The following is a 98,629-nucleotide window of genomic DNA, read 5'->3' as shown; positions in this document are numbered from 1 at the left end:
GTGGGGTGCCGGGCGCTGGGGGCCGGGCGCTGGGGCCGGGCGCTGGCCGCGCCAGGCGGCTCGGTGTCCCGCTCGCCGGGCGCGCCCGACTGCAGCACGCCGAGTGGTCACGACACCCCGTCGCGCCGACAGGTGAGCGGGGTGTCGTGACCGCTCGGCGGAAGTGAGCGGGGCGGCGCGCGACGGGGCCCGCGCGCGCCGGGACCGCCGGCGCCGGGTGCCGACCGGGCGCCCGGCAGGCGCGTCAGTGCGTGAAGGCGAAGCCGATCAGGGCCATCGTCACGATGAAGCCCGCCAGGTAGTTGATCCAGAGGAACCGCTTCCACCCCGCGTTCGCCGCCTCGGCACCGGCGTCGGTGAGGTTCCACCACGGCAGCACGTTGAGCGCGTACGGCACGACGACGACCGCCGCGATCGGCCCCGGGAACGCCGAGAACAGCAGGGCGACCCCGGCGACCAGGTACGCCACGAACGCCAGCCGGACGGTCGCGCGGGCACCGATGACGGTCGCCACGGACCCGATCCCCCCGGCCCGGTCGGCGAGCACGTCCTGCACGGCACCGAACGCGTGCGAGGCGATCCCCCACACGAAGAACGCGATGCAGACGGCGACGAGCTGCCCGGTCCACTGCCCGCCGGCGAGCGCGAGCCCGTAGAGGGCCGGGGACACGAAGTGCGTCGACGAGGTGATCGAGTCGAGGAACGGCTTCTCCTTGAAGCGGAGCCCCGGCGCCGAGTACGCGATGACGGCGAACACGCTGACCGCCAGGGCGAGCCACGACCACGGCCCTCCGAGCAGCACGAGCACCAGCAGGAACGGCACGTTGGTGACGACCACGGCCCAGAGGGTCGCGCGGTGCACGCTCTTGTCGAGCAGGGCACCCTCGACGCCGCCCTTGCGCGGGTTGCGCAGGTCGGACTCGTAGTCGAAGACGTCGTTGATGCCGTACATCGCCAGGTTGTAGGGCACGAGGAAGTACACGACCCCGACGAGGAACGCGGTCAGCGAGAACCCGCCGCCCCCGGCGACGCCGACCCCGCTGCCGAGCAGGTACGCGGCGGCGAACGGGTAGGCCGTGTTCACCCAGCTGATGGGGCGCGAGGACACGAACAGCGCACGGAGGGTCGACGGCCTGGAGGCGCGGCTCACGGTCATGGGGTCTCCTCCGGTCTGCGGGACGGCTCGGTCCGGCGATCCGACCGTACCGGTCGCGAAGACGGTCGCGGACCCGGACGCTCCAGCAGCACCCAGCAGCTCGGCAGCAGCAGGACCGCCCCGATCGAGTACGCCAGGTCCTCGACCGGGAACAGCCCGACGCGCGCGCCGAGGACGAGTGCCGGGTCGTAGGCGACGATGCCGAGTCCGACGATCACGTTGTTGAACACGCCGGTCATCACGAGCAGCGCGACGCCGGCGACGACCCCGGCGAGGACGGCGGACCGGGGACCTCGCGCACCGGCACGGGCACCGGGGCGATCGCCTCGTCGTCGCCGCGCGGACACGACGCCGGCCAGGACCGCGACGAGCACGGCGGCCCCGAGGAACGGCACCGCGAGCAGTGCGTAGGTGCCCGAGCCGGTCATGCCCGGCCCTCGTGGTGCTCCGGCTCGTTCTGCTCCGGCCCGTCGACAGAACGGGCACGCAGCCGCTCGACCACCGGCCGGACGGCACCGAACAGGTCCATCGTCGTCCAGCAGAGCAACACCAGGAAGAACAGCTCCTCGAGCGGCACGTCCGGCGCCAGCAGTACCCCGGTGAGCAGCCCGTTCGTGCCGATGAAGAAGATGCCGAGGTGCACGCCGACGACGTCCCAGACCAGGAAGAACACGAGCCCGATGACCATCACCACGGCTGCGCGCACCGGGGCATGCCAGAAGAACAGCCGGTACCGGGCGTCGAGCACCGCGATGCCGGCGATCGCGATGAGGAGTCCGACGAGGTACAGCCCCGGCATCAGCCCGTCGTCCGTACCGGCGGCGCGTCGACGGACCGCGGCAGCGGGGTCGGCAGCGGCTCGGTCGAGGTGTCGCCGTGGATCCTCTTGATGAGGACCTCGGCGCTGATCAGGCACATCGGCAGACCGATGCCCGGGATCGTCGAGGCGCCGACGTAGTAGAGCCCGTCGACCTTGGTGGAGGCGTTCTTCTCACGGAAGAACGCACTCTGCGCCAGGGTGTGGGCCGGGCCGAGCATCGAGCCGTTCCAGGCGTTGAGGTCGTCGGCGAAGTCCTGCGGGCCGATCGTGCGGCGGACGCGGATCCGGTCGCGGAGGTCCGGCACACCCGAACGCTCGGCGATCACGTCGATGGCGCGGTCGGCGATCGCCTCGACCTGGGCGTCACCGGCTCCGTCGATGCCGCCCTTGCCGATCGAGACGTCGGCGGGCAGCGGCACGAGGACGAACAGGTTGCTCTGCCCGTCGGGTGCGACCGAGTCGTCGGTCAGGGAGGGCGCGCAGACGTAGATCGACGCCGGGTCCGGCACGTGCCGGTCCTTGCCGAAGATGGCGCCGAAGTTCTCCTTCCAGTCCTCGGTGAACACCAGCGTGTGGTGCAGCAGTCCGGGGACCGGCCCGTCGACGCCGAGGTACACGAGCACCGCGGAGGGGCCCGGGTCACGCTTGGCCCAGTGCGAGGCGTCGTGGGTGCGGTGTTCCTGCTCGAGGAGCTCCATCTCGGTGTGCCGCAGGTCGGCGGCGCTCACGACCAGGTCGGCGTCGACGACGTGCTCGTCCCCCGCTTCGTCACGGTAGGCGACACCGGTGGCGTGCCCGTCCTCGACGACGATCCGGGTGACGGTGGCACCGGTGCTGATGACGGCGCCCTCGGCCTCGGCGACGCGCTCGACGGCGGCGATCACCTGCGTGATCCCGCCCTTCGGGTACAGCACCCCGTCGGCCAGGTCGAGGTGGCTCATCAGGTGGTACATGCTCGGCGCCTGGTACGGGCTGGTGCCGAGGAAGACCGCCGGGTAGCCGAGGATCTGCCACAGTCGGTGGTCCTTCACCGCGGTCGACGCGAACGAGGACAGCGGCTGGAGCAGCAGACGGGCGAGCTTGCCCACCCGCTTGAGGACGTCGGGGGCGGCGAGCTTCGTGAGGTCCTGGAACGTGCCGTACAGGAACCGACGGACCGCCATGTCGTACGTGTCGGCGGCGGAGTCGAGGTACTTCGCCATCTTCGCGCCGGCCCCGGGTTCGATCGACTCGAACAGGGCGATGTTCGCCTCGCGCGAGGACCGCAGGTCGATCGGCTCGTCCCGGCCCTCGGTGTACACGCGGTACCCGGGGTCGAGGACGTCGAGGTCGAGCTGCTCGTCAGCACTGGTGCCGAGCAGCTGGAAGAAGTGGTCGAACACCTCGGGCATCAGGTACCAGCTCGGCCCGGTGTCGAACCGGAAGCCGTCCTGTTCCCAGGTGCCGGCCCGGCCGCCGAGCTGGGTGCGCTGCTCGAGGACGGTGACGGCGAAGCCGTCTCGGGCGAGCAGGGCGGCGGCCGCGAGGCCGCTGATGCCGCCGCCGATGACGACGGCGCGGCGGACCGGCACGGCCCGCCCGGTGGCCGGTGCTGCTGCCGCGGCGGCAGTGGTCGGTGCGTCGGTCGGACGGGAGGCGTGGGTCGGGCTCATGACGAGCCTCCAGTCTGTGGGGTGGTGACGGTGCGCGCGGGCAGGGTGCCGCGACGGCTGAGGACACGCGCGGCGAGCCGCGCCTTCACGGGGTTCGGGACCCGTACCCGGGAGGTGACCAGACGGTCCGCCGGGGTGTCGGCGATCCGGTCGTTGAGCTCCTGGAACAGGGCGTGCGCGAGGGCGACCGCGGGCCGGGCGTCCTTCGGCAGCAGCGGGACGGTGACGGCGGCCCGGTCGAGGTCGGACTGGACGTCGGCGACGAGCCGGTCCTTCGTGGCCTCGTCGAAGCTGCGGACGTCGACGCCCGGGAAGTACGAGCGACCGAGCACCTCGAAGTCGGCGTGCAGGTCGCGCAGGAAGTTGACCTTCTGGAACGCGGCGCCGAGGGCACGGGCACCGTCGACCAGCACCGCGTCGTCGAAGGTGGGGCGGCCGGCGCGGTACACGAACGCGCGCAGGCACATCAGCCCGACGACTTCGGCGGAGCCGTACACGTACGCGTCGAACGAGGCCTGGTCGTGTTCCGTCTGCTCGAGGTCCATCCGCATCGAGGCGAAGAACGGTGCCGTCAGCTCGCTGCCGAACCCGACGGTCCGGGCGGTCCGGGCGAACGCGTGCACGACCGGGTTCACCGAGAAGCCGAACGTCATCGCCCGCTCGGTGTCCTGCTCGAGCTCGTCGAGCACGGTCCGGGCGAGCTCCGGGTCGAGGCCGGCCTCGGTGGCGGGGCCGTCGACGACCTCGTCCGCGACCCGGACCAGGGCGTAGACGTTCCGGATGTGCTCGCGGGTGTCCTTCGTGAGCAGGCGACTGGCGAGCCCGAAGGACGTCGAGTAGCGGCTGATGACGACGCTCGAGGCAGCCTCGGCGGTGGCGTCGTAGAGCGGGAGGCGACGACCGGTGGTGCTCGAGGTCACCGGACGCGCTCCACGAGTTCGGTGACGAGGCCCTCGAGGCGGGAGCCGAGCTCGTACGGCAGGCCGGCGAGTTCGGCGCGGGCCAGGGCCGTGTGCTCTCGGATGTGGTCGAGGGCAGCGTCACGCGCACCGCACTCGACGAGCAGGGCGCGGAGGCCCGCAGCACGTTCCTCGGTCAGGTCCGGGTCGCCGAGGTAGGGCGCCAGGTCCGGCCAGCAGTCGGTGGTCGCCGCGTAGGCGATGAGCATGGTGCGCTTGCCCTCGCGGAGGTCGCCGATCGCGGTCTTGCCGGTCGAGCCCTCGTTCCCGAAGACCCCGAGCAGGTCGTCGACGATCTGGTAGGCGATGCCGATCTCACGGCCGAAGGCCCCGAGCGCCGCGACGACGGGCTCCGGCGCACCGGCCAGGACCGCGCCGGACTGCAGCGGCGCCTCGAAGCTGTAGACACTCGTCTTCGCCCGTTCCATCTGCAGGACCTCGGCGACGGTGGGCATCACGCCGAGGGCGAGGTCGACGTCGGCCATCTCGCCCGCGGCACTGGCGAAGACGGCGTCGTCGAACAGGTCGAGCAGTCGGGAACGACGGTCGCCGGTGACGCCGCTGGCCTCGATGAAGCGCGGGGCGGCGGCGAGCGCCAGGTCCCCGGCGATCACGGCGGCGCTGGTGCCCCGGTGCTCGGCGGTCGGGAGCGGCAGGCCACCGGTCGTGGCGTTGTCGCGGAACGCGCCGGCGACGTTCGGGCGGCCGCGGCGGGACCAGTCGCGGTCGATGACGTCGTCGTGCACGACGAGGGCGGTGTGCAGCAGCTCGTATGCGGCGGCGACCTGCGACGCGGCGTGCACGTCCTGGCCGCCGAGGGCGGTGTACGAGGTGAGGACCATGCGCGGTCGGAAGCGCTTGCCGCCCATGCTCGCCTTGCGCAGCACGCGCCAGAGTTCTTCGGACGGTCGGCCGAAGGCCTGGGCCCGGGCGCTCGACACCGTGAAGAAGCGCTCGAGGCACTCATCCACCAGCGCGAGGTCGATGTGCGCCACGGTGGCCGCTTCCTCGGTCATTGGCCTAATCTATCGAGGCAGATGAGCCTTTTCCCGGAAACCGTTGTCCTGTTGGCCGATGACCGTACCCCGATCGGTACGGCGGACAAGTTCACGGTGCACACAGACCAGACGCCCCTCCACCTCGCCTTCAGCTGCCACGTGCAGAACGCAGCCGGCGACCTCCTCGTGACCCGTCGCGCCCTCGTGAAGAAGACGTGGCCCGGCGTGTGGACGAACTCCTTCTGCGGGCACCCCGGCCCGGACGAGTCCTTCGAGGACGCGATCGCCCGGCGCGCCGAACGCGAGCTCGGCATGACCCTGCACAGTGTCGACCTGGTGCTGCCGGACTTCCGCTACCGCGCGGTGGACGCCTCGGGCATCGTCGAGAACGAGGTCTGCCCGGTATTCCGCGCCGTGGCCGATGCCGACCCGAAGCCCGCCGACGACGAGGTGTCCGAGTGGGTGTGGCTGTCGGAGCAGGACCTGCGCCAGGCCGTGACCGCCGCGCCCTTCGCGTTCAGCCCGTGGCTCGGGTGGCAGCTCGCGGAACTGCCGCTCGACGCCCTCGGCGCCGAGCGCGTCCAGCGCTGACCGAGTCCTGACCGAGTCCCGACCGAGTCCCGACCGAGTCCCGACCGACCCGTCGGACACCAGGCGGGTGCCTGCTGCCCGACGGGTCGTCTGCGTCAGATCCTGACGGAAGCGCTCGGACGTCGCTCCGGGCGTGTCAGTACCACTTGGTGACCGTGCACGACGGGTACGAGGGGAAGCCCGAGGCCCGGATCGTGAACTCCGCCTCGACCGCCTGACTGGTCGGGACCTGCGTCGTGGCACGGAGGTCGATCGCGTGCGAGTTGCGGTCGGTCAGGAGATCCGTGCGCACCACCGGTGTCCCGCCGTTGAGCGTCACGGCGATCGCCCCGGTGCGCGAGCCGACCGCGGAGTCGTTCGGCTGCAGTCCGTACTGGGTGACGTGGGCCGTGAAGGTGGTCCCCGAGCGCTCCCAGGTCCCGCGGACGTTGCCGTACTGGCAGCTGGCGAAGAGCTCGCCGGTGGCGGTGGTGGCGGCGTCGGATGCCGGAGCACCCCGGTCGGCGGCGGTGGCGGCGGTGGCGGGTCCGGCGACGGTGGCCGCGGCGAGTCCGCCGACGACGAGCGCGGTGGCCAGGACGGCAGCGGCCGAGCGGCGGCGGGTGGTGGTCGTCGAGCTGGTTGCGGACATCAGATCTCCTTCGTTCTGGGGTCGATGGCGGACCGCCATCCAGAACATCAGATCAGGAACACCAGCACGGCACAAGGGGGTGGGCCAGAGCTGTTCACTCCCGGTCCACCTCGGCGTCACCGGGGCCGCTCGACGCCACTCGCCGACCGGAGTACGGTCGACGACGGCCCTGCGCAGCGCACGGCCACGGACTGACGAAGGGCAGGTGAGGCGCGATGTCGGGTGACCATCACCACACGGGCCGGCCGTCCCTCGTGGTCATCGCCGAGCCCGTGTCCTGATCTCCCTGCCGCCGGGGTCCGTCCCGGCCGGCGTCGCGCCCGCTCGCCCTCCCGACCGAGGGAGCAGAGCATGGCACTCATCGACAACGCGGTGTACGTCGACGGCCGACGTGTGGCGTCGCAGCGGAGTCTGGCGCTCGGAACCAGTGGCGACCTGTCGTGGATCGGGCTGCTCCGCCCGGACCCGCACGAGCTCGCGGCCGTCGCGGACGAGTTCGGACTGCACGAGAACGCCGTCGAGGACGCCCAGAAGGGGCACCAGCGCGCCAAGCTCGAGCGGTACGGCGCCACCCTCTTCGTGGTGCTCCGGCCGGCCTGGTACCGGCCGGACACCGGCACGGTCGAGTTCGGCGAGGTGCACCTGTTCGTCGGCGCCCGCTTCGTGGTGAGCGTCCGGCACGCCGAACGCCCCGACCTGGCGTCGCTCCGCGCCCGGTGCGAAGCCGACCCGGAGTTCCTGGCGAAGGGGTCCGAGGCGGTCACCGCGGCGGTGCTCGACGAGGTCGTCGACGGCTACGCGCCCGTCGTCGAGGTCCTGCAGGACGAGATCGACGAGATCGAGGACCAGCTCTTCGCCGGCCAGGTCGACCCCGGGGTGTCGAAGCGGATCTACCAGCTGCTCAGCGAGGTCCTGGCCTTCCAGCGCGCCACGAAGCCGGTGCCCGCGATGGTCCGCGGACTCCTCCGCGGTGCCGAGAAGTACGGCGTGGACGACGACGTCCAGCACCGGCTGCGGAACGTGCTCGACCACGCCCTGCGGGTCACCGAGCGGGTCGACTCGTTCCGGGCCCTGCTCGAGAACGCCCTGACGCTGCACGCGACCCTGGTGTCGCAGGAGCAGAACGAGGCGATGCGTCGGATGACGAGCGCGAGCCTGGCGCAGGGCGAGGAGAGCCGGCAGCTGGCACGGGCGGCCCACCAGCAGGGCGAAGAGGTGAAGAAGATCTCGTCCTGGGCGGCGATCCTGTTCGCACCCGGGCTGATCGCGGGCGTCTACGGCATGAACTTCGACCACATGCCGGAGCTGCACTGGCGGTACGGGTACCCGGTGGCACTCCTGGCGATGCTCGCGCTGGCGGGGGTGCTCTGGGTCGTCTTCCGGAAGCGCAACTGGCTGTAGGCGTGAACCGGACAGGGCGGACAGAGCGGTCCACCGTCAGTACGGTCGCTTCCGTGAGGATCACACGACTCCGTACCGCCGCCGCCCTGATCGCCGGCGTGCTGGCCCTCGGCACGGGAGCCGGCCTGGCCGCCGCCCCGGCCACTGCCGCACCGGCCGCCCCCGGGTGCGACTACGCCGACAGCGGGACGGGCACGTACGCGGACACGCTGTGCTGGCTCGACCTGTCCGCACTCGACCCGGCCGTCGCCGCCACGAGCGCCGGGCAGCCGCTCGCCCTCGAGCTCCCCGGCGGCTACCGGCTGCAGGCGACCGTGACCGTCTCGGGAGGCCCGATCGCCGCCGTCGCACTGCCCACCTACGTCGGCTCCTGGCTGGGCAACGGCGGGCACTACACCGGCATCGACCCCGCGGTCCGACCAGCGCTCAACCAGCAGGCGAGCGGCACCACCTCGACCGCGACCCTCAGCGACGTCCGGGTGACCGACGCCTCCGGTGCCCGCGTCACCGGCTGGTCGCTCGTCGGTGCCGATGCCGAGGAGACCGCGAGCGGCGAGAGCATCACCTGGACCTCCAGCTCGCCGTTCACGTCGTTGACCGTGCGTCCGGACGGCACAGACGAGCGCGGGACCGCATGCGGACGCGGCTACACCGGCATCGGCACCACCACCGTCACGTGCAGGGGCACGGGCAGCAACCCCACCGGCACCGCGATCGTCGCGACCCGCGAGCCCACGACCTTCAGCCAGACCATGGTGAGCCGCGGCGGTCGGGAGGGCGTGGCCTTCGGTGTCCTCGTCTCCCGCGTCTCGATCACCAAGCAGGTCGTCGGTGGCTTCGGCGGTGACGCGTTCACGGTCGGCGTGACCGACGCCGCCGGTCGGACGGTCGCGAGTGCCGACACCGCGGGAGGCACGACCGCCACGACCGGGGACGTCACGATCCTGGTCACCGCGGACGGCAACCCGCTGACGTTCTCCGAGCAGCCCTCGGGCGGCACCGATCCCTCCCGCTACGGCGACCCCTCGTGGGCCTGCACCCGGAACGGCGCCGCCGCGACGGACCTGCCGAGCGGGACCGGCGTCGGCACCAGCACCGACATCCCGGTCGGTGTGGGTGACGCGATCGCCTGCACCGTGACGAACACCGCACTGCCCGCGGGGATCACGCTCACCAAGCGCGCGGACGTGACGGACGTCGACGGTGACCGGCTCGTCGACGCCGGCGACCGGGTCACGTGGACCTTCGACGCGCGGAACACCGGGCGGGTCCCGCTGTCCGCGGTGGCCGTCGACGACCCCAGCGGCGGCACGGTGACGTGCGACGCGACCGTCCTCGCCGTCGGTGCGACCACCACCTGCCGCACGGACGTGCCCACCACGGTCACCGCTGCGGACGTCGACGCCGGCTCGCTGACGGACACCGCCAGCGCGACCGCCGCGGTGACGGGGACGACGTCGACCGTCCGCTCGGACCCCGCCACGGCGACGGTCGCGACCGAACGTGCCGAGGTCGCCGTCGTCGCCACCCCCGGTGAGCCGACTCCGGAGGGCGTCACGCCAGCCGGCCTGGAGGTCGCGGTCGAGGTCACGAACCCCGGCACCGCCCCGCTCACCGACGTCGAGGTCAGCATCCCGGACTCCGACCCCGTCGCCGTACCGGACGTCGCGCCGGGTACCACCGAGGAGACGACCGTCGTCGTGCCCCTGTCGGACGAGCCGGCGACCGTCCCGGTCACGGTGGTCGCCACCCCCGCGGGGAGCCTCGGTGCCGCTGACCCGGTGTCGGACTCGGTGGACGTGGTGGTCCCGGCCGCAGCGGCCCCGGTCCCGACTCCGGCCCCGACGCCCGATCCCACGCCGTCACCGGGCCCGACGGCCGACCCCACCGCTCCCCCGACCACGACACCGACGCCGATCGCCGGGACCTCGCCGGGAGTCGGAACCGGTACCCATGCCGGCAGCGGCATGGACGCCGGTCGACCCGGCGGCTCGCTCGCCTTCACCGGACCGGCAGTCGGTCTCGCCGGACTCGGCACCGCCGGCGTCGTGGCGCTCCTCGCCGGACTCGTCCTGCTCCGGTGCCGTCGGGACACGCGCGCGCAGCGGGGTGCCAGCGGGAGCTGACGCACGGATCCGGGGCCGACGCGCCCGGACGACGGACGGGAGGCCCGTGGCGACACCGCCACGGGCCTCCCGTCCGTCGTTGCCGGGTCGGCGCGCCAGCGGCAGGCCGACCGTGCCCGATGAGCAACCTGCTCGCCGCTGCTCGTGCAGTGGCACCGACCCCGGAGGCGTGCATAATGATCTGGCTCGGGATGTGAACGTGCACATGGGCGTGCCGCGGCCCCGAGCGGGAGAGAGCAACGATGGCGACCACGCGGGCAGAGCAGCCGCGGTCCCCCAGCATCCGTGACGTCGCGCGGGTCGCGGGCGTCTCGCACCAGACCGTCTCCCGAGTCCTCAACAACTCGGACGCGATCCGGGCCGAGACGCGTGACCGCGTCCTCGCGGCGATGGAGGAACTGCAGTACCGGCCGAACCGGGCCGCACGTGCGCTGGTGACGAGCAAGACCCGGACGATCGGTGTGCTGACGGCGCAGCGGTCGCACTACGGACCGACCGTGACCCTGCAGGCGATCGAGGACGCCGCGGTGTTGCGCGGGTACTCGGTGACGACGGCGAACATCGCGGTGCCGACGGACGGAGCGGTGCGCGACGGGCTCGGGCACCTGCTCGACCAGGACGTCGAGGGCATCATCGTGATAGCCCCGCAGCAGCGCGTGTTCGACATCATCGAGGAGCTCGGAGTCCGGACCCCGTACGTCACGCTGCGCTCGAGCATCAACGAGGACCCGACCGCGCTCTGGGTGGACCAGATGGAGGGCGCCCGGCTGGCGACCGCGCACCTGCTGGACCTGGGCCACGAGTACGTCCGGCACATCGCGGGGCCACAGGACTGGATCGAGGCGGACGCCCGGATGCAGGGGTTCCTCCGCGAGATGTCGGACCGGGACATGCCGGTGCAGCCGCCGATCCTCGGGGATTGGACGGCCGACTTCGGCTACCACGCCGGACGGGAGCTGCTGCGGTGGCGCGACTGCACGGCGGTGTTCTGCTCGAACGACGCGATGGCACTCGGTGTGATGCACGCGGCACGGTCGTACGGGCTCGACGTCCCCGGCGACCTGTCGGTGGTCGGCTACGACGACATCCCCGAGGCGAAGCACTTCTGGCCGCCGCTCACGACGGTGCAGGTCGACTTCGCGGAGCTCGGACGGCGCAGCGTGGACATCCTGCTGCCGAGCGGCGACGACCTGCTCCGGCCGATCGACATCGTCCCGCAGCTGGTCGTGCGCGGCTCCACGTCGGCTCCACGACGCCGCTGAAGCGCCGCGGGCCCGGGCCTGGGCCGGTCCAGGGTGCGTCGGGGCCGTGACCCCAACCCGAGGGGCACCGCTTCCGCCCTGCGCGGAAAGTGCCCGCAGCGTCACCGAAACGTGACCGATCCGAATTGACAGCCCTGCTGAGCGTGTGCGTAACATTGCCTCCGTTCCTCGATGTGACCGTTCACATCGGCTGTCACACGAGGATCACCCGGACGCGACAACGAAGTCCGCACGCACCCTCGTGCCCTTCGGATGCCGTAGCTGAACCACCGAAGGACTGCCGCATCGCAGCGGCAGAAGGAGATGCACCGTGGCGTCAACCCCACAGGGTCACGACCCGATCGCAAGCGGGCTCGAGACCCGTTCGATCACCGCTCCCGAGACGATCCTCGAGATGCGTTCCATCACCAAGGAGTTCCCTGGTGTGAAGGCGCTCTCGGACGTCTCGCTGAGTGTCCGCGCCGGCGAGATCCACGCGATCTGCGGCGAGAACGGCGCTGGCAAGTCCACGCTGATGAAGGTGCTGTCGGGCGTCTACCCGTACGGCACCTACGACGGCCAGATCGTCTACGAGGGCGAAGAGGTCCGCTTCTCGAACATCAAGCAGTCCGAGCAGGCCGGCATCGTCATCATCCACCAGGAGCTGGCGCTGATCCCGGAACTCTCGATCACCGAGAACCTGTTCCTCGGCAACGAGCCGGGCCGCTTCGGTCGCATCGACTGGACCGCAGCGCAGCTCCGTGCCCAGGACCTGCTGGCCCGCGTCGGCCTGTCCGACGACCCGGACACGCAGATCAAGAACATCGGCGTCGGCAAGCAGCAGCTGGTCGAGATCGCCAAGGCCCTGCACAAGGACGTCAAGCTCCTCATCCTAGACGAGCCGACGGCCGCCCTGAACGAGAACGACTCCCAGCACCTGCTCGACCTCATCGTCGGGCTGAAGGCCAAGGGCATCTCGAGCATCATCATCAGCCACAAGCTGAACGAGATCGAGCAGATCGCGGACGAGATCACGATCATCCGAGACGGCAAGGCCATCGAGACGCTCAACGTCAAGGCGGACGGCGTCAACGAGGACCGCATCATCCGCGGCATGGTCGGCCGCTCGCTCGAGTCCCGCTTCCCGGACCGCACCCCGAAGATCGGCGAGGTCTTCTTCGAGGTCCGCAACTGGACCGTGCAGCACCCGATCGACTCGTCGCGTCTGGTCTGCAAGGGCTCGGACTTCCACGTCCGCAAGGGTGAGATCGTCGGCTTCGCCGGTCTGATGGGCGCCGGACGCACCGAGCTGGCGATGAGCCTGTTCGGTCGCTCCTACGGCACCTGGCTCGACGGGCAGATCATCAAGGACGGCCAGGAGATCAAGGTCACCAACGTCCAGCAGGCGATCAACAACGGTCTCGGTTACGTGTCGGAGGACCGCAAGGCCCTCGGCCTGAACCTGCTCGACACCGTGAAGCGCTCGACCGTCGCGGCGGACCTCAAGAAGATCGCCAAGGGCGGCGTCGTCGACTCCCTCGAGGAGTACTCGGTCGCCGAGAAGTACCGGAAGCTCCTCCGCACAAAGGTGCCGAGCGTCGAGGACAACGTCGGCAAGCTCTCCGGCGGGAACCAGCAGAAGGTCGTCCTGTCGAAGTGGATGTTCACCGACCCCGACCTGCTGATCCTCGACGAGCCCACCCGCGGCATCGACGTCGGCGCGAAGTTCGAGATCTACGGGATCATCCAGCAGCTCGCGGCCGAGGGGAAGGGCATCATCCTCATCTCGTCCGAGCTCCCCGAGCTCCTCGGTCTCTCCGACCGCATCTACACCATCTTCGAGGGGCAGATCACTGCTGACCTCCCGGCCGACCAGGCCGATCCAGAAACGCTCATGCGCAGCATGACGTCCGCGCGGAAGGGCGCCCCCGTCTCATGAACAACCTGAAGCTGCTCTTCGGCAAGGGCAACTCCATCGGCCAGTACGGCATGATCATCGCGCTCATCGTGCTGCTCGCCTTCTTCGCGATCACCACGCAGGGGCTCATCCTCGAGCCCACGAACGTGATCAACCTGTTCCTGCAGTACTCGTACATCCTCATCCTGGCGCTCGGGATGGTCATGGTGATCATCGCCGGCCACATCGACCTGTCGGTCGGTTCGGTCGCGGCGGTCGTCGGCATCGTCGTGGCGCAGTCCATGTCGGTCTGGCACTTCCCGGTGTGGGCCGCGATCATCCTGGGCCTCGTCATCGGCGCCCTGATCGGTGCTTGGCAGGGCTTCTGGGTGGCGTTCGTGAAGGTCCCGGCCTTCATCGTGACGCTCGCCGGGCAGCTCATCTTCCGCGGTGCGAACCAGATCATCGGCGCCTCGACGTCGGTCCCCGTCCCGGAGGCCTACACCCCGATCGGTGCCGGGTTCCTCGGCGACTTCGGTCCGGACTTCGGCTTCAGCAACGGCACGCTGATCATCGGTCTCGCGACCGTGCTCGCCCTGATCATCATCGAGGCGCGTGGCCGTGCCCGCCGCAAGAAGATGCAGGCCGAGGTCCCGCCGCTGTGGGTCTCGATCGTCCGCACCGGTGTCCTGGTCGCCGTCACCCTCTTCGCCACGTACCTGTTCGCCGCCGGTCCGGTCGGCACGTCCGTCCCGGTCGTCGCGATCATCCTCGGCGTGCTCGTCATCATCTACGGCTTCGTCACGAAGAACACCATCTTCGGTCGCCAGGTCTACGCCGTCGGTGGCAACGCCAACGCCGCGATCCTGTCGGGCGTCTCCGCGAAGAAGGTCAACTTCTTCGTCATGATGAACATGTCGATCCTCGCCGCGATCGCCGGCATGGTGTTCGTCGCCTACTCGGGTGCTTCCGGCCCCGCCGACGGCACCGGCTGGGAGCTCGACGCGATCGCCGCCGTGTTCGTCGGTGGTGCCGCGGTGGCCGGTGGTGTCGGCACGGTCTCCGGGTCGATCATCGGTGGTCTCGTGATGGCGCTGCTGTCCAACGGTCTGCAGCTGATGGGACTCGAGTCGAACAAGGTGCAGATCATCCGTGGTCTGGTCCTGCTCGTCGCCGTCGCCTTCGACGTCTACTCGAAGTCGCAGGGCCGTCCGTCGCTGATCGGCGGCATGATGCGGCAGTTCCAGCGGAAGGACACCGAGCAGAACACCGTCGGTGCCCAGCAGCCGCGCTCGATCGCGGACCAGCCCGAGAACCCCACCCTCCCCTAGCTCGGGTGCCCGCGGCGGTCGGGTGACCGACCGCCGCTCCACCCGGTACGACCCATCCACACACAGCGGGGCCCCGGCCCCAACTCCTCAACGAAGAGAAAGCAATCACATGCGCAAGAAGATCGTCGCCGGCGTCAGCCTGGCGCTCATCGCGGGCCTCGCCCTCAGCGGCTGCTCGGCCCGTGGCGACTCGGGCTCGAGCTCGACCATCAAGAAGGGTGACCTCATCGGTGTCGCCCTCCCCGCCAAGACCTCGCAGAACTGGGTCCTCGCGGGCGCCGCGTTCAAGAAGTCGATCGAGAAGGCCGGCTTCAAGGCCGACATCCAGTACGCCAACGCCGGCAGCCCGGTCCCGGACCAGCAGTCGCAGATCTCGGGCATGGTCACCAAGGGCGCGAAGGCGATCATCGTCGGTGCCGCCGACGGTTCGCAGCTCGGCTCGCAGGTCAAGGCCGCCAAGGCCGCCGGTGCGACCGTCATCGCCTGGGACCGCAACATCCTGAACACCGAGAACGTCGACTACTACGTCGCGTTCAACAACTTCAAGGTCGGCCAGCTCCAGGCGCAGGCGCTCCTCAAGGGCCTCGAGGAGAAGAAGGGCGACAAGCCGTACAACGTCGAGCTCTTCGCCGGTTCGCCGGATGACGCCAACGCCACCGTGTTCTTCAACGGTGCGATGGACGTCCTGCAGCCGAAGATCGACGACGGCACGATCAAGGTCGTCTCCGGTCAGACCTCGTTCCAGAAGGTCGCCACGCAGGGCTGGCTGGCACAGAAGGCCCAGGCCAAGATGACCGACCTCCTGGCGCAGTACTACACGGGTGACACCGAGCTCGACGGCGTCCTCTCGCCGAACGACACGCTCGCCCGTGCGATCCTCACCGCGACCAAGGCCGCCGGCAAGGACAACCCCGTCGTCACCGGTCAGGACTCCGAGACCGCGTCGATCCCGCTCATCATGCAGGGCACGCAGTACTCGACCATCTACAAGAACACCACCGACGAGGCCCAGGCCGCGATCGACCTGGTGTCCGACCTGGCCGACGGCAAGAAGCCGAAGACCGTGAGCGACAAGAACAACGACAACGGCAAGAAGATCGTCCCGACCGTCGAGCTGACCCCGGTCCTCGTCACCAAGGACAACGCCGTCGAGGCGTACTCGAACGACGACACCCTCGAGGCACTCGCCAAGAAGGGCTGAGTCTCCCCGACCCAGCAGAAGGGCCCCGTCGCGTCAGCGACGGGGCCCTTCCGTCGTTCCGGCAGGGAGCGGAAGGGACCGCGTGGTGACCGGTCTGGAGGCTCGCCCCGCGCCTCCAGACCGGTCCCGTCCGTCGTCCGGCTGCGCCCCGCACGGCCAGCGCTCCCGCTACCGCTCCCCCGCGTACCGCGGGTCCGCCGCCGGGTCGTACCGCGCTCCCGCCGCGCTCGTGAACTCCTGCGCGTCCGGGTGCTCGGCCTGCCACAGTGCGCCGACCTGCCCCAGCTCGACCGCCCCACACCGGGTGTCGGCCTGTGCCGACTCGGCAGCAACCGCGATCGCGAACACGACCGGGTCCTCGTCGCCGAGGTCGACCGGGTGCCCGGACGCCCGCATGCACCCCACGTACCGGTCCCACGCCGCGACGTACTCCGGCCTCGTGACGACCCCGTCCTCGACGGCGTCCTGCTGCTCGGGCGACGGACCCGGCACCGGGTCCGGACGTGCCCACGCAGCCCAGACCGTCATCGGGCTCCCGGCGTGGTCCACCCGGACGACCGGCCGCTCCCCCGCACTCGACCCCACGGGCAGGGTGATCGACGTCCCGCAGTCCGCGGTCGTCGGCTCACCATCGCCCCCGTCCGCCCCGACGGTGACGGTCGCGGTCTCGGGCGGCGCGCACTGCAGCCCGACGGCGACGTGGTGCGCGCCGGACGGCCGGTCGGGCAGTGTCAGGCTCGTCGCCCCGTCGCTGACGCGGACGACTGGGGCTCCGAGCAGGGTCACGTCCCCGGCTGCACCGGTCTCGACGAGGGCTGTCGCGTCCTCGGGGGCGAGCGTCTGCTGCAGGAACCCGGTGCCGACGAGCGCTCCGGCGGTGAGGGCGCCGGCGACGACGAACGCGCCGACGCCGATCGTCGGCACGAGCCAGCGACGCCGCCTGGCGGAACGACCGACGCGGTCGACGAGCAGGGCGCGGAGGGCGTCGTCTCGGGAGGTCGTGTTCATCGTGGTCCTCCGGTGGTGGTCGCGGGTGCTGTGGGGGCCGCCGTCTGCTCGGCGAACTGTCTGCCGAGGCGTTTCCGGGCGCGGGAGAGGCGGGACTTGACGGTCCCGATCGGGACACCGAGGACCTCGGCGGCCTCGGCCTCGCGGTGCCCGGCGATCACGCAGAGGGCCAGGACCTGCTGGTCGGCCGGGGAGAGCCTCCGGAACGCGGCGACGGCAGCGCCGTCGTCGTGTCGGTCGGCCGGGTCCGGAGCGTGGTCGGCGGGCGGGAGCGTGGCGAGCAGGCGCCGGTACCGCATCGTGGTCCGCGTCGCGTTCCGTGCGACGTTCGTCGCGGTGACGAGCAGCCACGGCAGCAGGTCGCCGTCGACGAGCCGGGCGCTCCGTCGTCGCCGCCAGGCTTCGAGGAACACGACCGCCACGACGTCGTCGACGTCCACCTCGGGCGGCACCAGCCGGAGTGCATGACGGTGCACACGGTCACGGTGGCGGTCGAAGACGCGGCCGTAGGCCTCGCCGTCACCGCGGCCCGCTGCCGCCCAGTCCTCGGCGTCGTCGCCGCTTCCGGTTCTCATGTCCTGGAGTGTCCGGCACCGCCCGGATGGTTCCACCTGGTCGTACCCGCGTGTCGGAGCGGTGCCCCTTCTGCGGTCCGCTCAGTCCCGGCGCTGCATGGCGGTCAGGCGCTCGTTGTACGCCTTGAGCTCGGCGTCGCCGTCACGTTCGGCCTGGCGGTCCTTGCGCTTGGCGATGCGCTCGTCGGAGCGCACCCAGTTCCGCACGACGAGCAGCGCGACGAACACCATCGGCAGTTCGGAGGCCCCCCACGCGATGCCGCCGCCGACGTGCTGGTCGTCGAGCAGGGCGCGGTCGTTCGTCTGCCCGAGCGCGTGGAACCAGTCGATCGCGTACACCGACTGCGACGTCATGACGGCCACCCCGAAGAACGCGTGGAAGGCCAGCGTCGCGAGCAGGGCGATGATGAGGATCGGGTACTGCGGGCGCGCCGGGCCCGGGTCGATGCCGACGAAGACCCAGAAGAACAGGTACCCGCTGAACACGAAGTGCACGACCATCACGACGTGCCACTCGTGCGACTGCATCGCGTACTCGAACGCCGGCGTGAAGTAGAACACCACGAGGGACCCGGCGAAGATGACGCCGGCGACCGCGGGCTTGCCGAGGAACTGCATCCACCGCGAGTGCACGAACAGCATCAGCCACTCGCGGGCGCCGCGGGAGCCGTCGTTGCGGACCGGCAGGGTGCGGAGCGCCAGCAGCACCGGACCGCCGAGGACCAGCGGCAGCGGGACGAACATCATCAGCAGCATGTGTTGGACCATGTGCGACGAGAAGTGGATCATGCCGTAGACCGCCGGGCCGCCGGAGGTCGTCCAGATGAACACGGCGCAGCCGAGCAGCCACGCGATGGTCCGACCGACCGGCCACGAGTCCCCGCGCTGCCGGAGCTTGCGCACGCTCCACAGGTACCAGCCGGCGCCGACCAGGGCGAGCGCGAGCCACATCCAGTCGATGTGCCACTGCGACAGGTACGTCTGCATGGTCTGCACCGGCGGGTACGCGTAGCCGATGAGCCCTGAGCGCGTGTCCGCCCCGGTCTCCGGCGTCTGCGGGATCGGCGGCTGGCTGCGGGACACCGCGACCGAGACGCCGATCGCGACGGCCATGAAGACGATCTCGGCCAGGGCGAACCGGACGAACAGGCGGCGGTCGGTCGGCGCGCGGAGCAGACCCGGCACGAGCTTCCGCCGCTGCACGACCCCGGCGATGCCGAGCAGCACCAGGATCGTGGCCTTGGTCGTGATGAGCCACCCGTAGGGCGTCGTGAACAGGTCGAGCGGCCCGGTCAGCCGGAGCTGCGCGTTCACGATGCCCGAGAACGCCACCGCACCGAACGCCCACCCGGCGAGCGTCGAGTAGCGGGCGACGACGCGTCCGGTGGCGCCCTTCATCCGGGTGCGGAGCAGCACGACGGCGACGAGCCCGCCGGCCCACACGCACACCCCGACCAGGTGCACGGCGAGGGAGTTCACGGCGTTGGCGTGCTCGAGCGACCCCGCGGCGTGGCCGGACAGGGCGAGGGGCAGCAGTGCGAAGAGCGCGGCGACGGTTGCGAACGCGAGGGTCGTGGCCCGGGTGGCCAGTGCCGCGAGCACCGTCGCGATGAGGATCGCGGCGGCGGAGACGACCAGTGACTGCCCGATCTCGACCTGGAACGCGAAGAGCAGGAAGTTGCGGGCGAAGACGGGGCTGGTCAGCGGGACGCCGAGGGTGTTCGCCCCGGTGAGCACGATGCCGACGACGGCGGCCAGGAACCAGATCGACCCGGCGATCGCCGCCCAGCGTGCGGCCCGGTGCTGCACCGAGGACATCGCACCGTGGTCGGCCTTCTGCGCCGGCAACGCGAACGCCGCGACGATGAGCAGGCCGACGGTCAACGCCGCGACGCCGTCGTGGACCCCGCGCGCGGCCACCAGACCGAACTGCACCAGGTCACCGGCGGACTCCAGCTGCTGGTTCGCGGTGAACGCGCCCGTGATCGTCATGCCGAGGACCGCGCACGCGACCACGAGGGGCAGGGCGATGACCAGGACGGTCGCGACGGTGGACGTGCGCGTGGTGACGGGCGCGTGTTCCGGTGCCGGGCCTCCCGTCCGGGTGGCAGTGTCCGGACGCTGCGCGCTGTCCGGACGGTGGGCGCTGTCGGTCCCGGTGGCGCTGTCCGGTTGGGGCTGAGAAGACGTGACGGCCATACCTGTCTCGGGTCGGTTCCGTCCGCGGTCCGCGGACCCTCCATCGTAGGCGCGCCGCTCTGGACCCACCATGTGGATCCACCCCCTGGTCCGCACCCGACCAGCCACGTCCGCCCGAGTCGGCCAGTAGGCTTCCCCCGTGCTGCTCTCCGACCGCGACATCACCGCCCAGCTCGACCAGGGCCGGATCGGCCTCGACCCGTACGACGCCGCCCTCGTGCAGCCGTCGAGCATCGACGTCCGGCTGGACAAGTACTTCCGGCTGTTCGACAACCACAAGTACCCGCACATCGACCCCGCGGTGGACCAGCCCGACCTGACGCGCCTGGTCGAGACCGACCCGGACGAGGCCTTCGTGCTGCACCCGGGCGAGTTCGTGCTCGGTTCGACCTTCGAGGTCGTCTCGCTGCCGGACGACATCGCCGCACGGCTCGAGGGCAAGAGCTCGCTCGGCCGGCTCGGGCTGCTGACGCACTCGACCGCCGGCTTCATCGACCCGGGCTTCTCCGGCCACGTGACCCTCGAGCTGTCGAACGTGGCGACGCTGCCGATCAAGCTCTGGCCCGGGATGAAGATCGGGCAGCTCTGCTTCTTCCAGCTGTCGAGCCCGGCCGAGAAGCCCTACGGGTCCGCGGACTACCAGTCCCGCTACCAGGGGCAGCGCGGACCGACGGCGTCGCGGTCGGCACTGAACTTCCACCGGGCGGACGTGTCCCAGCCGCGCTGAACGGGCCTCCCGGTCGGTTCGCCGAGCCGCCAGCGCAATGCGAAACGAAATACGGAATCCTGTGTATCGTTGCCAACATGCCGCCTGGACACGCCCGTGCGTCGACGACGACGACGCTCTCCGCCGCCGCGATCATCCGTGACGCCCGGCAGCGCGCCGACCTGACCCAGGTACAGCTCGCCCGACGGGCCGGCGTCACCCAGAGCGTCATCAGCACCTACGAGAACGGGCGGCGCGAGCCCTCGCTCGCTGCCCTGCAACGTCTACTGCTCGCCGCGGGCTTCCGCACGTCGATCGACCTGCAGCCCGTCTCCGAACCCCTCCCCCTGCGCGAGCTGGTCCACCGGCACCGTGACGAACTCTGCGCTTCCCTCGCCCAGCACGGTGCCGTCGCCGTCCGCCTGCTCGTCGGCGCCTCCGGACCGCACCGCGAGGACGACTGGCCGGCCGACGTCGAGCTCGTCGTGGATCTCACCCCGCCCACCGGCATGTTCGCGCTGATGCGGATGCAGGACGACGCCGAGGCGCTGCTCGGCGTCCGCGTGGACGTCCTGGCCGCCGACGCGCTGCCGGACGACGTGCTCGAGCGGGCGGTCCCGCTGTGACGGCGCCCGTCCGGCAGTCCCTGGACGACGTCATCGCGTCCTGCGACCGGATCCGCACCTACGTCGCCGATCCGGCCCTGCCCGAGGGGCTGGTGCACGACGCCGTGCGGATGCGCCTGGTCGACATCGCCGCCGCGGTGCAGCGCCTCCCGCCGACGATGACCGAGCAGGAACCGGCCGTGCCGTGGTCGCAGGTGTCCGCGCTCGCGGAACGGTTGACGCGGCGGCCGATCGAGACCCCGGCGTCCGTGCTGATCGGCACGGCGCTGACCGACGTGCCGGTCCTCTGTGCCGCGGCACGCCGGATGCGCGCCCGCTGCGCCTGAGGTGCGGCAGCGTCGGGCATTGCCGCCCGCAGCGAGGGGTGACCGCTCGTCAGTCCCCGTGCACGATGCAGACGGCGTCGAGGTCGAGCGATGCCTCCAGCGCCGCCGTCACCCCGCGCTCGCCGTCCTCGTCGAACGGCGTCACCGTGTCGACCCACCACAGCGGCACCGGGAGCGCCGGGGCGTCGGGCAGCAACCGGGCGACCTCGTCGACCTCGTCGACCCGTCGCACGCCGAGCACCGTGATGACCGGGTGCGTGGCGTCGCGGCAGACCTGCAGCATCGGACCGTCGTCGAGCGCCCGGACGCCCCACGCGTCGTCGTGGAGCAGCAGCGCCTCGGCCACGTCACGGACCTGCACCTCGCCGCGGCAGAGGAGGGTCACGTCACGCGGCACCCGGGGACCCCTGACCGCCGTGCTGCATCGCGTGCGGCCCGAGTGCGCCGTCGTCGTGGGCGGCGTCGAGGGGCGCACCGCCGACGAGCTGCAGGAAGCGGTCCTCGTCGATGCGGTCGAGGAACGACTCGAGCGCGGTCCAGCCGTCCTCGAACCGGACGACCAGGCCTTCGCCGACCTCGCCCGCGAAGGTGTCGGTGGTGGTGCGGACCGGCGGCCACTCGCCGCGGCGGTCCAGGAAGCGGGTGGCCTCGGGGCCGACGATGACCGCGAGCGGCTCGGGTTCGCCGTAGCCGACCGCGCGGACCAGGTGGTCGGCGTCCCCGCGGCGCTGCATGACGACGCCGAAGACCGGCTCGACGTCGCTGGCGACCCGGTGCACGGCGTCGAGCAGGCGGGAGGCGAGCTGCGGGTCGGAGCCGCCCTCGGGGACGGTGAGGACGGCGGACATCGTCTCGACGACGACCCCGCCGGTCAGGTGCGCGGTCATCGTCGCCGCGAAGCCGTCCCCGATCGCGTAGGAGGTGCTGATGCCGGGCGACTCGTGCATCGCGTACTGCGTGACGACCCAGCGGTCCCAGGTCGACGTCAGCGGTTCCGAGGTGCCCCACCGCGTCGGGCAGGTGCCGACCGTCTCGCACAGCGCCTCGATCGCGGAGCCGATGTCGACCGTCCGCTCGTCGTGGTGGCGGAGGGTCAGGTCGATGCTGATCTGCCGGACCGAGCCGACGGCGTCGCGGTGCTCGGGCGAGGGGTCGCCGAGCAGTTCCGGACCGTGCGTGACGAAGTCGTCGAGGCTCGCGGCCGGCACCCCCGTGCGGCCGTCGCGCAGTGCCCCGTCGGGTCCGCGGACCGCCCACGCGGCGCCGTGCGCACCCAGCGCGTGCCGCAGGGCGGGGGTGAGTGCAGCCTCCTGGCCGGTCCGCAGGACGACCGTGCGACCGGCCGCTTCGGCACGACGCAGCAGGGAGTCGAGGGAGTCGGTGAGCCACACCACGGGGGCGCTGGAGTCCACCACGATGGCCGGGCCGACCACGTCGTCGATGAGGGGGTGTCGGACCATTCCGGTTCCTCCTCGGGTCGGTCGTGCGAGCTCGGTGGTCCCCTCGGACGGTACACACGGCCCCCTGGCGATGTCCGTCGGAGAGCGCGGCTCACAGCGGAGAGACAGGGGCGGACGGGAGGCCCGGCGTGCGTCCGCCACGGGCGTCCGGCTGGCATCCAGCGGAAGTTCCGCTAGGCTGGTGCGGTCCCGTTCGACGGGATGCGCGAGTGTAGTTCAATGGTAGAACTCCAGCTTCCCAAGCTGGTAGCGCGGGTTCGATTCCCGTCACTCGCTCCGATTCCTCCTCCAGTCCGACGGCGCTCCACTGCCCTGGCCCTCGCACTGGGGTTCTCCGCACGCCCACCGTCGTCGGCCTCGAGTCCGAAACCTCCTCACGACACCTTCGTGAGGAGCGGATCCCATGCCGACGACGACACCGCACCACACCGTGCCGGGTTCGACCGGAACGACAGAACGTCCTCCTGCCGCGGTGGATCGGGAGCTCGCGACGATCGTGGCCGGGAACGCATCGCTGCTCCGGGCCATCGCCGTGCGGATCCTCCGCGGTTCCAGCGACGCGGACGACGTCGTGCAGGAGACCTTCATCGCCGCCTGGACACACCTCGACGGGGTGCGGGACGCTGACGCCGTCACCGCGTGGCTGGTGACCACGGTCCGGCGCCGGAGCTTCGATCGGCTGCGGAGCGCCGCGGTGCGGTACCGGACGGAACTGGACGACTCCGTGGCAACGTGCACCGAAGACGCCCCCGGTGCGGTCGCGGAACGGACGTCACTGGTCGCAGCGGTACAGCGGGTCCTCGACGGCATGACGCCGGCGCAGCGACGGTGCTGGGAGTTGCGTCACCTCGAGCACCGCTCCTACGCCGAGATCGCTGACGCCCTGAGCCTGCCGCAGTCGACGGTCCGCGGCCAGATCGCTCGCGCCCGAGCCGTGATCGCGGGCGCCCTCGTCCTCTGGCGCTGACAGGGGCACGACCGCCGGACGCTCCTTGCGAGAATGGAGACGGCACGGCGACCATCGAGTACACCGCGACCGGCGTGACGCGTCACAGATGAGTTCGTCTGGAAGGAAACAGTGAAGTGGTGAGCCGCAGGAAGGCTTCAGCAGTTCTGACGATCGGCCAACTCTTCAGCGTCGCGTACCGGGACTTCGACAGCTTCTCCGCGAAGTCCTTCTCCCTCGGCTTCTACTCTGGGACGACGGACAAGCCGGAACCGGACTTCGTCTTCGCGCGACGCTGACCGCGTTCGTGGCCGGGCTGCGGGACGGCACGACCGCTCGTCGAGCGATCCACATGGACGGAGAACGTGAAGTGGTGACAAGAGGCCGGGTAGGCGTCGCGACGCTGATCGCGCTGCTGTCGGTCGCGTTGACCGGGTGCGTCGTCCCGGCACAGCCGGAGCCCCAGGACTACACCGGCACCTGGCGACTCCAGGGAGAGAGCGGCGACCGCGCCGCCGAGTTCACCGTGTCCGCCGACCGGACCTACACGGCGCGCAACATCCCCATCAACCTCGCATGCCGGACCGGGAACGCCGCGACGAGCCCTCCGGGTTGCGCGGACGGCGGGTACCCGACGAACTTCTCCGGGCACTGGAAGGTGGCAGAGGGGAGCTCGCCCGGGATCCGCTTCTACTATGCCGATCGGTTCGTGCGCCAGGGCTACGTGGACAGCGGCGGACTCGCCTTCACCGTCGGGACACTCGATGCTCCCCGCCCGGATTACCTCTTCGTGCGTGCGTCCTCGAAGTGACTCGAGCGGGCTCGTCGAGCCGACGCTCCTGAAGGGCCCGGCTCCCGGAGCTTGCAGCCCTCTCATGGCCGTCAGGCGCTGCCGGCCCTAGCCTCGACTCGCCAGACGATCGTCTGGCGAATCGAGTTCTGGGAAGGAACCCGTCCATGCGTCATGCTCCTCGCCCCCGCTGGTCCACGGCGTTGTTGGTCACCGGTGGAGTCCTCACGGCCGCGTCGCTCGCTGTCGGGGCCGCCGGGCCGCTCCCCGCGGCACACGCCGACACCGGCACGTCGGTCGGCTCCGCCGTGGCCGCGTCCTCGTCGTCCCGTGGTGGCCTGCACTACGTGGCGCTCGGGGACTCGTACGCCTCCGGGTTCGGCGTGGCGCCCTACAGTTCGGGTCCGGCGGCCGGCTGCGCGCAGTCCACGACCGACTACCCGCACCAGGTCGCATCGTCCCTGGGGCTCCGACTCGACGATCGGAGCTGCGCCGGCGCGACGACCGCCAACGTCACGCGGGTGCCGCAGCCGACCGGTGCGGGGAAGGTCACCGCCGCCCCGCAGGTCACTGCACTGTCCGCGAGCTCCGACGTCGTCACGATCTCGATCGGTGGCAACGACCTCGGCTTCACCGACGTGGTCACGAACTGCATCGCGCTCGGCCAGGACGGTCCGCTGTTCTCCGACATCAACGGCGTGAGCTACGACCACTGCAAGGACCACTACTCCCCGGTCGTGCACGGTGTCGAGCGTGACCGTCTCGCCGCACGCATCAAGAACACGGTCGCGCCGCGGCTCGCACAGACGTTCCGGACGATCGCGCAGCGCGCACCACGGGCGAAGGTGTTCGTCGTCGGGTACCCGATGATCGCGCCGGACGCGGCCCAGTCCCCGAAGGGCTGCTTCTCGAGCATCATCGGTGACTCCGGGCTCGAGCCGCCGTTCCCGCAGAACTCGTTCCCGTTCACCAGCACCGACACCGCGTACTTCCACAAGACCGAGGCGGAGCTCGACGGCGCCATCCAGTCAGCGGCGCAGGCTCGTGGGTTCACCTACGTCTCGACCTTCGACGGGTCCGCGGCCCACACCGCGTGCGCCTCGGCCGGCTCGGCCTGGATCTCCGGGCTCACCCTGACGGACCACCCGGACCCGGCGAACAGCACGCAGCTCGGCGAGACGGGCTACGGCCTGCTCTTCGGGTCGCTGCACCCGAACGCCGCCGGTGTCGCGTACCTGCGCGACCAGACCATCGCCGCGATCACGCGGGCGCACGGTCACACGCACGGCTGATCGACCGGACGAGTGAGGCCGGGTCCGACGACGCGCTCTGCGTCGGCGGACCCGGTTCTTCTCGACCGCGGCGTGACGGTGTTCAGCCGCGCTCGGCACGGACCGGGTGCGGCTCGCCGAGCAGTCGCCGGGTCCAGTCAGCCAAGGCCGAGACCGCCCGCCGCGACACCGTGGCGTCGGGCACCATGCTCGTGAAGCCGTGGAAGGCCCCGGGCCACACGTGCAGCTCGGCGTCGACGCCCGCCGCCCAGAGCGCGCTGGCGTAGGCGACCGTCTCGTCGCGGAACACCTCGGCGCTACCGCAGTCGATGTACGTCGGCGGCAGGTCGGCCAGGCAGGTCGCGCGTGCCGGGGCGGCGTACTCGGACACGTCGTCGGTGCCTCGGCGCTCGCCGAGGTAGGCGTCCCAGCCGAACCGGGTCATCTGACGGTCGGCGACCCCGACACCGTCGATCTGCTGCGTCGACACGGTGCGGTCGCGGTCGTCGAGCATCGGCGACACCAGGATCTGGCCGAGGACGGCCGGGCCGCCCCGGTCGCGCATCAGGAGCGCGGTCCCGGCCGCGAGTCCCGCGCCGGCGCTCTGCCCCGCGATGACTATGCGGTCCGGGTCGATGCCGAGTTCGTCGGCGTGCTCGGCGACCCACACCAGGCCGGCGGCGCAGTCCTCGACCGGGTAGGGGTCCGGGTGTTCCGGGGCGAGGCGGTAGTCGACGCTGATGAGGACGACGTCGTGGTCGAGCAGCCAGTCGTCGTAGGAGTCCAGGTTGCCCAGGTGGTGGCCGAACATCATGCCGCCGCCGTGGATCGTGTAGACCCCGGTCGTCGGACCGGTGAGGCCGATGCGCTGGATGACCGCCAGTTCGATCGGGTCGCCGAGGTACCCGGGCACCGTGATGCTCCGACGTTCGAGACCGCGCGCACGCAGTCCGTCGTCGAGCGTCTCGAGGGGGACGTCGAGCTGGCGCATCCGGGGCAGCATCTCGGGCGTGAGGCGGAACGGTCCGCGGGCGGCGAGCGCGTCGAGGAACGGCGCGAACTCGGGGTCGAACGGCGGGCGGGTGATGACGTCAGACATCGGATTCCTCCTGAGCGGTGGTGGTTGCGGGGGTGTTCGCGAGGGTGGTGCGGGCGCGGAGCACGCCAACGACGACCAGGACGGCGGCGACGATCGTGACGGCGACGCCTGCGACCGAGACGGCACCGTCGAACGCCGCGGTCCGGTCCGGTGTCCAGGGCGTCGCACCGAGGCTGCCCGGCACGAGGGCGGCGAGGATTGTGCCGGTCGCAGCGATGCCGACGGCGGTGGCGACCTCGCTCGCGGTGTCGACGAGCGCGGCACCGATCGACGTCCGGTCGGCGGGCAGCCCCTGCAGGACGTTGTTGCCGGCCACGGCGCCGACGACGCGCATGCCGGCCGCGACGAGCACGAGGGCGACCAGGACACCGGGGTAGCCGAGTCGTGCGGTCAGGGCGAACACGGCGAGGCCGACGACGACCGCGGCGGCGCTGAGGCGCGCCGCCCGGTCGAGCCCGACGCGTCGGACGAACGGGCCGACGAAGCGGCCGCTGGCCAGCAGGACGACCACCTGGGGCAGCGTCCCGACCGCGGCGAGCGCCGGGGGCCAGCCCCAGGCGAACTGCAGCTGCAGGGTGACCAGGTACGACAGGGCGGCCATCGCGAGCCCTGCGGCGGCCTTGTAGGCGAGCCCGCTCGAGACCAGCGGTCGGGCGATCAGCTGCAGATCGAGCAGCGGGTGGCGTGCGGTGCGCTCCCGCACGACGAAGCCGGCGGCCACGAGGACGGTCGCCGTTCCGGCACCCCATCCGGCCCAGCCGGCAGCGCCGCTGACGACGAGCGTCGGGGTGACGAGGACGCCGACGATGCTCGCGGTGCCCAGCACCGCTCCGATGACGTCGACCGGGTCGCGGTGCAGGTCCGCCGGGCGGTCGGCGGCGATGCCGGCGCGGATGCCGACGACGGCGACGAGCGCGATCGGCACGTTCGCGACGAGCAGCACCTGCCACGGTGCCACGGCCAGGACGAACCCGCCGATGGTGGGTCCGACGGCGAGGCCGACCAACCCGGCGGTGGAGATCACCGTCAACGCCCGGACGCGCAGGTCCTCGGTGCCGAACAGCCGGAACGCCAGCGCCATCGAGCCGGGGGTCGTCATCGCGGCGGCGACGCCCATCAGCGCCCGGACGACGATGAGCTGCTCCACCGAGGTGACGAACACGGTCGCCAGGCTCGCCACGGCCAGGAGCACCAGGCCGACGAGCATCGTGCGACGACGGCCGACGCGGTCGGCGACCGAACCGAAGAGCAGCATCAGCCCGCCGAAGGCCACCGAGTAGGCACCGGACACCCACTGCAGCGCGGTCGTCGAGGCGGCCAGGTCGCGGGCGATGGTGGGGAGCGCGACGTTGAGGACCGAGTTGTCGAGCATCTCGAACAGGAACACCGCGGACAGGCCGGCGAGTGGCAGCCAGGCGTCGCGGAGCCCAGCGGGTGGCGAGCCGGTCGTGCTCGGCGGGCCGGTTCGTGCTGATGAGGTTCGTCCTGACACGGGCGCACTCCTTCGATGAAGAAGTGGCGACTCCCGTGAGACGCGTACGCGGTTCCGCCTGCCGGAGCAGAGCGGGTTTTTTCCCTCTGCGTCGAACTCTAACCCATACGGTGTCGTCATGGCCATCGCACCCTCGACCGACGGACCGACCACGCACGCGTTCGACCACGTGGTCATCGGCGGCGGGATCCTCGGCGCCGCCACCGCGCGGTCGTTGGCCGCACGCGGCGAGCGCGTCCTGCTGCTCGAACAGCACGACCGCGGACACGTGCACGGCTCCTCGCACGGGGGCAGTCGGATCTTCCGCATGGGCTACCCCGACGCGGACTACGTCGAGCTGACGCTGCGCGCCTGGGACGCCTGGGCCGCGCTCGAGGTCGCGTCCGGCCGGACCCTGCTCGACCACACCGGCGCCGTGGACCACGGACGCCCTGAGGTCGTCGACGCGATCGCCGCCGCTCTCGACGCCGCGGGGATCGCCGCCGAGCGCCTGACCCCGGCCGAGGCCGCTGCCCGGTGGCCCGGCATCGCGTTCGAGGGGCACGTCCTGGCGCACGCGACCGCCGGCCGGATCCGTGCCGCGGACGCCCTGGAGGCCCTGCTCGACCTGGCAGCATCGGCCGGCGCCGACCTGCGCTTCGGGATGCGGGTGACCGAGGTGCACGACGCCGGCGACACGGTGACGCTGACCCTCGGGGACGGCACCACGGTCCGCACCGGCAGTGTCGTCGCGGCCGTCGGTGCCTGGGCGCCCACGCTGGTGGGTGCGTTGCTCGCCGGGCGGGGGGCGAGCCTCCCGGCCATCCGCGTCACCCAGGAGCAGCCCGCGCACTTCCCCAGCCACCTGCCGGACGAGGCGTGGCCGTCGTTCGTGCACCACCCGGCCGACGGCGGCGGGGTCTACGGGCTGCTGACGCCGGGCGAGGGCGTCAAGGTCGGGTTCCACGGCACCGGGCCGGTCGTCGACCCGGACGACCGTGACCGGACGCCCGACGCGGCCGAGGTGGCGCGGCTGCAGGCGTACGTCGAGCGGTTCGTGCCGGGCGTGGACGCGTCGCGGCCGACGCTGATCAGCTGCCTGTACGACAACTCCCCGGACGAGGACTTCGTGCTCGACCGGCGCGGGCCGGTGACCGTCGCGACCGGGTCCTCCGGGCACGGGTTCAAGTTCGCGCCGCTCGTCGGGGAGATGCTGGCGGACCTCGCCACGGGCGGCCAACCACACCCGCGCTTCGCCCTCTGACGCGGGCGCACCCGCCGCACCGCAGGAGCGCCCGGCGCACCGCAGCCGTGCCCGGCCTGTCCCCCGTCTCAGTCCTGCTCGGTCGCCGCGCGCTCGGGGTCGTCCTCGGCGTCCTCGCGGCGGTCCTGGACGAGCTCCTTCGTGCGGAGCAGCCGCAGTGCCGTCACGAGCACCAGCCCGCCGAGCACGTTGAACAGCAGCGTGTACCCGAACCACCCGAGCCACTGGCCGTAGGTGATCGGCGCGCCCGACTGGATCGCGCCGAAGACCAGCAGCGAGTCGAGGATCGAGTGGAACAGCTGCAGGCCGGCGAGCAGGAACCCGCCCGCGACGGCGGCGACGAGCTTCGCCGGGTCCGAGTCGGTGCCCTGCTGCATCCGGGTCATCAGCGTGATGGTGCTGCCGCCGAGGACGGCGAGCACGATGCTCTGCAACCCGAACGGCGCGTCGATGTAGTGCGACGCGGACTCGGCGAGGGTGGCGTGCCACTGCGGGAACGCCTGCACCACCAGCCACATGAAGACCCACCCGCCGGCGAGGTTCGCGAGCAGGGTGCCACCCCAGAGCTTCACGAGCTGCAGGACGGTGCCCTCACGGGCGACGACCGCGGCGACGGGCATCAGGAAGTTCTCGGTGAACAGCTCGCTGTGCGCCAGGTGCAGGGCGATGAAGCCGATGCCGAACGCGAGACCGGCGAGCAGGTGGCTGTCGGTCTCGGTGAGCACGGCGAGGTAGGCCATCACGCCGAGGCCCACCTCGAGGCCGCCGAAGAACCCGGTGATGACGATCGCCCGGGTCGTGCGGTGCAGGCGTTCGGCGCCCTCCTCGATGGTGGCGTCGAAGGACTCGGCGAGCTCGTCCTCCACGGGGGCGTCGGTGGATCCCAGTTCGCGGCGGCGGTCGTCGGTCATCGTCCGGACGGTACTCAGCCCCGCCCGGGCTCCCCGCGGGGTGGGTCCGCGAAACGCAACGAGGGCGTCATCGCACAGCGGTACTCCGTGGTGTGACGCCGCCGGGGTTCCGTTCCGCGGAAGCCAGTAGCGTGTGCAGATGCGCGTCGTCATCGCACCGGACTCGTTCAAGGGCACCGCGTCGGCGGCCGAGATCGCGGACGCCGTCGCCGTCGGTTGGCGGAGCGAACGACCGGACGACGACCTCGTCCTGCTGCCGATGGCGGACGGCGGCGAGGGCACCCTCGACGCCGTCGCCGCCGCGGTACCGGGCAGCGAACGCGTGCCGGTGACCGTGACCGGACCGGACGACCGGCCCGTCGAGACGGCCTGGCTCCGGCTGCCGGACGGCCGCGCTCTGGTCGAGCTGGCGGCGACCAGCGGGCTGACGCTCCTCGATGCCCTGCGTCCCGACACCGCGCACACCACCGGGTTCGGCCAGGCGATCGCCGCAGCCCTCGACGCCGGGGCGGCCGGGCTGCTCCTCGGCATCGGCGGCAGCGCCTCGACCGACGGTGGCGTCGGTGCGCTGCAGGCACTGGGCCTCGCGCTCGGGACGGCGGTGCCGGCGGGCGTGACCGGCGGGGCGGTGCTCGACCACGTGCCTCCCGTCGACACGGGCACGCTCCGGACCCTGCCGCCGCTGGGCGCCGTGGTGCTGACGGACGTGACCTCGCCGCTCCTCGGACCCGACGGCGCTGCCGCCGTGTTCGGCCCGCAGAAGGGCGTGACGCCGGACCGTCTGGCCGTGCACGAGGCGCGGCTCAGCCGCTGGGCCGGGTGCTTCCCGGACGTCGACCCGACCACCCCGGGCGCGGGCGCCGCGGGCGGCACGGGCTTCGGCCTCCTCGCCTGGGGTGCCGTCCTCGCGCGTGGCGCCGCGACCGTCGCGGACGCGATCGGACTGTCCGACGCTGTCACCGGGGCCGACCTCGTGGTCACCGGCGAGGGCTGCTTCGACGCGCAGAGCGCTGCCGGCAAGGCGCCGACGGTGGTCCGGGCGCTCGCCGAGGCGCGCGGGATCCCCACGGCGCTGGTCGCGGGGGTGGTCGAGACGTCGGTCGACGGGTTCACGCTGGCGGCCTCGCTGACGGTCATCGCGACGCAGACGACGGGCGAGCCCGACGACGCCCTGCGGGACCCGGTGCGGTTCGCCCGGATCGCCGGCGCGCGGTTCGCACGGGCGCAGGACGCCTGACGCCGCTCGCGGACAACACGCCACGCACTGCCGGACAGCACGCCACGCGCCTCCGGGCAACCCGAAGGGTGTTCCAGCCGTACCTGTCACGTGTCGCGCAACCGGAGCAGGATCGTTGGCGGGCCGCACCCGGCCCGCCATCCCCACCCCCACGAGGAGACCCTTGCGCACCGTCAACGCGTACGCGGCACCGTCCGCGACCGAACCGCTCGTCAAGACCACCATCGAGCGCCGCGACCTCCTGCCCGGCGACGTCATGATCGACATCGCCTACGCCGGCATCTGCCACTCCGACATCCACACCGTCCGCGGCGAGTGGGGCCCCATCCAGTACCCGCAGGTCGTCGGCCACGAGATCGTCGGCCACGTCACCGAGGTCGGCGCGGACGTCACCAAGTACGCCGTCGGCGACCTGGTCGGCGTCGGCTGCATGGTCAACTCCTGTGGCGAGTGCGAGCAGTGCCTCGCCGGCCAGGAGCAGTACTGCCTGAAGGGCAACATCGGCACCTACGCCAGCGTCGACCCCGCCGACGGCACGATCACGCAGGGCGGCTACTCGCAGGCCGTCGTCGTGGACCAGGACTTCGTCCTCCGCGTCCCCGAGTCGCTCGACATCGAGAAGGTCGCCCCGCTGCTCTGCGCCGGCATCACGCTGTACTCGCCGCTGCACCACTGGAAGGCCGGCCCCGGCATGCAGGTCGCGATCGTCGGCCTCGGCGGCCTCGGTCACATGGGCGTCAAGATCGCCGCGGCGCTCGGCGCCGAGGTCACCGTCCTGTCGCAGACCACCTCGAAGCAGGAGGACTCGCTCCGCTTCGGCGCGAAGGCCCACTACGCGACGAAGGACGCCGAGACGTTCGAGAAGCTCGCGAACTCGTTCGACCTGATCATCAACACGGTGTCGGCCAAGGTCGACATGGGTGCGTACCTCAACCTGCTCAAGGTCGACGGCACGATGGTCAACGTCGGTGCGCCGTCCGAGCCCCTCGAGGTCCCGGCCTTCGCCCTGATCCCGGGCCGCCGCAGCTGGGCGGGTTCCGCGATCGGCGGCATCCAGGAGACCCAGGAGATGCTCGACTTCTGCGCCGAGCACGGCATCCTGCCGGAGACCGAGCTCATCAGCGCCGACCAGGTGAACGAGGCCTACGAGCGCGTCCTCGCCTCGGACGTCCGCTACCGCTTCGTCATCGACGCCGCGACGCTCGCGTAACGACCTGCGCGCTCGACGTCACGCACGTCGACCCGCCGGTCCACACCGCGAACGGGAGGCCCGTCACCAGCTGGTGGCGGGCCTCCCGTCGTGTGGTCCACGCGTCCGGATCCGCTGTCCCCCGATCCGGCGGTGAACCTGGCTGGGACCTCAACATCTCGCGGGCACGGTCCGCAGAGCGCCGTCCCGGCGCCCGCGCCCCGGGGACGGGTCGCGGACGAGCCGGGATCGAGGAATGGTGGAGCCATGACGAATCCGGAGACCTCGGCGCCCAACGCCATCGTCGCCGTGTCGGGCACCGACACCGGCGGCGCGGTCCAGGACCTCGCCGGGATGTACGCCGGCCGGGCCTGGTACTCCTCCCCCGTCGACCACGACTACTGGTACAAGTACGTCGGAGTCGGCGACGAACGCATGAGCATCCGCCGGTCGCAGATGCACGGGTACCTGCGCGGCGACGTCGCCGTCGAGAACGAGGTCGTCGTGCAGTGGCTCGACGCCGGCCGCGCCCGGGTCGACGTCGGGCGCGAGGAGGTCCGCATGGAGCCCGGCGTCCCGACGCTGTTCCCGATCGAGCGACGCTTCGAGATGGAGTACGAGAACTGGGACCAACGGCTCGTGCACCTGGACCGCGAGCTGGTGCTCGACGTGGCCCGTGAGCAGTACATCGTCGACGGCACGCTCGGCTTCGACCGCTCGACCCCGCCGACCGCGGCCGCCGTGCACGCGTGGCGCGGCTCCGTCGCCGGGGCCGTCCAGTCCCTCCGCACCGCGGGCCGGCAGTCGCTCGCGTGGCACGAGGCGCAGCGCGACGTCGTGCGTTCGCTCTTCGGGCTGTACCGGCTGCAGGCCGAGGTGCAGCCCGAGGGCTACGGCGAGCGCCGCAACACACGCGTCCGCAAGGCCGTCGAGTTCCTGCACGAGCACGCCGGGGAGCCGTTGACCGTGACGGACATCGCCCAGGCAGCGGACCTCAGTGTCCGGGCGCTGCAGGAGTCGTTCCAGCGGACGCTCGACCGCACGCCGATGAACTACCTGCGCGAGGTCCGGCTGCGCCAGGTGCGTGCCGACCTGCTCGCGGCGGAGCCGGGGACCGCGTCGGTGGCGGAGATCGCCTCGCGCTGGGGCTTCTCGCACATGGGGCGGTTCTCGGGCGAGTACCTGCGGCGCTTCGGCGAGTACCCGCGGCGGACCCTCCGCCAGTAGCCGCGACGGCCCGGCGGCGGCGGCTCGGCCGCGCGGCGCCGGCCGCGCTCAGCCGACCTCGTCGCCCGTCGGCAGCGCCGTGCACCAGTCGATCGCCGTGCCGGCCAGGGACGCTTCGAGCGCCCCCGACGTGGCGTCGACGACCGTGACGAGCGCGCCGTCCGCAGAACGGGTCGCCAGGGCGACGAACTGCCCGTTCGGCGAGGGGCAGACCGCGGTCACGCTCGCGTCGTCGGGGATGGTCACCGCCAGCCGGGAGGCCCGTGCCCCGTCCACCCGCACGATGCGGGCCGCCAGGGTGCCGTCCGTACGGGTCGACCCGACCAGTCGCAGGTAGCGCCCCTCGGCGAGCGGGGCGATGCGACCGAGGTACGGCTGGTCGGTGCTCGCCGCCGGTGTGGGCAGCGCGGTGCGTCGGCCGTTCGTCAGGTCCAGCTGCACGATGCCCGTGCCGGTCTCGACGACGGCGGTCGTGCCGGAGCCGACGAAGCCGTGCAGGTAGGTCGCGGACCCGAGCCGCACGGGGGCGTTCCGGCCGCCCATGTCGACGAGCACCAGGTCGTCGGTGCCGGTCCGGACCAGGGCGCTCTCGGTGCGCGGCACGTAGGCCCACTGGGCGACCGACAGCGGGGTCGCGCCGATCGCGGGCTTGCCGTCCGCCCCGACCGGTTCGGGCTGGTGTGTGCCCGTCAGGTCGACGTCGTACAGGCCGACGTCCTCGGACCGGCCGGACGAGGTGTCGGCGTAGACGAACCCGAACGAGGCCCCGTCGTCGGCCGCGTGCAGGGCCTTCGCGGTGCCGACCGGGCTCGGCATCGACAGCCGTTCGACCGGGACCGACGGGTCCTGCACCCCGCCGGCGAGCGGCACGATGTCGATCGCCGAGTGCCCGGACGAGTCGTTCCGGAGCACGACCAGGGAGCGGGCGAGGACCGCGTACTCGGCGATGCCCGCCGCCCGGTAGACGGTGCGGATGCCGGCGGCACCGAGGTCCCGGCGGACGATCCGGTCGGCGCCGCCGTTCCGCCCCGGCACCACGGCGAGGACGTCGGTGCTGCCGGTCCGGATCGTGGTGCGCAACTGCGACGCCGCCGCCTGTCCCGGGGCGCGGACGCCGCGGATGCTCAGCGTGTAGTCGCGGTCGTAGTCGAGCGGGCCGGCGAACTCGACGGCGACGGTGTTGCCGCTCGAGGTGACCGAGAACGCCGCCGCGGGGCTGACCCGGACCGCCGACGCCGGGACGCGCTGCACGGCCTGGTTCGCGGTGAGGATCACGCGCTGCGCGGGCCGGGTGACCAGGTCGCTGGCGTCGTACGACACCGACCGCAGCCGAGGCCCCTGCTGCGACCCGGCGACGGCGGCGAGCGCGGCGACCACGGCCAGCACGACCACGACGGCCGTGAACCGGCGGCGGAAGCGGTGGGTGACCGGACGTCGGGGACGGACGGCGCCGACGTCGGTGTCAGTGTGGGTGTCGGTGTCAGTACTCATACGGGTCCGAGGGCTGGTTGACCCGGGTGACGGTCGCCGCGCGGATCACGAGCCGCGCGTCCGAGGCGGTGTCCGGGTTCGCGGCGAGGGCACCCTCGACCCGGACCCACTGGTTCTCCGTCGGCAGCGTGCCGTCAGTCGTCACGCCGATGCCGACCGGCTGGGCGTCGACCGCGCAGCAGCTGACGACGAAGCGGGTCAGGGTGAACGAGCCGTCCGACGCGGGCACCACGAACCCGGTGAGGGTGAGCTTGCGGCCGACGAGCGCCGTCGTGTCGGTGCTCTGCCGGATGAGCGCTGCCCAGTCCTTCACGCCGTAGCCGGACGTGTCGACCGACTCGCTGCCGAGGAGCGACACCGGTGCCCCGGCGCCCGTCGCGTCGGACAGCGAGGCGGACCCGACGCTCCGCTGCTGCGCGGTCCGGGCGGACAGGGTCGTCGGGGGCAGGACGAGCATCGCGACGACGGTGCCGATCGTGACGAGCGCTGCGACAGAGCCGAGGACGACGTGCAGGAGGCGACCACCGCCTCCCGGCCGGGGTTCCGGGTCCCCGTCGTGGGCGTGGCTGCCGTGGCGGGCGACCACGACGAGTCCGGCGACCGAGGCGGGCACCGCGACGGCGGCGAGCACCAGCGTGAAGACGGCGTAGCGGGGGTTGATGTAGAGGTCGAGGTGGTCGGCGAGGCCCAGCCAGAGGGTGCCGAGGGCGACGGCCAGGACGGACCCGAGCCCGAGCAGGGCACGGCGCACCGCGGTGCGGTCGGCCCGGCTGACGGCTCTCGCCGACCCGTGCTCGTGCTCGTGCTCGTGCTCGACCGGGTGCTGCTCAGACGAAGACATTCATCACCAATCCGACGGTCGCGGCGAACAGGACGCAGACGACCGCGAGCAGCACCAGGAAGCGGGCGCGGAACGTCGTGCGGAGCAGGGCGATCATCTTGACGTCGATGATCGGCCCGATGATCAGGAACGCGGTGATCGAGCCGGGCAGGAACGTCGACGCGAAGGACAGCGCGAAGAAGGCGTCCACGTTCGAGCAGAGCGACACCGTCATCGCCAGCAGCATCATCGCGACGACCGACAGCACCGGGTTCGACCCCACCGCGACCAGGGCACTCCGCGGCACCGCGACCTGGATCGCGGCGGCCAGCCCGGCGCCGACGAACAGGGCCGGCATCATCGTCGCGGTCTCGCCGCCGAAGTGCGACGCGCTCTCGCGCCACTTGTCACGCACCGGCGGGGCGCCGACGGCTGCGCGGCAGCGGGCCTCGAACGCGGGGAGGAGCAGGTCCGCCGGACGGCGGTGCGCGTCGACGATCCAGCCGACCAGGTTCGCGACGACGAAGCCGCCGAGGATCCGGGCGGGCAGGATCCACCCGGACCAGCCGAAGGCCTGCGCGGTGCTGATGATGACGAGCGGGTTGAGGATCGGTGCGGCGACGAGGAACGTGACCGCCTCGGCCGGGGTGAACCCGCGGAGCATGAGGCCGCGGGCGAGCGGGACGTTGCCGCACTCGCAGACCGGGAACAGCATGCCGATGAGCGAGATGACCGCGCGCCGGGGCAGCGGCCGGGTCGGCAGGATGCGCTCGAGGACCCCGTGCGGCACCCAGACCTCGACGACGATCGACAGCACGATGCCCAGGACCACGAAGGGCAGCGACTCGACGACGACGCTGATCGCGAGCGTCAGGAAGTCCTGCACCACGTCGGGCAGGCCGGCAGTCCCGACGGCCGGCGAGAGCACGCGGACAGCGAGGAGCGCCACGACGGCGGCGAGGACCAGACCGGGGCCGGTCAGGCTGCGCGGGCGCGTCGTGACGGGGCGGGCGGGGGTGCTCGTCACCGGGACAGGATAGAGGCCGTCCGGGGCGTCGGCCTGGAGGCTCCTCCCAGGCCCGGTAGACCGCTGCGGCCCCGGCCCTGGTCGGCACTGGCCAGCATTGGCCGGGTCGCCGTGTGTCAGGCCCGAGCGACCCCGTCGACGTGTCGCTCGAGGACGTCGATCGCCCAGTCCCCCGATTCCCCGGGGGCCAGCCGGGCGACGTGCATCGCGAGCCCGTCGAGCAGGGCGTGCAGCCGGCAGGCCTCGTACTCGAGGTCGGCGCCCGGGACCCCGAGCACCTCGAGGACCCGCTCGCACCAGCGACGCATCTCGACGACGACCCGGTCGAGCGTCGGACGGAGCTCGGCGTCCGTCAGTGCGGCGTTGCCGAGGGCCAGGTAGACGTCGAGCTCGACCACGCGCTCGTCGTCGAGGGGCAGCAGTTCGACCAGGACCGCCCGCGCCCACTGCCGTGTCGGCAGGTCTGCGGGGATGGCCTCGATGCGCTCCCGGGTCCGGTCGAACACCGAGGCGATGGCGTGTTCACGGACGCTCGCCTGGGTCGGGAAGGCGTAGCGGACGGTGCTCGGGGGCAGCCCGGCCTCGGCGGCGACGTTCCGGACGGACAGGGCACCGAGGCCGTCGCGGGCGAGGACCTGACAGGCCGCCGCGGACACGGTACGGCGGCGTTCCTCGAGGTCGATGCTGCGCGCCATCCGGCAATTGTCGCACGGTCGTACGAGTTCATGCTAGAACTGGTCTCCGTGAAGTCGCACAGTCGTACGACTTCGGATCGGAGGAACACCATGGCATGGGTCATCCTGGTGCTGTCCGGCGTGCTCGAAGCCGTCTGGGCCACCGCACTCGGAGCGTCGAACGGGTTCAAGCGGGTGGTGCCGACGATCGTCTTCGTCGCCGGCATGGCCTTGAGCATGGTCGGGCTCGCGTTCGCGATGCAGGAGATCCCGGTCGGCACCGCCTACGCCGTCTGGGTCGGGATCGGTGCCTCGTTGACCGTCGTCGTCGCGGTCCTGCGGCGGCAGGAGGCCGCGTCCCTCGCCCGCCTCGGCCTGGTCCTCGGGCTGGTCGCGTGCGTCGTCGGCCTCAAGGTGGTCAGCTGATGGCCTGGGTCGTGCTGTTCGTCAGCGCCGCGTTCGAGACCGTCTGGGCCACCGCCCTCGGGGCCAGCGACGGGTTCACCCGCCCGGGGCCGACACTCGTGTTCGCCGTCACCATCGTGCTGAGCCTCGGCGCGTTCGGGTACGTGCTCAAGCACATCCCGATCAGCACCGCCTACGCCGTCTGGACCGGCACCGGCGCCGCACTCACCGTGCTCTGGGGCATGGCGACGGGGGCGGAGCCGGTCACGCTCCTCCGTCTGCTGTTCATCGCGGGCATCGTCGGCTGCGTCGTCGGCCTGAAGCTGGTGCCCGCGCGCCCGGCGGCCCCGCGCGCCCCGCGCGCCGCTGGCCGAGGCTCGGCACGGCGGACACATTCGCCCGACCGCGAGACGGATCCCGTCCGTCAGGGGGTCACGCGGCCGGTCAGACCGACGCGCCGGTCCACTCGTCGACCGCGGCCACGTGGTCGACACCGGCCGTGCCGGCCGCGTGCGCGGCGGCGACGCGCTCCAGGTGCGTCGGCGGGTTCGACGGCACGTGCGCGGGCCGGTCGGACTCGTTGATGCGGCGGAGCTCCGGCACGATGTCCTCGGCCAGGATGTCGATCTGCTCCAGGACCGTCTTGAGGGGCAGTCCCGCGTGGTCGATGAGGAACAGCTGGCGCTGGTAGTGCCCGACGTGGTCCTTCATCGCGGCGTAGCGGTCGATGACCTGCTGCGGCGACCCGACGGTGAGCGGGGTCTGGGTGGTGAAGTCCTCCATCGACGGGCCGTGGCCGTAGACCGGGGCGTTGTCGAAGTACGGACGGAACTCGTCGACGGCGTCCTGCGAGTTCTTCCGCGCGAAGAACTGCCCGCCCAGGCCGACGATCGCCTGGTCGCCGCGTCCGTGGCCGTGGTGCTCGTAGCGCTGCCGGTAGAGGCCGACCATCTGCTCGGTGTGCTGGATCGGCCAGAAGATGTTGTTGTGGAAGAAGCCGTCGCCGTAGTACGCGGCCTGCTCGGCGATCTCGGGCGTGCGGATCGAGCCGTGCCAAACGAACGGGGCGACGCCGTCGAGGGGGCGCGGGGTCGAGGTGAAGCCCTGCAACGGCGTGCGGAACTGCCCCTGCCAGTTGACGACCTCGTTCTCCCAGAGCTGGCGGATCAGCGCGTAGTTCTCGACCGCCAGGTTCAGGCCCTGCCGGATGTCCTTGCCGAACCACGGGTAGACCGGGCCGGTGTTGCCGCGGCCCATCATCAGGTCCATGCGTCCGTCGGAGATGACCTGGAGCATCGCGTACTCCTCGGCGATCCGCACCGGGTCGTTCGTGGTGACCAGGGTCGTCGATGTCGAGAGGGTGATGTCCCTCGTGACGCCGGCCAGGTAGCCGAGCATCGTGGTCGGGCTCGAGGCGACGAACGGCGGGTTGTGGTGCTCGCCGGTGGCGAAGACGTCGAGGCCGGCCTGGTCGGCGTGCTGCGCGATCGTCAGGATGTCCCGGACGCGCTGGGTGTCGTCCGGCGTGGTCCCGGTGGTGGGGTCGGTCGTGACGTCACTGACCGTGAAGATCCCGAACTGCATGATGTGCCGCCTCGTCTGTCGCTGGCTCGTTCCGGTTCCATGCGTTTGCATCGAACTGACGAGTACAACGTAGCGCAGGCCGGGGCATTCCCGCCACCGGTGCTGTCGTCGCTGCGGCCGCTGCTGCTGTCGTCGCTGGCGCTGCCGTCGCTGGCGGCCGCTGCTGCCGCGGTCGTCGTTGCGGTCAGATGCGGACGGGAGGCGCGTCCGCGCTGGTCGTCGGCGGTACGTGGTGCATGCCGTCGGCCAGCCAGACCGCGGTGATCACGCCGAGGACGCTGGCGGACGACGCCAGCCGACCGGCCAGGAGCATCGCACCGTGGTCGCCGTCCCCGAGGGTGCCGACCAGGAGCGCGACGACACCGACGAGCAGCGCCGCGCCCACGGCGACGAGCAGCAGCACCGTCACCAGCCGCCGCGGTCCCCGGCGTCCGTCGCGGTCGCCCCGGACCCCGCGGTCCACCTGCGGCCCCAGCGCCCGGACCAAGCCGAGCCAGAACAGTGCGACCGCGCAGGCGCCGATGATGTCGCTCACCCGGTGCCAGCCGTAGACGACGGTCTGGTTGGCGACGAACACCGCGTAGACAGCGCCCACGAGCAGCACCAGGGGGCGGAACCGACGGGGTGTGACCATCAGCACGGCGAACAGTGCCGCGAGGGCGATCGTCGCGTGTCCGGACGGGAACGAGTTCGGCGTCGTCGACTGGGCGATCTCCGGGCGCTCGGCGATACGCTTGAGCAACGTCGAGGTGGCCGCGGACGCCAGCACCACGAAACCCGCTCCGAGCCCCACGGCGAGCCGCCTGCGTGCGAACGCGACGGCGGCGATCACGACGACCAACAGCAGGATCACCGGCACCGAGATGACGTTGAGGGCGGTGTCCGACCCGAACAGGTCGGACTCGCGGACACCGCCGAGCGCGGCGTCCTCCACCCGCTGCCCCAACGGCGTCAACACGGCGACCGCGTAGACGGAAGGCACGATCACGAACCCCAGAGCCGCGAGCAGAGCCCACCGGAGCCTCCGGGAGACGCTCGGTCCACGCCCCTCGTCGAAGGACTCGGGAGCGGTGCGCGCCGGCGTCCGCGTCACGGGCATCGTCCTCCTCGGGGTCATGGTGGTCGGCCTCGTCATCCGTCTGCTGAGCGGGAAGCGATTCGGTCGCTCGGGGTCCGACACGATACCGTTGGGCGACTCGTCGGGAGCTGGGAACGCGGGCCTCCGCAGCAAGGCCACGGCCGTCCTGCAGCAGGTCTCCGGACAGCGTGACACAGGTCGGTCGAGCACCGGGACACGTGCCGCCGGTGGTGTGCGTGACCAGCGCGACGGCGGGCAGTCGTACAGCGCGATCGTCGCGCAGGAAGAGGAGACCCAAGTGGCCGTCAAGGAACCGAGCATCACCGCCTCGCCGAACCGCGCACTGGCGATGACCGCCGGCACGCTCTTCGCGATCTGGGGCATCCTGGGCTTCTTCTTCGCCCAGGACGGCGGCGGCGCGTTCTTCAGCCGCTCCGGTGGGTTCCTCTGGAACTCGTTCGGGCTGAACCCGGCGCTCTGCGGGCTGTGGACCATCCTCGCCGCGGCGTTCTTCATCGTGGGCCTCGGCAACACGATCGGGTCCCGCGCGGTGAACCTGGTGATCGGTGTCGTCCTGCTCGTGCTCGCCGTCTACGGGTTCGTGTTCTCGAACACCTCGGCGAACGTCTTCGCGCTGAACACCACTGACAACGTCTTCCACGCCATCGTCGCCGTCGTCCTGCTGCTCACCGCACTGAGCGCCGACAAGGAGAACCTCCGCGCACTGCGGGCAGCGGGCGCACGCGCCTGACCTGCTCCCCCTCGACGCCCGTCTGCCGCTCCGGCAGGCGGGCGTCGTCGTGCGTGCGGGGGGGGCGGTGCGTGCGGTGCGTAGCGGGGGGGCACTACCCGCCGCTCGCCGGCCCGCCGAAGTCGCACAACCCGCCGCCGGCCCGACGCCGAAGTCGCACGAACGGCCGCCGACCGCCCGCCCACGCGGCACTTCGTGCGACCTCGACAGACACGAGCGGCACGTCGTGCGACCCGGGGCGACGAGCACCGGACCGTCTCCCCCCCTCGCCGAAGTCGCACGACCGGCCGCCGGGCCACCGCCGAGGTCGCACGAACGGCCGCCGGCCGCCCGCCCAGCCGGCACATCGTGCGACCTCGACGGACACGAGCGGCACGTCGTGCGACCTCGGCAGGAGCAGGAGGGGTCGGTCGAGCGACGGCGGTCTGCGTCGGCGTCAGGCCTCGGGCTCGTCCGGGGCGTCGGCCGCGGGCTTCGGGGCCTCGAGCTGGGTCGCGACGACCCGGGGTGACTCGGACATGAAGCGGCGCACGTCGAGGTCCACGATGATGTCCGCTGGCCGCAACGGGCGCGTCAGGTACAGCCCGTCGAGGGACGTCAGCCGCGACAGCGCCACGTAGGTCTGCCCTGCACTGAACACCCGGTTGCCGAGGTCGACGACCGCACGGTCGTAGGTGCTGCCCTGCGACTTGTGGATCGTGACCGCCCAGGCCAGACGCAGGGGGAACTGCTGGAACTCCCCCACGGTGTCCTTCTTGAGTTCCTTCTTGTCCGGGTCGTAGGAGTACTTGAACTTCTCCCACACCGACGGCTGGACCTCGAAGTCCTCGCCGTCGACGCTGACCCACACGGTGTCGCGGATGCTCCGGACGATGCCGAGCGTGCCGTTCACCCAGCGCTGGTCCGGGTCGTTGCGCAGGAACATCACGTGCGCGCCGGGCTTCAGCTCGAGGGCCTCGTCCGCCGGGTAGTTCCGCCCGCCGAAGTCGCCGTTGACGTCGGCCTTGGCGGTCTTGAGCTTGCCCGGCAACCGTTCGAGCGCGGCCTTGTTGATGCGCGAGACGCTGTCGTTCCGGGTGGCGAGGGTGATCGCGTCGTCGGGCGCAGGTCTGGCCCCCGCCTCGTTGAGCTGCTGCGCCACGTCGGCGGTGACCCGACCGTGGCGGACGGCCGTGAGCATGGCGGCGAACGCGTCGTCCCGCTGCCGGTGCACGGTGGCGAGCTCGATGATGTGCAGCTGGGCCTCGAGCCACACCTTGGCGTCGAAGAACCACATGGACCGGTAGTGGTCGGTGAAGTACGCCCGCTCGTCACCGTCGCCCGGCACCGGGGGCAGCTGGTAAGGGTCGCCGAACATCACGACCTGCACGCCGCCGAACGGTTCGAACTGCCGCCCGCGGGCCTTGCGCAGCGAACGGTCCATCGCGTCGAGCAGGTCGGCGTTGACCATCGACACCTCGTCGATGACCAGGGTGTCGATGGTGTTGAGGAGCTTCCGGGTGTCCGGCCCCTGCCGCAGTTCGGCGTCCGCGATGAGGCCGATCGGCAGCCGGAACAGCGAGTGGATCGTCTGTCCGCCCACGTTCAACGCGGCGACGCCGGTCGGGGCGCAGATGACGACCTGCTTCTCGGTGTTCCAGGACAGGTGGTTGAGCAGCGTGGACTTGCCGGTGCCGGCGCGTCCGGTGATGAAGACGTGGTCGCGCGTCGACTCGATGTACTCGAAGACCGCCCGCTGTTCAGCGGAGAGCTCGACGCTCACCGGGCGCTCGATCCGGCGCTGACACCGCTCGCGATGCCGTCTTCGCCGACCGTCGCCCCGCTGCCGGCCGGGAGGCCCGTGGCAGCACTCCGCAGCCGCACGAGACCGACGGCGACGACCGCGACGACGACGAGCACGCCCGCGACGATCAGCACTGTGCCCGCGCGAGCCTGGTCGACCAGGGGATCCGGGCCCCACGTGCGGCCCATCGCTCCGAACCAGGACGCCTGCAGCAGCCCGAGCGGTCCCTGCATCGCGATCCCGAGCGAGACGGTGCCCGCGGCGACGACGACCGCACCCACGGCACGCACCAGGAACGCCGCGGTCGACGGACGGCGGGCGCCGAGGGCGATCGGGGTGAACAGTGTCGGCAGCGCCAGCAGGCCGACGAGCAGGAAGACGAGGTCGACCACCGTGCGACCCATCGCGTCGCTGACGGACCAGCGCAGCACGTCGGTGGCGTACAGCCCCCACCAGAGCCCTGCGAGCAGCAGGAACGCAGGGAACGGCTGGACCAGGTACCGCACGACGGCGTTGTCGACGAAGACCGTGGTCCACTCGGCGACCCCGGCGCTGTCGTCCGTGCGCCGGTGCACCGCGGCCCGGATGAGCTGCACGGGCGCCGCAGCCCACACCAGCGCCGGGACGACGAGCCCGAGCAGCACGTGCGCGCCGACGTTCGCGGACACCAGGTACCGGTCGTAGGTGTGCAACGAGCCCGAGGTCGCGACGACGAGCGCCACGATCCCGACGCCGGCGGCCACCGAGCGACGGACCGGCCAGGACCGCCCCTGTCGGGCCAGGCGCACGACCCCGGCGGCGTAGGCGGCGACCAGCAGCACGGCGGCCATCAGCCAGAAGAGGTCGATGTTCCAGTTCGTCAGCCAGCCCCAGGAACCCGGGGCGGCCGGCAGCGAGTCGTCGGTGAGGACCTCGGCCGGCGTCGGGTCACTGGTCTTGCTCAGCGCCAGCTGTCCGGCGGGGGTCGCGGTGCGGCCGAGTGCAGCGGCGAAGCCCGAGGCGACGCCCATCACGGCGAGCTCGACGACGATGAGCGTCCAGAACGGACGGGCCTTCGCGGGCGCCGCGGTCAGGGCGGAGATGACGCGCTTCCGGTGTACGGCACCGATGACGCCCATCGCGACGATCGCCCCGACCTTGACGAGCACGAGCACCCCGTAGGGGCTGCCGAGTTCCGCCCACGCACCGATCCGGATCTGCGCCGACACCACTCCAGAGACACTGACGAGCACGAAGCAACCCAGCGCGATGCTCGAGTACCGACCGACGACGGCGGCCAGGCGGGCCCCGGGGACGACGTCGCGGATGAGGACGAGCATCACCAGTCCGCCCACCCAGAGCGCGGCGCCGACCAGGTGCAGCCCGAGCGCGGTGACGGCGGCGTCGTGGCTGGCGGTACCGGCTGCGTGGCCCTGCTGCGTCAACGGCACGAGGCCGATCAGCGCGACGCCGGTCGTCAGCGCGACCATGCCGCGGGAGCGCACCGCGAAGCAGAGGACCGTGACCGCCGCGGCGACGAGCACGGTGGTGAGCCAGGCGAGCCCGAGGTCCGTGCCGGTGAGGAAGACGCCCATCGACTGCCCGAACTTGGCGTCCAGGCTGACCGCCCCGCCGGCGACGCTGAGGTACGTGAAGAAGGTCGTGACCGCCGAGGTCACCGTCCAGACACCGGCAGCGGCCGCGGCGACGTCGATCGCACGGTCCCATTCCGGCGCGGTGCGGGAGAGCCCGATCGTCGCGAGGGCGAGCCCACCGATGGCGGCTGCGGCGGACAGGTCGACGAGCATCCGCGCGATGGGGAGCCCGAAGCGGACGACGGCACCGGGGTCCGCGATCAGCGCGGCGTCGGCACCACCGCCGACGACGAGCGCCACGAGCAGGGACACGAACGCCGCGAGCAGCAGGACGCCGGGGCCGGCGATGCGCGCGATGCGGTTCACCCGTCAAGCCTAGGCGCTGGCAAGCGCGCCACCGCAACCGCGCGGGCCGACCTGTGGACAGCGCACGGGCCTCCCGGGAACGACGGAAGGGACGGCGCGGACGCCGTCCCTTCCGTGGAGCTGAGCGGTCTTACTTGACCGACGCCTTGAGCTTGCTGCCGGCGCTGACCTTGACCGAGTCGCTCGCGGCGATCTCGATGGCCTCACCCGTCTGCGGGTTGCGGCCGGTACGCGCGGCACGGTGGGTCTTCTCGAAGGCGATCCAGCCCGGGATCGTGACCTTGGTGTCGTCCGCGACGGACTTGCCGACGACGGCGAAGAGCGCGTCGACGACGCCGTTGACGGTGGCCTGGCTCTGGCCGGACTCGGCGGCGACGGCAGCGACGAGCTCGGTGCGGTTCAGTGACTTGTCAGCCATTGGATGTCCTCCTCGGACTTCTTGCGTATGGGTCGGACGCGGAACGTCCGGATGCTGCGGGACGGTTGCCCCGAGCGTGGGCCCGACCGGACCGAGGGCCCGGGGAACCGCTGATGAACCTACCAGCCGGTTCCGGGGTTTCCGGTCGACTCGCCCGGTTTTCCGGGCCTCCCGAGGGACAGGAGTGGCTGATGTGGCGGATGTGACGACCGTGGTGCTACCCGGAGTCGGCGGATGACGTCCCCCGGACAACGACGACGCCCCCACGACCTCGAGAGGTCGCGGGGGCGTCGGGGGGACTGGTGCTTACCAGGAGCTCTTCGTGATGCCGGGGAGCTCGCCACGGTGGGCCATGTCGCGGAAGCGGACACGGCTGATGCCGAACTCACCGAGGTGGCCACGGGGGCGACCGTCGATGGCGTCACGGTTGCGGTAGCGGACCGGCGACGCGTCGCGGGGCAGCTTCTGCAGGCCGACGCGGGCCGCTTCGCGGGACTCGTCAGTGCCGTTCGGGTCGACGAGGGCCTTCTTCAGCTCGAGGCGACGCTCGGCGTAGCGCTCGATGATGACGGCGCGCTGGTTGTTCTTCGCGATCTTGCTCTTCTTCGCCATGGCCTAGCGCTCCTCACGGAAGTCGACGTGCTTGCGGACCACCGGGTCGTACTTCTTCAGCACGAGACGGTCGGGGTTGTTCCGGCGGTTCTTCTTGGTCACGTAGGTGAACCCAGTGCCCGCAGTGGAACGGAGCTTGATGATCGGACGGATGTCCTGACCGCGCTTCGCCATCAGATCTTCTCCCCACGGGCGAGGATGCCCGCCACGACGGACTCGATACCGCGAGCATCGATCACCTTGATGCCCTTGGCGCTGACGTTGAGCGTCACGTTACGACGCAGCGACGGCACGTAGTAGGTCTTCTTCTGCACGTTCGGGTCGAAGCGACGCTTCGTCCGACGGTGCGAGTGCGAGATGTTGTGACCGAAGCCGGGAACGGCGCCGGTCACCTGGCACACTGCAGCCATGGTTTCCTCCTGATGAATACCGTGCAGCCGATCGGCTGCACCCAAGGTCACTTGCCTGGTGCACACGCGCTGGACAGTCGGCACCAGACGGATCGTCTGGGCGAGGAGCCCGGCGAGGGGGTGTGCGCACCGCCCAGACCGGCGGCGGTCCGGATCGACGAGGTCGACCTGGGTCAGCACATCCGGGCCAGGAGGCTCGGATCCGGTACCACGCGACCGCGGCGTTCGCGACGGTCGGAGGGCAGAACAACGGGTACTCCGCGCAGGCGCGGAGAACCAGCGGCCCACATTACGCGACGGCCGGGCGCGTCGCAAGCCGGGCCTCCCGACCGGGCGAGGCGCCGGAGGACGCGAGCCGGCAGCCGCGAGCCAGGAGCCGGGAGCGATGCCGGCGCTTCAGACCCCGTCGGTCGGGCGGGGCGCCAGCGCCTGCACGATCATCGCACCGAGCTCCTGCGGCGCCGTGAACATCGGCCAGTGCCCGGTGTGCAGCCCGACGATCTCGAGCTCCTCGGTCGCCACGAGCTCGGCGGCCCACACCTGGTGATCCGCGACCATGCCGGCCAGTTCGTCCGGAGCGATCTCGCACGTGATGACGGTCGCCGGGATCCGGTGCCGCGCGGGGTCGGCGTAGTGGAACCGGTCCGAGGTGACCCGCGCGGGTTCGGGGACCGCCCGCCGCTCGACGTCGGCGCGGATCTCCGGGGTCATGCCGCGGAGGGTCGCCGCCTCCCAGATGTCCCACGGCGGTAGCGGCACCTGTCCGTCGACCACCGGCAGTTCGTCGTTGACGCAGCCGCCGTCCGGTCCGGGGAAGGTGTCGGCGTAGACCAGGTGCCGGACCCGGTCCGGCCGCTGGTCGGCGGCCATGTACGCGATCGGACCAGCGCCGGAGTGGCCGACGAGCACGACGGGTTCCGGGGCGGAGTCGACCCGGGCGACCAGGTCGGCGACCTGCTCGTCGAGCGTCGACCCACGGCGGGTGACGGCGTCGACGGTGTGCCCCGCCGCTCGGAGGACCGGGACGACGTCGTCCCACGCGCTCGCGTCGAGCCAGAACCCGGGGACCAGGATCACGTGCATGTCGCGGAGACTACGCGCCACCTCGGACAGCGGCACGGGCGGTGCACTCGGCGCATTCGCCGAACACGTCGACGACGTGGCTGGCGTTCGAGAACCCGTTCGCGGCGGCGGTGGCGCGCGCCCACTCCTCGACCGGGTCGGCCTGGATCTCGACGGTCCGACCGCAGACGCGGCAGATCAGGTGGTGGTGGTGCTTGTCGGTGGTGCAGGCCCGGTAGAGGGACTCGCCGTCCTGCTGCAGCGAGTCGGCGTCGCCCTCGGTCGCCAGGTCGGAGAGCGCCCGGTAGACGGTCGCCAGGCCGATGGTGGAGCCGCCGTCCCGCAGGTGCGCGTGCAGCGACTGCGCGCTGACGAACCCCTCGGTCTCCGAGAGGGCCCCGCGCACCGCTTCGCGCTGCCAGGTGTTGCGTCGTGGCTTCTGGACGGCGTTCATGCTGCGACTCCTTGCTTCGGTGCGGTCGGGAGGCTCGTCCCGCCGTCGACGTGCTGCTCCCGCGCCGACACGCGGTCGCGTCCACGGCGCTCCTTCCGGGCGCCGAGCACCCGGCAGACGACCCAGATGAGGAACGAGATGGTGGTGACGTACGGGCTGATGGGCAGGCCGCCGCCGAGGGCCAGGAGGATCCCGCCGACGACCGAGGTCACGGCGAAGACGACGGAGAGCACCGGCACGAGGACCGGGTTCACGGTCACCCGCAGTGCGGCGGCGGCCGGGGTCACGAGCAGCGAGAGCACCAGCAGCGCTCCGACGATCTGCACCGACACCGCGGTGGCCAGTCCGAGCGCGAGCATGAACACCAGCCCGAGCGTCCGGACCGGGATGCCCGCGGCCGCGGCGACGTCGGGGTCCACCGAGGCGAACATCAGCGGACGCCAGATGACCACGAGGATGAGGACCACGACCGCGGCGATCGCGACGAGCATGCCGAGCTGCGGGTTGTCGACCGAGACGATCTGGCCGGTGAGCAGTCCGAACTTGTTCGCCGCCCGGCCCTTGTAGAGCGCCAGGCAGAGGATGCCGAGGCCCAGCCCGAACGGCATGAGCACGGCGATGATCGAGTTCCGGTCGCGGGCCCGGCTGCCGAGCAGGCCGATGAGCAGCGCCGCGACCAGGGACCCGACGACCGACCCGCTGACGACGTTGACGCCGAGGAGCAGCGACGCACTGGCCCCGGCGAACGACAGCTCGCTGATGCCGTGCACGGCGAACGGCATGTTCCGGGCGACGACGAACGGCCCGATCAGGCCGCCGACGACGCCGAGCACCGCCCCCGCGATGATCGAGTTGCGGACCAGGACGAGCAGCTCGCCGTAGTCCTGGAACGAGAAGACGGTCGACCAGATGTCCATCAGATCCGTCCTTCGTCCGGGGTGGTGGTGTGCGGACCGGGCTCGCAGTGGTGGTGCCCGTCGCCCGCGGTGTCGTGGGCGTCGCTCGCACCGACGATGACGATGCGGCCCATGGTCCGGACGACGTCGACGGGCGTGCCGTACAGGTCACTGAGGACGTCGGCGCGCAGGACCTCGTCGGGGGCGCCGATCCGGAAGCGTCCGCCGGCGATGTAGAGGACCCGGTCGACGACGTCGAGGATCGGGTTCACGTCGTGGGTGACGAAGAGCACCGCGGCGCCCTGCTGTCGACGCTGCCGGTCGATCAGCTCGGTCACGCCGCGCTGGTGCCGGAGGTCGAGCGAGATGAGGGGTTCGTCGCAGAGCAGCAGAGCGGGGTCGGCGGCGATGGCCTGTCCGACGCGGGTGCGCTGCTGCTCGCCGCCGGAGAGCTCGGCGACCGGGGCGTCGGCGAACGCGGTGGCGCCGACCTCGTCGACGATCCGGTCGATGCGCTCGCGTTCGGCACGGCGTTCCGGTCGGATGCCCCAGCGGTGCCCGGTGACGCCCTGCGCGATCATGTCGCGGGCGCGCAACGGGGTACCTGAGTCCATCAGCCGCTGCTGCGGGATGTAGCCGATCCTCCGGTGACCGCGACGGACCGGACGGCCGAGGAACGACATCGACCCGCTCGTCAGGCGCTGCTGGCCGAGGACGGTGCGGAGCAGCGAGGTCTTGCCGGCGCCGTTCGGCCCGAGCACGGCGACGAACTCGCCGGGCTGGACGTCGAGGTCGAGCCCGTCCCAGAGCCGACGGCTGCCGTAGGCGAGCCCGGCGTCCCGGAGCGCGAGCACGGCGGAGCCGCCACTGCGCTCGGCAGTGGCGGCTCGGTCCGGATCCTGGAGGGTCGTCGTCACTGCTTCAGTGCCGCCGTCACTGCGTCGATGTTCGCCTGCTGCCACGAGACGTAATCCTCCCCCTTCGGGAGCGTCTCCGTGACACCGACCACCGGGATGCCCGCCTTCTCGGCGGCCTTCTGGACCTGCTCGGTCTCGGCGCTGGAGGTCTGCTCGTTGACGGCCAGCAGCTTCGCCTCGCCGCTCGTGAAGAGCTTGAGGGTGTCGTTGAGTGCGGCCGGCGGCACGTCGTCGCCCTCCTCGATCGCCTCGGAGAAGGCCTCCGGCGTCACGTTGTCGAGGCCCATGGCGTCGAAGAGGTACCCGGGCACGGGCTCGGTGTACGCCACCTTCTCGCCGTCGACGGTCTTCTCGACCGAGGCGACCTGGGACTCGAGCTCCTGGAGCTTGCCGGTGAGGGTCTTCGCGTTCGCCTGGAAGGTGCTGGCGTCCGCGCTGTCGAGCTTGCTGAGCCGCTCGGAGACGTCCGCGACGAGCTTCACCATCGTCGGGTAGCTGTAGAACACGTGCTCGTTGAACTCGGTGTCGCCGGACTTCTGCAGGCCGGAGAGCTGCACGACGTTGATCGTCGGCGCCTTCGTGTCGGCAGCCTTGGACAGCGTCGTCATGAAGTCGTCGTAGCCGCCACCGTTCTCGATGAGCAGGTCGGCCTTGGAGACCGCGAGCTGCGTCTTCGCGCTCGACTCGAACGAGTGCGGGTCCTGCGACGGGTCCTCGAGGATGCTCGTGACGTCGACGTGGTCGCCGCCGATGCGCTCGACGATCGAGCCGTAGACGTTGGTCGATGCCACGACGCGGACCTTGCCGTCTCCGGAGTCGGACGAGGCGGGTGAGGTCGCGCACCCGGTCAGGGCGAGCGCGGCGGCGCCGACGACGAGCGGCAGGGCGAGGAGGCGGGGGTGCATGGTGACGACGCTAGCGCCACATGAGAACGATTGTCAAAACCGTTACCGACGGGACGACGGGAGGCCCGGTGCCAGCTGGCACCGGGCCTCCCGTCGTGCGTCCGGTCGCGTCGCGACGTGACTACGCCTTGGTGAGGTCGTCGACCGAGGCCGAGGCGATCTCGTCCTCCGGCTCGCGACCCGGCGTCCGCAGGTTCCACTTCTTGATGACGAAACTGAAGAGGAAGTAGTAGACCGCCGCGTACGCCAGGCCGATCGGGATGAGCCAGATCGCCCCCTTCGCCTTGCCGAAGTTCAGCACGTAGTCGATCGCGCCGGCCGAGAACGAGAAGCCGTCGTGGATGCCGAGCGCGTTCACCAGGGCCAGCGAGGTACCGGTGAGCACGGCGTGGATCACGTAGAGCGGCCAGGCCACGAACATGAACGAGTACTCGAGCGGCTCGGTGATGCCGGTGACGAAGGACGTCAGCGCGGCGGAGAGCATGATGCCACCGACGAGCTTGCGCTGCGAGGGGCGGGCGTTGCGCCAGATCGCCAGGGCACCGGCGGGCAGGGCGAACATCATGATCGGGAAGAAGCCGGTCTGGAAGATGCCGGCAGTGGGGTCGCCCGCCAGGAAGCGCGGGATGTCACCGGCGACGACACCGTTCGGGCCGTTGAAGCTGCCGAGCTGGAACCACGGGAAGAAGTTGAGCAGCTGGTGCAGGCCGACCGGGATGAGCATGCGGTTCGCGAACCCGAAGATCCCGCCACCGACGACCGGCTGCGACGTGACCTGCTCGCCGACCCAGGTCAGGCCGATGTCGAAGTAGCGGTAGACGAAGGACATCAGCACGGCGATGACCAGGCCGGCCGCCGCGGTGAGGATCGGCACCAGGCGGCGACCCGAGAAGAACCCGAGGAAGTCGGGCATCTTCGTGCGGTGGAACTTCTGCCAGAGCCCGGCGGCGACGAGGCCCATCACGATGCCGCCGAGGACGCCGAAGTTGATCGTCGCCTGGTCGCCGTTCGCGTCCTTCACGCCCGCCAGGACGATCGGCGACATGGTCTTGAAGACCTCGTACATGACCATGTAGCCGACGACCGCGGCCAGTGCCGTCGTGCCGTCCGACTTCTTGGCCCAGCCGATGGCGATGCCGACGGCGAAGAGCAGCGGCAGCCAGGTGAAGATCGCGTTGCCGGCGGAGCCGATGACGCTCGCACCGGTCTCGAAGCCCGGGATCGCACCGAGCAGGTCGGGCTGCCCGATCCGGTTGAGGATGCCCGCGGCCGGCATGACCGCGATCGGGAGCAGCAGGCTCCGGCCCAGCCGTTGGGCGTTCGCGAAGAAGCGGGACTGCTTCTTCGGCGTCTTCTTCTCCGGCACGTCCGTGGTGGCAGCGGTGCTCATCGGAGTTCCTCTCGTCATCGGGTGGAGCTGTTCGGGGTGAGTTGAGTCGCGTGGACGGCGCAGGTACCCTCGGCAGTGTCGCCAGGTCCGGTCCTGTCCGGTCATGACCAGTTCGTAGTGTCGATGACCGTGGACTGCATGTCAACCTGTGAGCGAACCCGTAACGAGGAGGAAACAGATGGCTGACATCAAGGCTGCCGACATCATCGCCGCACTCGGCGGAACCGACAACATCGACGAGGTCGAGGGCTGCATCACGCGCCTCCGCGTCGAGGTCGAGGACGGCGACCTCGTCGACAAGGACGCCCTCAAGGCCGCCGGCGCGCAGGCCGTCGTCGGTGGCGGCACCGGCTGGCAGGTCATCGTCGGCCCCATCGCCGACAACCTGGCGCAGGACATCCAGGACGAACTGTGACGGTCGTCCGCACGCCGTTCGCCGGGCCGGTCGTCGGGCTCTCGGACGTGCCGGACCCGGTGTTCGCCGAGCAGCTCGTCGGTGCGGGCGTCGCCGTCGACCCGACCGGCACCACCGGTGAGGTCACCGCGGTCGCCCCGGTCGACGGCACCATCGTCAAGCTGCACCCGCACGCGTTCGCCCTGCAGGGTGCCGCGGGCACCGACGTCCTGGTGCACGTCGGCATCGACACCGTGAAGCTCAAGGGCGAGGGGTTCACGCTCCTGGCGAAGGAGGGCGACATCGTCACCGCGGGCGACCCCGTCGTGCGGTTCAGCCCGGCGGCCATCACCGCTGCGGGCTACTCCCCCGTCGTCCCCGTCGTCGTGCTCGGCTCGACGCCGGACTCGGTCCCCCAGGACACCGTCGGCACCACCGTCGCCGAGGGTGACGCGCTCTTCGAGGTCTGAACGACCGACCAGCACGACGACCGGACGGGCCGGGAGCGAGCAGCTGCTCGCTCCCGGCCCGTCCGTCGTCAGACCCGTGCAGGGCGGGCAGCCGTGACCTCCATCTGCACCCGGTAGCGGTCCGAGCGGTACCAGCTGCGGGCGTGCTCGACCGCGCGCGGCCCGGAGTACGACACCCGGTCGAACTCGAGCAGCGGCGCCCCGGTCTTCGTGCCGAGCAGCGTCGCGACGTCGTCGGTGGCCGGGTTGGCGGCCACGGTCTGCTGCGCCCGGTCGATCGGGTGCCCGTAGACCTGGTCGGCGATCGAGTACATCGAGCCGGACAGGTCGTGGTCGAGCATGCCGGGGAACACGTCCGCGGCGAGCCAGGCGTCGTCGACGGACACCGGGGCACCGTCGGCCATCCGCAGGCGCTTGAGGTGCAGTGCGGTCTCGCCGTCCCCGAGGTGCAGGGCGGCGACCGTCGCGGCGGGCGGGACCCGTTCCTCCCGGACGAGCACGACCGTCGTCGGCACGTGCCCCATCGCGCGCATCTCCTCGGTGAACGAGGCCAGGTGCAGGGTCGACTGCATCGGACGGTTCGCGACGAAGGTGCCCTTGCCGCGGACGCGCTCGAGGTGACCCTCGTTGACCAGCTGGCCCAGGGCCTCCCGCACGGTGATGCGTGAGACGCCGTACTCGGCGATGAGCTGCCGCTCCGAGGGGATCGCGGCCCCCGGCGCCAGGCGGGTGGTGATCTGGTCGAGCAGGATCCGCCGCAGCTGCTGATGCTTCGGTTCAGCACCCTCGGTGATGCGGCTCGGCAAGCGGACTCCTCGTGTGGATCAGGTGGTCCTGTGCGGACATGACCAGTTCACCCACAGTACCGGCCGGGCCCGCGCGTGCAACCGCCCCGCGGGAGACCTGCAGCCGGCGGGTCAGGCGTTGGCGACGAGCCAGTCCAGCTGCGCCGGGGTCAGCGTCCGGTCGCTCCACGCCTGGCACTCGACACCCTCGGGCGCCGTGGTCCGGGTCGGTCCCTGCCAGACCTGCGTGAGGCCCGCCCGGGCGAGCACGCGTGCCGAGGCCGGGTTGTTCGTCAGCACCCGCGCGGTGACCGGCACGTCCGGCAGCAGGGCGTGGGCGGTGTCAACCGCGGCCCGGGCGACCTCGGTCGCGTAGCCGTGCCCGTGGTGCTCCGGAGCCAGGCGGTAGCCGAGGTTCCAGACGCCGCCGGCGGTGCGGTCGACGCCGCCGATGCCGAGGAAGACGCCGGAGTCCGCCGCCCGGATCGTCCACGAGCCGAGTCCGTGCCGGACACGGCCGCCGATCTTGCGCTGCACCAGGTCCTGCGTCTCGGCGCGCGAGGTGTGGCGTCCGGTCGGCAGGTGCGTCCAGGTCCGGGCGTCCGAGAAGAGCTCGTGGACCGCGTCGATGTCTGCGGGCGTCACGGGCGCGAGCACCAGGCGACCCGTCCGGATCTCCTGCTGCGGGACGAGCAGCTGGTGGACCATGTCTCGATCATCCTCCGCTCCGCCGACATCGACGTGAACGGCACACCAAGACCGCGCGACCCGGACCCTGGCGGACCCGAGACCGGACCCGGACCCGGGACCAGTTGCCGCGAACCGCGAACCACTCAGTCGAGCAGCAGCGCCGGCTCCTCGATGACCGAGGCGACGTCGTGCACGAAGCGCGAGGCCACGTCGCCGTCGACGACCCGGTGGTCGAACGAGGCGCCGATGGTGGTCACCATGCGCGAACGCACGTCCCCGTCGACGACCCACGGCTTCGGCTTGATCGTGCCCATGGCGACGATGGCGACCTGACCGGGGTTGAGGATCGGCGTGCCGGTGTCCATGCCGAAGACACCGATGTTCGTGACGGTGATCGTGCCGTCGGCCATCTGCGCGGGGCTCGTCTTGCCGTCACGGGCGGTGATGGTCATCTCCTCGAGGGCCTTCGCCAGCTCGAGCAGCGACATGTCCTGCGCGTCCTTGATGTTCGGCACGATCAGCCCACGCGGGGTCGCCGCCGCGATGCCCAGGTTCACGAAGTGGTGGACGATGATCTCGCGGTCGGTCCACGACGAGTTCACCGAGCGGTTCCGGCGCACGGCCCAGATCACGGCCTTCGCCATGATGAGGAGCGGGCTGACCTTGACCCCGGCGAACGTCGGCGACTCCTTGAGGCGCTTGACGAACTCCATCGTGCGCGTCGCGTCGACGTCCACGAAGAGCGACACGTGCGGCGCGGTGAACGCCGACGTGGTCATGGCGGTCGCGATGGCCTTGCGGACGCCCTTGACCGGGATGGTCTCCTGGCGGACGTCGCCCCACTCCGGGGTCTCGATGTTGCGGAAGACGCTGGCCTGCTGGGCGTGCCGGATGACGTCGTCACGCGTGACCTCGCCGGCCAGGCCGGTCGGCACGACGGTGGTCAGGTCGACGTCCAGGTCCTTCGCGAGCTTCCGGATCGGCGGCTTCGCCATCACCTGCAGCGCCGAGGCACTCGGCATCGATGGGCGCGCCGGACGACGTCCCTGCGCGGCGACGGCGTCGGCGGTGGTCGCCTCGCCCTCGTCGGTCTCGAAGGACAGGTCGACCTCACGACTGGAGGCGCGGCTCGCCTCGGCAGCGGCGGCGGCGGCCCGGCGGGCGCCCGGCTTCCGGCGGGAGGGCGCGGAGGTGGCGGAGCCGTAGCCGACGAGCACGGCGCCGGAGCCCTCGTCGGCGCCGACGACACCGGCGTCCACGGCGACCTGTGCCGGGGCGGGTGCCGCGGCGGCGGGTGCCGGAGCAGCCGCTGCCGCTGCCGGTGCGGGAGCGGGAGCGGCGGCGGCCGGAGCGGGCACGGGTGCCTGCGCTGCCGGGGCCGACGCTGCGGGAGTCGGGGCCGACGCTGCCGGGGGCTGGACGGCCGGAGCCGGGGCCTGCGCGACGGGAGCGGCGTCGGCGACGGGGGCCGTGCCTCCCGGCTGACCTGCGGCGGCCGAGTCCGACTCGACGCGGATGATCGGGCTGCCGACCTCGACGGTGTCACCCTCGGCCACGAGCAGACCGGTGACGGTGCCGGCGAACGGCGACGGCAGCTCGACGAGCGACTTCGCGGTCTCGATCTCGACGAGCACCTGGTCCACGGCGATCTCGTCACCGGGGGCGACTCGCCACTGGACGATCTCGGCCTCGGTCAGGCCCTCCCCCACGTCGGGCAGGGGGAATTCGGCGACGGCCACGTCGGCTCCTTCAGCAGGGTTCGGTCGTACGGGAGTGGTGCGGGTCAGTAGGCGAGGGCGCGGTCGACGGCCTCGAGGACGCGGTCGGCGTCGGGCAGGTGGAAGTGCTCGAGCTTCGACTGCGGGAACGGGATGTCGAACCCGGAGACCCGCAGCGGCGGCGCCTGCAGCGTGTAGAACGCCCGCTCGGCGACGGTCGCGGCGATCTCGCTGCCGACGCTGATGAAGCCCGAGTCCTCCTGCGCGATGACCAGGCGGCCGGTCTTGCGCACCGAGGCGAGCAGCGGCTCCCAGTCGATCGGCGAGATCGAGCGGAGGTCGACGACCTCGCAACTCGTGCCCTCGGCCTCGGCGATGTCGGCGGCCTGCATGAGCGTCGCGACCATCGCACCGTGACCGACGAGGGTGACCTCGGTGCCGGTGCGGGCGACGCGGGTCGTGTGCATCGGGACGTGCCCGTCGACCAGGTCGACCTGGCCCTTCGGCCAGTAGCGCGACTTCGGCTCGAAGAAGACGACCGGGTCCTTCGACGCGATGGCCTCCTGGATCATCCAGTAGGCGTCGTTGGGCGTGCTCGGGCTGACCACGCGGAGACCGGGGGTGTGCGCGAAGTACGTCTCCGGGCTCTCCTGGTGGTGCTCGATCGCGCCGATGTGCCCGCCGTAGGGGATGCGGATGACGATCGGCAGCGACATGTGCGCCGGCAGCCGGTTCGCCATCTTCGCCAGCTGCGAGGTGATCTGGTTGAACGCCGGCCAGACGAAGCCGTCGAACTGGATCTCGATGACCGGTCGGTAGCCCCGGAGCGCCAGGCCGATCGCGGTGCCGACGATGCCGGACTCGGCGAGCGGGGTGTCCCGGACGCGGTCGGCGCCGAAGCGGTCCTGCAGGCCCTCGGTGATGCGGAAGACGCCGCCGAGACGGCCGATGTCCTCGCCCATCAGCAGGACCTTGTCGTCGGACTCCATCGCCTTCGCCAGGCCGGCGTTCAGCGCCTTCGCCATCGGGAGGGTCGGGGTCGGGTCCTCGGGGACCTCGCCCGCACCGGGGTGCGAACGCAGCGTGTAGTCGAAGAGCTGCTCGGTGGTGCTCATGCGTGGGCTCCTGCGTCCTGGCCGGCCTCGTAGTCACGGAGCCACGCGCGCTGCTCGTCGATGCGCGGGTGCGGCTCGCGGTACACGTTGTCGAACATCGCCTCCATCGGCGGGTCCTGGAGGGCGCTCGTGCGGGTGCGGATGTCGGCGGCGATCTGCTCGCCCTCGGCGTCGAACTCGGCGAACTGGGCGTCGGTGACGCCCTTGCTGCGGAGGTACGTCTCGGACCGGGTGATCGGGTCGCGGGCGACCCAGCCGGCGAGCTCGTCGTCGCCGCGGTAGCGGGTCGGGTCGTCCGAGCTGGTGTGCGCGCCGATGCGGTAGGTCTCGGCCTCGACGAACGCCGGCCCCTGACCGCTGCGGGCGTGGTCGGTCGCGACGAGGCTCGCCGCGTACGAGGCCAGCACGTCGTTGCCGTCGACCTTGATGCTCGGGATGCCGAAGCCGCGCGGGCGGTCGACGAGCGGCGTCGGGGACTGCACCGACACCGGCACCGAGATCGCCCAGTGGTTGTTCTGCAGGAAGAAGACGACCGGGGCCGAGTGCGACGCGGCGAACACGTACGCCTCGTTCACGTCGCCCTGGCTGGTCGCGCCGTCGCCGAAGTAGACGATCGAGCACTCGTCGACGTCCGGGTCGCCGGTGCCGACGACGCCGTCGAGCGCCTGGCCCATCGCGTAGCCGGTGGCGTGCAGGGTCTGGGCGCCGATGACGAGCGTGTAGATGTGCGTGTTGCCGCGGGCGTCCGGGTCCCAGTTGCCGTGGGCCTGACCGCGGAAGAGCGAGATGATCTCCATCGGCTCCACCCCGCGCTGCATCACGACGGCGTGCTCGCGGTACGACGGGAAGAGGTGGTCCTGGGGGCGGAGCGCGAAGGCGGAACCGACCTGCGCCGCCTCCTGCCCGTGGCTCGGCGCCCAGAGCCCGAGCTGACCGGTGCGCTGCAGGTTGCCGGCAGCGTGGTCGAAGCGTCGGGTGAGCACCATCTGGCGGTGCATGGCGAGCAGGGTCTCATCAGGGAGGGCCCGGGCGACGGCGGCGAGTTCGGCGTTCTCGTCGGTCTCCACGAACCGGCCCTCGGGATCGAGGAGCTGGACGGGGGTCGTCGCAGGAGCCGCGGCGCGGAACAACATGTTCGTCAGCGTACCGGCCGCTCAGGAGCCGTCGTTGTGAGACGTTCCACAACGGCACCTGCGGTTTCGAGGAGCTTTGCGACAGCCTCGTGCTCGCCGATCGAGATCCGGATGCCCTCCGGGGCGAACGCCCGGACGATCAGCCCGGCGTGCTCGAAGGCCTCGGCGGCGAACGCGGTGTGCTCCCCCGTCGGCAACCAGACGAAGTTGCCCTGCGCCTCCGGCACGTCCCACCCCTGTTCGAGCAGTCCGGCGCGGATCCGGTCCCGGCGCTCGGCCAGTTCGGCGACCCGTCCGAGCAGCTCGTCCTCGCGCTCGAGACTGGCCAGCGCGGCTGCCTGCCCCTGCGCCGTGACGGACAGCGGGATGGCGCACGCACGGACGGCGTCGAGGACGTATGCCGGTCCGAGCGCGTACCCGACACGGAGGCCCGCCAGACCGTAGGCCTTCGAGAACGTCCGGAGCACCACCAGGTTCGGGTACCGCTCGAGCAGCGCCGGACCCCGGACCGCGTCGACGTCGGTGACGAACTCGGCGTACGCCTCGTCCAGGACGACGAGCACCGAGGACGGCACCCGCGCCATGAAGGCCGCGAACTCGGCCCCGGTGACGATCGGCCCGGTCGGGTTGTTCGGCGTGCAGACCAGCACCATCCGGGTGCGCTCGGTGACCGCGTCGGCCATCGCGTCGAGGTCATGCCCACCGTCGGCACGGTTCGGCACCTGCACGCTGGTGGCGCCGGCGACCGTGACGACGCCCGGGTAGGCCTCGAAGGACCGCCAGGCGTAGACGACCTCGTCACCCGGGGCGCAGGTCGCCTTCGCCAGCTCGTGCAGGATCGCGACGCTGCCCGGGGCGACGTGCACCTCGTCGACGGTGGTGCCGAACCGGTTCGCGAGCACCGCACGGACCGCGAGCGCGGTGGCGTCGGGGTAGCGGTTGAACGCCGTCTGGGCCTGCACCGCCTCGACGACACCGGGCAGCGGCGGGAAGGGGTTCTCGTTGCTCGAGAGCTTGAGGGCGTCCGGAGCGGCCTGGCGTCCCTGCTTGTACGGCGGCAGGACGGCTATCTCGGGACGGATGTGCACGGTCTGCGCGGGCTGGTCGGTCACCGGCTCAGCGTACCGGCGGCCCGTTCGCGGGGAGGGCATGCATCATGGTGGCCATGCGGTTCCTCGTCCGGCTCATCGTCAACGCCGTCGCCCTCTGGCTCACCACCCTCATCGTGACCGGTGTCACCGTCGACTCCTTCGGGGACGGTGGTCCGGTCGAGACCGTCCTGACCTACCTGCTCGTGGCGCTGGTCTTCGGCATCGTGAACGCCGTGATCGGGACGCTGATCCGGATCGTGGCGTTCCCCGTCTACATCCTGACGCTCGGGCTGATCTCGTTCGTGGTGAACGCGGTCCTGCTGCTCATCGTCGCCGGGATCTCGACCGGACTGGGCTTCGGCCTGTCGGTGGAGTCCTTCGGCTGGGGCATCGTCGGGGCCTTCGTGCTGGCGGTCTTCGCCTGGCTCGTCGGCCTGGTCGCCCGTCCGGTCCTGGGTGGCCGCGGTCGCGCCTGACGGCCTGGCATCGCGTCCGGCCCCCGGCTGCGCCATGATGTCCCCATGACCATGGACGCCGGCGCCCCGTCGACCTTCCGTGTCTCCTTCGTCTGCAGCGGCAACATCTGCCGCTCCCCGATGGCCGAGATCGTCTTCGCGCAGATCGCCGCCGACGCCGGCATGGCCGACCGCTTCGTGGTCGAGTCCGCCGGCACCGGGGACTGGCACGTCGGGGAACCCGCCGACGAGCGCACGATCGCAGCGCTGGCGGCACGCGGATACGATGGCAGCAGGCATCGCGCCCGTCAGTTCGACCCGGACCGGTTCCCGGACCTCGACCTGGTGGTCGCACTCGACCGCTCCCACGAACGCATCCTGCGCTCGTGGGCCCCGACCATGGACGACGCCGCGAAGGTGACGCTCCTGTTGCGGTACGACGACGCCTGGCCTCAGCAGGCCGACGTGCCGGACCCGTACTACGCGGACCGACACGAGTTCGACCGGGTGCTCAGCACGGTCGAACGGGCCTGCCGGGCGCTCTTCCACCAGCTCGAGCCGGCAGTCCGCCAGGGAGCCCCATGACCCCCCTTCCCCCGCAGCCGATCAGCCCGCTCGACGGGCGCTACTACCCGATCGTGCACACGGTGGGCGAGCACCTGTCCGAGGCCGGGCTCAACCGTGCCCGGATCCGGGTCGAGGTCGAGTGGCTCGTGTTCCTCACCGACCACGCGATGTTCACCACCTCCCCGCTGTCCGTCGACGACAAGGCCGCGCTGCGTGCCCTGGTCGACGACTTCGGCCAGGACCAGATCGCGGAGCTCGCCGAGATCGAGGCCACCACCCGCCATGACGTGAAGGCGGTCGAGTACTTCGTCCGCCGCCGGCTCAGCGACCTGGGCCTCGACGCCGTCGCCGAGCTCACGCACTTCGCCGCCACCAGCGAGGACGTCAACAACCTCTCGTACGCGCTGACCGTCCGCGACGCCGTCGAGCACGTCTGGCTGCCGTCCGCACGCGCGGTCGTGGAGCGCCTTCGGGAGATGGCCACGAGCCTCCGCGCCGTGCCGATGCTCTCGCACACCCACGGCCAGCCCGCGACGCCGACCACCCTCGGCAAGGAGATCGCGGTCGTCGTCTACCGGCTCGAGCGGATCCTGTCGCAGGTCGAGCGCGGCGAGTACCTCGGCAAGTTCTCCGGCGCGACCGGCACCTTCTCCGCGCACCTGGCGGCGGACCCGGAGGCCGACTGGCCCGCGTTGTCGAAGGAGTTCGTCGAGGGCCTCGGCCTGACGTGGAACCCGCTGACGACGCAGATCGAGTCGCACGACTGGCAGGCCGAGCTCTACGACCGGGTCCGGCACGCGAACCGCGTCCTGCACAACCTGGCGACCGACGTGTGGACCTACATCTCGATGGGGTACTTCACGCAGATCCCGATCGCCGGCGCGACCGGGTCGTCGACGATGCCGCACAAGATCAACCCGATCCGGTTCGAGAACGCCGAGGCGAACCTCGAGATCTCGTCCGCGTTGTTCTCGACGCTGTCCGAGACCCTCGTCACGAGCCGTCTGCAGCGTGACCTGACCGACTCCACCACGCAGCGCAACATCGGCGTCGCGTTCGGGCACTCGCTGCTCGCGCTCGACAACCTACGCCGCGGCCTGGGCGAGATCGCGGTGAACGAGCCCCGCCTGGCCGAGGACCTCGACCGCAACTGGGAGGTCCTGGCCGAGGCGATCCAGACCGTCATCCGCGCCGAGGTCACCGCCGGGCAGTCGGACATCGAGGACCCCTACGCGATGCTCAAGGAGCTCACCCGGGGCAAGCGCATCGGGCGACAGGAGCTCGTGGCGTTCGTGAACGGGCTCGACGTCTCCGACGCCGCGAAGGCCCGGCTGACGAACCTCACCCCGGCGACCTACACGGGCCTGGCGGACGAGCTGGTCGACCACCTCGAGGTCTGAGCCGCGACGCGGCCGGACCACCAGGTGGTCCGGCCGATCGGGCTGACCAGGCCGGTCCGGCTGGCCAGGTCGGTCCGCTCAGGCGAGCCAGGCGGTGACCTTCCGCACCCAGCGGTGCCGGAAGGCCCGGGCCAGGGTCGTCTCGCCGCGGCAGAACCGGATGAAGTAGCCGCGGCCGAACGGCGTCTTCGAGATCAGGAAGTGGAAGCCGGCAGGGAACCGCGTGAACACGCGGAGCAGCTGCGCACCGGCGTCGATCTCGGGCACCAGCTCGGCGCGCACCTGTGACTCGTACCGGTCGAGCGCCGTGCGGTCACCGGCGGTGTACGCGGCGGCCGCCGTGCCGGCCCACTCCCCCGACCGCAGTGCGAACGAGATCCCCTCGCGCGTCCACGGCTCCAGGAGGCCCGCGGTCTCCCCCGCGAGCACGACCGTCCCGCGGCGGAGCGGGGAGTCGCTCGTGCGCCACTGCGTCAGGTGGCCGCTGCTGCGGTCCTGGTCGGTCGGGTGCAGGCCGAGGCGTTCGATCCAGTCGTCGAGGTAGCGACGGGTCTGGTCGGCGTGCCCCTTCTGCTCGATGACGCCGACGGTCAGGGTCTCGGTCTTCGGGAAGACCCACGCGTACGTGCCCGGGTGCGGGCCCCAGTCGAGGAGCACACCGGTGGCGGCGTCCTCCGGGCGGCGGGGGACCTCCACCTCGAGACCGAGGTCCGTGACGGCCATCACGGCACCGACGTGGCGGCCGACCCGGCCACCCGAGCCGTCGGCGCCGATCACGACGCGGGCGACGAGTTCGTCCCCGTCGGCCAGCGTCAGGCGGGTGTGACCGTCCTCGTCGCTGAGCGCGCGGACGTTGGCGCCGTCGCGGAAGACGACCCCGGCCTCCTTCGCGGCGTCGACGTTCGCTTGGTCGAACCGCTCACGGTCGACCATGGCGACGAAGGGGGCCTCGGTGCGCACCCGGGTCACCCGGCCCATCCGGTGCGAGAAACCGACCTCGGGCAGGTCCGCCTCGATCGTCGCCAGGGCACGGTCGTTGAGCCGCCGCCGGGACTGACCGATGATGCCGCCGCCGCAGGTCTTGTACCGCGGGAAGGTGGCTTTGTCGAGGAGCAGGACGCGGGCACCGCCGAGCGCCGCGTGTCGGGCGGCGGTGGCACCGGCGGGGCCGGCGCCGACGACCACGACGTCCCAGGGCTGTTCGGCGTTCGTGTCCTGCATGGGGACCGAGCTTACCGGCGCAGCCCCTGCCGACGGCGGGAACGGTTACGCTGACTGCGTCGGGAGTGCAGGCTGCCCCGCCGGGGCCAGGAGTGGGGAGCGGGATCCGTGTCCAGGGACGTGAACCGCGACACCGCCGTGCAGATCGTCGACGACCACGGGCTGCCGGGCGCGGTGTCGATGACCGCGATCCGCCGGCTGGTGCGCGAGGTGACCGGGCGTGAGGTCACCTACCGGCTCGTCCGCGGGCTGGCACACCAGGACGTGCACGGGCTCTGGGCCGGGTACGACGACGGCACCGCGGTCGTCTCCTACCCGCCGGCGCCCTCCGGCACCCAGCTCGTGGTGATCAACCACGAACACGGTCACATGCTCATCAGCCCGGACGGACCGTCGGAGTCCCGCGGCATCGACCCCCGGTTCGCGCGGTTCGTCGAGGACAAGGTCGACGGGTTCGTGCCGAGCGGTCGGCTCGTCCGCTCCGGCGAGACCCTGGAGCAGGAGTACACGCCCGACCTCGAGTTCCTCTACGGCCACACGGACTTCTCCGAGGACGAGGAACGCCTGGCGGAGCTCGTCGGTGTGGAGCTCAGCGTCCGGGTGATGCGGTACGCACGCGGCCGCGGCCGGGACGTCAAGTTCGGGCGGGTGTTCGGCGGATGAACGTGCTGGACGACTGGGTCTTCGTGGCGGGTGTGGTGACGGTGGTGTCCGTCGGGCTCGCCGCACTGTCGATGCTCTCCCCCAACGTGCGCCAGCCGCTGCCGGCGCACCCGGACGCCGCGGACCAGACCGGTCCCCGATCGATGCTCGTCCCCGGGGTGCTCGTCTGGGCGCTCGGCTGCACGCTGCAGGCCCCGTTCGTCTACCTGTGGGTGGACGGTCTGCTCGGCGGGCACAACGTCACGAACCTGCTCTACCGTTCCGCGGTCGTCGTCGCGCTCGGCTGCCTGCAGGTGATGGTCATCCGCGCCGAGCACGGCGAGCGCCGCCCGGTCCGCGAGCGTCTGACCTGGGGTCTGGTCCTGGTGGCCGTCGCCCTGCAGGTCGTCCTCTTCGCGATGAGCGACTGGGCCGTCTCGGACCCGTTCCTCGGTCGGTACACGGGTGAGCCGACGCGCGAGCTGTTCGCCGCGGTGCTGCCGGTCTGCGTCGGGCTGTACGGCGTGCAGGTCGCCGCGGTGGCGTTCCGGGGGCTGCCGCTGTACGGCGAGTGGACGACCCGCTGGGGCGTCTGGCTGATCGGCCTCGCCGCGCTCGTCGACCTCGCCTGGATCACCGAGAGCCTGGCCGCCGGAGCGGTGCGGCTGTTCGTCGACCGGGACTTCGCGATGTCGGGCATCGTCGACCCGCTGTGGGAGGTGGCCGTCGTGTCGATGGCCAGCCTGACCGCGGCCGGGGTCGTGTTCGCGGCCGCCCGCCCGGTCGTCGTGCCGGTCTGGCGTCGCCTGCTCCTGCTGGTGAGCCTGCCGATCACCGACCGCGCGATGGAGGCGCACCCCGAGTTCAGCGTGTACCCGCGGAGCGTCCGACGGCGGCATGCGTTCCGCAGCCGGGGCGAGGAGGCCGAGGTCGCGCTCTACCAGCGGTGGGCAGAGCTGGAGGACAACATCCGGCTGCGTCAGTTCCGGCCACGCGGGTACGAACGTGTGGTCATCCGCATGATGGGCGTCGCCGCGACGACCGGCGTCACCGACTCGCTGATCGAGGACCTCAGCCGACCCGACGATCTCGGCCGGCCAGACGACCTCAACCGGCCCGACGACGAGCACCCCGCACGAGACCCGGAACGGATCGAGTCCACCCCATGAGTCACGAGAAGCTCACCGCCGCGCAGCAGACCCAGCGCGCGGAGCTCGCCCGCAAGCTGCACCTGCTCTGCAGCACCGTCACCGCGCCCGACGGCGGCCCGGTGACGTACCCGAAGATCCGCGACTGGTTGGCGGACCGGGACGTCAAGCTCAGCCGCTCCCGGTGGGAGTACATGCGTCTGGGCAACCGGTACGTGGTCGACGACGAGCGACTGCTGCGGGCCGTCGCGGAGTACTTCGAGATCGACCCGTCGTACCTGACCGGGCCGGAGAGCCAGCTCACGGAGACGATCGACGCCGCACTGCGGTTCACGCTGGCGGAGCGGACCAGTCCGGTCAGCCTCTACGCGGCACGCACGCTCAACCAGGACGTGACGGCGGAGCACCTGGACCGCCTGACGGCGCTCCTGCGGGAGATCGAGGAGGCGCGCGGCCGGCCCTGAGCCGCCGATCGGCCCGTTCTGGGCACGGCCCCGGCGGACGGGCACGGTCGAGCTGGTGCCGTCGAGCGGGTGCCGTCGAGCGGTCACGGACGGGCACGGTCGAGCCGGGAGGGCGGGGCGGGCCGGTCGTCGCGTCGTTCGCGCGATCGGGCTGACGATGCAGCCCGATCACCCGACCCCCTCAACCACGCTCCGGACGACCGGTCGCCCCGTAACACCCCCCGTGCTACGCCTGAAGCGTAGCGGCTCCTGGCGAACAGGGCAATACGCATCGTGCGTAGCGACGTGGTGCGGGCCGGGCCAGGCCGCCTCAGGAGGTGACGGACGTGGCCTCGGCGACCAGGGCCTCCAGGACGACCCGGACCGCGGGACGGACGGCCCGGTCGGGGCGGACGAGGGCCTCGATCCGCCGACCGGCGCGCACGTCGGCCAGGGTCGCCAGTCGGAACCGGCCCGGCGCACGCGTCCGCGAGGTGTACCGCGGCACGAGTGCGATGCCGTGCCCGGCCGCCACCAGGTTCTCGATCACGGGCAGGTGGATGGTGCGGAAGGCGACCTCGGGCGGCGTGTCCGTCGCGGCGGCCATCGCGGTGAGCACCCGGTCGATCGGGTAGTCCTCCGGCACGCCGATCCACGTCGCGCCGACCACGTCCTCGATGCCCACGCGCTGCCGACCGGCCAGCGGGTGGTCGAGCGGCAGGGCGACGTCGAGCGGTTCCCGGAGCAGCGGGACGGTCTCGACGCTCCGGCGGTCCGCGCCGCGGGCACCGTCCGGGCGGTGACCGATGACGACGTCGTGGTCCGCGGTGAGCGGGGCGAACTCCCCCTCGCTGACGTCGACGTCGGACAGCTGCAGGGCGATGCCGGGGTGTGCGCGCATCCGTGTGAGCAGGCCGGGCAGCAGCAGTTCGGCGGCCGACGGGAACACCGCCAGGTCGACCGTGCCGGTGGCCCCGTCCAGGTGCTCGCTCCAGGCGGACTCGACGGTCGCCAGGGCGGTGGCGACGCCGGTGGCGAGGCCGGCCAGGACCCGCCCGTGCTCGGTGAGCCGGACGCCGCGGCCGACGCGCTCGACCAGCGGGACGCCGGCCTGGCGCTGCAGGGTGCGGAGCTGCTGGGACACGGCGCTCGGCGTCCGATGGGTGGCCGTCGCCACCGCGGTGACGCTGCCCCGCTCGGCGAGTTCGCGGAGGACGGGGAGCAGGGCGATGTCGAAGCCGACCATGCAGGGACCCTACAACGACGCTGTCGGAACGTGCGCTGGTGCTACCTCGTGGGGGTGCGGGACGATCGTCCGGTGCTGCTCCGCGACCGCATCCTGGCCCTCGTCGTCGCCGTCGCCTGGGGACTGAACTTCCCCGCGACGGCGATCGCCCTCGAGCACTACCCGCCGTTCCTGCTCGCCGCGCTCCGGTTCACGCTGCTCGCCGTCCCGACGCTGCTGTTCGTCCCGCGGCCGCCGATCCCGTTCCGGTGGATCGTCCTGGTCGGCGCGACCCTCGGTGTGCTGCAGTTCGCGTTCCTCTACCTGGGCATGGCGGCCGGCATGCCCTCGGGGCTGGCCTCGCTCGTGGTGCAGGCGTCGGCGCCGTTCACCGTGCTGCTCGCCGGGGTCCTGCTCCGTGAACGCCTCAGCGCGCGGCAGGTGGTCGGCATCTCGGTCGCCGTGGCCGCCCTCGCCGTGATCGCCCTGCACCGGGCGCAGACCGCCGCACTGCTACCCGTCGTGCTCGTGCTCTGCGGTGCCCTCGGCTGGGCGATCGGCAACGTCGCGACCCGCAAGGCCGGACCGGTGAACCCGCTGCACCTCACCCTGTGGTGGGCCGTGGTGCCGCCGATCCCGATGGCGGTCCTGTCGTTCCTGGTCGAGGGACCGGACCGGATCGGGCAGGCGCTCGGCACCGCGTTCACCGCCGACGCGCTGCCCGCCGACCTGGCCGTGCTCTACATCGTGCTGGCGGCGAGCGTCGTCGGCTACGGCATCTGGTCGCGGCTGATGGGCCGGTACCCGTCGAGCACCGTCGCACCGTTCTCGATGCTCGTGCCGGTCGTCGGGGTGCTGGCGTCCTGGGCGGCGTTCGGTGAGGTCCCGGACCTGGTCGAGGTGCTCGCGGGGGCGGTCGTCGTGGGCGCGGTGCTGTGGTCGTCGCGGCCTGCGCGGGTGGGAGGTGCCGGCGCCGGAGCCCGCACCGGCACCGGTGCCGGCGCCGAGACGCCTCCGAGTGGCCGAGACGACGCGACATCCGGCGGCGTCTCGAGCGCATCAGGGCGTCGCGCGGAGACGGGGGCGTCTCACGAGCCTCCGCACGACGGCCCGGCGGCCGTCAGCCCGGCCGAGCTCAGCCCCGGTGCTGACGCCGTTCCGCGATGATCCCGGCGAGCGCCCCACGCAGGTGCGGGTACCGGAACTCGTAGCCCGCCTCGGTCAGCCGCGTCGGCACCACCCACCGGCTCTTCAGCACCAGTTCGGTCTCGGTGCGGATCGCGAACGACCCGAGTTCGAGCATCCACCGCCAGGTCGGCAGACCGAAGCGGCGTCCGACGGCGTCCCGCAGCGTCGCCATCACCGTGCGGTTGTCGGAGGGCTCCGGGCTCGTGACGTTCACCGGGCCGTCGAGGTCCTCGTGGTCACGGATGAAGCGGATCGCCCCGAGGACGTCGTCGATGTGCACCCAGCTGAACCGCTGCCGTCCTCGGGTGTGCCGGTCGTGGTGGTACGTGCCGGCGGCCAGACGCGCCCGGGTCGGGAACCACGGCCCGTCGTACTGCGGGCCGCCGAGTCCGGCCTGCGCCAACCGCAGGAGCGGGAGCAGTGCGCTGCCATCGCCGAACACGATCGCCATCCGCAGCGCCACACGCCGGGTGCCGGGCAGGTCCGCGGCGAAGAGGGCGTCCTCCCACGCGCGGGCGACCCCGACCGAGAAGCCCTCACCGAGTTCGCCGGTCGCCTCGTCCTGCGGGCGGTCGTCGGCGTGCCGGTAGATGGTCGCGGTCGACGCGTTCAGCCAGAGCGGCGGCGGGTGCTCGGCGGTCCGGATCGCCTCGGCGAGCTCGAGCGTGGTGTCGACCCGGGAGCGCAGGATCTCGGCCCGGTTCCGCCGTCCGTACCGACAGTTCACGCTCTTGCCGGCCATGTTCACGACCAGGTCGGCGCCGTCGACGAGTTCGCGGATCCGCAGGGTGTTGCCCCACACCGCGTCGCCGGTGCGGCCGACGGTGACGACCTGGTACCCCTCGGCGCGGAAGGCGTCCTGCAGGTACCGGCCGACGAAGCCGCTCGCTCCCGCCACCACCACACGCCGCTGCTGCTGCTCGTCCATGCTGTCCTCTCGGCTCCGGTCACACGTCGTCGGGTACGACGGCGTACCGGAACGCCCCCTCGTACCGGTACAGCGTGCCGAGCCCGACAGCGGAGAGCGTCAGGGACACGCGCTGCACGTCGGCATCGTCATCGAATCGTTCCGTCAGCACCACACGGGGCGACAGGGCGGCCGGGAGGCGCCACTCCCGTCCCAGGGCGTGCACCGACACCCGCGTGGAGACCAGGCGGAGCGCCCCGGCGTCGGGTCCGGTCGCCGGGACCGTCACCGCGAGGAGCGCGCTGACGCGGCCGTGCCGGCCGAGGTGGTCGACGAGGCCCTCGGGCTCTGCGGTGATCGCGTCGACCATGGTGCGGTCACCGCTCGCGAAGTGGAAGGTGCGGTGCGCGCGGACGGCGGGGCGGGCCTCCCGGTCGGTGCTCCTGCCGGACCGGCCGGACCTGCCGGACCGGCCACGCCGGACGTGGACCGGGCGGTTCTCGACCGTGAACGGGACGTCGTGCTCCCACACCGGGAACACCACCGCGTCCCGTGCGAGGACGCCGAGGACAGGCCAGAGCCAGCGCCGCGGGGTGCCGACGACGGTGAACACGCCGGAGCCTCGGCCGACGTGCCCGGGCGGGACGGCGCCGAAGTAGGTGCGGAGTCTCGGGTGCAGGGCCGCCAAGACGTCGTCGGACGCGCTCAGCTCGTACGGCGACCGGGTCACGCTCCCGATCCTGGCACGGCGTCGGACGCGGCTCCTACGATGGACGACATGGGACACGACCACGGCCACGCGCACGGCCACGCGTCCGAGCGGGCGCTGCTGATCGCGTTCTGCATCTCGGCGGGCATCCTGCTTGCCGAGGTGGTCGGTGCGGTCGTCACCGGGTCCCTCGCGCTGCTCGTCGACACCGGGCACATGGTCGTCGACACCGGCGGACTCGGGATCGGCCTGGTCGCCACCCGCCTGGCCCGCCGCACCCCGACCGCCCGACGGACCTGGGGCTACCAGCGCGCCGAGGTCCTGGGTGCCACCGCACAGGCCGCGATCCTGCTGGCGGTCGGCGTCTACGTGGTGATCTCCGCCGTGCAGCGCCTGTTCGTGCCGGAGGAGATCGAGGCCGGCCCGCTCCTGGTCTTCGGATTCGTCGGGCTGATCGGCAACCTGGTCGCGTTCGCGGTGCTCGTGCGGGCGTCGGGCGAGGGCTTCACCTCGCGGGCGGCCCGACTCGAGGTCCTCAACGACACCCTCGGCTCGGTCGCCGTCATCGCCGCCGCCGTCGTGCTGTTCCTGACCGGGTGGCAGCGCGCCGACTCGGTCGCGGCACTGCTGATCGGCCTGCTCATCATGCCCCGCGCCGTCAAGCTCCTCCGCGAGACCGCCGACGTCCTGCTCGAGGCGACACCGCGCGGCCTCGACCTGGACGCCGTCCGTGGCCACATCCTGCAGCTCGACCACGTCATCGCCGTGCACGACCTGCACGCGACGCTGGTGTCGACCGGGGTCCCGAACCTGACCGCGCACGTCGTGGTGGACGACCACTGCTTCACGACCGCGCACGCGCCGGCGATCCTCGACGAGCTGCAGCAGTGCGTGGCCGAGCACTTCGACGTGCCGGTCGAGCACTCCACGTTCCAGCTCGAACCCGCGTCGCACCAGCGGCACGAGCACGAGGTGCACGTCTGACCGGTGCCGGTCCGGGCGCTGGTGCTCGTGCTCGTGCTGCTGCTCGTGCTCGTCAGCAGTCGGAGTCGCGGGTCGGGTAGGCCGTGATCACGCGTTCGGTGGTCGCCGACACGATGACCTTGACGAAGCCGTCCGGGCTCGGTGCGCTGCCATCGTCGAAGCGGACGGGAGCGGCGTAGCAGACCTTGCCGTCCCCGGCGTCGACGGGCAGCCCCTTCTGCGGGTTCGTCAGCGCCGTCCGGACCGCCGTGAGCATGGCGTCGTCCCAGTCCCGCTGCGTCGTGTGACCGGACAGGACGTCCTGCCAGTCGCGGGTGTGCCGGACGCGGATGTGCTCGTAGCCCTGCGCCGAGGTGCCGCACTGCAGCACGACGTCGCCGAGCGCCGCGGTGTCGTACCGCGCGACCGCGGCACGGCCGTCCGAGTTGCACCGGTCGAGGACCGCGGAGCCGGGCAGGTCCGGGCCGGACCGGGCGATCACCGCGACGGTGCTCTCGGTGCTGCCGGTGTGATCGGTGCTGCCGGTGCCGCCGGTGCCGGTGCCCTGCTCGCTCGGGTCGGTCGCCGTGGCCGAGGGAGCTGCGGAGCGGACGGTGTCGTCGCCCTCCCGGGCGTTCGTCAGCGCGAAGCCGCCGATCACCACGACGGCGGCGACCGCCGCGGCGATGCCGGTCAGGGTGGAGCGGGAGCGCTTGGCGGGCATGCGGCCAGTATGCCGGAGGGGGCGGGCCTCCCGGCTGGGGGCGTGACGGTCGGGTGCGTGACGGGCGGGTGCCGCGTGGTGTGCCGCCGGCCGGGAGGGGTCGGCGGAGTCCCGACGCCGTGTGGGTACGACGCCGCCGGGTGCGCGAGACGCCTCCGAACTCCGGGGCGTCTCGCGTGGAACGCGGCGTCTCGCGCAGACGTGCCCGCTTCGCGCAGACGGGGCCGTGCGCGTCGGCGGCGGCACCGTTCGGGTACGACGCCGCTCGATGCCCGAGACGCCGCTGAACACCGCGGCGTCGTGCGCAGAAGCGCGGCGTCGTGGGCAGAAGCGCGGCGTCGTGGGCAGACGGGCCCGTCTCACGCGGACGGGCCCGTCTCACGCGGACGGGCCCGTCTCACGCGGACGGGCCCGTCTCACGCGGACGGGCCCGTCTCACGCAGACGGGCCCGTCTCGGACGGGAGGCGCGTGCCGGTCAGGCGCGTGCGGCCAGGCGCGCTCCGGCGAAGACCGCGAGCGTGGCGACCAGCACGACGTACCCGATGAGGACCGGCAGGGTGGGCAGCACGAGCAGCGCCGCACCCACGGCGACGACCGGGACGGTGAGCCCGGCGTACGCGATGAGGAAGGTGGCGGCGAGGACCCCACCACGTTCCTCCGGTCCGACGAGCGCACCGGCGCTGCCGATCGAGGCGCGGAAGAGGAGCCCGACGCCGGCACCCGCGACCACACCGCCGCCGATGAAGCCGGCGACCTGGAGCAGCACCGCGGACACCGCCAGGACCGCGAGGCCACCGACGAGCAGGACGACACCCAGGCGGATCTGCGTGCGCTGCGGCAGCTTCGCGAACACGACCTGGGACAGCGCGCTCGCGGCGAAGACACCGAACGTCGTCGCGCCGGCGGCCAGCCGGTCGGTCACGTGGAAGGTGGTGCCGAGGAACGTCGGCGCGACCGAGGTGAAGAGCCCCTGCACGGCGAGGGCAGCGAAGGCTCCGGTGCCGGCGGCCCAGAACGCGGCGCTCTGACCCTCCGGGGCCCGCAGCCGCTGCGGGTGGTACGGCACCGGTCCGGTCGGGCGGTCGACGGTCTCGGGGACGGCGAGGACGACCACGAACGCGATCACGAGGGCGACGACGAACACCACGTACGGCACCATCAGCGGCTGCCCGACGAACTCGGCCAGCGCACCGCCGATCAGCGCTCCGAGCGACAGCCCGCCGAGGTTGACGACCCCCGCGGCGACGCTCGCACCCTTGGCGGAGGACTCGTCACCGGTCGCCCGGACCTTGAGTTCCCCGAGGTGTGCGGTCGCGGTGGCGGTGAGGGTGCCGACGCCGAGCCCGGTGACGAGCCGCGCGACGATCAGGCCGCTGACGTCGTTCCACACGAGGAACAGCACGGCGGCCACGAGCTCGAGGGCGATCGAGACGAGGATCAGCGGCCGGCGACCGTGCACGTCGCTGAGGTGTCCGGCGAGCCAGAGGGACCCGACGACGCCGAGGCCGTAGGCGGCGAAGACGATCGTCGTCGTGAAGGTCGGGAAGCCGTCGCGCGCCTGGTAGATGACGTAGAGCGGCGCGGGGACGGTCGCGAAGGCCATCACCGCGGTGAACGCGAAGGCGACGGCCCAGAAGCCGAAGCCGTGGCGCCGACGGGTGTGCGCACGACGGCCGCGAGGGGCCGGAGCGGTGGCCGTCGAGCCGGTCGCCGGGGATTCGATGACGGATGACATGCTCCGATGCTCCCGGGCAGCACCCATCGGGTCAAACGGATCGTCTTGATGCCCGCCATCGATCAGGTCGATGATGGGCCGTATGGAGACCCGGCTGCTCGAACAGTTCGTCACCGTCGCCGCCGAGGGCAGCGTCACCCGCGCGGCAGAACGGCTCTGGGCCGCGCAGTCCACCGTGTCGGCCGGGATCGCGAGCCTGGAGCGGACCCTCGGCGTGCGGCTCTTCGAGCGCGGCGGACGTCGGCTCGTCCTGACCGCCACCGGCGAGGACCTGCTCCCCCACGCCCGCGCAGTCCTCGAGTCCCTCGACCGGATGCGCGACCTGGCCGCGGTGTCCGACGCAGAACTGCGCGGACGCGTGCGTCTGGGGATCTTCACCAGCATGGACATCGTCGACCTGACCGGCGTCCTGCGCGGGTTCCGGCAGCGCCACCCGCTGGTCGCCGTCGAGCTGATGACCTCGCCGAGCGGCACCACGGGACTGGTGCAGGACCTCGTCGCGGGACGGCTCGACCTGGCGTACACGGGGCTGCCGACGATCCCGTCCGGCGTCGTCGTCGAGCCCCTCCGCGAGATGCCGTTCCGGGTGTTCGTCGCCGCCGACCACCCGCTCGCCGGTCGGACGTCGGTGTCGCTCGCCGAACTCGCCGACGAGTCCTTCGTCGACACCGCGCACGGGTTCGGCAACCGGATGATCCTGGACGGCGTGCTCGACCGACTCGGCATCCGGCGTCGGGTGGTCGCGGAGATGAACGACATGCCCGCCGTGGTGCGGTTCGCGTCGGCGGGCATCGGCGTCGGAGTCGTGCCGGACTCCGGCGTCCGCCACGACGGGGCCGTCCTGGACCTCGAGGACGCGGTCGAACCGCTGCGGATCGGGCTGGCGATGCGGAGCGACCCGGAGCCGAACCGGGCGACGCAGGCGCTGGCCCGGGCGATCGTGGCCGCGCGGCGCTGAGGTGACGCGCAGCGCTGAGGTGCGGCGCTGGGGTCAGCCGCGCAGCAGCGGGGCGATGCTCTCGACGGACCGTCGGGCGGCGGCCGTGGTGGACAGGAAGCCGACCAGGACGATCGCCGCCCCGATGCCGACGACGATCCACCACATCGGGTGCGTGGCGACCGCGAACCCGGAGCCCACGGTGGCCACCGCGCTCGCTCCGGTGACGGTGCCGGCCAGGGCGACGCCGAGCGACACCCCCGTCTGCCGGCTGGTCGAGGCGACGGCGGCCGCGGACCCGGACTGCGCGCGGGGCATCCCCGACACGGCGGTGTTCGTGATCGGCGCGTTCACCATGCCGAACCCGAAGCCGAACAGCACGAACGCGGCGACGAGGACCCACATCGGGGTGGACGCCTGCACGGTCGTGAGGACCGCCCCGGCTCCGGCGATCCCGATGCCGGCGAGGACGAGCGGCACCCGGGTGCCCACGGTGCCGATCAGCCTGCCGGAGATCGGCGACACGAGCATCGTCATCAGCGCGGACGGCAGGGTCCAGAGGCCGGCCTGGAACGGGGTCATGCCCCGGACCTCCTGCAGGTAGAGCGCACTGAGGAAGAGGAACGCCCCGTTCCCACCGAACGCCACGAGCGCGGTGCCGACGGCGGAGGAGAACGGGATGCTCCGGAAGAACCGCAGGTCGATGAGGGGCTCGGCGGTGCGGCCCTCGACGACCACGAGCGCGACGAGTGCCGCGGCCGCCAGGACGAACAGCCCGAGGGCACCGGGTGACGCCCAGCCGAGACGCGGTCCCTCGATGAGGCCGCCGACCAGGCTGGCGAGCAGCACGATGACGATGCCCTGCCCGAGCGGGTCGAGCTTCCGGGGCTTCGGCGAGCGGGACTCCGGCACGAACAGGAACGTCAGGACCACCGCGGCGATGCCGATCGGAACGTTGATGAGGAAGATCGCGCGCCACCCGACGGTGTCCGTCAGCGCCCCGCCGACCAGCGGCCCGACACCCATCGAGACGCCGACGACGGCACCCCAGACGCCGACCGCACGGGCCCGCTCCTTCGCGTCGTCGAACGTGGCCGTGATGATGCTCATCGCGACCGGGTTCATCATGGAACCGCCGACCGCCTGGACCATGCGGAAGACGACGAGCCACCCCACGCTCGGCGCGAGGGAGCACAGCAGCGACCCCGCCGTGAAGAGTGCGAGGCCGACCTGGAACGTGGTGCGCCGGCCGATCCGGTCCGCGGTGGATCCGGAGAGCAGCAGCAGGCTGGCGAGGACGAGCGTGTAGGCGTCGATGGTCCACTGCAGACCGGCGATGGTGCTGTGGAGTTCACGGCCGATCGAGGGCAGTGCGACGTTCACCACGGTGGCGTCCATCGAGACGATGAACAGGCTCATGCAGCAGACCGCGAGGATCACGTACCGGTGCCGGTAGCGAGACGGGAGGCCCGGGTCACCCTGCTCGGGTCGGTGCGGCCCCGACGTGGCTCGTCGGGTCGCGGACTCAGTGGAAGCCGTCGTCGTCTCCTCGCCCGGGGGTCTCGTGGCCGCCGAGCATGTCGTTGTCGTCCTGGTCGGTGGTCGAGGTCAGCTGGAGCATGGCCATCACCACGACCACGACCACGAAGCTCACGCCGAGGAAGACCAGCGAGAGCGTGAGCTCACGCGTCGACATCAGCACGACGAGCCCGACGACGACCGCGATCACCGCGGAGATCCCGAGGAGCTCGGCCGGACGCATACGGTCGCGGCGGGTGGGGGTGCTCATGCGTGTGGTGCTCCGTCCGGGGTGGCCGCCGGGGCAGCCGTTCCCCACTTGTGCGAGAGGCCGGCGATCAGGTGGAAGACCGCCGCGATGGCGAGGTACGCGCCGAGGAGCCCGACCAGGACGATCGGCGCGTCGAGGGTGCCGGTCACCTTCTCCACCCCGCCGAGCTGCTGCGAGTAGTCCGGCGGCGTCAGGAGGAACGCGATCGCGAGCAGCAGTGTGAGGCCGCCGATCGTCGTCCAGTCGCGGGCGAACGGCGAGCGCCGACGGGCCCGCACACCCTGTGACAGTTCGAGTGCGCCGGTCAGGAGGGCGAACGCCACGACGAGGCTGATGAACGCGGGCAGTCCGAGTCCGGTGCATGCGAGCGCGGCGATGCCGGCGACGATCGAGAGTGCCGCCTGCACCAGGCCGGAGCGCCGCGAGCGGTCGTCACCGGGGAGCCGTACGGCACTGCCCCAGGCGAGGACCGCGCCGTCGACGAGGGCGAAGACCCCGAACAGCACCAGGCCGAAGCCGGCGGAGTGGTTCGGGGAGAACGTGATCACCATCGCGATCACGGCGGCGGGGACGGCCCGGAGGACCGGGACCGGCCAGTACCGTGCTCGCTGCTCGGCGTCGTCCACGGAGTGGGACACGGGACCTCTCTCGGGCTGTCGGTTCGTACGGTCGATCCTACCGCCGTCGATGTGGGCACCCGTCCGGCAGCGGGACCGCCAGCGGGGTGGGCTGTCCGCCCACCCCGCCCGGCGACTACCCCGGTCCGGGTCGCTCGCCCAGCTCGGCGAACAGGCTCGACACGGTGCACCGGCCCGACGTGGCGAGCTGGCCCGATCCGTCGCACTGCTCGGACTCGGCGTCCCGGTCCGTTCCACCACCGTGCTGCACCTCGGCGGGGTCCGCTCCGGTCGCTGTCCGACGGCGGCGCATCCACACGGTCGCCCCGGTGCCGATCAGCACGAGCGCGGCGAGCCCCGTGAGCGCGAGGCCCTGCACGCCGGTGTAGGCCAGCGCTCCCGACCGTGGTGGTGCGGCGTTCCCCGGGCCGGTGTCCGCCGGGGGTGGGTCGCTCGGTCCGCCGGGGCCGGGGACCGCGCCCGGCACCGCACCGGTACCCGGAGTCGGCGTCGCGTCCGGCGCGTGAGTGTCCCCGGGCTCGCCGGGGTCACCAGGGTCACCAGGGTCACCGGGGTCACCAGGGTCACCAGGGTCACCGGGGTCACCAGGGTCACCAGGGCCACCTGTGTCCCCGGGCTCACCAGGGTCACCAGGGTCACCCGGGTCGACCACCTGGATCGGCACCTCCGGCGACTCCTCACCGCCGTCGGGGTCCGTGGGCGAGGTCGCCGTCGCCACGTTCACCACGTCCGACCCGTCGCCCGAGTACGTCGGGTCGAGCCGTGCCCGGAACCGGAAGGCGTGCTCCTGCCCGGGCTCCAGGTCTCCGCCCCCGCCGCAGGTGACCCGCTGCGCCGCGGCCGTGCACGTGCCGTCCGGAGCACCGGAGCCGACGAACTCGAGCTGCGCCGGCAGGTCGTCGATCGCGCCGACGTCCCGCGCGGTCGACGGGCCTGCGTTCCGTGCCGTGATCGTGTACTCGACCTCGTCGCCGGGCGCGACCTGGTCCGGGGTGACGCTCTTGCCGGTCGTCACCTGCGCGATCGCGGTCACGGGTGCCGCAGCCCGGGAGGTGTTGTCCGCCGGGTTCGTGTCCGACAGCCCGGGTGCGGCGTCGATCCGCGCCGTGCTGTCGATCTGGCCGGAGGCTCCCGGGTCGAGCAGTCCTTCGATCGTGAACGTCGCCGCCGCACCGCGCTCGAGCCCGACCGCGGTGGCGACGTCGCCGGTACCGGAGGCCTCGCGACAGGTCGACCGACCCGGCACGCTGCACGTCCACCGCACGTCCCGCAGCTGGTCGGGGACGTCGACCGTGACCGCACTCGGGTCGGACGCGTTGACGCCGACGTTCGACGCGGTGACGGTGTAGCGGACGCGGTCCCCGGCGACGACCGGCGGCAGGTCGTGCTCGATGCGGAGGTCCGCGGGTGCTGCCACGCGCAGCGCGTCGATCTCGTGCGCGCTGCGCAACGACCCGGTGCCCGCGGTGAAGCCCAGGCGCAGGGTGTTCGGCAGCGGCGCCTGGCCCGGGCCCTGCAGCTGCACGTGGTCGAGCACGGTCCGGAGCGCCCCGCCCGCGGAGGACAGCTGGACGGTGAGCGTCAGACCGTCGTCCTCGGGTTGCAGGACGACGTGGACCTTCCGTGTCGTCGGTGAGCCGGTCGCCACGCCACCGCCGACGACGGCGTGCTGCGCGAAGCGGTACCCGGTCAGCCCGTCACCGGACCCGCGGACGGTCACGGTGTCCGGGGTGCGCCCGGGGCCGCTGTCGTTGAACGGCAGCGAGAAGTTGCCGTACTGGTCGAGCGCCACCGCAGCGAACGCACCCGGAAGACCGGGCAGCGTGCAGGTGGACGACCCCTGGTTGCGGTCGGAGCGACACGAGTACCCGAGCGCCGAGCCGTAGGCGCCGACCCCGGGTGCGACGGAACCGTCCGACAGGGACAGGAGCAGGCCGTCCGCCCCGTTGTCGTCCGGCGTGTACATCGCGTAGTCGAACTCGATGTCGAGCCCACGGTCGGACGGGAACGCGTCGTCCATCGCCCACGCGCCGGCCGCGTTGTTGACGGCGTCCGTCAGCCGGAGCCGACCGCCGACGATGTGCGCGTCACCGCTCAGGGTGCCGCCGTCGGCGGTGGCGAACCCGGTCGAGAACGGGAAGCCGAGATCGTCGGCGGCGGCGGGCCCGTCGGCGCCGAGCGGGATCGCCGTGGCCAGGATGACGGCGACCGCGGCGCCGGCGGCCCGCCGGCGGAGCCCGCGGCGGCCAGGAGGGGCCGGGCGGGTGGAGACGGGCGGTGGACAGGTGCGTTCGGTGTCATGTGTCATGCCACGATCGTGGCGACCCGGTCACCCACGTGGAGGACGGCGACGCCGACCTGTGGAGGGATGCCCCGGGCCTCCCACCTGTGCAGGACGACCAAGGGCAGGACGGCCAAGGGCAGGACGGCCAGACGCAGGACGGCCCGGGGCAGGACGCCCCGGGCCGCAGCACCCGAGCGGCTACGCCACCCAGACCGTCGTGTACCCGGGCAGCTCGCCGTCCGTCAGCGGGGCCGACGTCACGACGACCGCGCCCTCGGGCATCGGCACCGGCTCAGGGCCGAAGTTCGTGTACGACCGCCACCCGTCGTGCCGCGCGAACGCGACGACCTGGGGCGACGACGTCTCGATCCACTCGAGCTCCTCGCCCTGCTGCAGACGGCTGCGGGCGGACAGCGCCTCGCGGTAGAACGACAGCGTCGAGCCGGGCACGCGGTCCTCGGCCTCGACGCTCGACGAACCGAAGTCCGACGGCTGCGGCAGGTGCGGTGCGGCGTCGCCGAAGCCGAACGACGGCCCGTCCTCGGTCCACGGGATCGGCACGCGGCAGCCGTCGCGGCCCTTGACCGTGTGTCCGGTGCGGAGCCACTTCGGGTCCTGCAGCTGGTCGTGCGGGATGGCGGGCGCCTCGTGCAGGCCGAGTTCCTCGCCCTGGTAGACGTACGACGAGCCCGGCAGTGCGAAGACGAGCAGGGTCGCCGCCCGCGCGCGTCGGAGTCCACCCTCCCGGTCGAGCGGCGGAGTCTCCCCGTCGGACATCAGCCACTCGTCGGTGTCGGTGCCGTCGGGCAGTCCGTACCGGGTGGCGTGCCGGACGACGTCGTGGTTGGACAGCACCCAGGTGCTCGAGCCGCCGGACGTCGCGGCACCCTCGAGGTTCTGCGCGATGAGCGTGCGGAACTCGGTCGCGTCGAACGGGGCCTCGAGCAGGTCGAAGTTGAAGGCCTGTCCGAGCTCGGTCGGCCGGGCGTACAGCACCCGGCGGGGTGCGGGTGCCCAGGCCTCGGCGATCGCGGCACGGGGCGGCGTGTAGCTGTTCAACACCTTCCGCCAGGCGGCGAAGATCTCGTGCACCTCGTCGCGGTCGTACAGCGGGTCCGAGCCGTCGAGCGGCAGGTCCTGCTCGTTCGACGGGCGGTACGGCTCCGACAGGTCCTTCGCGAGCCCGTGTGCGACGTCCACCCGGAACCCGTCGACGCCGCGGTCGGACCAGAAGCGCAGGGTGTGTTCGAAGTCCTGGTGGACCTCCGGGTTCGTCCAGTCCAGGTCGGGCTGCTCGGGCGCGAACAGGTGCAGGTACCACTGGCCGTCCGGCACGCGGGTCCAGGCGCTGCCGCCGAAGTTGGAGACCCAGTCGCTCGGCGGCTGCTCGCCGTCCGGTCCGGCGCCCTCGCGGAACACGTAGCGGGCCCGTTCCGGCGAGCCGGGAGCGGCGGCGAGCGCGGCGCGGAACCACTCGTGCTGGTCCGAGGTGTGGTTCGGCACCAGGTCGACGACGACGCGGAGGTCGTGCTCGTGCGCCGCGTGGATGAGTTCGTCGATCCGGTCGAGCGAGCCGAGCTTGGGGTCGACGTCGCGGTAGTCGGCGACGTCGTACCCACCGTCGGCGAGGGGCGAGGGGTAGAACGGCGACAGCCAGATCGCGTCGACGCCGAGCTCGGACAGGTACGGCACCCGGCTGGTGACACCGGCGATGTCGCCGATGCCGTCCGCGTCGGAGTCCGCGAAGCTGCGCGGGTAGACCTGGTAGACGACGGCCTGCCGCCACCAGTTCGGGTCGGGGGTGCGGGGCGTGTCGCTCGGCGTGCGTCTCGGGGTCACGTCGCCGACACTACCGACGGCGGCTCCGCACGGCGGGAGGCCCGTGACACGCCCGCCTCGTCGGCGGGGGAATCCGACGCCCGAACCATTGGTTGTCGCTGAAACCATCACTGTCAGGAAGGAACGCCATGACCCAGATCGTCGCGCTCGTGGGAAGCCTCCGCGCCGGATCCATCAACCGCCAGCTCACCGAGGCAGCCGCCCAGCACGCTCCGGAGGGCATCGAGCTCTCGGTCTTCGACGGCATCGTCGACCTGCCCTTCTACAACGAGGACATCGACGGCGACACCCCGCCCGAGGCCGCGGTCACGTTCCGCCGGGCCATCGCCGACGCCGACGGCGTCCTGCTCGTCACGCCTGAGTACAACGGCACGATGCCGGCCGTGCTGAAGAACGCGCTCGACTGGGCCTCGCGTCCGTTCGGTGCCTCGCCGATCTCCGGCAAGCCGCTCGCCGTCATCGGTTCGGCCTTCGGGCAGTACGGCGGCGTCTGGGCACACGACGACGCCCGCAAGGCCGCCGGCATCGCGGGCGCGAAGGTCCTGGAGGACGTCAAGGTCGCGATCCCGCAGTCCGTCGTCCGCTTCGCCGAGACGCACCCGCGTGAGGACGAAGAGGTCGTCGGCCTCGTCCGCGGCGCCCTGACCGCGCTGGCCGACGCAGCCGCCGAGCCGGTCGCCGCGTAACGACGCCCGCCGTCGCGGCGCGCCCCGGGATCGCGTCGCACCCCCGGAATCGCGTCGGGCCCGAACCGACACGACCCGGCCGATGACGGACGGGAGGCTCCCCACCAGCGGGTGGGCAGCCTCCCGTCCGTCGCGTCCCCGGTACCGCACTCCGTCCGGACCACTCGACAGCCTGGGCACCTGACGGCTTATCATCATCCGATGACGACGCAGGAGATCACGGAGCCGTCCGGCTACTGGTTCCCGGACGACGACGCCACCCAGCGTGGTGTCGCCGTGCTGAACGCACTGCGCCGCTACCGGGCCTCCGAGACGGCGATGCGCCGCCGGACCCGCGACTCGATGGGCATGGGCGAGACCGACCTGCTCGCCGTCCGTCACCTGCTGCAGGCCCAGCGCGCGGGCCGTTCGGTCAGCCCGAAGGACCTGTCCGCGTACCTCAGGATCTCGTCCGCGTCGACGACGATCCTGGTCGACCGCCTGGTCAAGAGCGGGCACGTCCGTCGTGAGCCGCACCCCACCGACCGACGCGGGCTCATCATCGTGCCGACCGTCGAGACCGACGCCGAGGTCCGGGCCACGCTCGGCATCATGCACCGCCGCATGATGCAGATCGCCGAGGGCCTGTCCGCGACCGACGCCCGGGTGGTCGCGATGTTCCTCGAGGAGATGCGCGTCGCCGTCGACCAGGTCGACCCGCCCGTCGTCGCACACTGACGACGGACCACATCGACGCCCGACCACAGCCGGGGGACGGTTCCTCGACACCCACTGGGAAGACCCCGCCGCGGAGCGCGTAGACCGGAGTGGTCAGTCCAGCGAAGGGTCGGGCCCGTGACGGGCCGGTCCCGCGAAGAAGGAGTCGTCACATGCACGCATCGGACAAGCTCGCCGCCAACATGCAGAAGGTCCTCGTCGACCTCATCGACCTGCACCTGCAGGGCAAGCAGGCCCACTGGAACATCCTCGGCACCAACTTCCGTGACCTCCACCTGCAGCTCGACGAGATCGTCGACGCCGCCCGTGAGTTCGCCGACGACACCGCGGAGCGCATGCGTGCGCTGTACGCCGTGCCGGACGGCCGCTCGGCCACGGTCTCCGCGACCAGCCACCTCGACGCGTTCCCCGAGGGCGAGGTCGCCACGCACGACGCGATCGACCTGGTGACCCTCCGCCTGTACCAGGCCACCGGCACCATGCGTGACGTGCACGACGAGGTCGACGAGGAGGACCCGACGACCGCCGACCTGCTGCACGGCTTCATCGAGCGCCTCGAGCAGCTCGCCTGGATGGTCTCCGCCGAGAACCGCACGCCGCGCACGCCGCTCGCCGCCGCGACCAGCCCGGCGACCGCCGAAGCGTCCGCGCACTCCTGAGCCGCGGGTCGCACGTGGACCTCGGGATCCAGGGCAAGACCGCTCTCGTCTTCGGTGGTGACTCCGGCATCGGCTGGAACACGGCACGCATCCTCCTGGCGGAGGGTGCGACCGTGGTCGTCACCGACCTCGACCAGAGTCGGCTCGACACCAGCGCCGACCAGCTCGAAGCGCCGGTCGGCAGACTGCACGCGTTCGCCGCGGACGTCCGCAGCGCCGAGAGCCTCGCCGCGCTGCACGAGAAGGTGCGGGACGCCGTCGGCGAGATCGACATCCTGGTGCAGTCCTCCGGCGTCACCGGCGCCCAGGGCATGTTCCACGAGATCGACGAGGCCGGCTGGCAGGAGACGCTCGACGTCGACCTGATGGGCCCGGTCCGGATCACCCGCGAGTTCATCGCGGACCTCCGGAACGGCGGCTGGGGTCGCATCGTCTACCTGGTGTCCGAGGACGCCTCGCAGCCGTACGACGACGAGCTGCCCTACTGCGCCGCCAAGGCCGGGGTGCTCTCGTTCGCCAAGGGCCTGTCGCGCTCGTACGCGAAGGAGGGGCTGCTCGTGAACACGGTCTCCCCCGCGTTCATCCACACCCCGATGACCGACGCCATGATGGACAAGCGGTCGAAGCAGCTCGGCACCTCGTTCGACGAGGCGATCTCGAGCTTCCTCGACGAGCAGCGTCCGTACATGGAACTCAAGCGTCGCGGTGAGCCGGAAGAGGTCGCGAACGTCGTCGCGTTCCTGTGCTCCGAGCTCGCCAGCTTCGTGAACGGCTCGAACTACCGCGTCGACTCCGGCTCGGTCGCCACCATCTGACGGAGGAACCATGACCGACCACCGCTACCTCATCGTCGGCGGCGGGATGGTCGCCGACTCCGCTGCCCGCGGCATCCGCGAGCTCGACCCCGACGGCTCGATCGGGATCATCAGCGAGGACGTCGACCGCCCCTACGCCCGCCCGGCACTGTCCAAGAAGCTCTGGACCGACCCGGACTTCAACTGGGACGACAAGGTCGACCTGCACACCGAGGAGACCGGGGCGACCTTCGTCCTGGGCACCCGGGTCGCGTCGATCGACCGGGACGCGAAGACCGTCACGACCGACGACGGCACCGTCGTCGGCTACGAGCGGCTGCTCCTGGCGACCGGCGGCCACCCGCGTGACCTGCCCGGGCTCGCGCCGTCCGACCGCGTGCTCAGCTACCGCAGCGCCGCCGACTACCGCACGCTCCGCCGGCACGCCGACGCGAACGCCCAGGTGGTCGTCGTCGGCGGCAGCTACATCGGCACCGAGGTCGCGGCCGGGCTCGTCCAGAGCGGTGCCCGCGTCACGCTCGTCACCCCCGACGACGTGCTCGGTGGCCACATGTTCCCGGCGGGCCTCGCGGCCGCCTTCCAGCAGCGCTTCGTCGACGCCGGCGTGGAGGTCCGCACCGGCCGCCGCGTCGAGTCCGGCGAGGAGACCGCGGACGGCGTCACGCTCACGCTCGACGACGGTTCCACGATCACGGCGGACGCCGCCGTGGCGGGCCTCGGCATCGAGCCCGCGACGCAGCTCGCCGAGGACGCCGGTCTGGCGGTCGACGACGGCATCACGGTGTCGTCGACGCTCGTCACGGACGACCCCGCGGTCTTCTCCGCCGGTGACGTCGCGTCCTACCCGGACCGCCTGCTCGGCACCCGCCGCGTCGAGCACGTCGACAACGCCCAGCAGCAGGGCCGGCAGGCGGGCCGCAACCTGGCCGGCGCCGGCGAGACGTACGACCACACGCCGATGTTCTACTCGAACGTCTTCGACCTCGGGTACGAGGCCGTCGGCGTCGTGTCCTCGTCGCTCCGCACCGTCGAGGACTGGGCCGAGCCGAACGTCACCGGTGTCGTCTACCACCTGGGTGACGACGACCTGGTCGCCGGTGTGCTGCTCGTGAACGTCTCCGGCAAGACCGACGAGGCCCGGAAGGTGCTGGCGGAGGCGCACGCGCTGACGCCGGACGCGCTGCCCGGTCTCATCAGCGCGGACTGATCGCCCTCAGCCGGTCGACCAGGCTGAGTCGTTCGGGCAGGGTCGGTCGTCGGATCCGGCGGTGACCGACTGGAGGCCCGTGCCCGGTTCTGCGGAACCGGTCACGGGCCTCCAGTCCGTCCGCCCGACGGCCGTGGTCAGAAGGGGCGCCGGTCCCCGCCGCGTTCCGGCGCGACCGTGTCGACGACCTCGTCGCGCTCGTCCGGGTCGACCGGGATGCCGTCGTGGTCGGCCATCGCGACCGCGTGCGCGGACTTGGCGGCCTCGAGCTGCTCGTCGTCGCCCTTCGCCATGCCGAACACCTCCATGAACCGCGACTTCACGACCAGCCAGCGGTCGGTCGCGCCGAGGCGGTCCAGGTCCGTCGCGGTGGAGTCGTCCCGGACCCGCTGCAACGACGAGACCCCGCGGTCGGGCAACCGACCGTCGACGTGGGCGACGGCGAGCTGCGCCACCGCGTCGGCCTGGGCGTGCATGACCGAGTGTGCGCCGTCGACGACCTCGCGGAGCACGCCGTAGGGCAGGGCGCGGGCGAGCTGCCGGACCCACGAGCGCGGCACGAGTGCGTCGTGCTCGCCGCGGACGACCAGGGTGTGCGCCCGGACGTCGGCGACGCGGTCCTCGATCGGGTAGGCGATCATCTTCGGCAGGACCTTGCGGAACCAGTGCCACCCGCAGAGCGCGTACGCGGTGACCGCGTGCCAGCGGACCGCGGCGGGTTCGTGCACGGCGGACCGGAGGAAGCGGAGCGCGGCCTTCGGGATCGACCGCGCGGCCGGGTCGAGGACCGGGCTGATGAGCACCAGGTCGGAGATGTCCGGGCGGCGGGCTGCGACCTCGACGACGACCTGCGTCCCCATCGAGTGGCCGATGAGCACCGGGTCGTGCAGGCGGAGGTCGTCGATGACCTTCTCGACGGCGTCGGCGTACCGCTCGATGGACACGCCGCCGCGGAATCGCGGGACCCCCGCGAAACCGGGCAGGTCGAGCGCGTGCACCGGTCCGTTCTCGTTGAGGTGCGGGGCGAGCCGCTCGTAGTACGTCGACGCGATGCCGAGCCCCGCGACCAGGACGAAGGCGCGCTCACCGGGCTCGCCGATCGAGCTGACGCGCACGTAGGTGTGGTCGACGGCGATGCGGTCGACGCGGACCTCGACGTCGGCGTCCTCGGCCTGGGCGAGTTCGCCGGCCGGGTCGGGGGCGCCGGTCGGGACGGGGTGACCCGGGTGGTGCTCGTCGTTCATGGGCGCTCCTCGCGGTGGCTGGCGGTCGCCCAGGCTACCGCGGGCGTCCTCCGCTGCGACCGCGGCGCGCGTCGCCAGCCCGGCAGGACACTCAGCCGGCGAAGGGGAACGCCGGGCGCCCGTGCACGCGGGTCGGCACCGCGAACACCGAGCCGGAGTGCGGGGAGCGTGCCAGCTGGTCCTCGGTCAGGTTCTCCCGCGCGGTCCCGACGAGCAGCAGGGACATGTCCGTCCCACCGAACGCCACCGAGGTCACGTTCGGGGCCGGGATCTCCACCGTCTCGAGGTGCGCTCCGTCCGGGCCGTACCGTTCGACCTTGCTCTCGCCGTAGATCGCACCCCAGAAGCAGCCCTCGTCGTCGCGGACGAGTCCGTCGTGTGCGGCACCGTCGATGAACGGCTCGAGGTCGCCGAGCAGACCGTCGGGTCCGTAGGAGGCCCGGTAGACCGTGTTCGTGTCGGTGTCCGTCACGTACATCTCGGAGCCGTCGTCGTTCCACTCCATGCCGTTGGTGGTGCCGAACCCGCTCCGCAGCACCGCGACCGACCCATCCGCCGAGAACGCGTAGAGCGCGCCGGCCGGCGGCCCGTCGGTCGGGTCCATGCTGCCGACCAGGAACCGGCCGAACGGGTCGCACTTGCCCTCGTTGAAGCGCATCTCGTCGTTGGCGTGCGTGACACCGGCCAGCTCACGTTCGACGTGCCCGTCGGCATCGGTCAGCACCACGGTGTCGTCCTGGGCGGCGATGAAGCCACCCCCGGCACGCGGCTGGAACGACGGCAGGGGCGGATCGAGCTGCGTGGTCTGCAGCACCCGACCGTCGGCGTCCGCGGTGGTCAGCGTGCCGTTCGGGATGTCGACCCAGCGGCCGACCCCCTGCGCCGGGTCCCAGACGATGCTCTCCGCCAGGGTCGCCCGGACGTCGCTGAACACCCGGGCGGGGCCGGAGGTCGCGCTCGCCGGCACGGTCTCAGGCCCCCTGCTCGACGTTCCGGCGGAGCACCAGGAACCGCGAGCCGTACGCGTCGATGCGGAGCGGGAAGCTGCACAGGTCGTCGACGGTGCCGAGCTCGCTGTGGTCCGTGGCGTCGACCACCGTCGCCCCGTGCGGCAGTGACTCGGACCGGATGGTGCCGTCCAACGGGGTGTCGGTCATGTTGAGCACGGTGATCTGCACGACCGGCTCGCCCGTCTCGTCGGTGGACTCGAGTTCGTGCACCATCACGAGCATCCCGCGGTGCGCGACCTCGGGGACGTCGACCTGTCGGGCCGAGGCGATGCCGTACTCGGTCCGCACCCGCAGCAGTTCGCCCAGGCGGGACGCGAACGAGTCGGGCGACTCGAGCTGTTCCGGCAGCGGACCGTAGAGCGACCGGGCCCGGGGCATGCCCGAGGCCGAACGCTCGGTGTCCGGTGCGACGCCGAGCAGGTCGTGCGCGCCGCGCTCGATCCACCGGGTGTCGCCCTCGGCGATGAGGTCCGCCACGGTCTCCTGCGGCACAGTCAACGACCCGAGCAGGTCCCAGCCGGACATCGCGAAGACGCCGGGCTGCCAGGCGTTGAACGCGGCGAGCAGCAGGTGGGCGTCGCGGATCTGCGGCACGTGCTCGTCGGTGACGGCGTCGAGGGTGGTGTGCCCCTGCGTCGCGGCGATGAGCGAGGCCGTCGTGCAGGCGATGCCGTTCGTCGTGAAGACCAGGTTGTAGTCCGCCGCGTCGCCGGTCAGCGCCGCGGTGAGGTCGGCGCGGATGCGTTCGGCGAGCGCCCCGCCGCGGGTCTCCTCGCCGTGGAACGTGTAGAGGTCGTCCTGGTGCAGGGTCGCCCAGTGCACGAGCTCGTAGGTGAGCTCGTCGTGGTTCTGCATGCCGTGCACCAGGCTGACCGGCTCGACCCCGAGCTCGAGCGAGGTGCGGAGCGTCAGGCGGAGGAACTCGGTGTCCCCGGTGGCCAGGGCGTGGTGGTACGCGGGCCGGTTGATGAAGTCGTACGACAGGTCGGCGCCGACAGCCCCGGTGTCGCGGATGTCCTCGATCGTCAGGTTCAGCTCCTGGAAGGTGAAGCCGCCGACCTTCCGGACCATCCCGGCGATGACGTGGTTCGCCGCGTGTGAGAGCGGGTGGCCCTCCGACCAACCGGGCGCGCCCTCGGCGCTCTTCTCGACGCCGAGGAACCCGTTCGCGTCGAGTCGGAGCGCACTGGTTCCGAGGTCGCCGAGCGAGTGCAGGGCGTCGCCGATCACCAGGCGCATGCCGGCGAAGGTCGGGTCGAGCCAGTTGACCGACGGCTGCCCCTCCTTGAAGTAGTGCAGGTACACCCAGCGCCGGGTGGTGCCGTCGACGCCGACGACCGGCGCGGTGACGCTCCAGTTCGTCTCCTTGACGCCGGGCTGGTGGAAGATCACGCGCTGCAACTCGCCGATGATGTAGCCGCGTTCGGCCAGGGCGGACTCGGTCGCCGGGTCCAGGTTCACCGAGTCGCGGTGCTCGGGCACGGTGGGCAGCAGGTACCACTCCTCCGGCGGGATCTCGACCATGTGGTAGATGCCGGGGTAGTCCTTGAAGGCCATCTCGGCCAGGCGGAAGTCGGCGCCCTTGCCGGTGTGGCCCGGCACGATGTCGTCGATGATGCTGCCGCCGTGTTCCTCGGCGACGTCGGTCATCCGCTGGAAGGTCTCCTCGTCGCCGAAGGTCGGGTCGATCTGGGTCCCGATCCGGTCGAAGTGGCCGTCGACGCTCGGGGTCTCCTGCCACCCGCGGATGCCGCCGGCACGCTTGACCGGGCCGGTGTGCACGCCGTTGATGCCGATGCGCTCGAACGCGGACCACAGCTGCGGGTCGGCGAGCGCCGTCAGGAACGACTCGCCCTCACGGGTGATGAGCGAGATCGGGTACGCGGTGAACCACACGTCCGAGGTCGACACCGCACGGCGGGCGTCCGGCCGGGCGTAGGGGTTCCGCCACATCGCCGGCGTGCCGGAGAGCTGGCGGCTGAGGACGTCGGCGTCCTTGAGCATCGACTGCCGGACGAGCCACTCGATGTACGCCGGGTTCTCGCCGTTGGCGGCACGCGGGTCCGAGAACCGGCGCTGCAGGCTGCCGCCGCGCAGGTTCACCCGCGGCCGCAGTCGACGCGGCCGGGCCGGGTAGAGCTGCTCGTCGTAGGTGATGTCGGGGGCCACCGGGGTCGCCTCGTCCTCGTCCACGGCGGCGTCGCCGAGGTCGTCGCCCTGCTCCGGGACACCGCCGACGGGCAGCCGCTCGCCCGTCAGGTACTCGTCAGCGATCCGCTCGTCGGTCCGGGGTGCGTCGTCGTCCATGTCCACGCCCCACACGCTAGTCACGCGTGCCCGGGGACGGTGCCGGGTGCGGACTCAGACGGCGTGTTCGGGCCCGACGGCCGTGCCGTCATGGGTCACCGGTGCCGCGTGCGCGCCCTGCCCGGTGCGGAGGATCGGCACCGAGTCGCTCGTGGTGCGCAGGGACTCCTGGCGCAGTTCGAGCTGGGTCACGGCGAGCGCGGCGAGGTCGCGGAGGTTCGCCATGTCCGCCTCGTCGGCCGTCCGGGGCCGGGAGTCGAGCACCGCGAGTGTGCCGACGGCGACGCCGTCGTGCCGGACCAGCGGGACACTGACGTAGAACCGGATGCCGAGCGGTCCGGTGACGAGCGGGCTGTTCCGCATCTCCGGGTGCGTGGACCCGTCCGGGATCACGACCGGCACCGGCACCGGCGCGAAGCCGTTCCGGAAGCTGATGCTCCGCGCGGACTTGTCGACACCGTCGGCGACGTACGACTGCGACCACTCGCGGTCCTCGTCGAGCACCTCGATGAGGGCGATCGGGGCGTCGAACAGACGCGCGGCCATCTTCGTGGTCCGTTGCAGCGCCTCCTCGGGGAGCACGTCCAGGGTCGCGGGTCGCGACGCGTCGGTCCGGGGGTCGCCCGGCATCGGCCTGGAGGCACCCCCACCGGTGACGGGACCGGCTGCGGTCGACGACGTGGCCGAGCCGACGGTGTCGGCCCCGGGTCCGTGCGCGACGCCGGCCGACGTCGGGTCGGCGGGAGGAGCCTCCGCGGTGTCGGTGATCACGACGTGGCGGAGGAGCGCGACCAGGTCGGCACCCACCGGGCGCTCGCGCGGGTCCTGCGCCGTCATCGCGGCGAGGGCGTGCTTCCAGTGCTCCGGCAGCGGCTCGGGGACGACCGGGTCGCGGGACAGCCGGGCGAGGGCGGACTCGACGAGCGACCCGGGGAACTCACGCCGCCGGGTGAAGCACTGCAACAGCACCAGGCCGAGCGAGTAGACGTCGCTCGCCGGACCGACCTCCGCGCCGCGGGCCTGTTCCGGGCTGAGGTAGGCGGCCGTGCCGGTCGTGACGCCGTCCGCGGTGAGCCGTTCGACGCCGGCGGCCAGGGCGATGCCGAAGTCGGTGAGCCGTGCGCGTGCCCGGTCGGAGCCGTTGCCGTAGTCGACCAGCAGGATGTTCGACGGCTTGATGTCCCGGTGCACGACGCCCTGCGCGTGGATGTAGTCGAGCGCCTCGGCCATGTCGTAGCCGATCTCGGCGATGTGCCGCGACGCCAGGGGCCCGAGCGCCAGCCGCTCCTCGAGGTCCTGGCCGTGCACGAGCGCCATCACGATGAAGCGCTGCAGTGACCCGTGCTGGTCCTCGACCACCCCGGCGTCGAGCAGACTGACGAGGTTGTGGTGGTCGAGCGCTGCCAGGACGCCCTGCTCGGCCTCCTGGCGGGCGATGTCGACGATGCCCGGGTGGAAGAGCTTCACGGCGACGGGGCGGTCCAGGCTCTCGTCCCAGGCGTGGTGCACGACGGACATGCCGCCCCGACCGATGACCTGCTCGAGCCGGTACCGGCCGGCCAGCAGTCCGGCGTGCTCCCGGGGTGCGTCCGTCGGGGCCATGCTTCCTCGTCTTCGGTGGGGGCGTCGCGCGTGGCGTGACGACTCATCGGGCGTGTCGCCGACGCGACGATGCATCTTCGCATCGCCGGGGCGTCGCGGGCCGCCACCATCCCCTCTGCGCGATCGGGACCGTGCGTCGAGACCGGATGCCGCTCGCTCAGATGCGCGCGTACCGGGCGCGGACGAAGCTGTAGAGCCCGAAGGCCGCGAAGCCGAGTCCGACCACGACGAGCACGACGGAACCGCCCGGCATCGACCGGAGCGCGTCGAACGCCCCGTCGAGCCCGGTCGCCTGGTCCGGGTCGCTGCGGATGCCGGCGACGGCGATGAGGACGCCGACGATGACCACGGCGACGCCCTTCGCGATGTACCCGAGCGTGGCGAGCACGGCCACGGTCCGGCGCACGGACTCCGGCTGCGGGCGGAGGTGCTTCTTCCATGAGCCGCGCACGCCGATCACGACGAGGCCGACCCCGATGGCGACCGCCACCGCGCCGACGAGCACCAGCAGGACGACGCCGCCGGGCGTGGCCAGGGCGGTCGCCGCAGCGCTGCGGCTCGAACCGGTGGAGCTCTTGCCGGCACCGAGCGCGTAGCTGGCCGACGAGTAGGCGATGGCGCCGTAGACGACCGCCTTGCCGGCGTTCTTCGCCCGGGCGAGCCAGGCACGAGCGTCGTCGGTCCGTCCACCGACGACGGCCTCGACGACCAGGCGGACGGTCAGTGCGGCGGTGCCGATCGCGACGACCCAGAGCAGGAACACGCCGCCGGGGACGGACGCGATCTGCGCGAGCGCACCGGACTGGTCGGTGTCGCCGGACTGCGATCCCTGCGCACCGCTGCCGGCGGTGGCGTTGCCGATGCCGAGCAGGACGGCGAGGTAGCCGATGAGCAGGTGCACGACGCCCGTCCCGACGAAGCCCGCGCGGGCCGTGGTCTCGAACCAGCGGCTGTCGGCGACACGGCGCGCCTGTCGTCCGGTCTCTCGGGCTGCGTCCTGGGCTGCGTCGGTCACGGCTCCGAGCTTGCCCGATCCGGACCCTCCTGTCCGAGCAGCCGCTGAGATATCACACGCGGAATGTGTTCAGAGGGATGGCGGACGCTTACGGGACCGCAGCGACACCGGCCGGTGTCGACCACCCTCTCTCTCAGGAGCACCATGCAGAAGCGCACCACCCTGGCGGCCGCCGCCGGTCTCGTCCTCGCCCTCGGCGCCCCGCTCGTCGCCTCGATCCCGGCGAACGCCGCGACCGTGTCCGCCCCCTCGTCCGTGTCCGCCGCGCAGACCCAGACCCTCTTCACCCCCTTCGTCCGGACCGTCGACGGCGCCTGGGCCGAGTCCACCAACGACGAAGAGGGCGCTGACGCCGACCTCTTCACCGTCGACGGGCACGGAGCCTCGCACACCGCCGAGGTCCTCATCCCCGGCGCCGGTGGCCTCGTGCACGCCGAGCAGCGCATCGACGGCGAATGGCGCGAGGTGGCCACCTTCAGCCTCGCCGGACAGGGCGCTCGCGGCCAGCTGCAGGTGACCGTCCCGCAGGACGACGGGTACGGCGAGTACCGCCTCTTCGCCACGGACGACCAGGGCAACCGCTCGGGGTCCCGCACGTTCTACGTCGTCGAGTACTGAGCCCCGATCTCCCCGATCCCCCAGCAACAGGAAGCACCACACATGAAGAAGTCCTCCACCCTCGCCGCCGCCGGCCTCGCCCTCGCGCTCGGCGCCCCGCTCGTCGGCTCGATCCCGGCGAACGCGGCCGTCTCGTCGTCCGACTACACGTGGGCCAGCTCGGTCCAGCAGGGCGTCGGCGGCCACCAGTTCTCCGGCAACAAGCTCGTCATCACCGAGAGCACCCTCGCGGGCAAGCGCCTGACCGTGACCGGCGAGACCCGCCTGCCGAACAAGGACATCGAGATCGCCGCCGGCACCGGCTGGACGGCCGCGGGCAAGACCGATGCCACCGGCCACTTCAGCCTCAGCATCGACGTGGCGAACTCGGGCGGGTACGACATCCGCTTCGGCAAGCGCGTCACCCCGACCCTCTTCAGCAAGACGTACCAGGCGTCCTGGTTCGGTACCCCGGTGTCCTGAACCAGCGGAGTCCTGAACGGTCAGTGACGGACGGGAGGTACGGGCGTAGTCGGCCCGGGCCTCCCGTCCGTCGTCCCGCCGGGTCAGTCCCCCTTGACGTTCACGATCTGCCGCAGCGTGTGCCGCACCGTCACCAGGTCGGCGGCGTCCGCCATCACCTGGTCGATCGGCTTGTAGGCCGCCGGGATCTCGTCGAGGAACGCATCGGTGTCCCGGTACTCGATGCCCGCCATCGCCTCGCGCAGCTGCTCGTGCATGAAGGTCCGACGTGCCGCCGACCGGGAGTACGAGCGACCGGCCCCGTGTGGAGACGACTCGAGCGACGGCTTGTTCCCCCGCCCCTCGACCACGTACGACGCCGTGCCCATCGACCCCGGGATCAGCCCCGGCTGCCCGGCCTTCGCCTGGATCGCCCCCTTCCGGGACACCCACACCGACTTGCCCCAGTGCGTCTCCCGCTGCGTGAAGTTGTGGTGGCAGTTGATGCGTTCGAGCTCCTGCACCTCGGTGTCCACGACCTCGGCGAGCTGCCGGACGACACGGTCCATCATCTCCTCGCGGTTGAGCAGGGCGAAGTGCTGCGCCCACCCCAGTTCGGCGATGTACCGGTCGAACTCGGGGGTGCCCTCGACGAGGTAGGCCAGGTCGGGGTCCGGCAGCGCGATCCACCACCGCTCCATCGCCTGCTTCGCCACCGCGATGTGTCGCTGGGCGATCCTGTTGCCGACCCCGCGGGATCCGGAGTGCAGGAACAGCCAGACGCGGTCCTCCTCGTCGAGGGAGACCTCGATGAAGTGGTTGCCGGAACCGAGCGTGCCGAGCTGGTTCCGCCAGCCGGCGAGCACCTCCGCAGGGTCGAAGCCGGCTTCGACGGCCAGCGCCTCGAGTTCCGCGATCCGCGGTGCCGCGGTCGCGACGACGGTCTGGTTCGTCGCCCCGGCGGACAGCGGGATCGCCCGTTCGATCGCCTCGCGGAGCGGTCGCAGGTCCTCGGGCAGATCGGCGCGCGAGAACTGCGTGCGGACGGCGATCATCCCGCAGCCGATGTCGACCCCGACGGCCGCGGGCATGACCGCGCCGAGGGTGGGGATGACGGACCCGACGGTGGCGCCGAGCCCGAGGTGGGCGTCGGGCATCAGCGCGAGGTGTGGGAACACGAAGGGCATCCGGGAGGTCGTGCGCGCCTGCTGTTCGGTCTGCTCCTCGAGCATCGATGCCCAGGAGAGGAGTCGGTTGGTGATCTTCTGCATGGTGGGTCCCTGTCGGACGACGTCGTGGTGACGGTCCGCCCGTCCGGGCAGAACCGAGCACCGTAGCGCGGTCACGGCACCCGACGCAAGCCGGCTCGGCCCGGCCCCGCCGCGCACGGCCGGGGTACGTGCCGTGCGCGGCACGTCGAGCCGGTGCGGGCACGATGGAGCCATGACCGAACGGACACGGGACACCCCCGACGCCACCGAGAACGAGGAGCGCACCGACGGGTACGTCCCGCTCCGCTCCTACGGCGCGATCGGCGACGGTCGGACCGTGGCGCTCATCGCCCGCGACGGTCGCATCGACTGGCTGCCGATCCCCGGCATGGACTCACCCCCGGTGTTCGCGAGCATCGTCGACGCCGAGCACGGCGGACACATCGCCCTGCGCCCGGCCGACGGCGGCGCCGAGGTCGAGGTCGAGCGGCAGTACCTGCCGGGGACGAACGTCCTGGTCACGACCTGGACCACGCCGTCCGGCCAGGTCACCGTCACGGACGCCATGGTGACCGGTGTCGCCGGACGCCTGCCCTGGGCCGAGATCGGCCGCTGCGTGCAGGGCGTGCGTGGTTCGGTCGAGATGGAGTGGGCGGTCGTGCCCGGCACGCTGCTCAACACGGCCGAGCCGAAGCGCCTGGACACCGCCAACGGCACCGTGATCGGCATCGACGGGGTCACCATCGCCATCGTCGAGCAGGGCTTCGACCCGGTGCACGACGACGGTCCCCGGTTCTCCGGCCGCTTCGACACCACCGAGGGCTCGAAGCACATCCTGACGATCGTCGGCACGCACGACGAACCGATCTTCATGCCCGAACCGGAGCGCACGATGGCGGGCATCGACCGCACCATCGAGAACTGGTCGCAGTGGTCGTCGGAGTTCTCGTACGACGGGCCCTGGGCCGAGGCGGTGCAGCGGAGCGCCCTGGCGCTGAAGCTGCTCATCTACTCGCCGACCGGCGCCATCGCGGCGGCCCCGACCACGAGCCTCCCGGAGGACCGGACCGGCGGCAAGAACTGGGACTACCGCTTCGCCTGGGTGCGCGACCTGTCCTACACGGTGCACGCGCTGACCCGCTTCGGCCTGCGCGAGGAGACCCACGCGGCCGTCTCGTGGGTGATGCGGACCATCGCCGACCACGACGAGACGATGCCGATCTTCTACCGGCTCGACGGCTCGAAGACCGACGAGGTCGAGGAGCGCGACGTCCCCGGGTGGCAGGGCATCGGCCCGGTCACGGTCGGCAACCGGGCGGGCAACCAGCTGCAGCTCGGCGTCTGGGGCGACGTCTTCGAGATCATGCGTCAGTACGTCCGTGCCGGCAACGTCCTGGACCGGAAGACCGCGAAGGTGCTGCAGCAGCTCGCCGACGACGCCTGCCACCGCTGGGAGGAAGCGGACTCCGGCATGTGGGAGCTCGAGGACACCCAGCACTACGTGTCGAGCAAGATCGGTTGCTGGCAGGCACTCGACGCCGCGGCGGAACTGCACGACGCCGGCATGATCGACGGCCCGCGGGACAAGTGGATCGAGAACCGCGAGCTGATCGAGCAGTGGGTCAGCGACAACGGCTGGGACGAGGAACGCGGGTACTACGTCATGTACCCGGGGTCCGACGCCCTGGACACCTCGATCCTGCTGCACGCGATGTCGGCCTTCGACCGGGGACCCCGGATGGAGTCGACGATCCGGGCCATCGAGGAGCAGCTGCAGCGCGGCCCGCTCGTCTACCGCTACTCGGGCATCGAGGACGAGGAGTCCCCGTTCGTCGCCTGCTCGTTCTGGCTGGCCGCGGCGATGGCCTGCGTCGGCCGCCACGACGACGCACGCCACCTGATGGACGAGATGGTCGACCAGGCGAACGAGGTCGGCCTGTTCAGCGAGATGATCAGCGAGGGCGGCGAGTTCATGGGCAACATCCCGCAGGGGCTGTCGCACCTGGCGCTCATCCAGGCGGCGCTGACGATCGAAGAGGTCACCGCTGAGGACGGTGCCGACGAGGACTGACCCTCAGGCCAGGGAGATCGCGACCAGACCCGCGACGCCGACCATGTACATCACGACGACGACGAACGAGTCGACGCCCATCCCGATGATGCGACGCTGCGGCCGGAACACGAGTCCCACCGCGTAGACCAGGGTCAGCAGCGCGGCGAGGGCGGTCAGGTACACGTCGCTGGCGTTCGCCTGCGGCAGCACCGCCTTGCCGGACAGCACGGTGGCGACGAGGAACAGCACCGGCAGGAAGGCGTTGCCGCCGAAGATGTCGGAGACCGCCAGGTTGTCGTCACCCTGCTTGACGGCCTGGAGGCCCGTGGAGATCTCCGGCAGGCTCGTCGCGAGGGCCAGGACGGTCGCCCCGAAGAGCACGCCCGACAGCCCGATCTGACTCGAAGCCGCGTCCCCGGCGCGTTCGAGCACGACACCGGCGACGAGGGTCGCGAGGGCGGACACCGCGAAGACGACCACCGCCTTCCGCGTGCTCATCGGCTCGGTGTCCTGCTTGCGGGTCCGGTGCCCGGAGGCGTGCGGGCTGGCGTCCGGGGCATGACCGCTCTCGTGCCACGGCAGGCCCTTGCTCGCGCGCTGCACCAGGAACAGCCCGATCACCCAGATCACCGCGATGAGCACCACGTCCGGCGTCAGTCGGGCGACGACCAGGTCCGGCGGCAGCTGGCTGCCGGCGATGACGACGGCGAGCACGGCGACGACGACGACCGCTTCGAGCACCAGGGTCAGCGACGCCGCGCGGTACGTGATCGGCTTGACGCCCTTACCGCGCCTGCCGAACGCGTCGAGCACGGCGATCACGACGGTCTGCAGGGCGATGCCGCCGAGGATGTTGCCCGCCGCGACCTCGATCGACCCGGACAGTCCGGCGCTGACGGTGATGGCGATCTCGGGCAGGTTCGTCGCGACGGCCAGCACGATGAGCCCGCCGAGCGCACTGCCGAGGTGCAGGCGGGAGTCGAGGACGTCGGTCGTCTTGGACAGTTGGATGCCGGCGATCCAGATCACGGCGGCACCCGCGACGAAGACCAGGACGAGCAACCAGAGGGGCAGGGATTCCACGAGGATGACGATGGACCCCGACGGCTGGGTCCGTCTCCGGTCCGGGGCCGCTGGGTGCCCCTGTCGGGCGCCCGGGGCATCATGGACGGACGATGAACGACGTCGACGCCCGGATGGACCGCCTGCGGAAGGCCGCGCGGTACCGGTACCAGCAGCTCGTGGACAGCGAGGTCGAGCGGGGTTCGCTCGACCCGGACGAGGTGCGTGCGGAGCGCGAGGAACGGCAGCTGCTCAAGGCCGCCGACGTCGCCGCGCACGCCCGAGCACGGATCGCCGAAGCCGAGCGCCGCGGGGTGTTCGAGGGCAATCCGTACCACGGCAAGCCGCTGCCGGGGCTCGACGGGCAGCACGACCCGGACTGGTGGATCAAGTCGAAGATCGAGCGTGAGGACATCCGCGGGATCGCGCCGCCGGCCCTCGCCCTGCGCACCGAGGACGCCGAGCTCGATGACCACCTGGACGCACTCTCAGTGGAGTCCGACGTCCGCGACGTCCTGGTGGACTTCAACGCCCGTGTGAAGGAGGCCCGCCGGCAGCTGCTCGGCGGACCGCCGGTGGTCACGCCGATGCGGGACGTCGAGGTCGAGGTCGCCCGCTGGCGGGACCGCCGGGAGGCCCGTGCCGCGGCCGCCGCGTCGGCTGCGGCCGCGCAGGCGGCCGGGACCCGACCGCACCCGTGGTGGCGCCGACGCGGGTGAGGTGACCCGGGCCGCCCGTCCGTGTGGCGGCTGGTCCGGGAACGCGAGAACGCCGCTCCGGCGTGTGCCGGGGCGGCGTTCTCGTGGTGCTGGTGCGTCTGTGACGCGCCGGGTGTTACTTGATCT

At 71.8% G+C, this 98,629-nt stretch carries 97 protein-coding genes, 1 tRNA gene and 1 pseudogene; 42 read left to right on the top strand and 57 right to left on the bottom strand.

From position 1 onward, the window contains the following. Window positions 1–244: 244 nt before the first annotated feature. From SOM35_RS15960 to SOM35_RS15935, 6 genes are read right to left on the bottom strand one after another with little or no spacing between them, the layout of a single operon-like run. On the bottom strand, window positions 245–1,156 hold the full coding sequence (locus tag SOM35_RS15960) for a prenyltransferase (RefSeq protein ID WP_221850412.1): 912 nt from the start codon (window positions 1,154–1,156) through the stop codon (window positions 245–247). After that, entirely contained in the window at window positions 1,153–1,584 is a 432-nt protein-coding gene (locus SOM35_RS15955; RefSeq protein ID WP_320516135.1) for a lycopene cyclase domain-containing protein, read from the bottom strand. Before SOM35_RS15955 ends, SOM35_RS15960 begins: the two co-directional genes overlap by 4 nt. Further along, window positions 1,581–1,955, bottom strand: a complete 375-nt coding sequence (locus SOM35_RS15950) for a lycopene cyclase domain-containing protein (protein ID WP_301223721.1) — start codon at window positions 1,953–1,955, stop codon at window positions 1,581–1,583. Before SOM35_RS15950 ends, SOM35_RS15955 begins: the two co-directional genes overlap by 4 nt. Further along, window positions 1,955–3,628: a phytoene desaturase family protein gene (gene crtI, locus SOM35_RS15945; protein WP_320516134.1), complete on the bottom strand. Its 1,674-nt coding sequence runs from the start codon at window positions 3,626–3,628 to the stop codon at window positions 1,955–1,957. The genes SOM35_RS15950 and crtI overlap by 1 nt, the downstream gene beginning before the upstream one ends. After that, entirely contained in the window at window positions 3,625–4,548 is a 924-nt protein-coding gene (locus SOM35_RS15940; RefSeq protein WP_320516133.1) for a phytoene/squalene synthase family protein, read from the bottom strand. The genes crtI and SOM35_RS15940 overlap by 4 nt, the downstream gene beginning before the upstream one ends. Beyond that, window positions 4,545–5,603 (bottom strand): polyprenyl synthetase family protein, encoded by a 1,059-nt coding sequence (locus tag SOM35_RS15935; protein ID WP_181439327.1) that lies wholly within the window; start codon window positions 5,601–5,603, stop codon window positions 4,545–4,547. The genes SOM35_RS15940 and SOM35_RS15935 overlap by 4 nt, the downstream gene beginning before the upstream one ends. 21 nt (window positions 5,604–5,624) lie before the next feature. Between SOM35_RS15935 and idi the strand changes: the two genes are divergently transcribed. Next, window positions 5,625–6,176 carry an isopentenyl-diphosphate Delta-isomerase gene (idi, locus tag SOM35_RS15930; protein WP_111075835.1) on the top strand — a complete coding sequence of 184 codons (552 nt, stop codon included), beginning with the start codon at window positions 5,625–5,627 and terminating at the stop codon, window positions 6,174–6,176. A gap of 136 nt (window positions 6,177–6,312) precedes the next feature. On the opposite strand, the gene SOM35_RS15925 is transcribed toward idi, so the two are convergent. Continuing rightward, entirely contained in the window at window positions 6,313–6,807 is a 495-nt protein-coding gene (locus SOM35_RS15925; RefSeq protein ID WP_320516132.1) for a hypothetical protein, read from the bottom strand. Window positions 6,808–7,158: 351 nt separating this feature from the next. Here SOM35_RS15925 and SOM35_RS15920 point away from each other — a divergent pair, with 351 nt between their 5' ends. The 6 genes from SOM35_RS15920 to SOM35_RS15895 all read left to right on the top strand — a co-directional run bounded on the left by SOM35_RS15920 (window position 7,159) and on the right by SOM35_RS15895 (window position 16,004). Beyond that, entirely contained in the window at window positions 7,159–8,208 is a 1,050-nt protein-coding gene (locus tag SOM35_RS15920) for a magnesium and cobalt transport protein CorA (protein WP_320516131.1), read from the top strand. 53 nt (window positions 8,209–8,261) lie between these two features. Then, complete coding sequence (locus tag SOM35_RS15915) at window positions 8,262–10,334, top strand: DUF7507 domain-containing protein (RefSeq protein ID WP_320516130.1); 2,073 nt, start codon at window positions 8,262–8,264, stop codon at window positions 10,332–10,334. Between the two features lie 242 nt (window positions 10,335–10,576). Next, window positions 10,577–11,596, top strand: coding sequence for a LacI family DNA-binding transcriptional regulator (locus tag SOM35_RS15910; protein ID WP_111076008.1), 1,020 nt, complete (start codon window positions 10,577–10,579; stop codon window positions 11,594–11,596). 394 nt (window positions 11,597–11,990) lie between these two features. Next, window positions 11,991–13,514 (top strand): multiple monosaccharide ABC transporter ATP-binding protein, encoded by a 1,524-nt coding sequence (gene mmsA / locus SOM35_RS15905; RefSeq protein ID WP_320516137.1) that lies wholly within the window; start codon window positions 11,991–11,993, stop codon window positions 13,512–13,514. Further along, a complete protein-coding gene (mmsB, locus tag SOM35_RS15900; protein WP_320516129.1) occupies window positions 13,511–14,803 on the top strand; it encodes a multiple monosaccharide ABC transporter permease in 1,293 nt (430 codons plus the stop codon). Before mmsA ends, mmsB begins: the two co-directional genes overlap by 4 nt. Window positions 14,804–14,912: 109 nt before the next feature. Beyond that, entirely contained in the window at window positions 14,913–16,004 is a 1,092-nt protein-coding gene (locus SOM35_RS15895) for a substrate-binding domain-containing protein (RefSeq protein ID WP_221850403.1), read from the top strand. A 168-nt stretch (window positions 16,005–16,172) separates the two neighbouring features. Here the strand turns inward: SOM35_RS15895 and SOM35_RS15890 are convergent, their stop codons facing one another. From SOM35_RS15890 to SOM35_RS15880, 3 genes are all read right to left on the bottom strand, one after another. Beyond that, window positions 16,173–17,012 carry a hypothetical protein gene (locus SOM35_RS15890; protein ID WP_320516128.1) on the bottom strand — a complete coding sequence of 280 codons (840 nt, stop codon included), beginning with the start codon at window positions 17,010–17,012 and terminating at the stop codon, window positions 16,173–16,175. Beyond that, window positions 17,009–17,587 (bottom strand): RNA polymerase sigma factor, encoded by a 579-nt coding sequence (locus SOM35_RS15885; RefSeq protein WP_253466778.1) that lies wholly within the window; start codon window positions 17,585–17,587, stop codon window positions 17,009–17,011. Before SOM35_RS15885 ends, SOM35_RS15890 begins: the two co-directional genes overlap by 4 nt. Window positions 17,588–17,668: 81 nt before the next feature. Continuing rightward, a complete protein-coding gene (locus SOM35_RS15880; RefSeq protein ID WP_320516127.1) occupies window positions 17,669–19,786 on the bottom strand; it encodes a bifunctional copper resistance protein CopD/cytochrome c oxidase assembly protein in 2,118 nt (705 codons plus the stop codon). 139 nt (window positions 19,787–19,925) lie between these two features. Between SOM35_RS15880 and dcd the strand changes: the two genes are divergently transcribed. From dcd to SOM35_RS15865, 3 genes are all read left to right on the top strand, one after another. After that, a complete protein-coding gene (gene dcd / locus SOM35_RS15875) occupies window positions 19,926–20,513 on the top strand; it encodes a dCTP deaminase (RefSeq protein ID WP_111076014.1) in 588 nt (195 codons plus the stop codon). Window positions 20,514–20,590: 77 nt separating this feature from the next. Then, window positions 20,591–21,118 carry a helix-turn-helix domain-containing protein gene (locus SOM35_RS15870; protein ID WP_320516126.1) on the top strand — a complete coding sequence of 176 codons (528 nt, stop codon included), beginning with the start codon at window positions 20,591–20,593 and terminating at the stop codon, window positions 21,116–21,118. Then, entirely contained in the window at window positions 21,115–21,444 is a 330-nt protein-coding gene (locus SOM35_RS15865; protein WP_320516125.1) for a ribonuclease HepT family protein, read from the top strand. The genes SOM35_RS15870 and SOM35_RS15865 overlap by 4 nt, the downstream gene beginning before the upstream one ends. 49 nt (window positions 21,445–21,493) lie before the next feature. Here the strand turns inward: SOM35_RS15865 and SOM35_RS15860 are convergent, their stop codons facing one another. Then, window positions 21,494–21,829: a hypothetical protein gene (locus SOM35_RS15860; RefSeq protein WP_221850398.1), complete on the bottom strand. Its 336-nt coding sequence runs from the start codon at window positions 21,827–21,829 to the stop codon at window positions 21,494–21,496. Window position 21,830: 1 nt separating this feature from the next. Next, window positions 21,831–22,904, bottom strand: coding sequence for a DUF6177 family protein (locus tag SOM35_RS15855; protein ID WP_320516124.1), 1,074 nt, complete (start codon window positions 22,902–22,904; stop codon window positions 21,831–21,833). A 205-nt stretch (window positions 22,905–23,109) separates the two neighbouring features. On the opposite strand from SOM35_RS15855, the gene SOM35_RS15850 reads away from it, so the two are divergent. The 5 genes from SOM35_RS15850 (at window position 23,110) to SOM35_RS15830 (ending at window position 25,932) form a co-directional block, all read left to right on the top strand. Then, window positions 23,110–23,180, top strand: a tRNA-Gly gene (locus tag SOM35_RS15850). 127 nt (window positions 23,181–23,307) lie between these two features. Next, window positions 23,308–23,871, top strand: a complete 564-nt coding sequence (locus tag SOM35_RS15845; RefSeq protein WP_320516123.1) for an RNA polymerase sigma factor — start codon at window positions 23,308–23,310, stop codon at window positions 23,869–23,871. A 119-nt stretch (window positions 23,872–23,990) separates the two neighbouring features. After that, the gene (locus SOM35_RS15840; protein WP_320516122.1) at window positions 23,991–24,149 is read left to right on the top strand and encodes a hypothetical protein; all 159 of its coding nucleotides are present in this window, start codon (window positions 23,991–23,993) and stop codon (window positions 24,147–24,149) included. A 53-nt stretch (window positions 24,150–24,202) separates the two neighbouring features. Next, a complete protein-coding gene (locus SOM35_RS15835; protein WP_320516121.1) occupies window positions 24,203–24,661 on the top strand; it encodes a hypothetical protein in 459 nt (152 codons plus the stop codon). 146 nt (window positions 24,662–24,807) lie between these two features. Next, window positions 24,808–25,932 carry an SGNH/GDSL hydrolase family protein gene (locus SOM35_RS15830; protein WP_320516120.1) on the top strand — a complete coding sequence of 375 codons (1,125 nt, stop codon included), beginning with the start codon at window positions 24,808–24,810 and terminating at the stop codon, window positions 25,930–25,932. A gap of 82 nt (window positions 25,933–26,014) precedes the next feature. Here SOM35_RS15830 and SOM35_RS15825 read toward each other — a convergent pair whose 3' ends face one another. Both SOM35_RS15825 and SOM35_RS15820 read right to left on the bottom strand, forming a co-directional pair. Further along, window positions 26,015–27,010 carry an alpha/beta hydrolase gene (locus SOM35_RS15825; RefSeq protein WP_320516119.1) on the bottom strand — a complete coding sequence of 332 codons (996 nt, stop codon included), beginning with the start codon at window positions 27,008–27,010 and terminating at the stop codon, window positions 26,015–26,017. Beyond that, the gene (locus SOM35_RS15820; RefSeq protein WP_320516118.1) at window positions 27,003–28,502 is read right to left on the bottom strand and encodes an MFS transporter; all 1,500 of its coding nucleotides are present in this window, start codon (window positions 28,500–28,502) and stop codon (window positions 27,003–27,005) included. Before SOM35_RS15820 ends, SOM35_RS15825 begins: the two co-directional genes overlap by 8 nt. A gap of 118 nt (window positions 28,503–28,620) precedes the next feature. On the opposite strand from SOM35_RS15820, the gene SOM35_RS15815 reads away from it, so the two are divergent. Further along, window positions 28,621–29,745 (top strand): FAD-dependent oxidoreductase, encoded by a 1,125-nt coding sequence (locus SOM35_RS15815; RefSeq protein WP_320516117.1) that lies wholly within the window; start codon window positions 28,621–28,623, stop codon window positions 29,743–29,745. A 68-nt stretch (window positions 29,746–29,813) separates the two neighbouring features. On the opposite strand, the gene SOM35_RS15810 is transcribed toward SOM35_RS15815, so the two are convergent. Beyond that, entirely contained in the window at window positions 29,814–30,656 is an 843-nt protein-coding gene (locus SOM35_RS15810) for a formate/nitrite transporter family protein (protein ID WP_221850393.1), read from the bottom strand. 139 nt (window positions 30,657–30,795) lie between these two features. Between SOM35_RS15810 and SOM35_RS15805 the strand changes: the two genes are divergently transcribed. The 3 genes from SOM35_RS15805 to SOM35_RS15795 all read left to right on the top strand — a co-directional run bounded on the left by SOM35_RS15805 (window position 30,796) and on the right by SOM35_RS15795 (window position 34,309). Next, window positions 30,796–31,893 carry a glycerate kinase gene (locus SOM35_RS15805; protein ID WP_320516116.1) on the top strand — a complete coding sequence of 366 codons (1,098 nt, stop codon included), beginning with the start codon at window positions 30,796–30,798 and terminating at the stop codon, window positions 31,891–31,893. Window positions 31,894–32,056: 163 nt separating this feature from the next. Next, complete coding sequence (locus tag SOM35_RS15800) at window positions 32,057–33,103, top strand: NAD(P)-dependent alcohol dehydrogenase (protein ID WP_111076025.1); 1,047 nt, start codon at window positions 32,057–32,059, stop codon at window positions 33,101–33,103. 246 nt (window positions 33,104–33,349) lie between these two features. After that, a complete protein-coding gene (locus SOM35_RS15795) occupies window positions 33,350–34,309 on the top strand; it encodes a helix-turn-helix transcriptional regulator (protein WP_320516115.1) in 960 nt (319 codons plus the stop codon). A 48-nt stretch (window positions 34,310–34,357) separates the two neighbouring features. Here the strand turns inward: SOM35_RS15795 and SOM35_RS15790 are convergent, their stop codons facing one another. The 4 genes from SOM35_RS15790 to SOM35_RS15775 all read right to left on the bottom strand — a co-directional run bounded on the left by SOM35_RS15790 (window position 34,358) and on the right by SOM35_RS15775 (window position 38,342). After that, a complete protein-coding gene (locus SOM35_RS15790; RefSeq protein WP_320516114.1) occupies window positions 34,358–35,800 on the bottom strand; it encodes a hypothetical protein in 1,443 nt (480 codons plus the stop codon). Then, entirely contained in the window at window positions 35,790–36,641 is an 852-nt protein-coding gene (locus tag SOM35_RS15785; protein ID WP_320516113.1) for a TIGR03943 family putative permease subunit, read from the bottom strand. Before SOM35_RS15785 ends, SOM35_RS15790 begins: the two co-directional genes overlap by 11 nt. Further along, a complete protein-coding gene (locus SOM35_RS15780) occupies window positions 36,628–37,647 on the bottom strand; it encodes a permease (RefSeq protein ID WP_320516112.1) in 1,020 nt (339 codons plus the stop codon). Before SOM35_RS15780 ends, SOM35_RS15785 begins: the two co-directional genes overlap by 14 nt. 116 nt (window positions 37,648–37,763) lie before the next feature. Beyond that, window positions 37,764–38,342 (bottom strand): TetR/AcrR family transcriptional regulator, encoded by a 579-nt coding sequence (locus SOM35_RS15775; RefSeq protein WP_320516111.1) that lies wholly within the window; start codon window positions 38,340–38,342, stop codon window positions 37,764–37,766. A gap of 90 nt (window positions 38,343–38,432) precedes the next feature. Here SOM35_RS15775 and SOM35_RS15770 point away from each other — a divergent pair, with 90 nt between their 5' ends. Next, window positions 38,433–38,747 carry a DMT family transporter gene (locus tag SOM35_RS15770; RefSeq protein ID WP_320516110.1) on the top strand — a complete coding sequence of 105 codons (315 nt, stop codon included), beginning with the start codon at window positions 38,433–38,435 and terminating at the stop codon, window positions 38,745–38,747. After that, window positions 38,747–38,959: pseudogene (locus SOM35_RS15765) on the top strand (DMT family transporter); the annotation flags it as partial. The gene SOM35_RS15770 and the pseudogene SOM35_RS15765, both read left to right, overlap by 1 nt. 211 nt (window positions 38,960–39,170) lie before the next feature. Here the strand turns inward: SOM35_RS15765 and SOM35_RS15760 are convergent. Together SOM35_RS15760 and SOM35_RS15755 are read right to left on the bottom strand one after the other, a co-directional pair. Further along, complete coding sequence (locus tag SOM35_RS15760) at window positions 39,171–40,310, bottom strand: CE1758 family FMN-dependent luciferase-like monooxygenase (protein ID WP_320516109.1); 1,140 nt, start codon at window positions 40,308–40,310, stop codon at window positions 39,171–39,173. Window positions 40,311–40,494: 184 nt separating this feature from the next. Continuing rightward, window positions 40,495–41,409 (bottom strand): phosphatase PAP2 family protein, encoded by a 915-nt coding sequence (locus SOM35_RS15755; RefSeq protein ID WP_320516108.1) that lies wholly within the window; start codon window positions 41,407–41,409, stop codon window positions 40,495–40,497. Here SOM35_RS15755 and SOM35_RS15750 point away from each other — a divergent pair. After that, window positions 41,381–42,139 carry a DUF4383 domain-containing protein gene (locus tag SOM35_RS15750; RefSeq protein WP_320516107.1) on the top strand — a complete coding sequence of 253 codons (759 nt, stop codon included), beginning with the start codon at window positions 41,381–41,383 and terminating at the stop codon, window positions 42,137–42,139. The two genes, SOM35_RS15755 and SOM35_RS15750, sit on opposite strands and share 29 nt — an antisense overlap. A gap of 436 nt (window positions 42,140–42,575) precedes the next feature. Here the strand turns inward: SOM35_RS15750 and SOM35_RS15745 are convergent, their stop codons facing one another. From SOM35_RS15745 to SOM35_RS15690, 12 genes are all read right to left on the bottom strand, one after another. Continuing rightward, the gene (locus tag SOM35_RS15745; protein WP_320516106.1) at window positions 42,576–43,901 is read right to left on the bottom strand and encodes an ATP-dependent DNA helicase; all 1,326 of its coding nucleotides are present in this window, start codon (window positions 43,899–43,901) and stop codon (window positions 42,576–42,578) included. Further along, complete coding sequence (locus SOM35_RS15740) at window positions 43,898–45,862, bottom strand: bifunctional copper resistance protein CopD/cytochrome c oxidase assembly protein (RefSeq protein WP_320516105.1); 1,965 nt, start codon at window positions 45,860–45,862, stop codon at window positions 43,898–43,900. The genes SOM35_RS15745 and SOM35_RS15740 overlap by 4 nt, the downstream gene beginning before the upstream one ends. 130 nt (window positions 45,863–45,992) lie before the next feature. After that, window positions 45,993–46,280, bottom strand: coding sequence for an HU family DNA-binding protein (locus SOM35_RS15735; protein WP_110823157.1), 288 nt, complete (start codon window positions 46,278–46,280; stop codon window positions 45,993–45,995). 306 nt (window positions 46,281–46,586) lie between these two features. Beyond that, window positions 46,587–46,892: a 30S ribosomal protein S14 gene (gene rpsN / locus SOM35_RS15730; RefSeq protein ID WP_110823155.1), complete on the bottom strand. Its 306-nt coding sequence runs from the start codon at window positions 46,890–46,892 to the stop codon at window positions 46,587–46,589. Between the two features lie 3 nt (window positions 46,893–46,895). Further along, the gene (rpmG, locus tag SOM35_RS15725) at window positions 46,896–47,066 is read right to left on the bottom strand and encodes a 50S ribosomal protein L33 (protein ID WP_110905119.1); all 171 of its coding nucleotides are present in this window, start codon (window positions 47,064–47,066) and stop codon (window positions 46,896–46,898) included. Continuing rightward, entirely contained in the window at window positions 47,066–47,302 is a 237-nt protein-coding gene (gene rpmB, locus SOM35_RS15720) for a 50S ribosomal protein L28 (RefSeq protein WP_110905118.1), read from the bottom strand. Before rpmB ends, rpmG begins: the two co-directional genes overlap by 1 nt. Before the next feature lie 396 nt (window positions 47,303–47,698). Then, entirely contained in the window at window positions 47,699–48,385 is a 687-nt protein-coding gene (locus tag SOM35_RS15715) for an alpha/beta fold hydrolase (RefSeq protein ID WP_320516104.1), read from the bottom strand. A 10-nt stretch (window positions 48,386–48,395) separates the two neighbouring features. After that, window positions 48,396–48,818, bottom strand: a complete 423-nt coding sequence (locus SOM35_RS15710; protein ID WP_110905116.1) for a Fur family transcriptional regulator — start codon at window positions 48,816–48,818, stop codon at window positions 48,396–48,398. Then, window positions 48,815–49,735, bottom strand: coding sequence for a metal ABC transporter permease (locus tag SOM35_RS15705; RefSeq protein ID WP_111076037.1), 921 nt, complete (start codon window positions 49,733–49,735; stop codon window positions 48,815–48,817). Before SOM35_RS15705 ends, SOM35_RS15710 begins: the two co-directional genes overlap by 4 nt. Then, complete coding sequence (locus tag SOM35_RS15700; protein WP_253468047.1) at window positions 49,735–50,568, bottom strand: metal ABC transporter ATP-binding protein; 834 nt, start codon at window positions 50,566–50,568, stop codon at window positions 49,735–49,737. Before SOM35_RS15700 ends, SOM35_RS15705 begins: the two co-directional genes overlap by 1 nt. A gap of 59 nt (window positions 50,569–50,627) precedes the next feature. Further along, window positions 50,628–51,536 (bottom strand): metal ABC transporter solute-binding protein, Zn/Mn family, encoded by a 909-nt coding sequence (locus tag SOM35_RS15695; protein ID WP_320516103.1) that lies wholly within the window; start codon window positions 51,534–51,536, stop codon window positions 50,628–50,630. Between the two features lie 121 nt (window positions 51,537–51,657). Continuing rightward, entirely contained in the window at window positions 51,658–52,926 is a 1,269-nt protein-coding gene (locus SOM35_RS15690) for a PTS transporter subunit EIIC (RefSeq protein WP_320516102.1), read from the bottom strand. Window positions 52,927–53,104: 178 nt separating this feature from the next. Here SOM35_RS15690 and SOM35_RS15685 point away from each other — a divergent pair, with 178 nt between their 5' ends. Further along, window positions 53,105–53,341, top strand: coding sequence for a PTS sugar transporter subunit IIB (locus SOM35_RS15685; protein WP_110823137.1), 237 nt, complete (start codon window positions 53,105–53,107; stop codon window positions 53,339–53,341). Continuing rightward, window positions 53,338–53,790: a PTS sugar transporter subunit IIA gene (locus tag SOM35_RS15680; protein WP_320516101.1), complete on the top strand. Its 453-nt coding sequence runs from the start codon at window positions 53,338–53,340 to the stop codon at window positions 53,788–53,790. The genes SOM35_RS15685 and SOM35_RS15680 overlap by 4 nt, the downstream gene beginning before the upstream one ends. Window positions 53,791–53,858: 68 nt before the next feature. Here SOM35_RS15680 and SOM35_RS15675 read toward each other — a convergent pair whose 3' ends face one another. From SOM35_RS15675 to SOM35_RS15650, 6 genes are all read right to left on the bottom strand, one after another. Beyond that, window positions 53,859–54,596 carry a GntR family transcriptional regulator gene (locus SOM35_RS15675; protein WP_320516100.1) on the bottom strand — a complete coding sequence of 246 codons (738 nt, stop codon included), beginning with the start codon at window positions 54,594–54,596 and terminating at the stop codon, window positions 53,859–53,861. 111 nt (window positions 54,597–54,707) lie between these two features. Next, window positions 54,708–55,283, bottom strand: coding sequence for a GNAT family N-acetyltransferase (locus SOM35_RS15670; RefSeq protein WP_320516099.1), 576 nt, complete (start codon window positions 55,281–55,283; stop codon window positions 54,708–54,710). A gap of 125 nt (window positions 55,284–55,408) precedes the next feature. Then, on the bottom strand, window positions 55,409–57,004 hold the full coding sequence (locus SOM35_RS15665) for a dihydrolipoamide acetyltransferase family protein (RefSeq protein ID WP_320516098.1): 1,596 nt from the start codon (window positions 57,002–57,004) through the stop codon (window positions 55,409–55,411). Between the two features lie 44 nt (window positions 57,005–57,048). Continuing rightward, window positions 57,049–58,008 carry an alpha-ketoacid dehydrogenase subunit beta gene (locus tag SOM35_RS15660; RefSeq protein ID WP_253468045.1) on the bottom strand — a complete coding sequence of 320 codons (960 nt, stop codon included), beginning with the start codon at window positions 58,006–58,008 and terminating at the stop codon, window positions 57,049–57,051. A gap of 86 nt (window positions 58,009–58,094) precedes the next feature. Continuing rightward, complete coding sequence (locus SOM35_RS15655) at window positions 58,095–59,231, bottom strand: thiamine pyrophosphate-dependent dehydrogenase E1 component subunit alpha (protein WP_320516097.1); 1,137 nt, start codon at window positions 59,229–59,231, stop codon at window positions 58,095–58,097. 5 nt (window positions 59,232–59,236) lie between these two features. Next, on the bottom strand, window positions 59,237–60,343 hold the full coding sequence (locus tag SOM35_RS15650) for a histidinol-phosphate transaminase (RefSeq protein ID WP_320516096.1): 1,107 nt from the start codon (window positions 60,341–60,343) through the stop codon (window positions 59,237–59,239). Between the two features lie 53 nt (window positions 60,344–60,396). Here SOM35_RS15650 and SOM35_RS15645 point away from each other — a divergent pair, with 53 nt between their 5' ends. From SOM35_RS15645 to purB, 3 genes are read left to right on the top strand one after another with little or no spacing between them, the layout of a single operon-like run. After that, complete coding sequence (locus tag SOM35_RS15645) at window positions 60,397–60,798, top strand: phage holin family protein (RefSeq protein WP_221849873.1); 402 nt, start codon at window positions 60,397–60,399, stop codon at window positions 60,796–60,798. A 45-nt stretch (window positions 60,799–60,843) separates the two neighbouring features. After that, on the top strand, window positions 60,844–61,362 hold the full coding sequence (locus tag SOM35_RS15640; protein ID WP_111076049.1) for a low molecular weight protein-tyrosine-phosphatase: 519 nt from the start codon (window positions 60,844–60,846) through the stop codon (window positions 61,360–61,362). Continuing rightward, entirely contained in the window at window positions 61,359–62,744 is a 1,386-nt protein-coding gene (gene purB, locus SOM35_RS15635; protein ID WP_111076050.1) for an adenylosuccinate lyase, read from the top strand. Before SOM35_RS15640 ends, purB begins: the two co-directional genes overlap by 4 nt. 78 nt (window positions 62,745–62,822) lie before the next feature. Here the strand turns inward: purB and SOM35_RS15630 are convergent, their stop codons facing one another. Then, entirely contained in the window at window positions 62,823–63,965 is a 1,143-nt protein-coding gene (locus SOM35_RS15630) for a geranylgeranyl reductase family protein (protein ID WP_320516095.1), read from the bottom strand. A 108-nt stretch (window positions 63,966–64,073) separates the two neighbouring features. Between SOM35_RS15630 and SOM35_RS15625 the strand changes: the two genes are divergently transcribed. Genes SOM35_RS15625 through SOM35_RS15615 form a run of 3 tightly spaced genes read left to right on the top strand, consistent with a single transcriptional unit; the run spans window position 64,074 to window position 66,219 of the window. Then, on the top strand, window positions 64,074–64,628 hold the full coding sequence (locus tag SOM35_RS15625; RefSeq protein ID WP_221849871.1) for a hypothetical protein: 555 nt from the start codon (window positions 64,074–64,076) through the stop codon (window positions 64,626–64,628). Then, complete coding sequence (locus tag SOM35_RS15620; protein ID WP_111076053.1) at window positions 64,625–65,776, top strand: hypothetical protein; 1,152 nt, start codon at window positions 64,625–64,627, stop codon at window positions 65,774–65,776. Before SOM35_RS15625 ends, SOM35_RS15620 begins: the two co-directional genes overlap by 4 nt. Then, window positions 65,773–66,219, top strand: coding sequence for a hypothetical protein (locus tag SOM35_RS15615; protein WP_111076054.1), 447 nt, complete (start codon window positions 65,773–65,775; stop codon window positions 66,217–66,219). Before SOM35_RS15620 ends, SOM35_RS15615 begins: the two co-directional genes overlap by 4 nt. Before the next feature lie 310 nt (window positions 66,220–66,529). On the opposite strand, the gene SOM35_RS15610 is transcribed toward SOM35_RS15615, so the two are convergent. Next, the gene (locus SOM35_RS15610) at window positions 66,530–67,444 is read right to left on the bottom strand and encodes a LysR family transcriptional regulator (protein WP_290156992.1); all 915 of its coding nucleotides are present in this window, start codon (window positions 67,442–67,444) and stop codon (window positions 66,530–66,532) included. Window positions 67,445–67,516: 72 nt separating this feature from the next. Between SOM35_RS15610 and SOM35_RS15605 the strand changes: the two genes are divergently transcribed. Continuing rightward, complete coding sequence (locus SOM35_RS15605) at window positions 67,517–68,590, top strand: EamA family transporter (RefSeq protein WP_320516094.1); 1,074 nt, start codon at window positions 67,517–67,519, stop codon at window positions 68,588–68,590. Here SOM35_RS15605 and SOM35_RS15600 read toward each other — a convergent pair. Next, on the bottom strand, window positions 68,559–69,539 hold the full coding sequence (locus SOM35_RS15600; RefSeq protein ID WP_320516093.1) for an epimerase: 981 nt from the start codon (window positions 69,537–69,539) through the stop codon (window positions 68,559–68,561). The genes SOM35_RS15605 and SOM35_RS15600 overlap by 32 nt on opposite strands. Before the next feature lie 19 nt (window positions 69,540–69,558). Then, complete coding sequence (locus tag SOM35_RS15595) at window positions 69,559–70,248, bottom strand: DUF4166 domain-containing protein (RefSeq protein WP_320516092.1); 690 nt, start codon at window positions 70,246–70,248, stop codon at window positions 69,559–69,561. A gap of 48 nt (window positions 70,249–70,296) precedes the next feature. Between SOM35_RS15595 and SOM35_RS15590 the strand changes: the two genes are divergently transcribed. Further along, on the top strand, window positions 70,297–71,211 hold the full coding sequence (locus tag SOM35_RS15590) for a cation diffusion facilitator family transporter (protein ID WP_320516091.1): 915 nt from the start codon (window positions 70,297–70,299) through the stop codon (window positions 71,209–71,211). A 52-nt stretch (window positions 71,212–71,263) separates the two neighbouring features. On the opposite strand, the gene SOM35_RS15585 is transcribed toward SOM35_RS15590, so the two are convergent. Together SOM35_RS15585 and SOM35_RS15580 are read right to left on the bottom strand one after the other, a co-directional pair. Further along, the gene (locus SOM35_RS15585; RefSeq protein WP_111076060.1) at window positions 71,264–71,914 is read right to left on the bottom strand and encodes a hypothetical protein; all 651 of its coding nucleotides are present in this window, start codon (window positions 71,912–71,914) and stop codon (window positions 71,264–71,266) included. 476 nt (window positions 71,915–72,390) lie between these two features. After that, window positions 72,391–73,650: an MFS transporter gene (locus SOM35_RS15580; RefSeq protein WP_320516090.1), complete on the bottom strand. Its 1,260-nt coding sequence runs from the start codon at window positions 73,648–73,650 to the stop codon at window positions 72,391–72,393. Window positions 73,651–73,732: 82 nt separating this feature from the next. Here SOM35_RS15580 and SOM35_RS15575 point away from each other — a divergent pair, with 82 nt between their 5' ends. After that, a complete protein-coding gene (locus SOM35_RS15575) occupies window positions 73,733–74,608 on the top strand; it encodes a LysR family transcriptional regulator (RefSeq protein ID WP_320516089.1) in 876 nt (291 codons plus the stop codon). Window positions 74,609–74,641: 33 nt separating this feature from the next. On the opposite strand, the gene SOM35_RS15570 is transcribed toward SOM35_RS15575, so the two are convergent. The 5 genes from SOM35_RS15570 to SOM35_RS15550 all read right to left on the bottom strand — a co-directional run bounded on the left by SOM35_RS15570 (window position 74,642) and on the right by SOM35_RS15550 (window position 81,137). After that, window positions 74,642–76,027, bottom strand: coding sequence for a DHA2 family efflux MFS transporter permease subunit (locus tag SOM35_RS15570; RefSeq protein ID WP_320516088.1), 1,386 nt, complete (start codon window positions 76,025–76,027; stop codon window positions 74,642–74,644). An 85-nt stretch (window positions 76,028–76,112) separates the two neighbouring features. After that, window positions 76,113–76,376: a hypothetical protein gene (locus tag SOM35_RS15565; RefSeq protein WP_320516087.1), complete on the bottom strand. Its 264-nt coding sequence runs from the start codon at window positions 76,374–76,376 to the stop codon at window positions 76,113–76,115. After that, on the bottom strand, window positions 76,373–77,014 hold the full coding sequence (locus SOM35_RS15560) for a DUF308 domain-containing protein (protein WP_320516086.1): 642 nt from the start codon (window positions 77,012–77,014) through the stop codon (window positions 76,373–76,375). Before SOM35_RS15560 ends, SOM35_RS15565 begins: the two co-directional genes overlap by 4 nt. Before the next feature lie 115 nt (window positions 77,015–77,129). Then, complete coding sequence (locus tag SOM35_RS15555) at window positions 77,130–79,322, bottom strand: lectin-like domain-containing protein (protein WP_320516085.1); 2,193 nt, start codon at window positions 79,320–79,322, stop codon at window positions 77,130–77,132. 174 nt (window positions 79,323–79,496) lie between these two features. After that, the gene (locus tag SOM35_RS15550; protein WP_320516084.1) at window positions 79,497–81,137 is read right to left on the bottom strand and encodes a glycoside hydrolase family 13 protein; all 1,641 of its coding nucleotides are present in this window, start codon (window positions 81,135–81,137) and stop codon (window positions 79,497–79,499) included. 128 nt (window positions 81,138–81,265) lie between these two features. On the opposite strand from SOM35_RS15550, the gene SOM35_RS15545 reads away from it, so the two are divergent. The 5 genes from SOM35_RS15545 (at window position 81,266) to SOM35_RS15525 (ending at window position 85,221) form a co-directional block, all read left to right on the top strand. Beyond that, complete coding sequence (locus SOM35_RS15545) at window positions 81,266–81,823, top strand: NADPH-dependent FMN reductase (RefSeq protein WP_320516083.1); 558 nt, start codon at window positions 81,266–81,268, stop codon at window positions 81,821–81,823. A 201-nt stretch (window positions 81,824–82,024) separates the two neighbouring features. After that, the gene (locus SOM35_RS15540; RefSeq protein WP_221849859.1) at window positions 82,025–82,540 is read left to right on the top strand and encodes a MarR family winged helix-turn-helix transcriptional regulator; all 516 of its coding nucleotides are present in this window, start codon (window positions 82,025–82,027) and stop codon (window positions 82,538–82,540) included. Between the two features lie 152 nt (window positions 82,541–82,692). Continuing rightward, a complete protein-coding gene (locus SOM35_RS15535; RefSeq protein WP_111076069.1) occupies window positions 82,693–83,199 on the top strand; it encodes a Dps family protein in 507 nt (168 codons plus the stop codon). Between the two features lie 14 nt (window positions 83,200–83,213). Further along, the gene (locus SOM35_RS15530; protein WP_111076070.1) at window positions 83,214–84,014 is read left to right on the top strand and encodes an SDR family NAD(P)-dependent oxidoreductase; all 801 of its coding nucleotides are present in this window, start codon (window positions 83,214–83,216) and stop codon (window positions 84,012–84,014) included. 10 nt (window positions 84,015–84,024) lie between these two features. Then, window positions 84,025–85,221 carry an NAD(P)/FAD-dependent oxidoreductase gene (locus SOM35_RS15525; RefSeq protein ID WP_320516082.1) on the top strand — a complete coding sequence of 399 codons (1,197 nt, stop codon included), beginning with the start codon at window positions 84,025–84,027 and terminating at the stop codon, window positions 85,219–85,221. A gap of 137 nt (window positions 85,222–85,358) precedes the next feature. On the opposite strand, the gene SOM35_RS15520 is transcribed toward SOM35_RS15525, so the two are convergent. The 5 genes from SOM35_RS15520 to SOM35_RS15500 all read right to left on the bottom strand — a co-directional run bounded on the left by SOM35_RS15520 (window position 85,359) and on the right by SOM35_RS15500 (window position 92,399). Then, window positions 85,359–86,465 carry an alpha/beta fold hydrolase gene (locus SOM35_RS15520; RefSeq protein WP_111076072.1) on the bottom strand — a complete coding sequence of 369 codons (1,107 nt, stop codon included), beginning with the start codon at window positions 86,463–86,465 and terminating at the stop codon, window positions 85,359–85,361. A 91-nt stretch (window positions 86,466–86,556) separates the two neighbouring features. After that, window positions 86,557–87,432, bottom strand: coding sequence for an SMP-30/gluconolactonase/LRE family protein (locus tag SOM35_RS15515; protein ID WP_320516081.1), 876 nt, complete (start codon window positions 87,430–87,432; stop codon window positions 86,557–86,559). 4 nt (window positions 87,433–87,436) lie between these two features. Beyond that, entirely contained in the window at window positions 87,437–89,782 is a 2,346-nt protein-coding gene (gene treS / locus SOM35_RS15510; protein ID WP_320516136.1) for a maltose alpha-D-glucosyltransferase, read from the bottom strand. Between the two features lie 54 nt (window positions 89,783–89,836). Next, a complete protein-coding gene (locus tag SOM35_RS15505; protein ID WP_320516080.1) occupies window positions 89,837–91,384 on the bottom strand; it encodes a GAF domain-containing serine/threonine-protein kinase in 1,548 nt (515 codons plus the stop codon). Window positions 91,385–91,541: 157 nt separating this feature from the next. Continuing rightward, window positions 91,542–92,399, bottom strand: coding sequence for a DUF1206 domain-containing protein (locus tag SOM35_RS15500; RefSeq protein WP_320516079.1), 858 nt, complete (start codon window positions 92,397–92,399; stop codon window positions 91,542–91,544). 144 nt (window positions 92,400–92,543) lie between these two features. Between SOM35_RS15500 and SOM35_RS15495 the strand changes: the two genes are divergently transcribed. Both SOM35_RS15495 and SOM35_RS15490 read left to right on the top strand, forming a co-directional pair. Continuing rightward, on the top strand, window positions 92,544–93,017 hold the full coding sequence (locus tag SOM35_RS15495) for a hypothetical protein (RefSeq protein ID WP_320516078.1): 474 nt from the start codon (window positions 92,544–92,546) through the stop codon (window positions 93,015–93,017). Window positions 93,018–93,059: 42 nt separating this feature from the next. Beyond that, a complete protein-coding gene (locus tag SOM35_RS15490) occupies window positions 93,060–93,479 on the top strand; it encodes a hypothetical protein (RefSeq protein ID WP_320516077.1) in 420 nt (139 codons plus the stop codon). 83 nt (window positions 93,480–93,562) lie between these two features. Here SOM35_RS15490 and SOM35_RS15485 read toward each other — a convergent pair whose 3' ends face one another. Further along, a complete protein-coding gene (locus SOM35_RS15485; RefSeq protein ID WP_320516076.1) occupies window positions 93,563–94,729 on the bottom strand; it encodes an RtcB family protein in 1,167 nt (388 codons plus the stop codon). A gap of 172 nt (window positions 94,730–94,901) precedes the next feature. Between SOM35_RS15485 and SOM35_RS15480 the strand changes: the two genes are divergently transcribed. Next, window positions 94,902–96,740, top strand: coding sequence for a glycoside hydrolase family 15 protein (locus SOM35_RS15480; protein WP_320516075.1), 1,839 nt, complete (start codon window positions 94,902–94,904; stop codon window positions 96,738–96,740). Between the two features lie 3 nt (window positions 96,741–96,743). Here the strand turns inward: SOM35_RS15480 and SOM35_RS15475 are convergent, their stop codons facing one another. Then, complete coding sequence (locus SOM35_RS15475; protein WP_320516074.1) at window positions 96,744–97,805, bottom strand: sodium:calcium antiporter; 1,062 nt, start codon at window positions 97,803–97,805, stop codon at window positions 96,744–96,746. Between the two features lie 92 nt (window positions 97,806–97,897). Here SOM35_RS15475 and SOM35_RS15470 point away from each other — a divergent pair, with 92 nt between their 5' ends. Then, window positions 97,898–98,503, top strand: coding sequence for a DnaJ family domain-containing protein (locus SOM35_RS15470; RefSeq protein WP_320516073.1), 606 nt, complete (start codon window positions 97,898–97,900; stop codon window positions 98,501–98,503). Window positions 98,504–98,629 lie beyond the last annotated feature (126 nt).

Origin of the sequence: Curtobacterium sp. CFBP9011 (genome assembly GCF_034045095.1) — a bacterium.
Taxonomy (GTDB): Bacteria; Actinomycetota; Actinomycetes; order Actinomycetales; family Microbacteriaceae; genus Curtobacterium.
The sequence above is the reverse complement of the archived record's forward strand: the minus strand, read 5'-3'. Positions and strand labels throughout refer to the sequence as shown.

Excerpts from the sequence above, each read along its gene's own strand:
- SOM35_RS15870 (WP_320516126.1), top strand. The coding sequence starts at position 20,591 with ATGCCGCCTGGACACGCCCGTGCGTCGACGACGACGACGCTCTCCGCC.
- SOM35_RS15610 (WP_290156992.1), bottom strand. The coding sequence starts at position 67,444 with ATGGTCGGCTTCGACATCGCCCTGCTCCCCGTCCTCCGCGAACTCGCC.
- SOM35_RS15660 (WP_253468045.1), bottom strand. The coding sequence starts at position 58,008 with ATGGCGAAGGCGCTGAACGCCGGCCTGGCGAAGGCGATGGAGTCCGAC.
- SOM35_RS15960 (WP_221850412.1), bottom strand. The coding sequence starts at position 1,156 with ATGACCGTGAGCCGCGCCTCCAGGCCGTCGACCCTCCGTGCGCTGTTC.
- SOM35_RS15810 (WP_221850393.1), bottom strand. The coding sequence starts at position 30,656 with ATGACCGACGACCGCCGCCGCGAACTGGGATCCACCGACGCCCCCGTG.
- SOM35_RS15615 (WP_111076054.1), top strand. The coding sequence starts at position 65,773 with ATGAGTCACGAGAAGCTCACCGCCGCGCAGCAGACCCAGCGCGCGGAG.
- mmsB (WP_320516129.1), top strand. The coding sequence starts at position 13,511 with ATGAACAACCTGAAGCTGCTCTTCGGCAAGGGCAACTCCATCGGCCAG.
- SOM35_RS15755 (WP_320516108.1), bottom strand. The coding sequence starts at position 41,409 with ATGCCCGTGACGCGGACGCCGGCGCGCACCGCTCCCGAGTCCTTCGAC.
- SOM35_RS15670 (WP_320516099.1), bottom strand. The coding sequence starts at position 55,283 with ATGGTCCACCAGCTGCTCGTCCCGCAGCAGGAGATCCGGACGGGTCGC.
- treS (WP_320516136.1), bottom strand. The coding sequence starts at position 89,782 with ATGGACGACGACGCACCCCGGACCGACGAGCGGATCGCTGACGAGTAC.
- SOM35_RS15545 (WP_320516083.1), top strand. The coding sequence starts at position 81,266 with ATGACCCAGATCGTCGCGCTCGTGGGAAGCCTCCGCGCCGGATCCATC.
- rpmB (WP_110905118.1), bottom strand. The coding sequence starts at position 47,302 with ATGGCTGCAGTGTGCCAGGTGACCGGCGCCGTTCCCGGCTTCGGTCAC.
- SOM35_RS15785 (WP_320516113.1), bottom strand. The coding sequence starts at position 36,641 with ATGTCTTCGTCTGAGCAGCACCCGGTCGAGCACGAGCACGAGCACGAG.
- SOM35_RS15535 (WP_111076069.1), top strand. The coding sequence starts at position 82,693 with ATGCACGCATCGGACAAGCTCGCCGCCAACATGCAGAAGGTCCTCGTC.
- SOM35_RS15580 (WP_320516090.1), bottom strand. The coding sequence starts at position 73,650 with ATGTCATCCGTCATCGAATCCCCGGCGACCGGCTCGACGGCCACCGCT.
- rpmG (WP_110905119.1), bottom strand. The coding sequence starts at position 47,066 with ATGGCGAAGCGCGGTCAGGACATCCGTCCGATCATCAAGCTCCGTTCC.
- SOM35_RS15590 (WP_320516091.1), top strand. The coding sequence starts at position 70,297 with ATGGGACACGACCACGGCCACGCGCACGGCCACGCGTCCGAGCGGGCG.
- crtI (WP_320516134.1), bottom strand. The coding sequence starts at position 3,628 with ATGAGCCCGACCCACGCCTCCCGTCCGACCGACGCACCGACCACTGCC.
- idi (WP_111075835.1), top strand. The coding sequence starts at position 5,625 with ATGAGCCTTTTCCCGGAAACCGTTGTCCTGTTGGCCGATGACCGTACC.
- SOM35_RS15955 (WP_320516135.1), bottom strand. The coding sequence starts at position 1,584 with ATGACCGGCTCGGGCACCTACGCACTGCTCGCGGTGCCGTTCCTCGGG.
- SOM35_RS15520 (WP_111076072.1), bottom strand. The coding sequence starts at position 86,465 with ATGAACGACGAGCACCACCCGGGTCACCCCGTCCCGACCGGCGCCCCC.
- SOM35_RS15825 (WP_320516119.1), bottom strand. The coding sequence starts at position 27,010 with ATGTCTGACGTCATCACCCGCCCGCCGTTCGACCCCGAGTTCGCGCCG.
- SOM35_RS15690 (WP_320516102.1), bottom strand. The coding sequence starts at position 52,926 with ATGAGCACCGCTGCCACCACGGACGTGCCGGAGAAGAAGACGCCGAAG.
- SOM35_RS15880 (WP_320516127.1), bottom strand. The coding sequence starts at position 19,786 with ATGGCCGTCACGTCTTCTCAGCCCCAACCGGACAGCGCCACCGGGACC.
- SOM35_RS15895 (WP_221850403.1), top strand. The coding sequence starts at position 14,913 with ATGCGCAAGAAGATCGTCGCCGGCGTCAGCCTGGCGCTCATCGCGGGC.
- mmsA (WP_320516137.1), top strand. The coding sequence starts at position 11,991 with ATGCGTTCCATCACCAAGGAGTTCCCTGGTGTGAAGGCGCTCTCGGAC.
- SOM35_RS15775 (WP_320516111.1), bottom strand. The coding sequence starts at position 38,342 with ATGGCGCGCAGCATCGACCTCGAGGAACGCCGCCGTACCGTGTCCGCG.
- SOM35_RS15480 (WP_320516075.1), top strand. The coding sequence starts at position 94,902 with ATGACCGAACGGACACGGGACACCCCCGACGCCACCGAGAACGAGGAG.
- SOM35_RS15760 (WP_320516109.1), bottom strand. The coding sequence starts at position 40,310 with ATGCAGTTCGGGATCTTCACGGTCAGTGACGTCACGACCGACCCCACC.
- SOM35_RS15715 (WP_320516104.1), bottom strand. The coding sequence starts at position 48,385 with ATGCACGTGATCCTGGTCCCCGGGTTCTGGCTCGACGCGAGCGCGTGG.
- SOM35_RS15695 (WP_320516103.1), bottom strand. The coding sequence starts at position 51,536 with ATGCACCCCCGCCTCCTCGCCCTGCCGCTCGTCGTCGGCGCCGCCGCG.
- SOM35_RS15710 (WP_110905116.1), bottom strand. The coding sequence starts at position 48,818 with ATGAACGCCGTCCAGAAGCCACGACGCAACACCTGGCAGCGCGAAGCG.
- SOM35_RS15805 (WP_320516116.1), top strand. The coding sequence starts at position 30,796 with ATGCGCGTCGTCATCGCACCGGACTCGTTCAAGGGCACCGCGTCGGCG.
- SOM35_RS15705 (WP_111076037.1), bottom strand. The coding sequence starts at position 49,735 with ATGGACATCTGGTCGACCGTCTTCTCGTTCCAGGACTACGGCGAGCTG.
- SOM35_RS15925 (WP_320516132.1), bottom strand. The coding sequence starts at position 6,807 with ATGTCCGCAACCAGCTCGACGACCACCACCCGCCGCCGCTCGGCCGCT.
- SOM35_RS15565 (WP_320516087.1), bottom strand. The coding sequence starts at position 76,376 with ATGAGCACCCCCACCCGCCGCGACCGTATGCGTCCGGCCGAGCTCCTC.
- purB (WP_111076050.1), top strand. The coding sequence starts at position 61,359 with ATGACCCCCCTTCCCCCGCAGCCGATCAGCCCGCTCGACGGGCGCTAC.
- SOM35_RS15910 (WP_111076008.1), top strand. The coding sequence starts at position 10,577 with ATGGCGACCACGCGGGCAGAGCAGCCGCGGTCCCCCAGCATCCGTGAC.
- SOM35_RS15855 (WP_320516124.1), bottom strand. The coding sequence starts at position 22,904 with ATGGTCCGACACCCCCTCATCGACGACGTGGTCGGCCCGGCCATCGTG.
- SOM35_RS15885 (WP_253466778.1), bottom strand. The coding sequence starts at position 17,587 with ATGAGAACCGGAAGCGGCGACGACGCCGAGGACTGGGCGGCAGCGGGC.
- SOM35_RS15505 (WP_320516080.1), bottom strand. The coding sequence starts at position 91,384 with ATGGCCCCGACGGACGCACCCCGGGAGCACGCCGGACTGCTGGCCGGC.
- SOM35_RS15845 (WP_320516123.1), top strand. The coding sequence starts at position 23,308 with ATGCCGACGACGACACCGCACCACACCGTGCCGGGTTCGACCGGAACG.
- SOM35_RS15935 (WP_181439327.1), bottom strand. The coding sequence starts at position 5,603 with ATGACCGAGGAAGCGGCCACCGTGGCGCACATCGACCTCGCGCTGGTG.
- SOM35_RS15815 (WP_320516117.1), top strand. The coding sequence starts at position 28,621 with ATGGCCATCGCACCCTCGACCGACGGACCGACCACGCACGCGTTCGAC.
- SOM35_RS15795 (WP_320516115.1), top strand. The coding sequence starts at position 33,350 with ATGACGAATCCGGAGACCTCGGCGCCCAACGCCATCGTCGCCGTGTCG.
- SOM35_RS15655 (WP_320516097.1), bottom strand. The coding sequence starts at position 59,231 with ATGTTGTTCCGCGCCGCGGCTCCTGCGACGACCCCCGTCCAGCTCCTC.
- SOM35_RS15770 (WP_320516110.1), top strand. The coding sequence starts at position 38,433 with ATGGCATGGGTCATCCTGGTGCTGTCCGGCGTGCTCGAAGCCGTCTGG.
- SOM35_RS15640 (WP_111076049.1), top strand. The coding sequence starts at position 60,844 with ATGACCATGGACGCCGGCGCCCCGTCGACCTTCCGTGTCTCCTTCGTC.
- SOM35_RS15630 (WP_320516095.1), bottom strand. The coding sequence starts at position 63,965 with ATGCAGGACACGAACGCCGAACAGCCCTGGGACGTCGTGGTCGTCGGC.
- SOM35_RS15920 (WP_320516131.1), top strand. The coding sequence starts at position 7,159 with ATGGCACTCATCGACAACGCGGTGTACGTCGACGGCCGACGTGTGGCG.
- SOM35_RS15790 (WP_320516114.1), bottom strand. The coding sequence starts at position 35,800 with ATGAGTACTGACACCGACACCCACACTGACACCGACGTCGGCGCCGTC.
- SOM35_RS15540 (WP_221849859.1), top strand. The coding sequence starts at position 82,025 with ATGACGACGCAGGAGATCACGGAGCCGTCCGGCTACTGGTTCCCGGAC.
- SOM35_RS15620 (WP_111076053.1), top strand. The coding sequence starts at position 64,625 with ATGAACGTGCTGGACGACTGGGTCTTCGTGGCGGGTGTGGTGACGGTG.
- SOM35_RS15735 (WP_110823157.1), bottom strand. The coding sequence starts at position 46,280 with ATGGCTGACAAGTCACTGAACCGCACCGAGCTCGTCGCTGCCGTCGCC.
- SOM35_RS15950 (WP_301223721.1), bottom strand. The coding sequence starts at position 1,955 with ATGCCGGGGCTGTACCTCGTCGGACTCCTCATCGCGATCGCCGGCATC.
- SOM35_RS15645 (WP_221849873.1), top strand. The coding sequence starts at position 60,397 with ATGCGGTTCCTCGTCCGGCTCATCGTCAACGCCGTCGCCCTCTGGCTC.
- SOM35_RS15470 (WP_320516073.1), top strand. The coding sequence starts at position 97,898 with ATGAACGACGTCGACGCCCGGATGGACCGCCTGCGGAAGGCCGCGCGG.
- SOM35_RS15835 (WP_320516121.1), top strand. The coding sequence starts at position 24,203 with ATGGACGGAGAACGTGAAGTGGTGACAAGAGGCCGGGTAGGCGTCGCG.
- SOM35_RS15685 (WP_110823137.1), top strand. The coding sequence starts at position 53,105 with ATGGCTGACATCAAGGCTGCCGACATCATCGCCGCACTCGGCGGAACC.
- SOM35_RS15585 (WP_111076060.1), bottom strand. The coding sequence starts at position 71,914 with ATGCCCGCCAAGCGCTCCCGCTCCACCCTGACCGGCATCGCCGCGGCG.
- SOM35_RS15830 (WP_320516120.1), top strand. The coding sequence starts at position 24,808 with ATGCGTCATGCTCCTCGCCCCCGCTGGTCCACGGCGTTGTTGGTCACC.
- SOM35_RS15600 (WP_320516093.1), bottom strand. The coding sequence starts at position 69,539 with ATGGACGAGCAGCAGCAGCGGCGTGTGGTGGTGGCGGGAGCGAGCGGC.
- SOM35_RS15525 (WP_320516082.1), top strand. The coding sequence starts at position 84,025 with ATGACCGACCACCGCTACCTCATCGTCGGCGGCGGGATGGTCGCCGAC.
- rpsN (WP_110823155.1), bottom strand. The coding sequence starts at position 46,892 with ATGGCGAAGAAGAGCAAGATCGCGAAGAACAACCAGCGCGCCGTCATC.
- SOM35_RS15575 (WP_320516089.1), top strand. The coding sequence starts at position 73,733 with ATGGAGACCCGGCTGCTCGAACAGTTCGTCACCGTCGCCGCCGAGGGC.
- SOM35_RS15890 (WP_320516128.1), bottom strand. The coding sequence starts at position 17,012 with ATGAACACGACCTCCCGAGACGACGCCCTCCGCGCCCTGCTCGTCGAC.
- SOM35_RS15555 (WP_320516085.1), bottom strand. The coding sequence starts at position 79,322 with ATGACACATGACACCGAACGCACCTGTCCACCGCCCGTCTCCACCCGC.
- SOM35_RS15485 (WP_320516076.1), bottom strand. The coding sequence starts at position 94,729 with ATGCAGAAGATCACCAACCGACTCCTCTCCTGGGCATCGATGCTCGAG.
- SOM35_RS15490 (WP_320516077.1), top strand. The coding sequence starts at position 93,060 with ATGAAGAAGTCCTCCACCCTCGCCGCCGCCGGCCTCGCCCTCGCGCTC.
- SOM35_RS15495 (WP_320516078.1), top strand. The coding sequence starts at position 92,544 with ATGCAGAAGCGCACCACCCTGGCGGCCGCCGCCGGTCTCGTCCTCGCC.